This is a genomic window from Cohnella caldifontis, assembly GCF_029360585.1.
Taxonomy (GTDB): Bacteria; Bacillota; Bacilli; order Paenibacillales; family Paenibacillaceae; genus Cohnella; species Cohnella caldifontis.
On sequence record NZ_JAQZSJ010000013.1, the window covers coordinates 1312 to 116654 of the forward strand.

The following is a 115343-nucleotide window of genomic DNA, read 5'->3' on the forward strand; positions in this document are numbered from 1 at the left end:
AATTCCTCTCTAACACGGGGTTTAACGGCCAGTTAAGAAAGAAAGTTTCTTAATTCCACTCTAAACATAGGGTTCAACGGCCAGTTAAGAAAGGGTTCAACCGCCGGTAAAATAGATAATTTCCGAATCTCCCGATCGTCATGATGGTTGACCTGGAACACATCTTCCTCCAAATGCCTGCTCCGCTCTTCCGCCTCACCGCAGGAACAGGTCGTGCAAAACCTTCCTTTGCAACGATACAGTACAAGCCGCAGATCGTGGCACCCTTCGCACACCAGCAGCTTAAAACCATTCTTTGGATTCCCGCAATCACGGAACTTGGCAACTTCTTTCAGGACATACGCTCGGATCCTGCCTTCATACTTCCGGACAAACTTGTCCCAATGTCCATGTTCATCGAAAAAAATGCGTTTGAGAATGTTGGATTCCATATGTTCAATATACCGGAAAAAACGAAAAGGATGGAACCTGAGCTTCACCCCGAAAAGTTATAAATTCTGCTGACATGTTAAACAAAAACCGCCCCCGAAAACCGGGATGGTTTCCGAGGACGGTTCGGGGGATATCCAGCTTACGGCCGGCGGTCAGTCGCCCAAAATGGCCCGTTTCATCCGCTCGAAAATGTTCTGATGCTGCTCATTCGTATACTCCCCGCCGTTCGCGGCGAATTCGCGCATCAGTTCTTTTTGCGATTCGCTCAGATTGGTCGGCGTTACGACGGTGACTTTGACGTGCTGGTCGCCCTGTCCGTAGCCGCGAAGCTTCGGAACGCCTTTGCCTTTGAGCCGGAAATACGTGCCGGTCTGCGTGCCGGCCGGGATTTTCAGCTTCACTTTCTCCGTCAAGGTCGGCACCTCGAGCTCGTCGCCGAGCGCCGCTTGGGCGAATGTGAGCGGAACCTCGCAATAGATATCGTCCCCTTCGCGCTGGAAGAACTCATGCTCTTTGACGCGAAGCACGATGTACAGATCCCCCGGCGGACCGCCGCGTTGGCCGCCCTCGCCTTCCCCGGTCATGCGGAGCTGGGAGCCGTCGTCTACGCCGGCCGGGATTTTGACGTGGATTTTGCGCTGCTTACGCACTTGGCCGCTGCCGGAACAGGTCGGACAGCGGTCGCGGATGATTTTGCCGCGGCCTCCGCACGAGGTACACGTCCGGCGGTTGACGATCCGGCCGAACGGCGTGTTCTGGGCCACTTCCTGCTGGCCGGTTCCGCGGCAGACGGAACACGTCTCCGGGCGGGAGCCGGGTTTGGCTCCGCTTCCGTGGCACGTGTCGCACGATTCGGTCCGGGGAATCGTGATGTCCGTTTCTTTGCCGAACACCGCTTCTTTGAACTCGATCGTCATCGTATACTGCAGGTCGTTGCCCCGCTGGGGCGCGTTCGGGTCCCGGCGTCCGCCGCCGCCGAAGAACATGTCGAAAATGTCGCCGAAACCGCCCATGTCCCCGCTGAATCCGCCGCCCCCGCCGAAGCCGGCCGTCGGATCCTCGTGGCCGAACTGGTCGTACCGGGCCCGGCGCTGATCGTCGCTCAGCACGTCGTAGGCTTCTTTGACTTCCTTGAACTTGGCTTCGGCATCCGGCGCTTTGTTGACGTCGGGATGGTACTCGCGCGCCAGCTTCCGGTACGCTTTCTTGATATCATCCGCGGAGGCTCCCCGGCCAACGCCAAGCACTTCGTAGTAGTCTTTCTTGTCGGCCACTTCTCCACCTCCTCATGAGGAAAGTCAAAGCCTTTGCCCGCAGCCGCGCTCGGCTCGGGAAAAGCTTTGACTTTCAGGTTCCATCCGAAACCGGCTTACTTCTTGTCTTCGTCCACGACTTCGTAGTCGGCGTCCACGACGTTGTCCTTGTTCGCCGAACCGGAGGGGCCGGAAGCTTCCGCTCCCGCGGCGCCGCCCGCTTGCTGCGCCTGGGAAGCTTGCTCGTACAGCTTGACGGACAGCTGCTGCACGATCTGCGTCAGCTCTTCGGTCGCGGACCGGATTTCGTCCAAGTTGTCGCCTTCGAGCGCCTTCTTGACTTTCTCCTTGGCGTCTTCGGCTTTCTTGATCTCGCCCGCGTCGACTTTGTCGCCGAGATCCTTGATCGTCTTCTCTACGGTATATACCAATTGGTCGGCGCTGTTGCGGGCTTCGACCAGCTCGCGCCGTTTGCTGTCTTCCTCGGCGTGCAGCTCGGCTTCCTTCTGCATCCGCTCGATTTCTTCCTTGCTCAGGCCGCTGGAAGAGGTTATCGTGATTTTCTGGCTTTTGCCCGTACCTTTATCGAGCGCGGACACGTTCACGATCCCGTTGGCGTCGATATCGAACGTGACTTCGATCTGCGGCACGCCGCGCGGAGCCGGCGGGATGTCGCTCAGGATGAATTTGCCCAGCGTCTTGTTGTCGCGGGCCATCGCGCGCTCGCCTTGCAGCACGTGGATTTCCACCTGCGTCTGGTTGTCCGCGAACGTGGAGAACACTTGGGATTTGCTCGTCGGGATCGTCGTGTTGCGGTCGATCATTTTCGTCATGACGCCGCCCGCCGTCTCGATGCCGAGCGACAGCGGAGTGACGTCGAGCAGCACGACGTCCTTGACGTCGCCCGTCAGCACGCCCGCTTGCACGGCCGCGCCGAGCGCGACGACTTCGTCGGGGTTGACCCCTTTATGCGGCTCTTTGCCGATGAGGCGTTTGATCGCTTCGACGACGGCCGGAATCCGGGTGGATCCGCCGACGAGCACGACCTTGTCGATGTCCGAAGGGCTCAGGCCGGCGTCGGACAGCGCTTGGCGCGTCGGACCCATCGTGCGTTCCACGAGTCCGGAGGTCAGGTCGTCGAATTTGGCGCGGGACAGGTTCACTTCCAAGTGCTGCGGAACGCCGTCGACGACCGTGATGAACGGCAGCGAAATCGTCGTGGACAACGTGCCGGACAGCTCTTTCTTCGCTTTCTCGGCCGCGTCCTTCAGACGTTGGACGGCCGCTTTGTCTTTCAGCAGGTCCACGCCGTGCTCTTTCTTGAATTCGGCCGAGAGCCAGTCCATGATCGCCTGATCGAAGTCGTCGCCGCCCAGATGATTATCGCCGCTGGTCGCCTTGACTTCGAAGAAGCCGTCGCCCAGCTCCAGGATGCTGACGTCGAACGTGCCGCCGCCCAAGTCGAACACGAGAATCGTATGGTCTTCGCTTTTTTCCAGGCCGTAGGCCAACGCAGCCGCCGTCGGCTCGTTGACGATCCGCAGCACTTCCAGACCGGCAATGGCGCCCGCGTCTTTGGTCGCCTGGCGCTGGCTGTCGTTGAAATACGCCGGCACGGTAATGACGGCCTGGGTGACCGTTTGCCCTAAGTACGCTTCCGCATCGGCTTTCAGCTTCTGCAGAATCATCGCCGAAATTTCCTGCGGCGTGTAATCCTTGCCGTCGATGGAGACTTTATGGCTCGTCCCCATGTGGCGCTTGATCGAAATCACGGTGCGGTCCGGATTCGTGATCGCTTGGCGTTTCGCGGTTTCCCCCACGATCCGCTCCCCGTCCTTCTTGAAGCCGACGACCGAAGGCGTCGTGCGGTTGCCTTCCGCGTTCGGGATGACGACGGCTTCGCCGCCCTCCATGACCGCGACGCAGGAGTTGGTCGTGCCGAGGTCGATGCCGATTACTTTGCTCATTATGAAGTCCTCCCTATCGAAACTGTATCGAACTTACCCGCTGACTTTCACCATGGCCGGCCGCAGCACTTTATCCTTCAGCCAGTAGCCGTTCTGCACCACTTCGGCCACGATGCCTTCCTCGTATTCTTCGCTTTCCACCTGCATGATCGCCTGGTGCAGCTCGGGATCGAACGGAGAGCCTACGGGCTCCATTTTGCGAAGCCCTTCCGCTTCCAGCACCTGCGACAGCTGGCGGAAAATCATGTCGATTCCTTTCACGAAGGAGTCACTGCCTTGGCTCTCGCCGCTTGTCGACATCGCCCTTTCGAAGTTGTCGAGCACCGGCAGCAGCTGGCCGACCAGCTTGAGCGACGCGTACTGCGCCAGCTCCTCCTTCTCTTTCTGCGTCCGTCGGCGGTAGTTGTCGAAATCCGCCTGCGCCCTCAGGAAGCGATTGTGGTTCTCTTCCGCTTGCTTGCGCAGCTCCTCGATCCGGGGATCTTCGGCCGGCGCTCCGGCCTCCCCGCCCTCCTCTTCGGAGGACGCCTGCCCTTCCGCGATCGGCTGCTCCGCGGCGGCTTCCGCCGCCGCTTCCCGCGCTTCCCGTTCCTCTGGCATGTTCTCCTGCTCCTTCGTTTCCTTCGTTTCCTTCGTATCCGCCGATTCCATCCGGGCGTTTGCCTCCTTACCGTGCCACCCGCCTGCGGGCGCTATGCGCCGTTACTTGATCCTCCGGGCGATCAGCGCCGCCAGATCGTTGGACAAGTATTCCAGCAGGCCGATCACTTTTCCATATTCCATGCGCGTCGGACCCAAAATGCCGAGCGTGCCCAAGTTCTGGCCGTCCAGCGAGAACGTCGCCGTGATCAAACTGCATTGATTGATCGCTTCCATCGCGTTCTCCGTGCCGATCCGCACTTGAATGCCGCCGGAATCCGGCTGCAGGAGCTTCGACAGGGCCGCCGTTTCTTCCAGCGTATCGAGAATCAGCTTGGCTTTGTCCACGTCTTTGAATTCCGGCTGGGTCAGCATGTTCGCCGCCCCGCTTAAGTAAACGCGGGGATCCTTCTTCTCCGCGAGGGAGTCTTCCAGCACCTCCAGGATTTCCTGGCAGCGGTCCACGTAGCGCGCGAGTTCTTCGGCCACTTCGCTGTGCAGCACCGATTTCACCCGGTGGAAAGGCACGCCGGCGAGCTTGTCGTTCAGCAAATGGACGACTTTGCCCAAATCGGCGACATCGATGCCTTCGGGAATCGGCATCGTGCGGTGCTCGACGTGGCCGGTGCTGGTCACGATGATCGCCACCGCCGACTGTTCGTTCAGAGGCACCAATTGGAAATGCTTCAGCGTCGTTTGGAACATTTCCGGCCCCAGCACGATGGACGTGTAATGCGTAAGCTGGGACAGCATCGTTGCCGCATGGCCGATCACGTCCTCCCACAGCAGCATTTTCTCCGCGAAGAAAGCCCGGACTTTCCGGACATCCTCCTCGCTGACGCCGCCGGGGGTGATCAAGTGGTCGACGTAATATCGGTAGCCTTTATTGGAAGGAACCCTCCCCGCGGAAGTATGGGGCTGTTCCAGCAAACCGAGTTCTTCCAGATCCGCCATCTCGTTGCGAATGGTCGCCGGGCTGAACGTCACGCCGCTCCGTTTGGATATGCTGCGGGATCCGACGGGTTCGGCGGAACGAACGTAATCGTCCACGATGGCCGTCAGGATCATCCGTTGACGGTCGCTTAGCATAAGGGCTTCCCTCCTTGACGGGCAGATGTTTCGCCCGATTTAGCACTCGACTCGAAAGAGTGCTAACGGCTATAACAAAAATACCAAACCGTACCGGTCATGTCAAGGACGTACCGGGGCGATTCGGCATGGTTTCACGCGGTTTAAGCAGTCGGGCGGGGTCCTTGGCGCTTAGGCCAAAACCCGCAGCATGGCGATTTCGTCGCAGCAATGCTGTTTGGCGCAATGGACGCAATCCGTCCATACTTTCTCCGGGAAAATTTCCTTGTCGACGATTTCGAAGCCGTTTTTCTTGAAAAAGTCGACGGCATACGTCAAAGCCATCACTTTGGGAACGTTCATCCCGCGGGCTTCCTCCAGCAAAGCGTCCACCATCCGGCTGCCCAGCCCCATGCCCTTGTAACCGTCCGCCATCCCCAAGGAACGGATCTCGACCAGGTCTGCGCCCAGGCGGAACAACGAACCGCAGCCGATCAGGCGGCCGTTCTCCTCCGCGACGATGAAAGAATCGATATGGCGGCTGAGGGCTTCCCGCGAACGCGGCAGCATGATGCCCTTCTCTGCATATCCCTGGATCAAATCGTATAAGGCTTCGACATCCTCGGACCGCGCTTTGCGGCAGGCAATCGTCGTGTTCACGGGAATCCCTTCTTTCCGGCGTCCCTCAAAGTGGATGTGTATAAATATACAGCATATCGAATGGATCCTCAATAGGAAGAATCAAACTTTTATCCGGGCGGACGCCATTCGTGCCGGAAAGACGGCGGGCCGCGGCCGGCAAAGCTTGCCAAGGCATTTCCGGCTTTCGGGCTTCATAGGATGAACCATCCTGGCTTGGAGGGGTGCCCAATGCCTGTCTTCCTGCTGAAAATCGCCTTGATCATCATCATCGTGCGGTCGGTTTACGTGGTCGTACAGACCCATTTGCCCCGTAAAAACTGGCTGGACGTGGCGTTTTACGTTTCCGTAGCCGTCGCCGCCCTCTATTTCCTGATCTAGGACAGGAAAGCCCCGAACACTTCGTTGCCCAGCATAACGCCTTGCCGCGTCAACCGGTACCCTTCTCCGTCCGGCGTGCGCTCCAGCAAGTTTTGCTCCGTCAAGCGGGCGAGCGGCGCTTCGAACCGTTCCCCGAGCCTCTCTCCAGGCCCGAACTGATTCCGGAAATCGGCGCCGCGAACGCCGCTCAGCAGCCGGAGTCCGACCATCATGAAATCCTCTTTCGCCTCTTCAGGGGAAACTTCCAGCGTTTCCAGCCGGGGAAGGCGTTCTTGTGCCGCGCCGATATACGGCAACACGCCTTTGATGTTCATGTGCCGCCGGCCCAGCGCGTAGCCGTGAGCGCCGGCGCCTAGTCCGTAATACGGCTCGTTGCGCCAATAGACGGTGTTGTGGCGGCTTTCGCGGCCGGGCCGGGCGAAATTGCTGATCTCGTAGTGGCCGTATCCGGCGCCCGTCAGCCGTTCGATCAGATGCTCGTACATCGCGATTTCCTCTTCCTCTTCGGGCAACGGCAGTTCGCCGCGCTCGTACAGCCGGTGGAACAGCGTGTTCTCCTCCACCTTGAGACTATAGAGGGAATAATGGGGCAAATCCAACTCCAGCGCCCGGGACACGCTGTCCTGCAGGTGATGGAGCTTCTGGTTCGGGAGCCCGAACATCAGGTCGATGGACAAGTTCGCGAACCCGGCCGCTTTCGCGTTCGCGACGCTGCGGACGACGTCGTCGGCCTCGTGGATGCGGCCGATCGTCTTGAGCAGCCCGTTGTCGAACGTCTGCGCGCCGAAGCTGATTCGGTTCACGCCGCCTTCGCGCATCGCGTCCAGCTTGGCCGGATCCGTCGTGCCGGGATTGGCTTCCATCGTATATTCCGCATCCGGCGCGAGCGGAAAATGCCGCCGCACGGAAGCGAGAAACCGCGCCATCTGCGCGGGGTTCAGCACGGTCGGCGTGCCGCCGCCCACGAACACGGTCTCGATGCGTTCCGGCGGGATGGCCGCGACCGTCCGTTCCATTTCCCGCTCCAACGCGTCCAGATACGCGTCGATCGGCTGCCCTTCGGCCACGTAGGAATTGAAATCGCAGTAAAAGCACTTGTTCGTGCAGAACGGGATATGGATGTACAGCGCGCGCGGCTTCCAGGCATGAAGCGGCGGCACGGCCGTACCGGCCGGCACCTCGCGCGTCATGTTCGATAACTCGCGCGCCAAGTTCGGCGTCTCGTGCGACATTGCGGCGCCTCCTTTCTGTTCGACTTCCTTCGGAATGAAATCCAGAAGCGAACAAGCAAATTTCCGATCTTCGCGAGAAAAACGGGCCTCGGCCCGTTTTTCCGTCTTCTATGGTCGCGCAGACCTTAATCGTCGTCCAGCTTCAGCACCGCCATGAACGCTTCCTGCGGCACTTCCACGCTGCCGACTTGCTTCATGCGCTTCTTGCCTTCCTTTTGCTTCTCCAGCAGCTTGCGTTTCCGCGTGATGTCGCCGCCGTAGCATTTGGCGAGCACGTTCTTGCGCATCGCTTTGATCGTCTCGCGGCTGATGATTTTCTGCCCGACGGCGGCTTGGATCGGCACCTCGAACATTTGGCGCGGGATCAGGTCCTTCAGCTTCTCGCAAATGACCCGTCCCCGCTGGTACGCGCGGTCCCGGTGCACGATGAAGGAGAGCGCGTCCACCTTCTCGCCGTTGAGCAAAATATCCATTTTCACGAGATTGGAAGCCCGGTAGCCGGACAGCTCGTAATCGAACGAGGCATAGCCTTTCGTGCTGGACTTGAGCTGGTCGAAGAAATCGTAGACGATCTCCGCCAGCGGGATTTCGTACTTCAGCGTCACGCGGTTCGCGTCCAGGTATTGCATGTCGACGAACTCGCCGCGTTTGCCCTGGCACAGCTCCATGATCGCCCCGACGTAGTCGTTCGGCACGATGACGGAAGCCTTGACGTAAGGCTCTTCGACTTGCTCGATTTTGCCCTGCTCCGGATACTCGGACGGGTTGGAGATGTCCAGCGTCTGCCCGTTCGTCAGCGTGACTTTGTACACCACGCTCGGCGCCGTCGTGATCAGCGGAATGTTGAACTCCCGCTCGATGCGCTCTTGGATGATCTCCATGTGCAGCATGCCGAGGAAACCGCAGCGGAATCCGAAGCCGAGCGCCTGGGACGTCTCGGGCTCGAAGCGCAGGGAGGCGTCGTTCAGCTCCAGCTTCTCGAGCGCTTCCCGCAGGTCGTTGTAATCCGTGGATTCGATCGGGTACAGGCCGCAGAACACCATCGGGTTGATCCGGCGGTAACCCGGGAGCGGCTCGGCCGTCGGATTCTTCGCGTCGGTGATCGTGTCGCCGACCCGCGTGTCCTTCACGTTCTTGATCGAAGCGGTGACGTAGCCGACGTCCCCCGGCCCGAGCTCGTCGACCGAAGTCGCGCGCGGGCGGAACGTGCCGACCTCGACGACGTCGAACTGGGCGCCGGTTCCCATGAACTTGATTTTGGAGCCGGGTTTGATCGTGCCGTCGATGACGCGGATATAACAGACGACTCCTTTATAGGCGTCGTAATGCGAATCGAAAATGAGCGCTTTGAGCGGCTTGTTCCGGTCCCCTTGCGGAGACGGGATTTTCTTGACGGCCTGCTCCAGGATATCCTTGATGCCGATCCCGTTCTTCGCGGAGGCGAGTACGGCGTCGGAAGCGTCGAGGCCGATGACGTCCTCGACCTCCTGCTTCACCCGCTCCGGCTCGGCGCTCGGCAGGTCGATCTTGTTGATAACCGGCAGGATTTCCAGGTCGTTGTCCAGCGCCAAGTAGACGTTGGCGAGCGTCTGCGCCTCGATCCCTTGCGCGGCGTCCACGACGAGCAGCGCGCCTTCGCAGGCGGCGAGGCTGCGCGACACCTCGTAGGTGAAGTCGACGTGCCCCGGCGTGTCGATCAGGTGCAGCGTGTACGTCTCGCCGTCGTCGGCTTTGTATTGCAGCCGGACGGCCTGCAGCTTGATCGTGATGCCGCGCTCCCGCTCCAGGTCCATGGAGTCGAGCACCTGCTCCTGCATTTCGCGGGAGGACAGGGCGCCGGTATATTCCAATATGCGGTCGGCCAGCGTCGATTTCCCGTGGTCGATGTGGGCAATAATGCAAAAATTGCGGATATGGCTCTGTGGGACGGGCAAGTCTGCCATCGTTTCGTGTACCTCCAAGCGATCCCTTGCGGCATGTACGTATCACTTCATTATAACAAGGGGACCCGGAGGCGGCAATCGGGTGAAAACGCCGGCCTGCCGGCCGTCCCCCCGATCCGCAGCCTCTCTGCCTCGCCTCATTCCTCGCCCGGCGTCTCGATCGTCAAGCCCGGCACGTGGCGTTTGCCCATCGTTTTGCGTTTTTTGCGGTTTTCCACGGTGTCGAACACGATATCCATATCGTAATCCTCGCCCGGGTACAGCTTCTCCCTCCCGATATAGGGCCGAACCCGTTTATGGTTGAACGTCAGCTTCTCCTTCCGGATCTGCACCACCATGTTGCCGCGCTCGTCAGGCAGACGGTAAACGACGCCGACGCGGCCCAAATGGGGAATGTACACGGCGTCCCCGATCTCGAACGACGGCAACGTCCGGGGCTGGGACTCCGGACTTGATCTCGGGCGCGCTCCGCTCGGCTTCCCGGCGGGAGACGAGGATGCCAGCTCGGCCGCGGGAATCGCGGTTTCCCTATCGGAACCGCCTTGGCGAAGGCTGCCCGCGATCACGCGCGCCCGCTCCACGATCGCCGGGCTGATCCCCAGCTTCGAGGCGATCACGAAGGCGTAGCTGTTGCCCGCCTCCCCCATGTCCAGCCGATAAAGCGGCCGCAGCGTCTCCTCGTCGAACGCCATGCGCGCATTGCGGAACCCGGGGGTTACCCGGGCGTACTCCTTGATCTCGTTGAAATGCGTCGTCGCCAGCACCACGCAGCCGCGCCGGTACAACTCCTCCAACACGGCGATGGACAAGCCGACCCCTTCGCCCGGATCGGTACCGGTCGCGAGTTCGTCCATCAGCACGAGCGTCCCCCGGCCCGCCGCGCCCAAAATATCGATGACGTTGCGCATGTGGGCCGAGAACGTGCTGAGCGAAGCGTCCAGGCTTTGGTCGTCCCCGATGTCCGCTTCCACCGATCGGAACACGGCCAGGCTGCTGCCTTCCCCGGCCGGAACCAGCAGCCCCGACTGGGCCATCAGCGTGAGCAGGCCGACCGTCTTGAGCGAGACGGTTTTGCCGCCCGTGTTCGGACCCGTGATCAGCAAGCTGCGGAACGATCCGCCGACTTCCAGGTCCAGCGGCACCGGTTGGCCGGCGAGAAAAGGATGCCGGGCTTGCCGCAGCCGGATGACGCCTTCGTCGTTCATCGATACGGCCGCCGCGCCGAGGGCGATTCCCCAGCGGGCTTTGGCGAACAGGAAATCGTAATGTCCCGCCGTCTCCACGTTCACGGCAAGCTCCTGCGCGTACGACTCCGCCAAACCCGTCAGCTCCGCAAGCACCTGCACCTCTTCCCGCGATTCCTCCGCCCGCAGCGCCGTCAGTTCCATTTGCAGGCCCGCGATCTCCGAAGGCTCCACGAACACGGTCTGCCCGCTCGCGGATTCGTCCAGCACGATGCCGGAAATCCGCTTGCGGAGCTCTTTCTTGACCGGCAGCACATAGCGGCCGTTCCGCTGGCTGACCAGCTTCTCCTGCAAAATGTCCGCATGGCGGGACATCAGCGCCTCCAGCTTCTTTTGCAGCCGTTCGTCGGCCGTGCGGATTTTTTTGCGGATTTTGTGCAGCTCGTTGCTGGCGGTGTCCAGGATCCGGCCGCGGTCGACGCAGTTCTCGATTTCCTGGCGCAAGCGGGACAGGTCGTACAAGGAAGACGCGTATCCCGCCACCGCGGGCGCCTCGGCCGTTTTGGACGCCATGTACTGGCGCAGCTGACCGGAGCTGCGCGCGAACTGCGCCACGTGCCCCAGCTCGGTTTCCGACAGCACGTAACCGGTCCCGAGCAGCGCCATGACGTGCTCCATCCCCTCCAGGGACGGGATCGGCGGATGGCCGCCCCGGCTCAGCAGATGCCGCGCTTCGTCCGTTTCCCGCATTCTCCGCTCGATCGCGCGAAGATCGGTCATCGGCTGCAGTTCTTCCGCCAGTCGGCGGCCGGCGTACGTTACGGTGTAATCCGCCACGGTTTCCACGACGCGGCGGTATTCCAATTTATTCAGGGAATGGATTCTCAAGGGGGATTCCTCCATGGGTATAGGGGTATTGGCATGCAAAAAAGCCGCACCCGAAATGGGCACGGCCGACATCCTGGCTCGAACGTATCGTTCGCAGGTATCGTTTCCGTTCCAATCTGGCCCTTCCACGACTTCCTTCAAGAACGGCAAATCAAACCGGGCGCGTGAACGCGCGGCTGCCAGTCTCCTCTTGAACGAAGTCCTATGGAATTGTTCAGATCAGAACGCCTGCATACATCAAAATTTCCCCTTTAATCGGGAGTTTGACGGAGTCAAACTCTCACTTTACCGCAATTGGAGTCGATTCCATCATATGCGAACCCCGGGAGCAAAGTCAAGGTGCCGTTGCCGGCACGCGACGAACCCGCAAAATTTCCGCCTCTGGAAAAATGAGGGTTGACAACCTTCTGTATGATGCGCATAATACACTCATCGTGTATGAACCACTTAGTACACACACCAGCCTGGAGGTGAACTTCTTCGATGATGGAACCCGGCGACGCCCGCCTGCCCGTTTTCAACAACCGAGACCCGGTCTACTTGCAGGTCGTCCGCCATTTCAAGGTGGACATCGCCACTGGCCGGCTGAAGGCCGGACAGACGATTCCCTCCCGCAGGGAACTCGCGGCGCTCATGAACATCAACCCGAACACCGCACAAAAAGCCTACAAAGAAATGGAGGACCATGGCTTGATCGTTACCGAAGGAAACTCCCCCAGCCGCGTCACGTCCGACGAACGGATTCTGGGAGCCATCCGGGAAGAACTGATCGCCGAGTCGGTCGATGCGTTCATCGCATCCGTACGGCAAATCGGGGTACCGGTCGATGAACTCCTGGATATCGTCAAGCGAAAATACGAAACCGCCATGGCCGGGGAAAAGGAGGGCCAACCGTGATCGAAGCGATCAACTTGACGAAGAAATACGGGAGGAGAACCGTCTTGCGCGGCCTCTCGTTTACGGCGGAGAAAGGGCGGATCACCTGCCTGATCGGCATCAACGGCGCGGGCAAGTCCACCTTGCTGAAAGCGATCATGGGACTCACTCCGGTAAGCGGCGGGGACATCCGCATCGACGGGTCGCCGATCGGCAAAGGGCTCTACGAGCATGTCGCGTTCGTGCCGGACACGCTTACCTTGCCGCCGTCGATGACCGTGGCGGGCAGCCTGCGGTTCATGGGCGATTTTTACCGGAGCTGGAACCCGAAACGGGCCGCGGAGCTGTTGGACTTTTTCCGGCTGAATCCGTCCGACCGTATCTCCTCCTTGTCCAAAGGAAACGCCGCCAAGCTGAACCTGCTGCTCGGCCTGTCGCTCGACACCGATTATTTGCTGATGGACGAACCGTTCTCCGGCATCGACTTGTTCAGCCGCGAGCAAATCGCCTCCGTCTTCACGAGCGACCTGATCGAGGAACGGGGCGTTCTTCTGACCACCCATGAAGTCGGGGAAATCGAGCATCTGATCGACAAAGCCGTGCTGCTGGACCGCGGGGAAGTGAGGCGCGAGTTCTGGTGCGAAGAGGTACGGCAAAACGAGGGGAAATCCGTCATCGACGTCATGAGGGAGGTTTACCAGTCGTGAACCGTTACGGAAAGCTGGCGCTGATCGAGCTGCACCGGTTCTGGAAAGTGTACGCCGCGTTGCTCGCGATGACGTTGGTTTCGCAGGCCGGCGGCTTCTTCTATCATCTTCGGACTTATATGAACGGCGTCCATCGTCAAATGGCGGAGCGAGGTTTCCGCACGTATCAAGAGTATCGCGAAGTTTTCAGGGGCGGGGAGACATTCCATTCGTTCGTATCTTTCGCGGAGCCCTGGTTTTCGGGACCGGTCGTTCTTTGCGCGGCCGCCATGATCTTCTATGTGTTTTTCATTTGGTACCGGGACTGGTTGGGCAAAAACACGTTCATCTACCGGCTGCTGATGCTGCCGACGGAACGATTGAACCTGTTCTGGGCGAAGCTGACGGCCATCATGGCGTTCGTCCTCGGGCTCGTCGCGTTCCAAATCGTTCTCCTTCCCGTGCATCTATGGATGTTCCGCCAGATCATTCCCCCGGAACTGGGAATTTCGGAGAGCATTTTCGCCTTCGTTCGGAATCATCGGTTGTTCCAGATCCTTATACCGGGGACGTTCCCGGGGTTTCTCGTTTCCTACGGGACCGGCCTGATGTCCGTCACGGTCGTCTTCGCTTCCGTGCTGATCGAGCGGAGCTTCCGGCTGAAAGGATTGTTCGGCGCCATCCTGTACGCGGCGGCTTGCGGGACGGCCATGCTTGCCCCGAGCTTCAGCGATCGGCTGTATCCGCTCGAATTGTTCTGGCTGCGGTTCGGAATCGGAATCTTGCTGCTTGCGGTTTCCGTAGCCCTCAGCTGGCTGCTGCTGAAACGGAAAATCACGGTGTGAGGAGGCTGCGAAAATGAAAAAATACGCGATTGCAGCCGTTTTCGCGGCGTTCATCGTGCTGGTTATCGGTATTTACTATGTACAGGCGGCCGGAGAACGAAATCCCCAGTTCCGGCTTGTCGCGACGGAGGGGGATGCCAAGGAAGCCGACTCGCTCGTGCTCTGGGGGTGGTATACGGATGCCCCCTATTCCGAGAGGGTGAAAGTTTCGGCTTCCGGAAGCCGATATTACGGCGAACTCTCTTATTTCGGGCGGATGAAAGAAGAGTTCATCCATAACGTCCCGCCGATCGATCGCCTGGTTCGCCAATATCCGGATTTCATGCGGGAAGACCGGACGGCGGATTATCAAGACGACGAGCTGCTCGTGCGCGTAAAGTCGGATCCTTGGTTTCAAGCAGACAAAGCCGATGCGACGAGAGGCCTCGCGTTCGACTTTCTGGACAAGCGGACCAAACGAACCCGCTCGCTGCGGGCGGATCTTCCCGAGAACGCCGCCTTTAACGGCTACGGCGTCATTGACGTTCAGAGGTCGGGGGATTCGTTCAAAGTCGCCATGTACTACGAGAACTTGCGGGCCGGCGGTACCCGCGGCACCCCGGAAATCCGGATCTATGACGTGAATCCGGAAAACGGCGGCATCACCGGCAGCGTAACCGTCGACTCCGGACTCCAACCGGCGGATGGCCAAGAACTCATTCTGAGAGAGGTGCAGTCCTACGATTGGACGCTTCCGAGCGGTTATCTGGTGCTGGATGCATCCTTGATGGAAGTCCGGAAGATCGACGAAACGGAATCGGCAAACGGCGTACGCGCGTCCGCCGCCGGACAAGTCGAGGTGGAGCGCCGCTTGGTGGTATACCGATATGATACGGGGACTGTCGACGTCGTTACGCTGCCCGTAGAGCCGCTGAACGAGCAGACCCGAGAGTCTTTATATCGAGTCGGCGCGGAAGTCCTGAGGATCCGGTTGTCTTCCGAGTCCGCCGTCATCCAGGGTTACGGACTTGGGGACATGAAGCTTCATTACGAAAAGACGCTGAGTGCCCGAGATTTGCAAGCGGAATCGATCACGCAGTCCGTTGCCGGCCCGAACCGCCTCTACTTGCTGCTGCAAGAGCAAGATCGCCCCGCGGTTGCCGCCATGGATCCCGAAGGCGGGAACATCGTTTTCCGCGGCGAGGCGGCGTTGGACGACGCGGAGGAAGGAAAGTCCGCATCGCCGCTGCTAAACAACCTGAGGCTTTACTCCCTCTATATGCGTGAGTAAATCATCCGACATCCAGTCACGGGCGCTTTCAAGAGCCCGTGACTTTGTCGAACAAAGATACGACGAAGCGGATTCCCCCGCTGGAGATGCCGTGCAGGGCTTCCGCCGTCGCGGCCGACACGCGGTCAACGAGCGGCTGGCGGTCGTTGCGGGGAATCACGAGGTCCCGTTCCGTCTTGACGTCGCTCGCGGTCTTGCGCGGCGGGAGCGTCCAATCCTCCTCGTTTTCGGAAGAACGCGCATTGGAAGACCGTTCGGATCCGCCCGTAGCCTGCCCGGAAACGTTCGGTTCCTCCATGGGTCCGTACACCCGGGAAATTCCCTTCGACGACAATTCCATTCCGTACAACACCGCCAACGCGACGACTCCGGCCAGCATCAGCAGCCGAATGGTATCCCTCCGCACGCTCCATCCCCTCCGTTTCGTTGTTAATCACTTAATCGCCCGTCTTCGTCCCCGCTGCTCCGCGGTCAGGCTTCGTTGCGACGGTTCCGTTCACTTTTTGGGCGTCCTGGTTTTCCCAGTACAGATCGGCGATCGCTTCCGCCAGCGCGTCTGCGGTCCGATAACATTCTTCCAACGTATTGTCCACGCCGCCGATTTCGATCAGCACGCTGTCCGGCGCCAAGGACTGGTTGTATTCGCCGTTGCCGTTCGCGGCGGTTTTGCCCCAGATGCCCCGCGACAAGCCGGGATATTTCTTCTCCAGCCGTTCCTGGATTTGGCTCGCGAACTCTTCGTTCTTCTGCCAATTCGGATTTTTGTGACCGATGATGAAATACACTTGGGCGTAGTCGACTCCGCCGATCGTGGCCGTCGTTTTGCCGCGTTTTTGGGAATCCCGGTGGATATCGAAAAAAAAACGGAGATGCTTGTTGTCGGTCATCGCCTGACGCACGGTTTGAAGGGAATACTGGTACGAGCGGTTCCAGTTGTACGACTTGACCGTCGTCGGATAATCCTTGGACGAATGGGCGGCCCCGATCCCGCGGGATTCCAGCTGCTGCTGCAGCCGTTTGCCGACCAGCGTGATATTGATTTTGGAATCGTTCGGGTCCGCGGTGTCCGTATTCAGCTCCGGCAGCCAGGACTCCCGGTTATGGCTGTGATAGATGAACACGACTTTGTCGCCTTCCGCGGCGGGTTCTTGAGGGCCGGGAGCCGAAGGGGACGGCTCGGCTTCGTCCGGCGAAGCGCTGGGCTCGGCCGTATCCTCGGTTGGGCTGGTGGTCGGCAGCTCAGGCAGCGCTTCTTCCACGACGGTCGGCCCTTCGTCCGCCGGCGCTTCGTCCCCTCCTCCCAAACCCGGACGCAGCAGGATGGAACGGTCCGGGCTCATGCCCGGCATCTCCAGCGCCAGCAGGCTCTTCGGGTCGTCGGGATTGAGGTCGGTCAGGAATCGGACCAGGAAGGAAGCCATTCGCCCCGCCTCAAAAGGCGACGTGCCGGGGTCCGCCGACATATGCGGCAGCTCCATGCCGAGCAGCGATTCGAAGAAGCGGCCGGAAAGCGCGGCGGCGAAGCCTTTCATCGATTGGACGGGAGAAACGGCGTACGTCTTCTGCAGCATGCCCGCCAGGCCGAGCATGACGAACACGACGGTCGAGCATAGGCTGAGGATGAGATAGGCGCGGCCGGTAGAGAGAATTTTCCGGAATCGATGGCGAAGAGGCGCTCGGTACGTCCGGACGTCAGGGCGTTTCATGGTTCGATTCATCCTCCTGTCCGATCCTTGCCGGGATCGAATCTCTTTGATGTACAGGTAATGAATCTTATGAGAAGGATTGGAAGAATAGAACGGGGAGAAAGTTTTATAGAAGGGGCAGGGCAATCCCCACCCCGTCAATCCAATCGCCAGACCTTCGCAAACCTCCTAAGTGCCCCTTCGCCCCTTCCGCCAACCCCAAGCGCACCTTCAACCTTTTCGCCAACCGCCCTTTTCGCTAACTCCTAAGTCCTCCTTCACCCATTTCGCCAAATCCTTCGTGCCACTTCAACCTCTTTGCCAACCGCCTTTTTCGCTAACCCTAAGTCCTCCTTCGACCCTTTCGCCAAATCCTTCGTACCACTTCAACCTTTTCGCCAACCGCCCTTTTCGCTAACTCCTAAGTCCTCCTTCACCCATTTCGCCAAATCCTTCGTGCCACTTCAACCTCTTTGCCAACCGCCTTTTTCGCTAACCCTAAGTCCTCCTTCGACCCTTTCGCCAAATCCTACGTACCACTTCAACCTTTTCGCCAACCGCCCTTTTCGCTAACCCTAAGTCCTCCTTCGACCCTTTCGCCAAATCCTACGTACCACTTCAACCGATTCGCCAACCGCCCTTTTCGCTAACCCTACCTCCTCCTTCGACCCTTTCGCCAAATCCTACGTACCACTTCAACCGATTCGCCAACCGCCCTTTTCGCTAACCCTAAGTCCTCCTTCGACCCTTTCGCCAAATCCTACGTGCCACTTCAACCTTTTCGCCAACCGCCCTTTTCGCTAACCTACTGATTTTGCTAACCCTGCAATTGCTAACTTCTTCGTATCCCTTTCGGCAAACTCTTCTATGCATACACCTCCTAAGTGCCCTTTTGCCAATCCGTTATTTTCGCAAACCTAAGTCCTCCTTCAACCATTCGCCAACCCCTTAACTCCCCCGTCCCCGGAAGGGGGATTCCGAGGCGCTGCGCCCTCTGGACACCCGCATTTCGGCAACGTGCCTCGTACGTGCTGCTAGAGGAGTTCAATAGAGTATTGTTTGATAGGGTGGGAGATTCGTAGGCCGATTGAGGCGAAAAACCGCCGGTTGCTTCCTGCCGGAAGCTCGCGCGGCGGTTGAAAGTTGGGTGCTCCACTGTTACGTGCGGAGATGTGTAACTTTCTTACACAACTCCCGCTGAAATCCCCAATTGAGGCGGAATTGTGTAACTTTCTTACATAACTCCCGCTTAAATCCCCATTTGAGGCGGAATTGTGTAACTTTTTTACATAACTCCCGCTGAAATCTCAAACTAAGGCAGAGTTGTGTAACTTTCTTACATAACTCCCGCTGAAATCATCAACCGAGGCGGAGATGTGTAACTTTTTTACATAACTCCCGTTGAAACTCCCAGCTGAGGCGGAATTGTGTAACTTTCTTACATAACTCCCACTGAAATCATCAACCGAGGCGGAGATGTGTAACTTTCTTACATAACTCCCGTTGAAACCCCGCAGCTGAAGCGGAGATTAGTAACTTTATTCCATAACTCCCCATGCAGCCCCGCCACTGAGTTGGAATTAAGGGACTGACTTCCTTTATCCGCGCCAGTAACTCAACCCCATCAAATCCGGCACTCTGAAACGGCGTAAGTGGCGGGACCCGGACGGTCAGTGCGTGTACGCTTCGACGTTGTGGGTGTCGATCGCTTCGTGGAGAGCGGCGTTCAGCCCGCTGGCGATCACGTTGGCCATGTCCTCCATGAACTTGTCGATCTCCTTGGGCGTGACGAGCAGATCGTGGCCGATCGGCTGAAGCACTTCCTTGACGAGCTGGAGGCGTTCCTGCTCCTTCAAGTTGCCAAGCACCCCGAAAAGGGGAGCGGTAGCCTGGGTATGCTGCTTCATATGCTCGAACAGCATGTCGAACGTGTTGTTGACGATCGTGGACGCGTAGACGACCGTCGGCACGCCGATGGCGATGACGGGGACGCCCAGGATGTCCTTGGTCAAGCCGCGCCGTTTGTTGCCGATGCCGGAGCCGGGGTGGATGCCCGTGTCGGCGATCTGCACCGTCGTATTCACCCGATCGAGGGACTTGGAAGCCAAGGCGTCGATCGCGATGATGAGGTCCGGCTTGGATTTCTCCGCGATCCCGGCCACGATGTCGCTCGATTCGATCCCCGTCGTGCCCATGACGCCAGGCGCGACGGCGCTGACCGGACGGTACCCGGGAGAAACGTCTCCCGGCATCAATTCGAAATAATGGCGGGTCACCAAAATATTTTCGACGACGAGCGGTCCGAGCGCGTCGGGGGTGACGTTCCAGTTGCCGAGACCGGCCACGAGCACGCTGCTGTCGCGGCCGACGCCGACGCGGCCGAGAAACGCCTCGAATTCCCGGGCGAACACGGTCGCGACTTCGTCCAGCAGGTCCGAATCCCCTTTGCGCAGCTCCGGCACCTCGATCGTGACGTAATTGCCCATCATTTTGCCGATTCTCCGCGCGCCTTCGTCATTCTGGATGTGCATCCTCGTCACCAGGATGCCGCCGGCGTTATCCGTTTCTTTCTTGACGCCCGGGATCTCGCTGCCCAGCGCCGCGAGCTCGTGGGCTTCCAGGGCCAGGTCGGTCCGAACGTTATACAGGTTCAAATCTTCGGTCATCGGTCGCGGGAACCCCTTTCGATTCCGTATTGCGGAGGTTTTCAGCTTGCGTTTTACCCCCTTGCATGATAGAATGTTACAAGTTGTGTGGAGAAATACTCTTGTTTTTGCAGGAGGTGAAAAGCATGCCAAACATCAAATCCGCCATCAAACGGACCAAAACAAGCGAACAACGCCGTCAGCGCAACGCATCGCAGAAATCCGCCCTGCGCACGGCCGTTAAGCAAGCCGACCAAGCCGTCGCCGGCACGGACGTGAACGCGGCGAAAGACGCGCTGGTCCTGGCCCAGAAAAAATTGGACAAAGCGGTAACGAAAGGCCTCATTCACAAAAATGCCGCCGCTCGCAAAAAATCCCGCCTTGCCAAGAAGCTGAACGCCCTGTCCGCGCAAGGCTGAGGAGCCCCGCGCTTGACGATAAGCGAAAAGCCGTATGAAAGAGCCATCCGCCAGCCGGATGGCTCTTTCTTATATTTCCGCGTCCATGCGGCCAACCGCATCATGACGTAAGAGCCCTCCAAACCGGAGGGCTCTTACGATCTTGCGTGTGCGGCAGGGAATCCCGTCAACTAGCGCCTGCCGAAGCCGTGCGGAGCAGGAACAGCTCCAGGCCGAGCGTTTTGTCGACTTGGCCGGTTTTCATCGCGTAGTCCAGATCGGCCAAATCGGACAACAGCTTGGCCAACCGGTCCACGGAAAACTTGCGGGCCTGTTCGGAGGTGATTTTCACCGCGTATGGGTGCAGCCCCAGCTGTCCGGCCATTTGCTGCGGCGAATAGCCTTGGCCTCCGAGTTCCTTGACGTACAGCATATTGCGGAATTGGCGCACGAGGAGCGACACCAGCTTGATCGGCTCCTCCCGTTGTTTAAGCAAATCGTAATACAGCGCCAGCACTTTCTCCGTGCGCAGCGAAGCCAACTCTTCCGTCAGTTTGAACACGTTCTGTTCGGCCGCCGCGGGCACCAGTTCGGACACGGAAGCGGCCGTAATGGTGCCGCCTTCTCCGGCGTGCAGGCAGAGCTTGTCCGTTTCGGCGGCGAGCACCGACATGTCCGTTCCCGCCCGCCGCAGCAGTTCCTCCGCGGCATCCGGCGCCCAGCGTCTCCCCTGCTTCTCGCCGCGCCTGACGACCCATTGCAGCAGTTCCTCCGCGGACAAAGGCGCGAAAGAAACCGCGGCATCCTGGGACTTGGCGGCTTTCACCAGTTTTTTGCGCTCGTCGAGCTTCTCGTGGGGGACCGAAAAGACCAGCACCGTCGTATCCATGGGCTGTTGCAAATAAGCCGCAAGCCGCTCGGGGCGGTGCTCGATTTTGGACGACTCCTTGCCGGAGGCGAACAGCACGCTGTCCCGGACCAGCACGAGTTTGCGCGGCACCAGGAACGGGAGCGTCTCCGCTTCGTCCAGGATGTCGTCGAGCGGGGTCTCCGCCGTGTCGAACCGTACGATCGCCATGTCGCGGTGCTCCGGCTCCGCGACCCGCTCCGTCAGTCGTTCCGCGAAATCGTTCATCATATAGGTTTCCGTGCCGTAAATGACATAGAACGGGCGGACTTTGCCTTCCCGGATTTCCCGGAACGCTTGCCTGGATTCCATCCGGACACCTCCTTCGCCGCTATCGTTATGTAGAATAACAAAGAGACCACGCCTTGTGAAGGTCGCGATCCCTTTGCCCCAGGACATCTATATCAACGTTCGCCGGCCGGCCCATGGTACCGTGCGCGAACGACCGTGACGACGTCCTTCGGACGGCGTCGACACCATCGGTACAGCATACGCAGGCGGCATGCGATGTGTGACAGCGGTCAACGCCGGATTTCTTGGAAACCGGAAGGATCGATGATCAGCTCCATGTCGGTCTGATTTCCATCGGCATCCGAAAACGTATAATACACGGTCGTGCTGTCGTCGCTCCAGGACAAGCCGGATCTCGTTCCTTCGTCGGGCGTCTGGTCGTAGACCAGTTTCCCGTCGCCCTGGCGGTAAATTTGCAGCTTCCCGCCCGTGATCGCGGCCCGCCATTCGCCATTCGGCGACAAAGCCTCTTCCGTTGCCGGTTGTTCGCCCGCGATTGACATTTGGGAAGCGTCAAGCGCGTTCGCCGAGTCCGCCGCGTCGTCTTGACTGGGGTCGTTCCCAGCGAAACCCTGGGCTCCGCCCCCGCCCGTGAATCCTTGCACGGGACCGTTGTCCGCGGAACCTTGACCGGATCCATTTTTCGCGGCATCCCGGCTCGTTGCGTCCGCGGTCCCCTGGATGGACAATCCCTCTACCGGTCCGGCTTCCGTTCCCGAACCGCCGGAACCGGCCGGCGGGGCTTTCGGCGCCTGGACGCCGGCATCGGAGGAAGAAGCATCTCCGTCCGTCGCCTCCCCCGAAGCCGCCGACTTTTCCTTCGCCTTTCCGCCTTCCGAAGTATCGGCCATGATGCCGAAAGTCGAAGCGGATGACTCCGGAGCCGGCGAAGCCGCGCCGTATTGGTCCTGCACGCCCATGGAGGCCATCGGGGCATCGGCTTGCCGTTTCATCTCCGCTCCGGACGAAGCCGCGTCTTGCTGGCTGCCCCCCATCCGTCCGTACGGGCCGTTCACGAGCAGCAGCCCGACAACGACTCCGGCGACCACGACGCCGGACACCCGATAGATCCAACTCCTCCGGGCGCGCCCCGCCCGGCGGCTCCGCGGCTCCAACGGCGCGGCCGCGCTCGTTTCCCCTTCGCCGCTCGTCGTATCCCATTGTTCCAGTTGGGGCAGAATGGCGTCCACGAGACTGTAAGGCGGAACCACTCGCGGCAGCTGCTCCAGCCCCCGCGACAAACGGACCAACCGTTCCAGCATGGCGGCGCAATCCGGGCAATGTCCGACGTGATCCATCAGGCGCGACGTTTCCTCATCGTTCAAGTCTCCGTCGACGTGTCGCTGCATCAGCTCCATCCCCTCTTGGCAATTCATCCGCGGACACCCCCTTTCTGGTAATCGTGAAGCAAGACCTGCAGTTGCTGACGGGCCCGGAATAAATAGGATTTCACCGTATTCAGGGGCAAGCCCAGCGAATCGGCGATTTCGTTATAGGAAAAGTCCTGCAAATACCGCAAGACGACGACCGTCCGATGATGCTCCGGCAGCTTGCCGATCGCCTCCCGGATTTCCTCCGCGGCATAGGCCGACAGCACTTCGCCTTCCACGTCTTCCTTGGCTTCGAACACGAGCTCATGCTCGTCGATCGACACGGAGGGGCGTTTGCGGCGGAACTTGTCGATGCAGATGTTCGTCACGATGCGCTGCACCCAGGTCCGAAACTGGGCCTTCTCCTCATAGGAGCCGATTTTCGTGTAGATCCGGATGAGCGCTTCCTGCGCCGCGTCCAGCGCGTCCTGTTCATGGTTCAGCAAATAATAGGCCGTACGGTAGACTTGGTGCTCGATTTCACGGAGCAGCGACACGAGCGCGTCCCGGTCGCCCGCTTGCGCGGCCTTGATCAGCGCCGGCTCCACCACAGAAGACCCTCTCCTCCCCTGCAACCTCTCTGACGACGGCTTTTGCCGAAAGGTTGCACCGTCCGAAAAACCTTTTTCGCCGTTTTCGGACAACACTTTAAGTCTAGCAAAAAGACGGCGCGGGGGACAGCCTTTTGTAAGGCTTTTCAGCGCGAATGCGGCGATTCCGGCGGCATCGCCCGCTTCGTCCGCCGCGTCAAGGTGCCGTCCGGGCGAACCCGGTACTGGATTTCCCCGTCCCGGTCCGTCCGGTAAAGCGCCGATCCGGATGCCTCGATCCTGTCGACGACGGGAGGGCTCGGATGGCCGTAAAGGTTGTTGCGGCCGACCGATATGACCGTTTCGGCAGGCTTCCACCAAGCGAGCCAATCTTCGGTGGTAGAGGTTTTGCTGCCGTGGTGGGCGGCTTTCATTACGTCTACGGGACCGTGCAGCGACTGCGGAGCCGAAGCAGTCTCGCCTGCCCGGGCGATGCGGTTCAATACCGCGCGCTCCCCCGCGGCTTCTACGTCTCCCGTCAGCAGGAAACGCCGGCCGTACAAGGACAGCTGCGTCACCACGCTGCTCTCGTTTTGTTGATCCAGCTCCGGCAGCAAAGCCGGATCGCCCGGAGGCGCTACGGATTCAGCATGCGTTTCCGGAAACAGGATCTCCATCGAGGCCGACGCATCGATGTCCCACTTCATGCCGGCTTGCGCGGCGTAAACGGGGATCCCCCGGTCAACCGCGGTTTGCAGCAGCTTCTCCGCTCCCGGCGAGTCCTTCCAGGTCCCGTTCCATACGATCGCGCGGACCGGGATGTTGTCCAAAACGGCTTGCGCTCCGCCGATATGGTCGGCGTCCAAATGCGTGAGCATGAGCGCGTCCAATCCGCGGACACCACGCTGCTTCAAAAGAGGAACCAACAGCTTGCGGCCGACTTCGTACGGGTCCCGGCGCTCCTTCCATTCCTCCCCGGGCTTGCGGAAGCGGACCGTACCTCCCGCGTCTACGAGCACGTGATTCCCCCTACCCGTCCGCACCAAAATGCCGTCCCCTTGCCCGACGTCCAAAAATTGCACGTAGGCGCTGCGGTCCGCGAACGCCGGCTTGTACCCCCAAATCCCCCAGCCTGCCCATAGCATGAGCAAAGCGAAACCTCCGGCCCAAGCCCGAACGGCGGGAAATCCCGCCCCGCGGACACGCTCCGCCCACGAGGGTCTGCCTTCGTGTTGAACGGGGCCGGTATCCTCGATCGTTACCGTATCGTCCGCTTCCGGTTCGGCTTCGCCCCATGCCTCCTCCCAGGCCCGCCGGGCTCTTCGGCGGCTCAGCGCCGCCATCGAGACGGCCATCAGCGCGTATGCCGACAGCACCCACAGCTTGGAAGGCTGCGGCCAGACCATGCCAAGAGCCGTGGGACGGTTGAGCCATTCCACTAGCGCGAACGTCCCCCGGTTGCCGTACGTCGCCAGCAACGCCGGGATTTCGCCCAACGGGAACCAAATCGCGCCGAGCGCCACGGAAGCCATGCCGAGCGGCAAGATCACGAAACTGACGAACGGCACGAGCACAAGGTTAGCCGGCAGGGACAACAGATGGACCCCGTGAAAATAATACGCGGTTAACGGAAACGAAACGGCTTGGGCGGTCAAGGCGACCGCAAGCGCGCCGCGTAGGGAGGCCATGCGGATAAAAGCCAGCGACTTGGCGACGGATGACGTCCAGAGCAGCAAACCGGCGGTTACCGTAAACGAAAGCTGAAAGCTGACGTTGCGGGCCGCAGCCGGATCCCAGACCAGCATGACCAAAGCCGCCGCGGCCAGCAAGTTGAAGCCGTCTTTCAGCAAATGCCGGCGCGCCATCGCCAGCGCGATCATCGCCATCAGGCACGCCCGCACCGCCGAAGGGGAAGCGCCCGTGAGCAGCATGTAGGCCGGCATCGCGGCGAAAGCGAGATCGAGCGATCGCTCGCGGGTCAGCCGGAACAAAGCGCCGAGGCGCAGCAAAACGAACACGACGACCCCGACGTGCAGCCCCGAAATGGCCAAAATATGCGTCAGGCCCAGGCGGGAGTACGCGTCGTACAGCGCCGGATCGATGTCGTCCGTGATGCCGGCGGTTAACCCCTTCATGTAACCCGCGTCCCCGTTCGGATACAACCGGTCCGCCAGGCGGCCGATCCCGGCGCGAAGCTCGTCCGCCGCGCGAAGCGGCAGCAGCCGCCATGGGACGGGATCCTCTTCCGTCCGAACGCCCGCCGTTCCCTGAACGGTCCACGTCCAGGCGATCCCCTGGCTCTCCGAATACGCCCGGTAATCGAAGGCGCCGAAATTGCCCGCGGATTCCGGCCTCCCGGGAACGCCGACGACGGCGAGCGTTTCTCCTCTCCGCCAGCGCCCGGCAACCCGCTGTTCCTCTTCGGCCTTCAATTTCACCCGGACCTGAACCGTCTCCCGAATCCGGATCGCGGCCGTTTCTCCCCGCGCCTTTACCCGTACCGCGGCGAGCCGGAACGTAACGGTATCCCCGTCCACGTCGGGAACGTCTTTCATCCGCCCCCGGAGTTCGGCGGTTTCCGGCGCGCGTTCCTCCGGCCATAAAGCGGAAAGATCGGAGGAGTCTTTCGTCCGTTCGGCCCATGACGATTCCGCGAAGGCCAGCAGCAGCGCGGCGGCACAGGCACAGGCAAGCCGCACGGACAAGCGGCCCGACAGCGCTCCGCCGAGCAGGATCAGCAACAGTCCGGCTAACGCCGCGGCCTGACCGGCAACGCCCGCAAACCATGACGGCACCGTCACGCCGATCAACCAGCAGCCGGCGAAGGCCGCCAGCGGCCTTTTGTCCATCGTCCCCTACCCCCTTTCCCGATTCCCGCCGAAAACAAAAAACCTCCCCCGCCAAAATCGGCGGAGGAGGTGCTTCCTCACTCGTTCAATCGATCAAACCGCGTCCTGTACTTCGGTATCCGGGGGAGGAACGTAGCCCTCTAACTGGCGGAACCCGATTCCTCTCTGCCGCATCAGCGCTTCCACCTTGTCGTAATCCTTGGGATAGACGCGGTGGAACACGATTTCCGCGATTCCGCTGTTCGCCAGCATATTGGCGCAGGTCCAGCAAGGCTGATCCGTGACGTAGACGGTCGACCCTTCGCGGTCGATGCGGTCCGTAAACAGCAGCAGGTTCTGTTCCGCGTGAATCGTGCGGATGCAGCGCTGTTTGACTTTCATGCCGCCCGCGGCTTCCGCGTCCGTGGAAGGCTCGAACTCCTCCACGATCAAACAGCCCGCTTCCGAGCAGTCCGGCACGCCCATCGGCGCTCCGTTATAGGACGTCCCGAGCAGCTTCTTCCCTTGGACGAGCACCGCCCCGACGTGTCTTCTCGGGCAGCGGGAACGGGTGGAGACCATAAACGCGATATCCATGAAATAGGTATCCCAATCTTTGCGCGCCGACACCGGCATGATTCGACGACCTCCCAGACTCTTCAACTGCAACGAATGAACGAATGTCTATCGGCTACGTCAACTTCATTGTATTGTCGCATATTCGGACGCGAAAGGAAATCGTTCTTTCAAGGTGTTCCCGCCGCCGCCCCGACCCGGACCAACGGCCGGATCCGTTCGAGCATCTTCGCGCCGATTCCCTTCACCTGGAGCAGCTCATCCACGGACCGGAATCCGCCGTGAGCGTTCCGGTATTCCAGGATCGCCCGGGCCTTGGACGGCCCCACCCCGGGCAGGCCGTCCAGCTCGGCTTCCGTCGCCGTGTTCAAGTCCAGCAATGCCGCCGCCGACGCGGGTTCCGAGGAAGAGGAGGGCGGTTGAGAAGTCTGCGGCGATGCTAAGGCTGGCCCTGCGATCGCCGAAGGTTCCGGAACGCGGGTTGGCGTCGCCGAAGAGGATACGCTCGGCGCAGCGGCCGAATCTTCGTCCCCGCCAGCGACCGAATCATGATTTTGCGCCGCCAAGGTCGCCTTGAGCGCTCCGCTCACGGGCTGCCAGCCCGGAATGCCTTTGCCGGACGGCGCCAGCAGCGCCCACAATAGCGCCGCCGTTCCCGCCGCCGCGGCCGTCCGGGCCGCCGCGGTTTTCAACTTCCGCCGTTTTGGATGACCGCCCGACCGTTCCCATTCCATCTCCCGCTCCTCCCCTTTCGATCATCTTTATAAAAAGTGTCATTCGCGCGACCGATTCGACATATAGTGGGTTGAGGCAAACATGTTCACCAGGCGAGAGTTTGGCACCGTCAAACTCCCGATAATAGGAGGGAAGAGGATGAAAGTCGGCTTCATCGGCGCCGGCAGCATGGGAAGCCTGTTGGTCGAAGCTTTCGTAAGCGCCGGGGCGATGCAACCTGCGGACATCTCGGTCTCTTCCCGAACCCCCTCCAAATCGGCGGCTTTGGCCCGGCGGTTCCCCGGTCTGCTCCCGGCGCCGTCGAACGCGGATGCCGCGCGGGGTGCGGATTTGTTGTTTCTTTGCGTCAAACCTTCGGATTTCCGCAGCGTACTGGACGAAATCGCCCCTGTCATGCGGGCGGACCAAATCGCCGTTTCCATCACGAGCCCGGTGCGGCTGGCGCATCTGGAACTGCTGCTTCCCTGCAAAGTCGCCAAGCTGATCCCCAGCATCGTCAACTCCGCCCGAAGCGGGGCGACGCTTTGCATGTGGGGCTCCCGCATCGAGCCGGAGGACCGAGCCGCGCTCATGGAATTGATAGGCGCGATCAGCCGGCCCGTCGACATCCGCGAGGAGGATGTCCGCGCGGCATCCGACATCTCCAGCTGCGGACCGGCGTTCTTCGCTTACCTGCTCGAGGAGTTCACCGAGGCGGCCGCGCGGCAATCCGGCATGGACCGGGAAACGGCCGCGGTACTAGCCGGCGAAATGCTGCTCGGCACCGCCCGGCTGCTGGCCGAGCAAGGCTTCACGACGCAGGAGCTGCAAAGCCGGGTGTCCGTGCCCGGCGGCATTACCGCCGCGGCCCTGCAATCGCTGCGATCGTCGACCGCGGGCGCTTTCCCGGCTTTGATCCGGGTCACCCACGAGAAATTCACGGAGGATCTGAACAAGGTGGAAGCTTCGCTGTTCCAAAACGAATCGCAAGAAGGGCGGCCCTGATCCGAATCAGGCCGCCCTTTTCTTGTTAGTTCGCCACGATGTTGACGAGCTTGCCCTTCACCGCGATCACCTTGCGGACCGTCTTGCCCTCGATTTGGGCTTTCACTTTCTCCAAGGACAAGGCGGTATCTTGCAGGCCCGCTTCGTCCAAATCGGAAGGCACGTTCACCCGATCAACGATTTTCCCGTTGACCTGCACGGCGATTTCCACTTCCGCGTCCACGGTCAGCGCCGGATCGTATTCGGGCCACGCCGCGTACGTCACGGAATCTTGATGTCCCAGCCGCTCCCATAGCTCTTCGGAGATATGCGGGGCGATCGGGGACAGCATCTGCACGAAATGTTCCATCGCTTGCTTCGGCAGCGTATCGGCTTTGTAGGCTTCGTTGACGAAGATCATCAGCTGGCTGATCGCCGTGTTGAAGCGCAGTCCCTCGTAATCCTCCGTCAGCTTCTTGATCGTCTTGTGCCACGTCCGGCGGAACGCGTCGTCGCCGGGAACGTCCTGGATTTTCGCGTTCAGGCCGCCACCCTCGTCCACGAACAGACGCCATACGCGGGCGAGGAACCGGTGCACGCCTTCCACGCCGTTCGTGCTCCACGGCTTCGTCGCTTCGAGCGGGCCCATGAACATTTCGTACATCCGCAGCGTGTCGGCGCCGAATTCGTTCACGATATCGTCCGGATTGATGACGTTCCCGCGGGATTTGGACATTTTCTCGTTGTTCGTTCCGAGGATCATGCCCTGGTTCACCAGCTTGTGGAACGGCTCCTTCGTCGACACGACGCCGAGGTCGTACAGCACCTTGTGCCAGAACCGCGCGTAGAGCAGGTGCAGCACCGCGTGTTCCGCGCCGCCGATATACAGGTCGACCGGCAGCCACTGACGCTGCTTCTCCGGCGAACAAATTTCCTTGTCGTTATGCGGGTCGATGAACCGCAGGTAGTACCAGCAGCTGCCGGCCCATTGCGGCATCGTGTTCGTCTCCCGGCGCGCCTTGCGTCCGGTCTTCGGATCGGTGACGAACAGCCAATCCTCCACGTTGGCGAGCGGAGACTCTCCCGTGCCGGAAGGCTCGATCGCGTCGACGTCCGGGAGCAGGAGCGGCAGCTCTTCCTCCGGGACCGTCTCCATCGTGCCGTCCTCGAAGTGCAGAATCGGAATCGGCTCGCCCCAGTACCGCTGGCGGCTGAACAGCCAGTCGCGGAGGCGGTACGTCACCTTGCCGCGGCCGCGGCCGTTCTGTTCCAGCCACTCGATCATCTTGGCGATGGCGTTCGGCTTGGACAGCCCGTTCAGGAACCCGGAGTTGACATGCTCCCCGTCTTCCGTGTACGCCGCTTCCTCGACGTTGCCGCCTTTCACCACTTCCACGATCGGCAACCCGAACTTCTTCGCGAATTCCCAGTCCCGCTCGTCGTGGCCCGGCACCGCCATGATCGCGCCCGTGCCGTATCCGCCGAGCACGTAGTCGGCGATCCAGATCGGGATTTTCCCGCCGTTCGCCGGATTGACCGCGTAAGCGCCCGTGAACACCCCGGTTTTGTCCTTCGCCAGGTCCGTCCGCTCCAGGTCGCTCTTGCGGGCCGCCTGGTCGATGTAAGCATCCACCGCCGCCTTCTGCTCGGCGGTCGTAATCGAGGCGACCAGCTCATGCTCGGGGGCCAGCACGCAATAAGTGGCGCCGAACAGCGTATCCGGACGGGTCGTGAATACGGTGAGCGCCGCATCGCGCCCGTCGATGGCGAACGTGACTTCCGCGCCGGTCGATTTGCCGATCCAGTTGCGCTGCATGTCCTTGATGCTTTCGGACCAGTCCAGCTCCTCCAGGTCTTCCAGCAGCCGTTCCGCGTACTCGGTGATCTTCAGCATCCACTGGCGCATCGGCTTGCGGATGACCGGGTGGCCGCCGCGCTCGCTCTTCCCGTCGATGACTTCTTCGTTGGCCAGCACGGTGCCGAGCGCCGGACACCAATTGACCGGCACTTCGGCCACGTAGGCCAAGCCTTTCTTATACAATTGGATGAAAATCCATTGCGTCCACTTGTAATAGTCGGGATCGGTCGTGCTGAATTCGCGGTCCCAGTCGTACGAGAAGCCGAGCGACTTGATCTGGCGGCGGAAGTTGTTGATGTTCTCCACCGTGATGTCGCGCGGGTGCCGGCCCGTCTGCAGCGCGTATTGCTCGGCCGGCAGACCGAACGCGTCCCAACCCATCGGATGAAGCACGTTGTAGCCTCTCATCCGTTTGTAACGGCTCACGATGTCGGTCGCCGTGTATCCTTCCGGATGGCCGACGTGCAGTCCCGCCCCCGAAGGATAGGGGAACATGTCGAGCGCGTAAAATTTGGGCTTGCCGGGGTCTTCCGACGTGCGGAACGTCTTGTTCTCATCCCAATGCTTCTGCCACTTGGGCTCGATCGCCTGCGGCTTGTAACCGTGCGGATTGTCTTGGCTCATGGTTCTCTGTTCTCCTTCGTTTCGTATGCTTCCATAACCGAAAAAGCAAAAACTCCCGCCCCCAGCGTTGTCGCTAGGGACGGGAGTCGATTCCCGTGGTACCACCCTAGTTGGCGTCTCCCTGCTTGGGAATCCGCCCACTCGTTCCCCGTAACGGAGGGAAATCGCCGCGCTTCGGCGGGCCGTTGCCCATTTCGCGCGGAAGCTCCGAGGCGAGTTCGCCGGGGCTATCCGCCGGCTTCCACCTTGCTCCGGCTCTCTGCGGGACGCCCGCCCGACTACTACTCCTCATCACGGCTTGCAGATATGCCCTGATTATAGCCATTCGAAGCAAAAGCTGTCAAGGGACGGCGAAGACCGCAAGGCCGATGGAAAAATTTCTCGACGGAACGCGGGGGTTGTTGTATAGTCACAATCGTGCCGAACGTTGCGAAACGAGGCATTACCTCGCAGACGGGAGAACTCCAAGACAACGATGCGTAAACCGATGATTCCCTCCAACGGACTGGCCGCGGGACTCGCCGTCCTGTCCGGCATCTTATTCGCGTGCTGCATGCCCGGGACCGGAGCCGGCCCGCTGGCCTGGTTCGCTTTCGTCCCCCTATTGCTCGCGGCGCGCGGGCGATCCGGCCTCATTTCGTATACATGCTTTAACCTGACCGGCGTGATCGGATCCGTCGGCATCCATATCTGGTACCCCGATATTTTGGGCCAAGGGTTCGGCCTGTTCCTCATGCTGGCCAGCGGTCTGCTGTACGGGTCGTTCCTCCAATTCGGTTACGCGCTGCAGGAGAAGTTCCGCTCACCGCTGAAGGCGCTCGTCCTGCCCGCGGTATGGACGGCGCTCGAATGGCTGCGCTTCTCGGCACCCGTCACCGGGGAATGGTGGATCGAGGTGCTGGCCAAAAGCCAGTGGCTGTCTCCCGCTCCGCTGCAGCTCGTCTCGCTGACCGGATTCGCCGGACTGAGCTTCGTCATCCTGCTGACCAACAACGCGCTGGCGGAATTGATCGCGGAGGGCTTCGAACGCCGCCGGCTGTCCCGGTCAAGTCTGGCCGCCTTGCTCGTGCCGATCGCCGTCTGGACAGGCGGCTTGGCCGCGCTCTCCCAAGCGAATGAAGGGCATTGGGTTCGGGCTGCCGCCCATTCGGACATGGTGAACCAGGATTCCGCGGTTCAGAAGCTGGGCGGGCATACGGCGGCGGGAGACGGCTACGTCGCGGATACGCCCGAAATGTCGGCGGCTATCTTCGACATCAATGCGGAGCTTACCAAGCAAGCGGCGGGAAACGGTCCATCGTTCATCGTATGGGGCGAAAACGAGTTCGCGGAGTATGGCACGGAAGGAATCGACCGGCTCAAGCATTTGGCGGCTGACGTCCATGCCTACATCGCGGCAGACGTCACTTGGCGGTCCGGCGACGGCCTGCATGATACGGCGTTGCTAGTCGGACCGGACGGCCGGGAAGTCGGGAAAACGGCGAAAATCCAGCTGACGGACGGAGAGAAAACCTACGGCTTCATTCCCGGCAGCACGCGCGGACAGGTCTTCGAGACGTCGTACGGGAAAGTCGGTTTGGCGGTGTGCTGGGACCGCCACGTCACGGGCATCGTCCGGGCGCTGGCGGCAAACGGCGCACGGCTCATGCTGATCCCGGTGGACGACGACTTTAACGGAAATGCCGTATTTCCCCGGTATGCCGCATCCGACACGGTGTTCCGAGCCGTCGAGAACCGGGTCGCGATCGTGACCGGCTCCACGTCCGGCATGTCGCAGATCGTCACCCCTTACGGGCTGATGGCGGCCGCAAGCCCGATCAACGAGCGGACGTACATTACGGGCGAAACCGTCCTGGGCGACGGCGGCAGGACGCTGTATAACCGATGGGGCGACTGGTTCGCCTGGGTCGGCATCGCCTTCGTGATTCTGCTGCTCGGCTCGCGGATCGCGAGCCGCCGTAGCAAAAGCTGAGCACCGACTTGACGTCGTCCTGCAAACGGGTGCTCGCCGGGAGACGAAAATCGAAAACGGTCGTTCAGGCGCTGATTCCTGACCGACCGTTTTCATTTTTTTACGGATCTGGGATCTGACTGGAACATAATGGGACTCCGTTCCGTCTATTTCGGAAAATGGGTTGACGGGGAGTGGGGGAGAGATGGCGAAACCGTACCGGATGGCTTGGGCCCTATTGGTCGTGCCGCTTGTGCTGGCCGGCTGCCAACTGCCGGCAGCGGCGGACCAGGCGCGGGAGGAATGGGCGGATCCGCCGCCTGCCGCATCGGCCGCAACGGAGCCGGCCCCCGCGGCGGCGATTCCCGCGCGGAAGCTCGATGCCGACTCGATTCGGCTTCCGGCCAAGCGGAAGGAAATTCCGACGATGGCCGGCTTGTTCGAAACGGCGGTGGACGCCAAGATGGAGGACGGTAAACTGAAGCTCCGAATATCCGTCTCCAACGTGTCGGGCAAAAGTGTACAGGTTCGGTACGGCGGTCAGCGGTATGATTTTCGGATATTCGATCAGGAAGGAAACGAAATTTACACCTGGTCGGATAATAAAGCGTTTATCGCAGTCGTGACCGACGCGGAAATGCGCCCGTCGGAAACCGCGTCTTACCGGGAAGAGTGGGATTTGCTGGACCGGCAGGGGAACCGGGTGCCGCCCGGCGAATATACGGTCCGGGGGAACCTGATGGCCGAATTGCGGGAAGGCGTTCCCGAACCGAGCGAATTGGCCGGAGAAGCGACGGTCGAAATCGAATGACGAAAACGAACGTCCTGATCGACTCGACCCGGGACGGCTATTCCTCTCAGCGGCAGACGAGAACGATATGCGATCCGCTTGCCCGAGATTCGTTTAGCGCGGCTTCCGGGCGACGTAAAACAGGCGTTCCGACGTCTCCGTCGGGGTTTCCCAGCCGAAATCGGCGCTGCGGTGGAGCAGCTCGAACCCGGCTGCCGCCAGCTGGTCTGCCAGCCAATCCGGCTCATACGAGCGCTGGGTGTGGGATTCGGTGAACCGGCGGTACAAGCCGGATGCCGGCCCGCCGGCATCGTCGCGCACGAAAAACGTCAGGTCGTGCCGGATGACCCGCTCGGCGGCGTCGTATTCCGACGTCCATAGATAGGCGACGTCTTTCTCGTCGTAGACGAACGGCTGCTCTTCGGCATACGCCTCCAGCGTTCGGGGAGCGAGCACGTCGAAAACGAATAACCCCCCCGGCGCCAGCCCCGCGTACGTCGACCGGAAGGCGGCGGCGACGTCGGCCTCTTCGGTGAGGTAATTCAGGCAATCGCAGAAACTCAGCACCGCGTCGACCGGCTCCGGCAGCTCCCAGTCGCGCATGTCCTGCTGCAGCCAGCGGATCGTGCCGCCTTGTCCCCGCACGGGAGGCTGGTCCCACTTGCTCCGCGCGATCGCCAGCATCTCGGCGGACAGGTCGATGCCGAATACCTCGAAACCCGATTTGGCCAGCGGAATCGAGAGATTGCCCGTGCCGCATCCGAGGTCGACGACCGAACGGGGCATGCCGTATTTCCCGAAACACTGCCGGGCATAGCTCATCCATTCCCCGTACGGCATTTCTTCCATCAGCCGGTCGTATACGGAGGCGAACTCGCGGTAAGAACGCATTGACGTCTCTCCTATGGTTTGCAATGTCTTGTGTAGCCTATGGAGCGCGGTCCTTGCCAACGCGGGACCGGTCCGGCCGACTCAGCCGTCGCCGCCGTCCGCTTCCTCCGCGGTTCCCGCCGATACTGCCGCCGATTTTCCGGTCTCGGTCAAATACGTCCAACTGCCCTGCTGGGTCGCGAGCCCTTCCTTCATGAGCTTGCCCAATGCCCGCTTGAACGCCGCCTTGCTCAAGCCGAAACGCTTCTGGATGATGTCGGCCGGCGTCTCGTCCGAGTAGGGCATGCCCCCGCCCGGCCGATCCCGCAGGAACGCGAGCAGGCGGTCGGCGTCCTCGAGCCGCCCCTTCTCCTTCGGCAGCCGCATGCTCAAGTTCGCCCGGCCGTCGTCCCGCACCGCGGATACGCGCGCTTTGAACTTCTCCCCGATCCGCAGCGGGCGGGTCATGACAGACTCGTGCACGTAGCCGAGCACGCCGAAGCCGATCACCCCGCCTTCCACGAGCGCGAAAACGCCGTCCCGGAACACGTCGGTCACCCAAGCTTCCTTCCACTCGTTCTTCCAGGCGTTCGGCGCCCGGACCGCGAGCCCGGCGAAGTCGTCGGCCTTGGCCAACCGCCCGAGCATCCGCCCCTCTTTGTCGTGCTTCATGACGACGAACAGCTCGTCCCCCGTCTCGGGCCAGACGTTCCGCCGTTCGGCGGGCAGCTCCTTCAAAGGAAGCAGCAGCTGCCGCCCGATGCCCATTTCGAGGAAATAGCCGAAACGGGGATGGAAATCGGCGACGGCCAGCCGGGCAAGCTCGCCCAGCCGGATCAAAGGTTTCCGCTGGGTGGCGGTCATCCGTCCCTTGTCATCGTGGAACAAGAAGACTTCCGTTTCGTCTCCCGCCTCCGGACGCCGCTCGACCGCTTCCGCGTAAGGCAGGAGAACTTCGGGCCCGCCTTCCCCCTCTTCCGCGACGAACCAGCCGTACGGCGGCGCCTCCCGGCGCACCCGCAGCCGCGCGGTCGTTCCCGCCTCCAGCGTCATACGAGCTCCACGACCTTCGCGTCGGACCAGAGGCGCTCCAGGTGATAATACTCCCGCTCGTCCTTGTGGAACACGTGCGCGACGACGTCGCCCATGTCGATCAGCACCCAGCGGGCCGTATCCGCGCCTTCCGTGCGGACGCGAAACCCGAGCTCTTCCGCCCGTTTGCGGATCTCGCCCGCGATCGCCAGCACCTGCGTGTCGGAGTTGCCGTGGCAGATCAAGAAATAGTCCGCCACCAGCGAAATGCCCTGCAGGTTCAGCGCCACGGGTTCATGCGCTTTTTTGTCCTCCGCTCCGTCCATGACCGCTTTCAGCAATTGCTCCGATTTTCCCGCCATGCCTCAGCCTCCCGCCGATCCCGTTTTTTTGCGATCCTTCAATTCGTCAATCAGCCCGTTGCGGGCGATAACCGTCAAAGGAAAAATCCGTTTGCCCTTCTCCATCAGGAACGCGATGGTGGCGTCGAACCCGGCGACCAGCGCTTCTTCCAAATTATGCTCCGCCAACTTCCGGATCTTATTCACCCCGGGAAAGTCCCGGCCCGGCTCGATATAGTCGGCCAGACAGACGATTTTGTCCAGCAGCGTCATCCGTTCCCGGCCCGAAGTATGGTAACGGATGGCGTCCAGCACTTCCTCGTCGTCCACGCCGTGTTCCGCCTGCACCGCCCAAGCGCCGACGTGCGCGTGCCACAATTCCTTGTCGTATTCCAGCAGCTCGGCCGGCAGTCCGTGATCCCGGATCGCTTGGCCCTGCCGCTCGATCGGCCACGCCTTCGCGTAATCGTGCAGCAACGCGGCGAGCTCGGCTTTCGAACGGTCTCCGCCGAAACGTTTCGCCAGCTTTGCGGCCTCGGATACGACGCCGAGCGTGTGCACCCACCGTTTCTCGGGCATTTGGCGCCGAGTCGCTTCCCTTAACCTTTCAAGATCCATACAGGCCATTCCTCCGTATCCAATCGCATACCGGGTCCGGCGTCATGAACCGGATCGACCGGCCGTCCTTGACGCGCCTGCGGATATCGGTCGACGACAGCCCCATCGGCGGCATGGAAGCCCGCAGCAGCTTGCGGCGCACGTACATCGGAAGCTCGGCTTCGCCGAACGGATCGTCCGGACGGTCCAGCCCGATGAACGTGACGAGCTCCGCCAGCCGCTCCGAATCCCGCCAATTCGGCAGGTCCTTCACCATATCCGAACCGACGATCCAATAGAAAGAACGGTCCGGGTATCGTTCCAGCAGCGCGTTCACCGTGTCGATCGTATAGGAGACGCCTTGTCTCCGCAGCTCGAGATCCTCCACCCGAAAGCCGGGGGTCTCTTCGAGCGCGATCTCGAGCATGCGCCGCCGGGTTTCCGCGTCCGCTCCCGGATTCGCCTTATGGGGAGGCGCGAAGGTCGGGATGAACCAGACCTCCTCCAGCTTGGCCGCTTCCCGCGCCGCTTCGGCGGCCAGCAGATGGCCGTAATGGATCGGGTCGAACGTGCCTCCGAACAAACCGGTTTTCCGCATCGTTTCGCCTCTCCCGCTTCATCCCCGCCCGTTAAGGCAGCTCGATCGTTTTATGGTCCTTCGATTCCTTGTACAGCACGATCGTTTTGCCGATCACCTGCACGAGCTCGCAGCCGGACTTCTCCGCGAGCTCCGGCCCGATTTCCCGCGCTTCCTCCAAGGAATTGTTCAGCACCGATACTTTCAGCAGCTCGCGGGTCTCGATCGCCTCTTCGATATGGCGGATCAGATGGTCGTTGACGCCGCCCTTGCCGACTTGGAAAATCGGATCCAAGTGGTGGGCCAGCGAGCGCAAGTATCGTTTTTGTTTACCGGTCAACATGCGGTTTCCCTACTTTCCTGAAAATGACGCCAGCACCTCGTCCCGCATCGCGGCGACGGGAGCCGGCAGGCCGGTCCAATATTCGAAGGCGTACGCGCCTTGGTACACGAACATGCCGAGTCCGCCGTGAATGCGGCAGTCCCGCTCCCGGGCGCCTCGCAAGAACGCCGTGACGAGCGGATTGTAAATGAGGTCGCTGGCCACCGCCCCGGGCTTCAGCCAAGCGGGGTCGATCGGCGTATCGTCCACGTTCGGCGACATGCCCACGGAAGTCGTGTTGACGACGACGTCGGCTTCGCCGCAAGCGTCCCGCAGGTCTTCCCAGCGGATCGCCGACACCGGTCCTCCGTCTCCGCCGAGGCTTGCCGCCAAGTCCCGGGCTTTGTCCCACGTCCGGTTGGCGATCTTCACCGACGCCGGCAACTCGCGGGCGAGCGCCCACACGATGCCGCGGGCGGCGCCTCCCGCGCCGAGCACGACGATACGGCGCCCGGCGAGCTCCGGCTCGGCCTCCTCTTTAAGGGAACGGACGTAGCCGATTCCATCCGTATTATATCCGATCAGCCGGCCGTTCTCGTTCACGATCGTGTTCACGGCCCCGATCGCCCGGGCGCCTTCGTCGATCTCGTCGAGCCAGGTCATGACGGCGACCTTGTGGGGAATCGTGACGTTCAGGCCGCGGAAGCCAAGCGCCCGAATGCCGCCGATCGCCGCTTCGAGCCGGTCCGGCGTCACGTGGAAAGCGGCGTAAGCGCCGTTCACCCCGGTTTCCCGGAACGCCCGGTTCAGCATGATCGGCGATTTCGTATGGCGGATGGGGTCTCCGATGACCCCGTAAACGACGGTTTGGTTATCCATGCGGCTGATCTTCGTTCTCCTCTCCGGCGAACTTTCTCAAATCAACGATTCCCTCAGCATGACTTTCACGCCCCGCGGGGCGAATAAATCGACCAAAGCGCCCGACGTTCCGTTCGCTTTGATCCACCCCAAGCCCGAAACGAACACGTCCAGCCGCTCCTCCTTCGGGACGCGAAGCCGGTGGCGGGTCCAGGCCGGGAGCGTCTCCAGGTCCTCCCGGTTCGGGGGGGCCAGCATTTCCCCTTTGTGCTCCGCGTACAGCTCGTCGGCCCGCTCCAGCTTCGTGCGGTGGACGGGAATGCCGGACGACACGTACGCCGTAAACGACTGCCGTTCCCCTTCCACGAAATCGAACCTCGCCAATGCGCCGAAAAACAACGTCTGCCGCTCGTTCAATTGAAACGTCAGCGGCTTGAGCGGTTTGTCCGGCAGCAGCGCCGCCAGATCGCGGCGGGGGATGATCTCCGTCAGCCGCGACTCGTAGACGATCCCCGGCGTATCCACGATAAACCGCCCGTCGTCCAGCGGAATGCGGACGGCGTCCAGCGTCGTGCCGGGATAACGCGACACGGTGAGCTCCCGCTCCAGGTCGCTGTAATCGGAAATCAGCCGGTTGATCAAAGTGCTTTTGCCGACGTTCGTGGCACCTACCACGTACACGTCGCGGTTGCCGCGCATCCGCGCCACCGCTTCGACGACGCGGTCGAAGCCGGCGCCGCGCTTGGCGCTGCACAACACGATATCGGCCACCTTCAGCCCGTTTTCCTTGGCCTGCCTCTGCACCCAATTGCGCAGCCGGTTCCAGTTGGTGACTTTCGGCAGCAAGTCGATCTTGTTCACGACCAGCAGCACTTCGTTGCTGCCGACGAAGCGCTGAAGCCCGGAAATCAGGCTGCCTTCGAAGTCGAACAGGTCGACGATGTGCACGACCAGGCTGTCCGTCGACGCGATGCCGCCGAGCAGTTTCAGAAACTCGTCCTGATCCACGGTTACCGAGGAAGCTTCATTGTAGTTTTTGATCCGGAAGCAGCGCTGGCAAATGACCGGCTCCCGGCCGGCCGCGGACTCCGGCAAATAGCCCGGCCGGTCGCGGTGCCCGGTCTGAAGCGGAATGCCGCAGCCGGCGCACCGGCCGGCACCTTCATGGACGGCGGTCATCGCCATTTCCCTCCTTGATCGGGCCAGAGCCCTTTGCGTCTCAATCGCTTAAGCGCGATGTTCTCGATTCGCCGGTTGATCCGGGTCATGATCCCTTCTTCGGCCATGGCGATCGGGGAGACCAAAATGGTGCGCAGGCCCGCTCTCCGTCCGCCCAGCATGTCCGTCATCATTTGGTCTCCGACGACGACGGCCTGCTCCGGCGGCAATCGGAGCTTCTCCAGCGCCCGATGGAACGCCCGGACCGCCGGCTTGCGCGCCATGTACACGTAGGGAATGCCGAGCGGCTCCGCGAATTTCCCCACGCGGTGCAGGTTGTTATTGGATAAAATGACGACCTTGAACCCCCGTTCCCTGACGGCGTCCAGCCAGGCGACGAGCTCCGGAGTCGCGAGCGGCGTCCGGGCGCTGACCAGCGTGTTGTCCAGGTCGGTGATGATCCCCTGAACGCCTCGGGTTTTCAGTTCGTCCAAGTCGATATCGTAAACGGTTTTGACGATTTGATCGGGAAGCAAGCGTTCGAAAAATCCCATGGACATCTCCTGTCGTACGGCATGGCCTTCGCAACAAAATGATGAACAAAATATACCATACCCCGCGCGGCCCTGCAAAATGAAAGAAGAGCCCCGACAGGAGCTCCCCTTCGATCGGTCAAGGAACGTACATCGTCTCGGCTTACAGCGCTTTGCGCAGCCGGGCGACCGTTTCCTCCACCTGCTTCGCGTCTTGTTCGGCGCCCATGCCCCGCCCGTAACGCGCGCGTTCGAACTGGATCAGCACGCGGTCGAAATCGGGGCGCAAGGAGGTGAATTTATCCCCCCAGCGGTTGAACGATTCGCGCATCGTTTCGTGGTCCTCGCGCTTCATTCCCCTTCTGCCCAGGAACTTGACCAGCTTCTCCGTTTCGCGCACGATCCGTTGATCCGGCGACGCGCCGGCGTAACGGATTCGCTTCCACAGCCGGATGCCCCGGCGTTTGCGCAGAAGCACGGCGATCGCCGCGACGAGCAACAGGGCCGCTCCCGCAGCCGGGATTTGCCAGCCGATCGCGACCGGCGCTTTGTCCGCTTCATCGGCTTCCGGGGCGTCGACGGGTTCCGCGGAGAGATCCGCGGGAGCATCGACCGGCACCGGCTGCGGGACGCTGAATCCGGCCGTCGGCTCGAACGGGATCCACCCGTAGCCTTCGAAATACACTTCGGCCCAGGAGTGGGCGTCCGAGTTGCGGACGGTGTAGGTTCCCGGTCCGTCCGTATTCACCGGGGCGCCGGCGTATCTGGCTTCTTCGGCTTGGGCGGGGTCAACCCCCGACGTGTACCCTTTGACCCAGCGGGCCGGTATGCCCACGGAACGGGCCATGACGACGAACGCCGTGGAGTAATAGTCGCAATAGCCTTCCTTGATTTCGAACAGGAACGCGTCCACGAAATCGGAGCTTTTCCGCTTGCTGACGTCCGGCTTGTTGTTATAGGGATACGTTTCCTTCAAATATTTGACGAGCAATTCGGTTTTGTCGAATTCGTTGGCTCCGGACGCCGTCACTTGCAACGCCAGGTTTTTCACCCGTGCCGGCAATTCGCCCGGCAGCTGCAGATACGGCGACAAATCGATCGAGGCCGCGTCCGGAGCGGGGACGGCGGCGGCGCGCAGCGCGGCGGGGTCGAACACCGTCACGTCGGACTCGATCGTGTACGTCGTGACGCGGGACGGCTTGTTGAAGCGGACTTCCCAATCTTCCGGGTTCAGTTGCACGCCGCCGTTGTTGTCGCTCTCCAGCTCGTCGATTTTGCTGACCGGACCCGCCCCGAACAGAACGGGCACCCGGTCTTTGCGCAGCATGGTGACGGTTTGGGTCAGCTTCTCCGTCTTGACGGTTTCCGCGCGTTCGGAAACGCCGAATCGGGTGTCAACCCCCGCTCCGAGCAGGCTGAGCGGCCTGCGGACATCGCCCCAGCCTTGGCCGGTGTAGACCGCCTTGGCTTCGCCCCGCCAATAGCTCCGCCGGTTGGTGGCGACGGTCATGACGGGGGAATAATCGAAATCGAAGCCCCCACCGAGGGTGCGATCGTCCCGGCCGTAGCCGGAAGACGACGATCCGTTCTTGACGGAGCTGGCGCCGATGCTGGTCGTGAGCTGCCCGCCTTCGCCGGCGGCGGAAGGCACGGAGCGGCCCTGGGCTTCGGACCAGATCGTATACGGGTCTTCCAGGATCGCGGGCGCGCGCGGCATGAAGATGCCGGTCAAAAGCAGCAGCCCGATGATGATCACGGCGGGAACCGCCAGGTCGATCGGCCGTTCGGCGAGCGCTTCCCAGCTGTCCGGATGGCGCGCCCGCAGCTCCCGCAAGTGCAGGATGACGAGCCAGCCGAGCCCCGCCGCGACGATCCAGGCGATGTTATGCCACAGCTCGAGCGGGAAGAACGAATCGACCGTCGCCATCACTCCGATGGCGGCCATGAGCAGCGACACCAGCGAAGTCCGGGTGCGCGCGAACCACGTCATGACGTGCACGGCCAGCACCGCGCCGGCAGCCAGTTCGACGAACGGATGAAGCGAAGCGATATGGAAATCGTAGAATAGGCTCCATTGCTGCTGATCCTTCCAATCGGACGGCCATCCGGCCCATTCGAAGAAAGGAGAATAGGCGGCGGACAGGACGACCGCCGCTGCCGCCTGCAGCGCCAGCCGGATGCCGAGCCATCGCGTGAAGAGCAGCTCGGACACGGCGATCGCCGTGACGACGCCGTATATGACGGAGTAAGTCTCGCTCCACCAATATCCGCGGAAGCATTGGATGAGCTGAAGCAGGATCACGATCGCGAACAAGCGGTGCAGGCGGTCAAGCGCCAGCTGTCCCCAGTAGTCCGCCCGGGCCGCCGCGGTCCGGAATCCTATCTGTCTCTTGGGCATCAAACTCATGCGGATGCCACCCCCAGCGCCACCGGCAGCTCTTCCAAGCGGGTCACGGAAACTTGATCCCACATTTTGGATTTGCACAGCTGCTGCCATTGGCGGAGTTTGCGTTGCTGCTCATCGGTCGGCACGGCCTCGCCGACGTGGAGCAGCGAAGGGATCATGCGCCGCGCCTCCACCGAAGCGAACGCTCCGGCGAGCGACTCGTCGGCCTGCGGGCTGATCACGACGATCTGCACGCCGGGCTCGAAGCGGTCCGACGTTTCGGCGATCCAGTGGCCGAGCGGGACCGTGCCGTCCGCGTCGACGTCCACCAGATGCCGCAGCACTTCCTCGCGGGAGACCGGCGTGCGGTCCGCCCCGTACCAGCCCGGCTTCCGCCCGGCGGACACGAAACCGACCGGCATGCCGCGCTGCACGACGAGCTCGATCAGGGACGCCGCGACGGAGACCGCCAGTTCGAATTGGTCCGCGGTCCGGTACGACGAGGCGTTCCGGTCGAGCAGGAAGACGATGCGGGGCAGGGCTTCCCGTTCGAACTCCTTGGACTTCCAATGCCCCGTCTTGGCCGTCGCGTTCCAGTGCACCCTGGACAGCCGGTCCCCGTGGATGTATTCGCGCACGCCGTCGATCTGCGTCGTCTCCTTCGCCCATTTGGAAGTGAACGAATGCTGGAATACGCCGCGCTGCGAACGTCTCAGCAGCTGCCAATCCCGCAGCGCGATCATCCGGGGCAGCACTTGGAGGTCCAGCGGTTCGTGGAATTTCCCCTGATGCTCGAACAAGCCGAAAATATCCCGCGTCGAGCATTCCGTCGTCTGAAAGCGGTACCGGCCGCGCCGAAGCGGAGCCGTCTCGTAGACCACTTCGCCTCGGCGGCGGTAATCGGGAACGAACGAAAGCTCGTAGATTTGCGATTCGTCGGCGGCGATGCGGAGCAGACGGTCGCGGACAATGACGTAGGGGACCGGCCAGAAACCGGGAAATTGGATTTTCAAGCGGATCCGGATGCGCATGCCGGCGGTCAGGCGCGCGGCGGACGGACCGTCCATTTCGACCGACCGGGTCCCGCGGACGCCGCCGATTCCGCTCCACCGGCCAAGCGCCAAATAGAGAATGAGCGCGTTCAGGATCACGAACAGCATAAGGGACGTCTTACCGCCCTGGAACAGCAGATAGAAGGCCGAAAAGGCGTACAATACCGTCCCGGGCAGCCAGACTCGACTCCTGGCGAACCGGTTCATGGTCAGCGCTCCAGCCCGACCGGTACGGGCAGCCTGCCGAGCACTTCCTGCAGGACGCCGGCCGCCTGGTTCCCCTGCATCCGCGCTTCGGAGCGCAGATGCAGGCGATGGCCGAGCACGAGCGGCGCCATCGCTTTGACGTCGTCGGGCAGCACGAAGGCGCGATGCTGGAGGAACGCGTACGCTTTCGCGGCCGAGGCCAGCGCGACAGCGGCGCGCGGACTGGCGCCGAGCAGCACGGAAGCGTGCGTTCTCGTGCCCCGGACCAGCGCGATCAGGTAATCGGCAACGGCGGATTCGATGTGGACTTCCGAGGCCATCCGCTGCAGCGACGCCACGTCTTCCACCGTCGCGACCGCGCTGAGGGATTCCGCCGAACGTCCCGCCGAAGGCTCCAGCACGAGCCTTTTTTCGGACGCTTCGTCCGGGTAGCCCAGCTTGATTTTCATGAGGAAACGGTCGAGCTGCGCTTCCGGCAGGCTGTAAGTGCCTTCGAAATCGATCGGATTTTGGGTCGCGAACAGCATGAAAGGATGCGGAAGCGTATACGTCTGCCCGTCGACGGAAATCCGGTGCTCCTCCATCGCTTCCAGCAGCGCGGACTGCGTCTTCGTCGTGGCGCGGTTGATCTCGTCCGCGAGCAGCAGGTTCGCCATGACCGGACCCGGCCGGAACACGAATTCCTCTTGTTTCGGATGATAGATGGAGACGCCGGTGATGTCGGTCGGCAGCAGGTCGGGATTGCATTGGATGCGGTGGAACACGCCGCCGACGGACATGGCGAGCGCCTTGACCATCTGGGTTTTGCCCGTTCCGGGCACGTCCTCGATCAATACGTGACCGCCGGCCAGCAATGCGGTCAGCATCCAGGCGATCTCGTCCTTTTTACCGTAAATGCAAGATTCCATATTCGCTCTGATTCGATCCAACAACTGAGCCGCTTCGCGATGGTCCATTGCCGCTTTCCTCCTATGGAATCCGTTGATTATGAAACGATTTCTCTTATTATACCGAATTCTGGATGTAGCCGTAAATTTTAGAATCCTACAAAAAACAATAGCAAAAAAGCCAAACCGGTTAAACCGGTTTGGCCGTAATATAGGCGATATCCAGCAATTACATAGCGAAATAAAGGTAAATTCAGCCTTTCGGCTTGACCACCAGCGCGGCCAGGAACGAGAAAATGATCGCCGCCGAGATGCCGGCGCTCGTGACTTCGAAGATGCCGGTAATCACGCCGATCCACCCGTCCCGCTGCAGCTCCGTCAGCGCGCCGTGCACGAGGGAATTGCCGAAGCTCGTGATCGGCACCGTCGCGCCCGCGCCGGCGAATTTGATGAGCGGATCGTACCACCCGAGCCCGTCGACGATCGCCCCGACGACGACGAGCAGGGACATCGTATGCGCGGGCGTCAGCTTCGCGACGTCGAACAGCAGCTGCCCGATGACGCAGATGCCTCCGCCGATCAAGAACGCCCATAAATACTGCATCATGGTCAAACTCCTCCTTGTCCGGGTGCTTGCGCTTCGATCGCGACCGCATGGGCGATGCACGGAATCGATTCGCCCTGCTGGTAGGACAACGGGCTGAGCAGCGCCCCCGTCGCCACCACGAGCATCCGCTTCAGCTCGCCGCGGGCCATCCGTTTCAGCAGATGGCCGTACGCGACCGTCGCCGAACAGGCGCACCCGCTCCCCCCGGCTTGCACGTTCTGCTTCGCGACGTTGTAGATCATGAGGCCGCAGTCCTGGAATTGCGTCTCTTCCATCGGAACCTCATGCCGTTTAAGCAGCTCCGCCGCGATCGGATGGCCGACAGAGGCCAAATCCCCCGTGACGATCAAGTCGTAATACCCGGGCGATCTCCCGGTATCCTGCAGATGCCCCTGGATCGTGTCGACGGCGGCGGGAGCCATGGCCGCGCCCATGTTGAAAGGATCCTTGATGCCCAGGTCGACGATCTTCCCGATCGTCGCCGCGGTGACGACGGGCCCCGTCCCCTCGGACGCGACGACGGCGGCTCCCGCGCCGGTCACCGTATATTGCGCGGTCGGCGGCTTTTGCGAGCCGTATTCGGTCGGGTAGCGGAATTGCTTCTCCGCCGTGCAGTTGTGGCTGCACGTCCCCGCGAGCGCCCGGTCCGCCGCGCCCGATGCCACCAGCAGCGAAGCCAGGGCCAGCGATTCCATGGAGGTCGAGCAGGCGCCGAATACCCCGAGATAAGGAACGCCCAGCGTACGGGCGGCGAACGTGTTGCTGATGATCTGGTTCATTAGGTCCCCGCCCACGAAAAACTGGATGTCGCCTTTCTGGACGCCCGCGTGCTGCAAGGCGATGTCCGCCGCCTGCTCGAGCAAAGCGCGTTCCGACTTTTCCCAGCTCGGCTGGCCGATCTCGAGGTCCGGATGCACGAGGTCGAAATCCGCGGCCAGCGGCCCTTCCCCTTCGTCGGGTCCGACCACCGTGCCGGTTCCGAGAATGACCGGAGGCTTCGGAAACACCCAGCTTCTGTCGCCCTGCCGGATCATATCAGCTCCAGACCCCGATCAGCCAATGGATGATGCCGATGACGAAGGCGGCGACGACGCCGAAGACGATCACGGATCCCGCCAGCTTGAACATGTTGCCGCCCGTGCCGAGCACGAGCCCTTCGCTGCGGTGTTCGATCGCCGCGGAAGCCATCGAGTTCGCGAAGCCGGTCACCGGCACGGCGGTGCCCGCGCCTGCCCATTGCGCGATTTTGTCGTACACGCCGAGGCAGGTGAGGATGACCGAGACCAGGATCAAGACGGCGACGGTCGGACTGCCCGCCTGTTTGGCGGTCATGCCGAACGCCGCCATGAAAAATTGCTGGATTCCCTGGCCGATCAAGCAAATCAGCCCTCCCGTCAGGAAAGCCCGCAGCGCATTGGCCCATACGGATCGGGCCGGCTCGCGCGCTTTGGCGAACGCCTGATACTCTTTCGCGGACATGGACAGCGGCTTGTACGGCTTCGCGCCGGCTCCGCCGCCCGAAGAGGATTTCACGGCCATGACGATTCGCCCTCCCTTGAACATGGATGTCGCATCGGTTCCCATTCATTATCTGCCGCGGCCGGATAGACTATGTACCGGAGCGGCCGTCTTCGCCGGTCGAAGAATGTCATTCCGCTCCGAACGAACCTCTGCTATGATGAAAGGGCAGCCGTCAGCCTTGCGCGGGCGGCAATCCGGCAGCCCGGATCTAACGGGAAGGACAGGAATGGGATGCGGCTGAATTTTTCCAAATACAATACGCTGCGGAATCAAATGCTGATCGGCTACCTGCTGGTCATGGTCTTGATTCTGAGCTTCGTCGCGTCGGTGACGTTCGCCTCGGTCTCCGACATGCTCCGCAACAACGCCGAGAAAAATATCCAGCAGACGGCCGTCCAAGCCAACGGCAGATTGGAAGGCGTGCTGCAGCAGATCAATTCGCTTTCCCTGCAGGTCGCTACGAATATTTATGTCCAAAATCTGCTGTTGGGCGAATTGAACGGCAAACCGGCCTCCTTCACCGAGAAGCAGAATCTGCCGGCGATCATCAACACGGTCCCGATCTACGCCGACGGCGTGATGTCGGTGGAACTGTTCAACCACAACCGGTATCGATTATACCCGCTGGACAATAACCTCCTGGAAGCCGAAGTCCAACCGGACTGGATCCAGCGCACGATCGATGCCAAGGGGGACCTGGTGTGGTTCGGGATCGATCCGGCCGACCCCAACGCCTTGCTGGCCATCCGGCTCGTCACGATGGTGAACCAAAATTTCGAGACGGGCGGGTATTTGCTCGTTCGCATCAACCGCGAAGTATTCGAGCTCAGGGACTCCGTGCTGCAAGGGAGCCATGGCATGCTGCTGGCGGACAACGACGGGGAAATCATCACCTCCAGCGTCCCCGGGCTTACGCCCGATCAAGCGGCCGAGCTCATGCGGTCGCGGGACAAGACGGCCGACATCGGATCCAGAAGGTACATGGTCGTCCGCACGACCTCGGAAATCACCGGATGGACGCTGTTGATCCTGACCCCGATCAGCGAAATCACCAACGGCATTTCGGTGCTGCGCAACGTCATCGTGGTATCGGCCGGCGTCGGCTCGCTGCTGTACGTCATCATTTCCCTGCTGTTATCGACCGTCATCGCCAAGCCCATTTTCAAATTGATCCGTTCGATGCGCAGCACGAGGCTCGGCGTACTGAAGCAGGTGGACAACCTGTCCTCCACGATCGAAATCCGGGAATTGAACCGAACCTATAACGAAATGGTCGACAATATCAACAATTTGATCCGGCTCGTGTACGAGAAGGAGATTTTGCAAAGCCGTACGGAATTGAAAGCCCTGCAAGCCCAGATCAACCCGCATTTCCTGTTCAATACGCTGGAGGCGCTCTACCGCTCCCTGCTCGAGAAGAACGAAGAGGAACTGGCGGAATTCGTCCTCGCCATGTCGGAGCTGTTCCGTTACACGATCACGAATCCGAAGAATGACGAATGGGTGGCGCTTCGGGAGGAAATGGACCATATCGAACGTTACTTGCGGATCATGAAGACGCGGCTCGGGGATCGGCTGAGGTGGGACATTTCCCTGCCTCCTTTCTTGTCCGAATATCCCATTCCGAAGCTCATCGTCCAGCCTCTCGTGGAAAATGCCATCACCCATGGCGTGGAACGGCGGATCGGCACCGGCAACATTTCCGTAGCGGTCACTCTTTCGGAAAACGAGGAATACTTGATCATCTCCGTGCAGGACGACGGCAGGGGGATGGACGAAGAGACGCTTTCGAAAATCCAAAACGCCCTCACGAGCGGAAACGTCCCTTCGGCGAAAGGCTCCGGCATGGGCATCGCGAACGTGGAGCGGAGAATCCAGCTATACTACGATGAACGGGATCCGGCCGTGGGGATCGAGATCTCCAGCCGCGAGGGCGAAGGCACCCTCGTGCGAATCCAGCTCCCCTACCATTAGGAGGAACTCGCCATGAATAAGGATCGAACGACCACCATTCTCGTTGTCGACGATGAGCCCATGACCCGCGACGGCTTGAAGAAGACGCTCGAGTCCTGGGGAGCGGGACGCTGCACCGTCATTTCCCTGGATAACGGCCACGCTGCGCTGGAACTGCTGGAACGGGAGCCGGTCGACCTCGTGATCACGGATATCCGCATGCCCGAAATCAGCGGACTCGATCTGGCGGAAAGGCTGGAAAACCGGCTTGGCGAGCGCATGCCGCCGGTCATCCTGCTGTCGGGGTACTCCGAGTTCGAATACGCGCATCGCGCCATCCGGATCGGCGTGGTGAATTACCTGCTCAAGCCGATCAGCAACGCCAAGCTGATCGAAGCGGTGGAGAAGGCGCTGATCGCGGCGGAGAAAAAGAGCCGGATCGCCAGGCTGGAGCGGATCATCGACCCGGTGCTGGAAGAAGCCCGCGTCAACCAAGCCGAGATCGGCGAATCCGTCCGGGAAGCGCTGCGGTTCGTGGACGGAAGGCTCTCCGAGTCGTTCGGCCTGCAGGATGTGGCGGAGCACGTCCATCTGAACCCGAGCTATTTCAGCGTCTTGTTCAAGGATCAAATGCAGATGACGTTCAGCGAGTATCTCACCCGCCGGAGGCTGCAGAAAGCCAAAGAGCTGCTGGTCCAGTCCCGTCTCCCCATCGCGGAGATCGCCGAACAGGTCGGGTATAATTCCGCCAAATACTTCAACAAAATCTTCAAAGAGTACGAGGGGGACACCCCGAGTCAATACCGCGCGAACATGATCGAGTAATCGCGGCACTGTCCGAGGGGGGATTTGAGCCATGAAAATTCGTACTTACGCGGCGCTCCCGATTGCGTTGATCCTGGCATTCGCCGTCGCCGCCTGCGGAGCCGGGAACTCCGGTGTCACGCCGCAACCGGCCGAGAAAATCACGCTGCGGATGATGTCGCAATGGAATGAAAGCGGCGCGCCGCAGCAATTCAACCTGGCCAACAAAATCATCGATGAATTCCAACGGGCCAATCCGAATATCACGATCGAAAACCAGGTGCTCGAAACGGAGCTGTACAAGAGCAAGCTGAAGGTTCTATCGGCTTCCAATTCCCTTCCCGATATCGGCTTTACGTGGGCGGCCGGCTTCATGGAACCCTACGTGAAAGCGGACATGTTCGCTCCGCTTAACGACATCGTAGACGGCGAACTGAAAGACCAGTTCGTGAAAGGCACGGTCGAGGCATACTCGTACAATGGCAAGGCCTATGCGCTTCCGGTCGAGCTCAACATCGTTCCGGTCTATTACAACAAAGCGATTTTCTCGAAATATCATTTGCAGCCGCCGACCGATTTCGAATATTTTATGTCCGCCATCAAAATCCTCAAGTCGAACGGAGTCAAGCCGATTGCTCTGGGCGGCAAAGAAGGCTGGACCGCATCCTTCTGGTACATGTATCTGGCCGATCGTCTCGGCGGGCCGGATCTGCTCGACCAAGCGGTGGCGAACAACGACTTCACGGACCCGAATCTGATCGAAGCCGCCCGGATGTCCCAGGAGTTGGTGGACCAGGGCGCATTCAGCAAAGGTTTTATCGGCATGTCCAACGACGAAGCGAAACCTCTGTTCATGAACGGGCTGGCGGCCATGTATATGGCGGGCACGTGGGAGGTTCCGAACTACACGACGAGCCCGGACACTTCGCAGTCCGTCAAATACAGCATCGGCTATTTCAAATTCCCGACGATCAAAGGCGGCAAAGGCGATATCAACGATTGGGTAGGCGGACCGGGCGTCGCCCTCTTCGTCGCCAACCACTCCAAACACGTCCGAGAAGCCAAGAAGTTCGTCACGTACTTCACGAAACGTTGGGGCGAAGCTTCCGTCACCGAAGCCGGCATCGTGCCCGCCACGAAAGTGGATACGAGCAAAATCCAACTCCCCCAGATGTACATCGACCTGCTGAACGAGCTGGCTTCGGCCAAGAAGGTCACGAATTACCTGGACGTCCAGATGAAGCCGGTCGCCGCCGAAGGCCACCGCAACCTCGTGCAGGCGCTGTTCGGCAAGCAGATCACGCCGGAGGAATTCGTTGCCCAGCAGGATAAGCTTCTGAAGGACGGCAGGTAAACTTCCCCGATTTGAGTCGTCCCAACGGAATGAAACTGGCACGCATGGGCATTTACCCTCATACAATGGTAATGTTCTGTTCGCAACATCGACCTACACAGCGGAGGTGGCTTGCGCGTGCCCGGTTTCATCGCTTCGATTGCGCTGTTCCTGAAACAGCTCTCGCTCCTGGTCTCCTACGTCAAAAACAACGCCTTCCCCCAGCCCCTGACGGATGAAGAAGAAGCCCTGCACCTGCAGCGGATGGGCGAAGGGGATCCGCACTCCCGCAACCTGCTGATCGAGCACAACCTGCGGCTCGTCGCCCACATCGTCAAGAAGTTCGACAACACCGGGGAAGATTTGGAGGATCTGATCTCCATCGGCACGATCGGCCTGATCAAAGCGATCGAGAGCTTCCAGGTCGGCAAAGGCACGAAGCTCGCGACGTTCGCCGCCCGTTGCATCGAGAACGAGATCCTGATGCACCTCCGTTCCCTGAAGAAGACGCGGAAAGACGTCTCGCTGCACGACCCGATCGGCACGGACAAGGAAGGCAACGAAATCACGCTGCAGGACATCCTCGGCACCGAGACCGACGAAGTCGTGGACAAAGTGCAGCTGAAAATCGAGAAGAGCAAAATCTACCGGAATTTAGATATCCTGGATGAACGGGAGCAAGAAGTCATTCGGGGACGCTTCGGCCTCGACGGCGGCGGGGACGAACGCACCCAGCGCGAGATCGCGCGGGAGCTCGGCATTTCGCGCTCGTACGTGTCGCGCATCGAGAAGCGGGCGCTGATGAAGCTGTACCATGAGTTTTATAAGGCGAAGAAGTGATAGGCTTCTAGAGATGCGCAATCCCGCCGTGCGGTAGCGTGGCGGGATTGCGTGTTTTCGGTTGGTGCACATTATTTGTGCCTATTTTCTGTTCGGTATATTCAACCAAGTGCGGTATCAATTTCTGTACGATACATAAACTTGCTGTGTTTCGCCTCCAATACAATCTCTCCCTTCGCATGAAAGTTATCAATAACAATTAAGTGGTCGATTAAGTAAGCGCAAGAAGTAAATCTTGAATCTTTATGGCCCGGATGTTAGTGAGCAAAGACACGAAGACCGCGACGTTTGCGGTGCGCTGTATCAAAAACGAGATTTTAATCAGGGGTGATTAAAAACAAAGGAACCGCACCGAATGGGCTGGTTCCTTTAATTTAACTAACATCTCCTTAGCTTTTCAAAAGTTTGTCATGCTTAAACAAAGTCAAAATTACATTGTCCTCATTGTAAAGCTGACTCTCCTTAATACTTCCCGTTAGGAATACTTGACCTGTTTCTGTCTGTTCAACTAATTCAAGAAATCTACTGTATTTATCATGATCTAAATCTTTATCCTTTGGAGAATCAAATAAAACGAATCCTAGATGATTTATGTCAACAATATCCTTAACTTGAAACAACGAATTAATGTATGTTAATCGTGTGGCCACTTTTAAGCTTGCCGATGAAATATTTTTTACTTCAGTTTCACTTATTACAGGTGAGTATTCTGAATCAATTGAAGCACTTAGATTTTCTCCAAAAATGTAATCTAGTTGATTTGAAAATAAATCTATCCATTCATCTAGCTTTTCACTGTCTGTAAACTTAATTGTTTTCTCTAAATCGTCTAATACTTCCCTAGCTTCAGCAATCTTACTTTCAATTTCATTTTTTTCAGTTCTTAATTTATTTCGATGTTCTAAATATTTTAAATACGACTCTAATTGTTGTTCTTCCTTCGTCAAAACTGCTAAACGAACTTTTATAGATTCAATTAAATCCTCCACAGGATTTTGGATTTCTTTTTGTTTTTTCAAAAAATCAAATCTATATTTCGCTAATTTACTTTCAATATTCTTCATTTGATTCTCGTAATCTTTAATCTGATCAAAGATTTCTTTCCGTAAATTACTTGCTTCGTAAAATGACTCTTCTAACATTCTTTTGTATTGCGAAACCTTTTCTATATCATTTGCTCCAATAGGGTTTTTGCAAAATGAACATTCATTTTCATTAAGATTGTGGGTGTGTGAATCAATAATGTTTAGACAGACAGGGCACCTTTCAACAGGAATATGAGTGATTACTTGTCTAGCTACAATCATTTTTTTTAATTTTTTTATTTCTAGTTGTAGAGTATTTGACATATTTGTCACATCGTCGCGTTCAAGAGTTAAATCCCTTATTTTGTTGCGAAGTTCAAGGATTTCTTCTTTGAACTTTATCATTTCATTGTCAACTATTTTGATATTTAATTTTTCGAGTGAGGAAAGATATTTAGCATTTTCAATTGACAGCTTTTCCTTCTCTTCATAAATCTTTTGTAATTTTCCCTTGATTTTGTTAGTGTCTCTTATCTTTTGTAACTCAGAATGTTCATCCGCATTTACCTCTTCAAGCATATCTAGCTTAGCATTAACGTTTGAACGTTCCTTAAGTAGGGATTGTAGCTTAAACCTCGCTTTTTGTACTTCATTATTATCTTTTCCTAGAATTGCCTCGATAATGGCTTTTTTTATCAGTTCTTGATTATTAATATAGCTCTTCTTTACTCCGCCGAGGTCAGCGATAATTTTAAACGCCGGTGTATCTTGGTCAGCAGTTATCGCTCTTAATAAGAAGTAGTATCTCATGCTGGCTTTGTTATTATTTCCATAAATAATTTCTTGCTTTTCAAAGCCTTCATTTTCAAGCAAAAAATCAGAAAACTCATCTAATTCCATGATCTGGACTTCTTCTTCTAGAAGCATTCTATCTTGATTCATCGGAACAATAATTATCGTTTCTGAAAATGGCAGTTTTCTTATTATTCGATATATATTTCCATTTTTTAGTTCAACATCAAGTTCTACATTTGTAGTTAAATTGTGTTTTGAGATTTCGTCAATAAAGTTCTCAATATTAGTACCCAACGCATACAGAATTAATTTTATTAATGTTGTCTTTCCTGTGTTATTTTCACCCAATATATAATTTATTTTACCAAAGGTAATAGATAAACCAAGAGTTCCTTTTACCGTTAATTTCTCAATGAACATCAGTCATTGCCTCCTTGAACTGTTTCAGAACATGGAGACCTTCATTAGTAATTAATATCTGAGAATTAAATTCTGATTCATTCTCTATCTTGATCAATCGTCTACTTGTCAGAATCACAATGGCTGTGTCTAAAGAATTTATTGCTTCATTAGAACGTCTGCCTATAAGATTGTGAACCAATGAAATTCGATTATATTTCAAACCAAAAGTTTGTCTGGATGACAGTCTTTCCAATAGTTGAATTGAGCAAAGAAAAGGATCTAACTCAACATCTTCATCAAAAAACCAATCTTTTGGACGATCTATAAACATTAATACATTCATGACGCATCATCAACCTTCCATCTTAATGCGCAGTTTGATGTTGCAATATAAAGGAGACCCTCTAGAAAGGCCTCATCAATATTTAAAATATCTTCAAATCGACTAATAATCCTTGGGAATTCTCTAAATATATCTTCACTTTTGTACTTTAAAAGTTCCCCATCTTCTAGGGGCATTACAACCTTCGAAACCGCCGTCAAAAGATTCTCATACACATCTGATAAAATTTGTTTTCCATGTTCGGACTTTTTCAAGTCAAAAATAATACTAAGTGCATTCAACTTTGCAGAAATTGCTCTAAGGCGCATTTGACTGTTCATCTTTCCGGCGATCAATTTTTTGAGTAAAGTAGAATTGTCTTGATCCTTATCCAAGTCAAATGTAGGTTCTTTTCGTATAGGCTTAGTTGCTTTAGATTCGTACTCTTGATATACGATTTGTTTATCGATTTTGTCTCTGCCAATTAGATCACGACCGACTTTATTGTGGGATTGCTCTATATTACCTGCCAATCTTATCACGTCCCACAAAGTCACCCTTCACTTGGTTGTGTGACTGAGTAATTTGATTTCTATTGCTTATTTTCACTTTCATGATGACAAAACTTAAAGTAGCCCCGGCTAAAAATGAAACAATGTAGCCGATAACATCTTTCAAAGTAATGTCCAAGTTTCTCTCTCCCTAATAAATGTTATTAATTAGGTAAAGAGTAACAATTTCCATGCCTCTTGCCTAGTATGCAAGTAAATTTTTATAAATATATTGAAACCTTTGGACTATCTACTATTGCTTTTCATCATCCATTGAAATAAATGCATCTTTTCGAAATTCGTCTTGAATTCTATATAGATTGAGTTTCACTTTGCGCATCCATCATCAAAATCCGGCCCCACTGAGCCTTCAGATACGCTTGAAGCTCAGGATTACGGCAATACAGGAAGCAACCTTTCATGCCCCTTGAGATCAAGACTTTGTATATATTTTTAATTAGCTTCGTCAGTTGTTGGTTATCGTTTTTCAGTCCCTTTTTTCCAAGCTTGTCCTTGTATTCCTCGTAATCCGCATATATCCGCTTCTCGCTCGGATCATACTTCAGATCGTTGCCGATGATGACGCCCACGTAATCGAATTCCAGTCCTTGCGAGGTGTGAACGCACCCGATCTGCTCAACTCCTCTCTCATCGATCGCCCAGGTGGACAATGCTCTCCCGTTCCAGGGCATTTTGAATTGATGCTCGGGGATGTCCACGTCTTCGATCTCTCCGTTCGGGTTGCCGTTCTTCGCGTCCGTCCAATTCCAAGCATATCCGGCCAACATGCGAGCTTTACAGCCCTCGTGCACCTTCTCCTTGATGTGATCGTAAACGGTATGGGGACTGTCCATCAGGACGAACTGAAAGACATCCTGATCCCATCCGTTAAAGTTGCCCGTCTCCCGGATCTGAAAAATATGATCGATCCAGTTCAGGAAACCTTCCGCCCCCGAGCAGCGAAATTGCGCCGACAACGCATATTCGAGGACTTCCGAACCGTTCAACCTTGCGATGCGTTTGATCTCTTCGACGGTGCCGATATCGTCCGGGCGAATGCGCTGGAAATCATCGATAAAGAACACGTTAACTTTAGACGCTTTGATGATATCCTCGATCTGATTCTCGCCCTGGTACATGTAGGCGCCTTTCCCCTTCAGCCGATGGGCTTCATCCACGATCAAGACGTCAAAGAAGTCGGAAGGCGAATCGAAAAATTGACCGGAGCCGACGAATAAATTTCGAGCCCTCGTTTTGTTCTTGGGCTGCTGCTTCACCAAAGTTTCCACCATTGCCGACCGAAAAGAAGCATTTGGAGCCACGAACTTCACGTTCAATTTGTGCTTGAGCAGACCGCCCAATGCATTCATCGAGATGACCGACTTGCCGGTGCCGGGGCCGCCTTTCACGATCACCGTCTTCTTCTTCGCGATATCCTTCGCAGCGCTCAAGATCGATTCGTAGGCAATCTTCTGTTCGTCCAATAGGGTGAACTCCGCATTCCCTTTGAAAAGTCCGTCGATATGGTCGATGAGCTTCTTGGAAGGGCGGATTTTCCCGTTCTCGATCAAGTACAGCAGATTAATTCCATTGCCTTGGCCCGTATGCTTACGGATAAACTCCTGAAGCTTGAATGTATCTTCGGATAAAAATAAAGGCGATTTTTGAATGATGGGTTGATATTGCTTGCTCTGAAGCGGATCCGGTTGCGGAGTTCTGTAATTGTGCAAATAGGCACAGGAGTAACTGCGGAGTTGATGGGATTGGACGGCCTCATTCATATCTTCTAAATACTGTCGATAGGACCATGCCTGATAAGAAGGATGCGTCATTTCCCTCTCTTTGCCCCCGACGCATGCCAGAACCACGTCCTCGCGGTCCGTTGCTTTAGCCGAGTCCCATTGCTTCAATTCCACGATAATAAAATTGTTATTTCCGTACTCATCCTGTCCCGTCACGATAAAATCGACTCTTTTGCTGGTAGCCGGAATGTTGTATTCGATCAGGATCCCGCAATCGTCCGCGATTTTGGAATTGCGGATGACGCGCTCCATGAATTGCATCGAGTTATTCCATGCTCGAATCTCTCCGGAGCTAGGCTGTTTCCCCATTTTTTTGACGAATGCCTCTTCGATCGTTACCGTAAGCAGGTTGCTATCGACTTTTTCCCGAAATTCACGAGCGCTGCTGCTATAAATGATCAACGTCCGCACCCTCTACAGTTCCGTATATTTGTCCTTCCGTCCGAAAGCCTTTTCGATCGGATACTTTCTTTCGTTCTGTGCGAGCTTGTTCCGAATGACATCCTCAATCTTTAGATCCAACGCATCCGCCAGATAAATCGCATAGATGAGGACATCCGCCAGTTCTTCCGCAATGCTCTCTATCTTTCCTTCCAGCGCTTCCTCGGACGTTTTCCATTGGAAATTTTCCAATAGTTCGGAGGCTTCGATGCTAAGCGAGATGGCTATGTCCTTCGGATTGTGGAACTGCTCCCAATTGCGGCTCTGCCGGAAGCCAAGAACGGCATTCACGATTTCCTCATTCATCGTTACACTCCAACCCTTAAACATTAGAATTATATATAAGATTTAAATATAAGTATCAAAATTCCTCCTATTTCGATAAAGTTCAACCTATCTAACGCGTCACCGACAATCAAATCGTCCGGACTTCGATAGTCGTGCAAAATTCCCCTTGCAGGTGACGCAACGTCACCCGATATACTTGGTATCAACGGCCGCATTTCCAACAATCGGTAAGGGGGACTGACCACGCTGCAGAACGAAGACTTGCTGACGACGGGCCAACTCGCCATGCAAACGGGGATCACCCTGCGCACGCTGCGGTACTACGACCAGATCGGCCTATTGACTCCGGTCGACCGTCACGAAGCCTCCTCCGCCCGCAGATATTCCAAGGAAAATTTGAACCGCCTGCAGAAAATCCAGACTTTGAAGTATGCCGGCATGTCCCTTCAAGAGATTCAAGAGGTGCTATCCGAGGATTCGGCGGCCGGCCGCGACTTCCGCAGCTCGCTGCAGGCGCAAGTCGAGGTGCTCCGCCGCAAGATCGCCCACGAGGAAAATATCATCCAGGCGATCCGCAAAGTCCTGGATCCCGTCCCCGGCGAGCCCCCGGGGGAGAACCCTGTCCCCGACCCCGACCGATTGCTCGAGATCATACAAGCCGTGCAATTCGAACAGCGCGGGGTCGAGCAGTACCGGACGGCCGCCCGCCTGCAGACCCGAAGGCACCTCTATGATCGCTTCAGCATGAATCCGCATGGATGGCATCGCTGGGTGTTCGAGCAGCTGGAGCCGCGTCCCCGCGCGACTATCCTGGAACTCGGCTGCGGCGACGGCACCCTCTGGGAGCGGAACGCGGACCGGATCCCGGAGGACTGGCGGATCACGCTTTCGGACGTTTCCAGTGGCATGATCGACGAAGCGTTGCGCCGCATCGGAGCGGAACGGCCGCAATTCAAATTTCTGACGGCCGATGCGCAGCGGATCCCGTTCCATGAAGAGCAATTCGACCTTGTCATCGCCAACAATCTGCTCTATCACGTTCCGGATCTTCCAGCGGCCATTCGGGAAATCCATCGCGTGCTCAAACCCGGGGGGTTGCTGTACGCTTCGACGATGAGCCAAGCGCATTTGCGAGAATTGGAGCAGCTTGCGGTCTCGTTCGATCCCGGCATGCACGTGCTCGATGACGCCATCGACCGCTTCCATTTCGGCAACGGCGAGGAGCGGCTCTTTCCGGTCTTTCAAGACGTACGCCTATTGCGTTACGAAGATCGATTGATTGTCACCGAAGCCGAGGCGCTGATCGATTACGTCGTTTCGACGCCCATGAACGCCCGGTTACTGCTCGCCGGAACGGTCATGGAAAAGTTTCGAAAACATGTCGAGCATGCCCTGCAACAAAACAAAGGCGTCATCGAAATGACCAAAGAAAACGGAATGTTCATCGGGAGGAAATAACCATAATGACGGAACAGCGGAATGCCAGAGTGCGAAACGTACGCGAGGAACTCTTATCGGACAATTGGTACGTATTGAAAAAAGTCACCTTCGACTATCGGAAAGATAACGGAATTTGGGAGACGCAGTCGCGCGAGGTGTATGACCGCGGCAACGGCGCGACGATTCTCCTTTATAACCGCGAGAAGCAGACGGTAGTCCTGACCCGGCAATTCCGGATGCCGACCTACAAGAACGGCAACGAGACGGGGATGTTAATCGAAACGTGCGCCGGCCTTCTGGATTCCGATACGCCGGAGGCGAGCATTCGGAGGGAGACGGAGGAGGAAACGGGGTACCGGATCGACAAGGTGCGCAAGATCGGCGAAGCCTACATGTCCCCGGGATCCGTCACGGAAATCCTGCACTTCTTCACGGCGGAGTACGATTCCGGGATGAATGTCGGCCAGGGCGGCGGTTTGGAGGAGGAGCAGGAAAACATCGAGGTGCTGGAGCTTCCGTTCCGGCAGGCGCTGAACATGGTCGACACCGGCGAAATCAAAGACGCCAAGACGATCCTGCTGCTGCAATACGCGCAAATTCACGGTTTGCTGGCGCCTGAACCGGAGCCGGTAACGGAGTCGAAACCCTTGCACATCCTAATCGCCGGTCCCTACCGTTCCGGAACGGGCGACGACCCCGGGAAGATCGAACGGAATCTCCGGTACATGAACGAAATCGCCCTTCAAGTATACGAAGCCGGCCATATGCCCGTGTTGGGCGAATGGTATGCGCTGCCCCTTCTCGCCACGGCGGGCTCCAGACGTCTGGGCGACGAAATTTTCGACCGGATCTTCCACCCTTCGTCGGTTCGGCTCCTGGAACATTGCGACGCCGTGCTGCGGGTCGGCGGCCCTTCGAAAGGCGCGGACGAGATGGTCGACGCCGCCCGCAGGAAAGGCAAACGGATCTTCGAAAGGATCGCCGATCTCCCGGCGGTCCGCTCGTAACCCATCGCGCCATCCGATCATTCGGCCGATCCCGCCGCCCGGTATTTCGGGAATCGCAAATATACCGTCGTGCCCCGGTCCGGTTCGCCGGCGATTCGAACGCCGTAAGGCGGACCGAAGCGCAGTTGAATGCGGTCATGCACGTTTTTCAGGCCGTATCCGGCGGTAGACGCGGTGTTCAGGATCTCCCCCGCGACTTCCGGCTCGATGCCCGGACCGTTGTCCGAAATCGAGAATTCCATATCGCCGCCCGCGGAATAACCCCGCAGGACGATCCGGCCCCGGCGGCTTCCCTTGCGCAGCCGGTCGATGCCGTGTTCCAGCGCGTTTTCCAAAACCGGTTGGAACACCAGATGGATCATATCATACTGCAGCAGCTCCTCCTCGACTTCGCATACGAAATCGAAGTTATGGTCGTGCATGACGAGCTGAATCTCCATGTACGCCGAGGCGTTTTCCAGCTCGTTCGCCACGGCAATGATGCTCCGGCCCTTGTTCAACACGGTCCGGTAAAACCGCGACACCGAATGGGTCAGCTGGCTGATCTCCATCGCGTCGATTTCGAGCGCCTTCCAATTGATGATCGAGAGGGTATTATACAGGAAATGGGGGTTGATCTGCGTCTGCAACGCCCGCAGTTCGGCCTCCTTCTGCGTGATCTTGCTCTGGTAGACTTCCTCGATCAGCCGGTTGATATTGGCCAGCATGTTCCCGAACCGGTTGGTCAGTTGGCCGATTTCGTCTTTCGATACGCTGCCGACGTCGACTTTCAGATTGCCCGTCTCCACGATCAGCATTTTCTTGTTCAGATTGACGATCGGCTTGACGAACCCTTTGGAGAAAAGCCCGATGATCAGCAGCAGGATCAGCAGGCAGACGACCGCGATCAGCAAAGTGGCGCCGACGATGCTGTTCGCGTTGACGGCCAGACTCCATTTCGGCGTGTCGATCATGAGCTTCCAACCCGTCAGCGGGATGTCTTTCGTAATGGACAAGACGCCGTCGTTCGCGTTCCACTCTTTTCCTTCCGCGTTCACGAGCTTCGTCATCAAAGTCCGCCCTTGCCGGTCCACGATCCGAACGCCGTAGGCGTCGGCCTGAAGGTCCTCCAGTCCTTGAAACATGCCGTCCGCGTCGATGCTGAGGAACAGCAGCGCGGGCTTCCGGCCTTCCGCTTCCGCGCGTCCGTCCTCGAACGGCCTGGCCGCGAACAGTTTGCCGTTTACCAGGTTCCACTGCGTGGCCGACGCCCGAAGGCCGGATCCGTCCCAGCGCATGTTGGCGAGCAGCTCCAGCGGCAAAATGTATTCGCCCCGCAGGATGTTCGGGTTATCCGTAAAGACCGAGATTTGCAGCAGGTCTTTGTTGAAGTCCAGGATGTTGCTGAAGAACGGGTCGACGTAATCGCGGTACAGCAAGGGGAAATCCCCGTTATTGGCGACGAAGATTTGCTTAAACACGACGTTCTGCGTAATCGAGTTGATGATCGACTCATGCTGCTCGGCCCGGTAATTGATGGTCGTGGCGAGCTGGCCGATCGAACCGTCGAGGTTCTGCTCGGCCTGCCGGATCAGGAACCGGCTCGCTTGCGCGTAGGAGAATGCCCCGAGCATCAGCAGCGGGATCAGCGAGACGATGAGATAGGACAAGATCAGCTTATGGCGGAAGCGCAGGTCTTTGAACCGGTTCAGCACGTACGCCATGTCAGCCCCTGCCTTCCCGGTATTTGGCCGGGCTGATCCCGTGGTGGTGTTTGAAAATTTTGCAGAAGTACGAATCGTTCGGATAGCCGACTTGCGCGCTGATGTCCGCGATGGAGAGATGGGTGGACCGCAGCAGCTCGGCCGCTTTCCGTATCCGAACTTGCGTCAAATATTTAACGAACGGCTGGCCCATTTCCTTCGTGAACAAGTAACTGAGGTAGGTTTGCGTCAAGTACACCCGGTCGGCCAGCCAGCCGAGGCTGATCGGCTCCGCGTAATGCTCCTCGATCAGCTTCACGATGTCTTTGATCGCTTTCTTCGTATGATCGGGACTCGATTCTTCCGTATCCCCCGTTCGACTGATCCAACCGGTAAAACTCCGCTCCAGGCTCGCCAGCGTCGGGCTCCCGAAAATTTCTTCGACGCACTGCCGGAGCTCCTCCGCTTCATGCTTCCCCCGGGCCTGCAGCAGCTTCTTGGCCATCTCCGCGCATAAATACTTGACGAAAATCTGCGAATGCTGCCCGCTGCCTTCGACGGTTTTGAAGAACAATTCGACTCCCCTGCGGTAACCGAACCCGTCTTGGGCCTCCAGATGCCAATTGACCGTCTCGACCAGCTTGGGCAGCACGGCCGACAGATCGCGTTTCGCCTGGCTTTCGTCCGTATACAGGACCGCGCCGTTCGGATGGAAGAATTTCTCCTCGGCCGTGGATTCCATGCAACGGAATTCCTCGGCGATCCCCCAAGGGTCCGATACCGGCCGCCCGATGACGATCGTCACGTTCCCGGCGTTTAACGCGGCGGCGAGTTCCTCCTGGAGCCGGCGGCCCAACTCGCTGGGCTCCCGCTCTTCATTCGGCTCGGAAGACAGGAACAACAGGCTTTGGTGCTCGTTCAGGTTGACGATCTCCAGGCCTGAGGGACACACGGCCCGGACTGCGGCCGCGAACCGATCGTCCGCCGCCCCGAATACCGGATCCTCCGTATCGACGAGAACCAAACGGACGTTCCGGGCGTCCCAACCGAACCCCGCCTGCGCCAGCTGATCCGCGGACAGATGGAGCGTGCCGTACAGCAGCCCGAGGAGCAGGTTCTCCCTTTCGTGCTCCATTCCTTTGGCATACCCCTCGAGGAGCCGTTTCTCCCTTTCCTTCTCCTCTTGTTCTTGCCTGCAGGTTTCCAATACGCGGGCAAACTCCCGGGTGAAATCGCCGACGTCGATCGGTTTGAGCAAATAGGAGAAAATATGGTGCTCGATCGCCTGCCGGGCATACTCGAACTCGCCGTAGGCGCTGAAAATGATGATTTTGAGCCCGGGAAACCGTTCCCGCGCCCTCCGGCACAGCTCCAGTCCGTCCATGAAGGGCATCTTGATGTCGGTGAGCAGGATATCGACCGGCTCGGCTTCGAGAACGTCCAGCGCTTCTTCGCCGTTGTCCGCTTCCAACACCTCAAGCTCCAGCCCGTATTTCCGGATCAGGAACCGGATCCCCCTCCGTTCGATATGCTCGTCGTCCACGACCAGTATCCGGAACACGGGACTCCTCCTCTCGCGCGCGAAGAAACCGTTTCCACCCATTTTAACAAAATTCCCGGGTCCGCGAGTATGACATTTTCTTGCGAATCTTGTTCGGATTTTAGGTTCGCGGAAGCCGGCTTCAAAAGCGCAAGAAAGGGATACGGATCGAAAAATCGTTGGATTCAGCGCTTTCGGGACCTCTGCTACACTGGGGCTGTCAAACGGTTGAACGCTGAGGGAAAGGAGAAACGACGTGGACAACAAGGGGATTCCCCTGCGCAAGCTGATTCGACGGGACAAATGGCTGCTGCTGATGTTTTTGCCGATTTTCCTGTACTACTTCGTCTTCTGCTACTTGCCCATGCCCGGGGTGCTGATCGCGTTCAAAAATTTCGTGCCGGGGCACGGGATGTTCGGGGGAGATTGGGTCGGGCTCAGATGGTTCGAGCAATTCGCCCATTCCCGGTACTTCTTCCGGCTGCTGCGGAACACGTTCCTGCTCGCTTTCTACCCGCTGCTGTTCGGGTTCTGGATTCCCATCCTGTTCGCGATCTGCGTCGTGGAAATCAAGAACGGCCTGTTCAAACGGTTCGCCCAGACGGTGACGTACCTCCCGCATTTCATCTCCACCGTGGTCGTCGCCGGCATGATCGTCAATTTCCTGTCCCCTTCGGACGGCGTCGTGAACGCGTGGCTCGTGAAGCTCGGCATGGAGAAAATCAACTTCATGATGGAGCCGGACTGGTTCCGGACGATTTTCACGGCCAGCGGCATCTGGCAGAGCTTCGGCTTCAGCTCGATCATCTACATCGCGGCGATCATGGGCATCGATCCGGAAATCTACGATTCCGGCAAGATCGACGGCGTGGGCAAATTCCGCGAGCTCTGGCATCTCACCCTGCCCAGCCTGAAGCCGACGATCGTCATCCTGCTGCTGCTCTCGATCGGCGGCATCATGAGCGTCAATTTCGAGAAAGTGTACCTGCTGTACAACCCCTCCACGTACGAGACGGCCGACGTCATCTCGACTTACGTGTACCGGCAAGGGATCGAATCCAAAAACTTCAGCTTCGCCACCGCGGTAGGCTTGTTCAATTCGCTCGTCAGCTTCGTTCTGGTCTATTTCGCCAATCGGATGAGCCGGCGCTGGAACGAAATGTCGCTGTGGTAACCGAAACGGAGAACGGAGAATGGAGAACGGTATGGAAAAAACTTGGGCGAATCGGGGCGAGCCGGCCGTCGGCCGGACCCGGGGCGGAGGTTCTTGGGCGGACAAAAGCTACACGGCATTGGTCTACCTCATCACGATACTGGCCGTATGCGTCACGCTGTACCCGTTCCTTTATGTCGTCAGCGTCTCCTTCAGTTCGGTGGATGCGATCAACCGCAAGCTGGTGACGCTGTTCCCGGTGGATTTCAGCCTCTCCGGCTATAAAATGGTGCTTCAATATCCGGAGCTGTGGCGCGCCTACTACAACACGATTTGGTACACGGTCGTCGGCACGGCGGCCAATCTCTTGGCGACATGCCTGGCGGCGTATCCGCTGTCGCGCAGAAGGTTCTTCCTGCGGCGGAAGCTCAACTTCTTCATCGCGTTCACGATGTATTTCTCCGGCGGGCTGATTCCGCTGTATATCGTGATCACCGATCTCGGCCTCTATAACACGAGATGGGTCATGGTGCTTCCGGTGCTGGTCAGCACGTTCAACGTGATGATTCTCCGTTCGGCGTTCGAGAACCTTCCGGAGGAAATCTTTGAAAGCGCCGCCATGGACGGGGCCCGGGACTTCACGCTGATGGCCCGGATGGCCGTCCCGCTGGCGAAGCCGACGATCGCCGTATTGGCCCTCTACTATGCGGTCTGGCACTGGAACGACTTTTTCAATGCGCTTCTCTATCTCGGCCGGCAGGAACTGCAGCCGTTGCAGATTTTCCTGCGCAGGGTGCTCATCATGGCTTCGCCGGAAGTCATGCAGAAGATGGGCGGACAGACGGAAGCCGCGTCGCTCGCGGTATCGACGCTGCAAGTGCGTTACGTCACCGTCGTCGTCAGCATCGTGCCCATCATCATGGTTTACCCCTTCATCCAGAAGTATTTCGTGAAGGGGATTACGCTCGGGGCAGTAAAAGGGTAGTTCCTTTCTGCATAGATGTCGTTTTCCAATACTCAAGGGAGGTAACGCACGTGAAAAAGAGAGTACGGAAATGGGCAAGCTTGACGATCTCGGGCGCCGTGATCGCGCTGCTTGCGGCAGGCTGCTCGGGAGGCGGTTCCGAGAGCAAAAGTTCCGGCGCCGGAGCGGCACAAGGAGGGGCTAGTCCATCGGCGGCAACGTCCGCCGGCTTCGCGTATGACGGGAAAGGACCCGTTACCGACAAGCCGGGCACGCTGAAGATTTTGGCGACCAACTCCTGGTACAACAACGTGGATTTGGCCAAGGCGCCGATCGTCCAGGAAATCGCCAAGCGGGCCGGCGTCACCGTCGATTGGGAGCTGCTCGCGCCCGGAACGTATCAGGACGCGATCAATCCCCGGCTGGCGGCCGGCCGGGACTTGCCGGACATCGTATACAATACGGATCAAGACCAGACGATGAAAAACATCCAGGCGGGTCTGTTCGTCCCGCTGAATGAATACATCGACAAATACGGCGTGAACGTCAAGAAGATGTTCGAGAAATACCCGGATCTGAAAGCCAGCTTGACGACGCCGGACGGCAAAATCTATTACCTGCCGCAGCTCGCGGTGACCAAGAATTACATGCCGCTCTGGATGGTGAACGTCAAATGGCTGGAGAAGCTGAGCCTTGGGGAGCCGGCCACGCTGGACGAATTCACGGAGATGCTGCGCAAATTCAAAACCGGGGATCCGAACGGCAACGGCAAGGCGGACGAAATCCCGATGACGATGGATCCGAAATTCCTGGGCATGGCGTTCGGCACTTCGTTCGGCTTGGACTTGTCCAACCTTTTCTACGCCGACGACGGCGGCAAAGTCCACTACTCGTACTACGAGCCTGCCTACAAAGAATATCTCGCTTACCTGAACGGCCTCTATAAGGAAGGACTGCTCGAATCCGACTACGCGAGCACGACGTCGGACCAGGTCACGTCCAAGTTCTCGCAGGACATCAGCGGCGTCACCTTCAACTTCAGCTGGCATCAGTCGATGACCTACAGCCCGCTGTATAAGGATTACGATCCGAGCAAGCCCCTGATCAAAGGAATCGCGCCGCTCAAAGGACCGCACGGGGACGCGTTCTATCTCGGCCGCAATCCGATCACCGGCATCTTCGGCGTGTCCAAGGACGCGAAGGATCCGGAGCTCGCGTTCAAATTCCTGGATTACGCCAGCAGCGAGGAAGCCAAGGAGATTTACGCATGGGGGCTGGAAGGCCAGACCTACACGGTCGCGGACGGCAAGAAGCAGTTCACGGAGCAGGGCAAAGACAACGACTTCATCCAGCAATTCGGCATTAATCCCGTCAACATGCCGATCGAGCAATCGGTCGACGCAACCGACGTCCTGGTAGCGCCATGGCACGCTCAGCTCGACAAAGAGATGGAGAAATACATCAAGCCGCCATACCCGTTCATCTATGCGCTGGCCGAAGAAGCTTCCGTAGAAAATACGATCATGCCGGACATCACGACCTACACCACGGAAATGGAAGCCAAGTTCATTACGGGCAAAGAGAGCCTCGACAACTTCGACAAGTACCTGGGCACGCTGAAAAGCATGGGCATCGAAGATGTCCTCAAGGGCAGGCAGGCCCAGTACGACCGGTATTTGGCCGCGGGCAAATAAACTTGCGGAATCGACGGACACAGCAGCGGAATCTGGCGCTGTTGTGTTCGTCTATGTTATGGTGAGTTTGAAAACGGTTACGGCTTGGAGGAGAAATCCGCATGAAGAAATCGACCCTATTCCTCTCGCTTGCGATCCTTGCGGCGGCCGCGCTGGCATTCGCCGCGTTCCGGACGAGTCTCCCGCATCGCGAGACAGCCTCCTCCCCGGCCTGGCCGATTCCCGCTTCCTCGTTAACCGCGTCATCCGAACTGCAACCCGCGGAGCTCAAGCTTCTGTTTCCCGGAGAACCGCCGCGGGATCTCGCCGAAGTGACCCGGGCGGTCGAGGCCAAGCTGGCGGCGGACGGCTTGCCGTTTAAACTCTCCTTCACGTTCGTCGATTTCGGCCAATACGGAAACAAGGAATGGCTGCTCGACGCGACCGGCGAGACCTACGATATCGGGCTGACTTCCTTTTCCGATCTGGCCGGCCTGGTCGCGAAGAAAGCGCTGGCTCCCTTGGACGAAGCGTTATCGCGTTTTGGACGCGAAATTTTGCGGAACAGCCCGACTTACGCCATGCAAGGAGTGACCGTGGGCGGGAAGATTTACGGGATCCCCCGCGTCATGCCGATTGCCGAATTCCAGAGCTTCGTGCAAATCCGTTCCGATCTGCGCGTCAAGTACGGGATCCCCGAAATCCGGAAAGCGGCGGACATGGACGCCTATTTGCAAGCGATTTCCGAGCACGAACCCGGCATCGTTCCCTATTTTTACGACTCCGGCCGCTTTCTGCTGCGGGAATACGGCGACGTCGCGTTTCTCGCCGGCAATTACTTGAATTCCCCCGTCTACATCGATCCCTCGGACCCCTTGCTTCGGGTTCGGATCACGTATGACTCCGATTTTTTCCGCAATATCATGGGCAAGTTGCACGAATGGCAAAAGAAAGGCTACACGCCGACGTTCGTCGCGGCCACGGAGGAAATGCCCGATCCGGAAAAAGCTTTCTACGAAGGGAAGATCGCCGCCACGTGGAGCGTGGTCATGAAACAGACGGAGAGGATCGACGCTTTCAAAGCCGCGTCGCCGGAAGGCGAGTTGGAAAACGTGTATCTGCATCCGGAGAAGCCGAAATATTTGTTCACCGGGGCGGATAACATTCTTTCCGTGTTTTCGACCAGCCGGCACGTGAACGAGGCGGTCGCGTTCTTGAACTGGGTGAGAAGCAGCCAGGAAAATTACGATCTGTTCACGTACGGCATTCGGGACGTGAATTACAAGCTGGAGGGAGACGCCCTCTCCTATGACGGCATCCCCGCGGACAAGCGATACGTTCCGATCAGCTGGGCCTGGGACGACATCCGGTTCGCCCGGTTCAGCCGCTACATCTCTCCGGAATACGCGGCCGAGCTCCGGAACTGGGACCTTGAGGCCGTCTCCTCGCCCACGCTCGGCTTCGTGCCGGATCTGTCCCCCATCAAATCGGAGATGGCCCAACTGAACGTGGTCATTTCCGAATATTTGTCAAAGCTCTACGACTATCGGACGGATTGGGACGGGACGATGCGGCAATTCCGGGAAAAGTTGAAGGATGCCGGAATCGATCACGTAGCCGCCGAGCTGCAGGAGCAATTCGATGCCTTCCATTCCGCGAACCGTTGACGAAAGGAAGTTGATGATGCATGGATAGTGCGAAACGTTCCATCGGAACCGAATATTATCCCTCTCTGCCCTCGATGATGAACCGGATGCAAGCAACCGGCCGGGCGCTGGGCCTGCAGGCGCACGATAGGGATGCTTACGTGGAGTGGCGCCGAAATCTTCGGGAGAAACTGGCTGAACTGACGGGCCTCGGGCGGATGATCCCTTGCGACTTGTTGCCCCAGGAAATGGGGGAGCCCCGGCTGTTGGACGGGTACCGGCGGGAGAAGCTGCGGATCCAGACCGAGCCGGACGTCTGGATGCCGTTCTATGTGCTGGTCCCGGACGGATTGGAGGAAGGAGAGAAGCGGCCCGTCGTCATCGCGGCCCACGGCCATTTGGGAGGCGGCAAGGAATCCGTCGCGGGAGTCGCGGATCATCCGGCCGTCCGTCAGGCGATCGAGGAATACGGATACGACTACGGCGTGCAGCTGGTCCGGCAGGGCTATGTCGTCCTCTGCCCGGACGCGCGCGGGTTCGGGGAACGGCGGGAGTATTGGATGCAAGGCGACGAAGCGTCCCAAGTGCTCGGCGCCTCCTGCAATCACTTGAACCACGCGGCCGTTGCCATGGGCCATGCGTTGATCGGCTGGCTGACGTGGGATTTGCAGCGCTTGATCGACTTCATCCCCTCTTTGCCCTATGCCGACGCCGACCGGATCGGCTGCGTCGGATTTTCCGGCGGCGGCATGCAGGCGTTATGGCTGGCGGCGATGGATGAACGCGTGCGCGCCGTTGTCGTCAGCGGCTATTTCAGCGGATATCGCGACGTCTTGCTGCTGGGTACGCATTGCGGCTGCAATTACGTCCCCCGTCTCTGGGAATACGCCGATTACGGGGATATCGGGGCGCTTGTCGCGCCTCGCCCGATGCTGGTGGAAAGCGGGGACGACGACCGCAACAGCGGGCCCCGCCGGCTCGCCAACGTGACGGAGCAGTTGGACGTAACGCGGAAAGCCTATGCGCTGTTCGGAAGCGAGGACCGTCTCGTCCATGCGTTCTGCCGGGGCGGACATCGGTGGTACGGCGAGCGGACGGCGGAATTTCTGGAGCATGCGTTATGAGGCATGTGACGGTGGCTGCGGACGGCAGCGGCGATTGCAAAAGCATCCAGGAAGCGGTCGACCGCATCCCGGACGGCATCGTGGAACCGACGACCATCCTCGTCAAGAACGGCATTTACCGGGAGAAACTGTTCATCGGCAAGCCGTTCGTCCGCCTCATCGGCGAAGATCCGGCCCGCACGATCGTGACGTTTGGCGACCATGCGACGAAGACGTTTCCGAACGGGGAGCCGTACCATACGTTCAACGCCTATACCGCGTTTATCGGCGGAGACGATTTTACGGCCGAGCGGATTACGTTCGAGAATGCGGCCGGTCCGGGAGAGCAGGTCGGGCAAGCGTTGGCCGCTTACGTCGATGCCGACCGGGCCGTGTTCCGGGAATGCCGGTTTCTCGGCTTTCAGGATACGTTGTTCACCGGTCCGCTTCCGCCTCGGCCGCGGGACCGGGCGTCCTTCGGCGGCCCGCGCGAAGGGGCGCCGACGCGCCCCGCGAGACAATACTATGAGCGGTGTCATATCGAGGGCGACGTGGATTTCATTTTCGGCTCGGCCACGGCGGTGTTCGACCGCTGCGACATCGTATCCAAGCGCGGCGGATGGATCTCGGCTCCTTCCACGCCGGAAGGCGTGCCTTTCGGATACGTGTTTATCGGCTGCACATTGATCGGCGACGCGGCGGCGCGATCGGTTTATCTAGGCCGTCCTTGGCGGAACTTCGCGAAAACGGTTTTCTTGGATTGCTGGATGGGCGAGCACATTCATCCCGAGGGCTGGTCCCGGTGGAACGCGTCGGAAAGCGTGGCGTCGGTCGAATTCGCGGAGTACGGCAATCGGGGTCCCGGCGCTTCGGACGGCGGCACGCGGGTCGACTGGTCCCGGCAGCTGACGCCTGAAGACGCCAGCTTGTACACTGTAGCCCGGATCCTGGGCGGAGACGACGGCTGGAATCCTTCTTCGTAACTGGTGGATCAGACATTCGAACTGAACTGTTCAATTAACGTACGTCATACGTTATTTCGCCGAACTCTGCACCGAGCCGCTCAATTAGCGTACGTCATACGTTATTCTGCCGAACTCTGCACCGAGCCGCTCAATTAGCGTACGTCATACGTTATTTCGCCGAAATCTGCACCGAACCGCTCATTTAACGTACGTTATACGCTATTTCGCCGAACTCTGCACCGAGCCGCTCAATTAGCGTACGTCATACGTTATTCTGCCGAACTCTGCACCGAGCCGCTCATTAAACGTACGTCATACGTTATTCTGCCGAAATCTGCACCGAACCGCTCATTTAACGTACGTCATACGCTATTTCGCCGAACTCTGCACCGAGCCGCTCAATTAGCGTACGTCATACGTTATTCTGCCGAACTCTGCACCGAGCCGCTCAATTAGCGTACGTCATACGCTATTTCGCCGAAATCTGCACCGAGCCGCTCAATTAGCGTACGTCATACGCTATTTCGCCGAAATCTGCACCGAGCCGCTCAATTAGCGTACGTCATACGTTATTCCAGCGAATTCGCCATAATCGTAAGACCTTCCGTCAACATGGACGGAAGGTCTTTGTTTTGCCGCGTGGACCCAGCCAGAATTAGGCGGCCGCCGATGTGCGTTCACCTAGGAGAATCGCGCGATCCGACATAGGATAACTCAGGCCTTGCTGGGAAAAATCATGGGCTGGAAAGGGTTGTCTTCTTCATGAACGTTTTTCTGGACGACACTCGCCCCTGTCCGAAGGGGTTCCGTATGGCCCGAACGGCGAAAGCGTGCATGCGGTTCATCGCCCGCCATAAAATCAAAGTGTTATCGCTGGACCACGATCTCGGGTATGAAAAACCGACGGGGTACGACGTGGCCAAATACATCGTGCGCACCAAGCGGTTCGCCGATAAAATCATCATCCACAGCGCCAACCCCATCGGATCGGTCCGGATGTTCATGCTGCTGAGCAAGCATAAGCCGAAACACGTGAAGATCGAAGTCAAGCCGCGGCCGTACCGGCTGTAGACGGCCGGATCGCCGAACCGCGGCTCCCGCACCGCCTACAGGCGCTCCACCTGAAGCGATGAGATTTTCTTCATCGTATACGTCTCCCGCAGCTTCTCCTCGGAGATGACGTTCAGCTTGACCAACCCGGCGATTTTGGACGGATCCGCCTTGGAGACGAGGCGCCAGACCTCCGCGTCCGGCAACGCTTGGTACAGCTTCTCGTCGTCGTACTCCCTCCGGTCCTGCGCGATCACCCGCACCCGGTACCGCCCGATTTCCGTGTCCGTGACCCCCGACTCCGCGCAATGGTCCAGGATTTGCTGCCGCAGCTCCGAAAGCTCCTGCTCGATCTCCCGCTGTTTCTGCTTGAGCTGGAAATACCGACCGACCGCCTTGTCCACCGAATTCACGCTCCTTTAGGTCCATGTATATGAACCGGGGGCGTGTTTTAGTCGGGAAGGCGGTCAGTCGGTCGTTCGGTTGTTCGGTTGTTCGGTCGTTCGGTCACTCGGTCGTTCAGCCGTTCGTCCGTTCGGTCGTTCGGTTGGTCGTTCGGTTGGTCGTTCGGTTGGTCGTTCGGCTGGTCGTTCGGTTGGTCGTTCGGTCGTTCGTTCGGTCGTTCGTTCGTTCGTTCGGTCGTTCGTTCGGTCACTCGGTCGTTCGTCCGTTCGGTCGGTCGGTCACTCGGTCGTTCGTCCGGTCGGTCGTTCGGTCACTCGGTCGTTCGTCCGGTCGGTCGTTCGGTCACTCGGTCGTTCGTCCGGTCGGTCGTTCGGTCACTCGGTCGTTCGTCCGGTCGGTCGTTCGGTCACTCGGTCGTTCGTCCGTTCGGTCGTTCGGTCACTCGGTCGGTCGTTCGGCGGTTCGGCGGTTCGGCCGTTCCGCCGGTCAACCGACCCGGAACCGGGTATAACTGTACCCTTCCGCCGATTTCTTGACTTCCAGCACGGCGGGGATCGCCTGCTTCAGCTCCTGCACGTGCGAAATGATCCCGATCAGACGCCCCGTCTTCTGCAGCTGCACGAGCGTATCGATCGCTTTCCCCAGCGATTCCTCGTCCAGCGAGCCGAAGCCTTCGTCGATCAGCATCGTCTCCAGCGAAATCCCGCCTTCATAAGCCTGGATGACGTCCGCCATGCCGAGCGCGAGGCAGAGCGAGGCGTTGAATTTCTCGCCGCCGGACAACGTTTTCACGTCCCGGAACTGGCCGGTGTAGTTGTCGTACACGTCCAGGCCAAGCCCGCTCTGCCGGCCGTGTTTCTCGACCCGCCCGCTTCTCGCCAGATAGAACTGGCCGCCGGATACCGTCTGCAGCCGCTGATTCGCCGCCTGCAGGATGCGGTCCAGGAACTCGACGAGCAAATACCGTTCGAACGAGATTTTGAACCGGTTTTCCCCGCGGACGACGTCGTATAAGTCTTTGACCAGCTGGAACGCCTTTTCCGCCTGCTTCCATTGGCGTTCCGCCTGGACGAGCTTCTCCCGGCCTTCCTTCCCTTTGGCGAGCTGATCCTGCGCTTGCGCGAGCGACTGCCGGGCCGCTTCCGTCCGCTGCTCCAGGCTCGCCGCCTCTTCCGCCAAAGCGGCGAGATCCGCCGGCGACTTGTCCCGGAGTTGCGCCTCCAGTTCTTCGACCTGCTTGCGGACCGCGGCGAGCTCGGCGTCGAACCGCTCGATCTCCCGCTTCAGCGCTTCCCGGTCCGCCTCCGGCATTTTCGCCCCCCGGTAAGCCTCCTCGGACGGGAAACCTGCCCGCGCAAGCTCGGCGCGGAATTCACCCTCCGCCTTCTCCCGCTTGCCGCGGGCTTCGACGAGCTGCCCTTCGGCACCGGCCAAATGCGCTTTCGCCGCCGCCAGCTTCTCGCCGGCTTGCCGATACGACTCCTGGGCCGACCGCCAAGCCGACTCCAGGCGGGCCTTCTCCGCTTCCGCCGCCGAGACGCGCTGCCGCAGCGACGCCAGCGAACGAATGTCCTCCGGCACGCTGCCCAGCGTCTCCTCGTACAGCGCCTTCTCCGTCGAATAGGCCGTCAGCAGCCCGGCATGCTTCTCCGCGTTTTTCTCCCGCTCCGCCATGGCCGCCTCGAGGCTCTTCTCCGCGCGTTCCAGCTCCGACCTTAGCTTATCCAGCGCCGTCTGCTCTTCCTTCATCCGCGTCACGTCGGCGCTCGTGCGTTTGCCTTCTTCCACCAGCGCCTCATATGCCCCGGCGAATTCCGCGGAAGCATAGCCCAACAGGGCGGCTTCCTCTTCGATCGCCTTCAGCTGCGCCTCCTGGTGCTCCCGCTTGGCCCGCGCGGCCAAATAAGCCGACTCCGACTCCGCCTTAAGCCTGCGGCGAAGCTCCAGCGTCTCCTTGGAAGGCGTCTCGCCTTCCGCCGCCGCCTTATGCGGGTGCTCGGTGCTGCCGCAGACGGGGCAAGGCTTGCCGTCATGCAGATGAAGCGCGAGCTGTCCGGCCTGTCCCTCCAGCCAGCGGGCCTCCAATTCGGCGTACGCCATCGAAGCCTGGTCGTACCGTTCTTTCTGCTCCCGCTCGTCCGGGCGAAGCGTCTCGAGCTCCTTGGCCAGTTTCAGGCCATCCTGCAGCACCTTCGCCTCCCGGCGCAGGCGCTCCAGCTTCTCGCTCGCCTCCGGCAGGCGCCGGACGCTCTCCTCCAGCTTGCGGATGCGCTCCGCCGCCGCCTTCCGTTCCTCCTGCAAGGCCGCCGCCCGGCTCTCCGCCGCTTTCAGGTCCTCCGCGGCCCGCCCCAGCTCCCGCTCCAACTCGCCTAAGCGCGTTTTGCGGGATTCGAGCGCCTGCACCTTGGGCAAATCCCGCGCCAGCCGCTCCAGCTCCCGGACGAGCCCCTCGCGCCGTTCCCCTTGCCGCTCCTCCTGCCGGTACGTCTCTTCCGTGAGCCGCAGCCCGGCTTCGGCCCGGCGTAACGCTTCGCCGGCCGCCATGACCGACTGCTCCTTCGACCGTACCTCTTCCCCGGCATCCAGGACGTTCCGCTCCAGCACTTGCAGCGGCAGCGTCTTCCCGGCCAGCGCCAGACGCTCGCGCTTTCGTTCCACCTCCGGCGCCAACCGCTCCCGATTCTCCCGGTCCCCTCGTTTCCGGGCGAGATCCTCGAACTGTTCATTCAACTGTACCGCTTGGTGGTAACGTTCCACTTTCTCCTTGAGCAGCCGCGTCTCCTCGTCCATCTTGGCCTTGCGGCGCACGGTCTCTTCCTCGTACCAGGCCAACTCCGCGTCTAACGCCTCCAACACCTGAAACGCGTTGTAGTTGTCTTCCGCCAGCACCCGGTGCAGCTCCGACCCTTCCCGTTCGGCCATCGCCAGACGCAGGTTGAGCATCTGGACGTCCAAGTCGTGTTTGCCCAGCTCCCAGGCCCCCTGCGCTTCCTTCCGTTTCTCGTTCAGACGCTCGGCTACGTGCTTATAGAGATGGGTCCGGAAAATTTTCCGCAAAATCTCCTCTTTGTTCTCGGTGTCCGACGTCAGCAGCTTGCGGAACTCCCCCTGCGGCAGCATGACGATCTGGCTGAACTGGTCCTTGGTGAGACCGATCAGGCCATGCACTCTCTCGTTAATTTGACGCACCGTATACCGGTCGACCATCATCGTTTCCTTGCCGCCGGTCGTCTCGACGAACTCGTACTTCTCGCCCGTCGCGCTTTTGTTCCCCTGTTTCACGTGCGGGAGCTGCCGCAAAATCCGGTACGTCCGCCGTTTGAGCTCGAATTCGAATTCCACGGACGTGTACGCGTCGTCGGACGCGAATTGGCTGCGCAGCAAGCGGACGTCGCTCCGGTCCTCTCCGCTGGCCTCGCCGTACAACGCAAAGCAGATCGCGTCGAAAATGGACGTTTTGCCCGCCCCCGTGTTGCCCGAGACGAGGAACAGACGATGCCCGCCGAGCTCCGTGAAGTCGATGACTTCCCGGTCTTTATACGGCCCGAACGCCGTCATCGTGAGCCGAATCGGTCTCAACCCGCTCGCCCTCCTCCCGGTCGATTTCCCGCAGCACCGTAAGCAGCAGCGCCTCCGTCTCCTCGGAGGCTTCTTCGCCTTTCGCTTCCTTATAGAACGTACGGAACAAGGACAGCATGTCCATGCCCGCTTTGCTCCCTTCCGCGCCCGCGGCCACTTCCGCTTCCGCGCCCAGTCCGATCCAAGCGTCTTTCCGCTCGACGTGCATCGCGTTCGGATAGACCGCCCGGATCCGCTCCATCGGCGACATCACGGGATGGCGGTCCAGTAGGCGCACGAACACGTAATCTTCGTTTTTCTCCCGACGTTCGATTTCTTCTATGTACCCTTCCACGGATCTCATGTCCCTGCGGGGAACGAGCTGCCGCTTCTCTACCGTCGTCCGGCCTTCCCCGTCCATGCGCACGACCAGATAACCTTTTTTATGAAACTCTTCGGAAACGGAATATTTGAGCGGGGACCCGGCATATTGAATCGTATCGCGCCCGACGGAATGGGCCTGGTGCAAGTGGCCGAGCGCCGTATAATGGAAGCCCGCGAAATGGGCCGCGCTCACGTGCTCCGCGCCTCCGACGGCAAGCGGCCGCTCCGAGTCGCTCGTATTCGGCTCCGCCTCGCCGCGCGGCGTGACGAACGCGTGCCCGACGAACACGTTCCGCGTGCCCGGCCGCAACGTCTCCCGGATCCGGCCGACGATCGCCTTCATCGCTTCGTCGTGGGAACCGATGTCCGCGTCCTGCAGCGTCTGGCGGACGGCGGACGGATCGGCGTACGGAACGAGATGGAAATAGACCGGACCGAATTCGTCTTCCAGCGCGGCCTGCTTGAACGGATAGGCGAACTCTCCCGCCAGATGCAGCCCCGCGGCTTCCATGATCCGGCTGCCGAATTGCAGCCGGCTCGGGCTGTCATGGTTGCCGGAGACGGCCAGCACCGGCGTCTTCAGATCGAGCACGATCGTCTTCAGCGTACGGTCGAGCAGCTGCACGGCGTCGGTCGGCGGCACCGCCCGATCGTACAAATCCCCGGCGATCACGACGGCGTCCGGTTTCTCCGATTCGATATCCCGCAGGAATCGCTCCAATATGTACTGTTGGTCTTCCGTCATATAAACGTTCTGAACGAGCTTCCCCAAATGCCAGTCGGCGGTATGGAAGAACTTCATGCGCCGGCTCCTTCCTCGCACGCTGTTTTTTCTATTATAGCAAGAGTTCGGGACGGCGGGCGGCCAGGAAACATTTTTAACAATCCCCCAAAATTGACGCGAAGCTCTGCGGAATATTCCGATCCCTTTTGGGGGAGCCCCCGAGAAACGACGAAAAAAACCGGCTCCGCGCGGAACCGGCCGTTCGATGGTCCATCCTTCTTGATTTAACTACTTGTACAGGATATCGTCCCTTAGCGTATTGACCGTATCCTCGACTTTCCGGATATCTTCCGGGGACGTTCCGAATTCCCGCAGCGTGGAGGAGAGGTGGTTCACGATCGCGTCGTAATGCTTCGGCTGCAAATTCATGCCGGCATGCACTTTGGACATCGACTGCCCCGTATACTTCTTCCCGCTGCCTAGCGCATAACCGATGAAGTCGGCTTGATGCCGGCGTTGCTTCTCCATGTCCGTGCGGGCGAAAAAACCGTTCACCGTACCGTCCGCCATCACTTTGTCGTAAAACTTGTCCACCACTTTCGCGATCGCTTCTTCGCCGCCCAGCTTTTCGAACAGATTTTCCTTCGTCGCAGTCATGACCGCACCTCCGGGCGTTAGGATTCGCCGCCGCCCGAATCGCCATACGTTGACATTTTCCGATGATTCATGCAGGAAAAAAAATCTAGGATTGTCGAAACCTGCCCATTCGTGCTACCATCGGAAATGGTTGCTCATCCATAACATGGAAGGAGATTGTCATGTCACTCAACGGATATATGAATTTGCCCGAAAGCTGGCTGAACGTCCTCGTCTTCATCCACGTCGTCTCGGCCATCGTCGGCGTCGGGCCGACCTTCTTCAGCCACGTGCTGATGCGCAAAGGCCAGACGTACGGGCAGCTTCGCGGTTCGCTCGGCACGGCCAAGATGCTGGAGAAATTCCCGAAAATCGGCGGTTCGCTGGCGGTGCTCACCGGCCTGCTGCTCGCATGGCTCGGCGACTACGGCTTCCAGGATTTCTGGATTTACGCCTCCATCGCCGACTACGTCATCATCCAGATCGTCGTCATCGGCTTTATGGCTCCCGCGGCCGCCAAGCTGGGCCAGAAGGTGTTCGGTTCCGCCGATCCGGCCGACCAGCCGGTCTCGCCTGAGATCGCGGCGGGAACGGCCAAGATCAACAACATCAACTGGATCGCCACCGTGTTCGGCGTCCTGCTGTTCGTTCTGATGTTCTTCAAACCGACTCTGTAAGATCCGAGATTCGCCCCCCGAGCAGTCCCCCGGAAACGGGGGGCTGCTTTTGCTGATGCGGATATCGGAAAGAAGCCTGACAAATCCCGAAACGGGGACTATAATAGCTAAGGCAAGAGATAAAGAAAGTATGATCGTCTTCCCAAGAAGAAATGGGTCTGCGGACGAACCCCGAGGTGGATTCCTTGTCTTATATCGTATACGATCTGGAAATGACGGTGCGGCGCAAAAGAGGCCAGGTGGCGGAAATCATCGAGATCGGCGCGGTCAAGCTCGCCCTGGACGGCGGAGCGCCCGTCGTGGCGTCCACCTTCCAATCCTTCGTCAAGCCGGTGGTCGTCCCGACGCTGACGCCCGACACGACGGCTTTCACGGGCATCAGCCAGCAGGACGTGGGCGCCGCGGGCACGCTGGAGGAAGTGGTGCGCGAATTCGCCGGTTGGATGGGGCCCGAAGAGTATTTCATGTGCGCCTGGGGACCCGACGATTTGCGCCAGCTCGTTCAGGAATGCCGTCAGCACGGGATATCGACCGACTGGATCGTCAACCACAACAACCTGCAGAAGATGCTGTCGAAAATATACAAGCTAGACAAGCATCAGCAGCTCGGGCTGAAAAACGCGCTGGAAATGCTGGAAATCCCGTTCTCCGGCTCCCACCACCGGGCGCTGGACGACGCGCTCAACACCGCCCAAATCCTGATCAAGCTGTTCGACAAGCTGCAGTTCAAACGGAACAAGATCAGCGAGGAGGCCCGGGTCGAGACCGAGGTCGTGTACAAAACGGAGCATTTCGAAAACTTGCCCTTCGCGGGTTTGGCGAACCTGTTTCCCGGAAGGAACGAAGAAGGCGGCTGATTCATTTTTCGACCCGTTTATGCTAGACTCATATAGTATAGGTAATCGAGACACCGCGACCAGAAAGGGGATTCCCATGGCATCGAAAATGAGATCGGACATGATCAAAAAAGGGTTTGACCGCGCTCCCCACCGCAGCCTGCTGCGTGCAGCCGGCGTGAAAGAAGAGGACTTCGGCAAGCCGTTTATCGCCGTATGCAACTCCTATGTCGACATTATTCCCGGACACGTGCATTTGCAGGAGTTCGGCAAATTGGTGAAGGAAGCGATCCGCGAAGCCGGCGGCGTGCCGTTCGAGTTCAATACGATCGGCGTCGACGACGGCATCGCGATGGGCCATATCGGCATGCGCTACTCGCTGGCCAGCCGCGAAATCATCGCCGACTCCGTCGAGACGATGATCAACGCGCACTGGTTCGACGGCATGGTCTGCATCCCGAACTGCGATAAAATCACCCCGGGGATGATGATGGGCGCGCTGCGCGTCAACATCCCGACCGTCTTCGTCAGCGGAGGCCCGATGAAAGCCGGCCGCACGAAGGACGGCCGCGCCATCTCGCTGACGTCCGTCTTCGAAGGCGTAGGCGCCCACATGGCCGGCAAGATCGACGACCAGTCGCTGCTCGAGCTCGAGCAATACGGCTGCCCGACCTGCGGCTCCTGCTCCGGCATGTTCACGGCCAACTCGATGAACTGCCTCGCCGAAGCGCTCGGCTTGGCGCTTCCCGGCAACGGAACGATCCTGGCGGTCGATCCGGAGCGCAAGGAATTCGTCAAACGGTCGGCGCGCCAGCTGATGGAACTGATCAAGATGGACCTGAAGCCCCGCGATATCGTGACCAAAGAAGCGATCGACAACGCCTTCGCGCTGGATATGGCCATGGGCGGCTCCACCAACACGGTGCTGCACACGCTGGCCCTGGCGATCGAAGCGGGCATCGATTACCCGATCGAGCGCATCAACGAAGTCGCTTCGCGCGTGCCTCACCTGGCGAAGATCGCCCCGGCTTCCGATTACCACATCGAGGACGTGCACAACGCGGGCGGCGTCAGCGCCGTCATCCACGAGCTGCTCAAGAAAGAAGGCGCCTTTAACGGCGACTGCGTCACCGTCACCGGCAAGACGATCCGCGAGAACGTCGCCGGCTGCGAAATCAAGGACACGGACGTCATCCATACGCTGGACAATCCGCACAGCGAACGCGGCGGTCTGGCCGTCCTGTTCGGCAACCTGGCGCCGAAAGGCTCCATCATCAAAGTCGGCGCGGTCGACAAATCCGTCGGCGGCTACCACCGCGGACCGGCCATCTGCTTCGACTCCCAAGACGAAGCGCTCGCCGGCATTGCGAACGGCAAAGTCAAAGAAGGCCATGTCGTCGTCATCCGCTACGAAGGACCCAAAGGCGGCCCCGGTATGCCGGAAATGCTCGCCCCGACGTCGCAGATCGTCGGCATGGGCCTCGGCACGAAAGTCGGCCTCGTGACCGACGGACGGTTCTCGGGCGCATCGCGCGGCATCTCGATCGGACACGTGTCCCCGGAAGCCGCCGAAGGCGGACCGATCGCGTTCGTCCAAGACGGCGACATGATCGAGCTGGACATGAACAACCGCAAAATCACGCTGGAAATTTCCGACGAGGAAATGGAACGCCGCCGCAGCGAATGGAAAGGCTTCGAGCCCAAAATCAAGCGCGGCTATCTGGCCCGCTACTCGGCGCTCGTCACCTCCGCCAGCACCGGCGGCGTCATGAAGATGTAATCCGCGCCGCGTTATGAAAAGGACCGCATCGGGGATCACGGATCTCCGATGCGGTCCTTTTTCACATGCCTGATGAGCGCTCACACGCCGACCTGGTCGGGGCTCAAGGCGGGCGCGGCCTCCTCTTCCGGCTCGTGGCCGGCGGCTTCCCTGCGGCTGATCCGCGAAGGCCGCTGACGGCCCGACCGGTCTTTCCAGGCGAGCAGATCGCCGCGTTCCATCAGGATGATTCTCGGCGACAGGGTGTCGCCGTGTTCGCGCACCCGTTTGCCGCCTTCCGGGTGGATGACGGACAACAGGAACTTCAGATAAAGGTTGGACGACCAGGCGAACAGGCCCTTCGGCAGGTCGTATACTTGAAACCCCATCGATTCCGCGCCTCGATGAATCATGGATACTCCGTATAAGGCCTTGACGTTCTCCCCGCCGGGGGCGTTCTCCAGCGTCCGGGCGATCTCCGGAAGTCCTTTTTCCATGTCGCGGATCAGCTGGATCGCCGTATGGACGGCAGAACGGGCGTTCATGCCCATATTGAACAGCATCTCGTTGTCGAAGTGCAATTCCAGCACCGAATCGCCCCTGCGCAAGCTTGAACCGTCCGTCAGCCGGATTTCGGGTCCGCCGTACTTGCGGATCCGGTAATTGTACTTCGATCCGTCGCCGATCGGCCGAAGCCGGAACAGGACGTGGAACGCCCGCTCCCATAACATCCAGAGGGAGACGAACGCCCGCTTGAACGGCCCGATCCGCCGGGTGGAGCCGCGTCCGGAACTCGTTGCCGAGCGCGAAGCGGTTTCCTCGCCTCCCTGATCGGACGACGCTTCGGACTTCGGTCTGCGGTTGTTTTCCTCCGTGATCGAGATCATCTCGTCCACCCCCACGAACCGGTAGCCTTCCTGCTTCCCGTCCACCAGGATTCTTTCCAGCGCTTTGATCATTTCGCCCGGCGCGTCCTCGTCCGCGCCGAACGTCCGTCCGCAGTCGTGCAGGACGAACACCTCGCCCGGATTCAGCTTGCGCCGCATCCGCCGGTACAGCTTCTCCGCCCCGACCCGCAGCTTCCAGTCTCCGAACATCCCGGTCCAGAGCACGATTTGCAGGTGCCCGAGCCGTCGGTAATCGAACAGGTTGACGATGCCCCACGGCGGCCGGTAATAGTTCGGACGGATGCCCGTGATCCGCTTGATGACGTCGGAGGTGCGAAGGATTTGCTTTTTGACCGTTTTCGGCCGCATCAGCCAATTGGAATGATGCAAATAGTTATGAATGCCGATGACGTGCCCCTCGTCGTGGATGCGGGCGACGATTTCCGGATACTTCTCCGCGTGGGAGCCGACCAGAAAAAAAGTGCCCGTGGCACCGTACTTCTTGAGCAAATCGAGCAACTTGGGCGTATAGACCGGGTCGGGTCCGTCGTCGAACGTCAAGGCGATTTCCTGGTCCGCCCTCCCCCGCTGAAACACCCGGAAGCCGAAGATCCGGCTGATCAGAGCCGGCAGCAACGCGTAAAACGTCATGATATAAAAGCCGATCCATAAAACGTATTCCATGCCTTCCCCACCATCTCGCAGCGATATGATACGTAAAAGCAAGCGGTTCGTGCCTAGTCCTATTTTATCATACCTGCCGCGGAATGGACCCCGGGCCGACATCTTTTTTATCGGAAGCAAAACTGGTATCATTTTCTTAATCCAAATCGGACAGGAGTTTTGCCGCATGCTCCCTTTTTACCAGAAATACTGGCGGACCGCGTTCGACTTGGCCGTCATCGCCTTTACGGTGTGGCTGGTCATGTTCGTTTTCAGCTATCTTTACAAAATCGCGACTCCGGTATTCCTTTCTTTCCTGATTTTCATCTGCATCGAGCCGCTGGCCAAACGGCTGCATCGGTGGGGGCTCAAAAAATCGATCGCCACGGGCATCAGCATGCTGTTGTTCATCCTCGTCGTGCTTAGCATTTTAGCCGGCCTGGGGTATATTTTCTACAACGAAATCAGCGAGTTGAGCCAGAACCTCCAGACCAGCCATGACGAGTTGGCCCGGAAAGCCTCGGCCATCGCGGCCGACTGGCAGCAGCGCTTCAATTCGTTGCCGCCCGAATGGACCCAGCGGATCGGGAGCGCCTTCTCGAAGGTGACGGAATGGGGCAGCGAAGCCGCAAGCCTCTTCCTGAAATGGCTGATCGATTCCCTGATGTCCGCGTCCTCCTTCGTATTCAACGTTTCGATCGCCCTCATCCTGGCGTATTTCCTCAGCCTCGAGATCGACACGTGGAAAAGGCTCGGATCGGAGCGCTCGCCGAAAACGCTGAAAATCGCCTTCGCCTTCCTGAAGGAAAACGTCTTTCGGGGCATCGCTTCCTATTTGAAGGCGCAGGGCATCCTGATCAGCGTCACGTTCGCCGTCATTTTCATCGCCTTGCTGATCCTGCGGGTTCCGAACGCGTTCGCCATCTCGCTGATCGCCGGCATTTTCGACCTGTTGCCGCTGCTCGGCGTGCAGACGCTGTTCATTCCCTGGATTATTTATTTGTTCATCGTCGGGGACAACGATCTCGCGCTCTGGCTGACCGGCCTGCTCGTGCTCGTCAACGTGACCCGCCAGTTCCTCGAACCCCGCATCACCGGCCAGACGGTCGGCGTATCGGCCTTTACGATGCTGGCGTTCGCGATGATCTCGATGTCCCTGTTCGGCGTCGCGGGCCTTATTCTGGCGCCGATCCTGATGATTCTCCTCAAAGCTTTGTACGACCAAGGCTATTTCAAGCGCTGGATCCGCCTGCCCCGCGAGGAATTCGCGGTTTCGCCGCTGGAACCGCAGCCGCGGCCTGCCGGGAGCGAAGCTCCCGAAGGCGCAGACGTTCCATGATCTGCCCGAACGCGGCGCCCGCGCGGTTGCGCAGCCCGGCCGGCTGATCGCGGATGAGGACCGCGACCGCGTAGCGGGGCTTGCCTTTCGCCGGGCCGTACCCGACGAACCAATGGTCGTTGCGCCCGCGGGATTCGCCCTCCTGCTCCGCCGTGCCGGATTTGCCGGCGAGCGGCCAAGCCGCGGAAGACAAGGCTCGCCTCGCCGTTCCGTCCGTCACGACTCCTCGCATCGCCTTCAGCACGGCCGATGCCGTCTCCGGGCGGATCACCCCGTATTTGGAGGGGCTGAGCTGCGGCTCCAGCTTCGCGGCAAGGCCACCGTCGGCGTACCGGATCTCCGACACGACGCGCGGAGCCGATACCCGTCCGCCGTGCAGCAGGGTAACGACCAGATTCGCCGCCTGCAGGGGCGTGACGCGGACATCCCGCTGGCCGATGCCGGTGCCGGTCCGCACGCCGCCGTCCCGGGCGGTTTTTTTGTCCGCGAAAACGGCGCCCGCTTCTTCCTCCCCAAGCAGCCTTAGCGGTTTCCCGTCCAAGAAACGCGCCGCCGACCACCCGACCTGCCGGCCCAGCCCGAGCCGTTCGGCCGTGATTTGGATCCACGCCGGATCGAGTTTCTCCGCCACTTCGGCGAACGCGACGTTGCACGATTCCTCGAACGCTTCTTCCAGCGTCAGCACCCCATGCCCCTCCGGCTTCCAACATTGCAGTCCGTAACGGCCGTACGCCCCGTCGCAGCGGAACTCCGTGTCCAAATCCGCGGTTCCCGATTCCAGCGCCGCCGCCAGCGTCACCGTCTTGAACACCGATCCCGGCGCGTAAGCGGTGATCGCGCGGTTCCGTTCGTCCGTGCCCGGGGCCCCGATCCGTTCCGGATCGAAACCGGGCAGCGACGCCATCGCGAGCACGTCCGCGTTCGCGGCGTCCAGGACGACCGCGGCTCCTTCCTTCACGCCGGCTGCCTTTAACGTCTCCAGAACCTCCCGCTGGATGTCCAGGTCCAGCGTCGTCACGACCCGCAGCGGATAATGCGGGTTGGCCGGACTTTCGGTCCGCAGCCCCAGGCCGTTCAGCGGCCGTCTGCCCGCGTCGGTGACTTGGCTGACCCGGGTCGGTCCCGCGCCTCGAATAAACCGGTCGAGCGACCGTTCCAACCCCGAACCGCCGATGGGGTCGGACCGCTTCATCCGCTGCTGGGCAAGGCGGTCGGCGTAAAGCCGCGACAACCGCTCGGGATCCTGCGAGACGTAGCCGATCGCGTGCAGCGGTTCGATGGCCGAAGGGTACCGATTCGAATAGGGCAGGACGTACACGCCGAGCAGGGCGGCCGCCCGGATCCGCGACTGCTGCTCCGGCGTGAGCGCCAATGCCCGGCGCGTGCCCGGCGGCCGCCAGACGTCGGGAGACCGAAGCGTCCGCAGCCATTCCTCCAGCTGTCCCGTCGAGGCCCCGATCGATTCCGCCGCTTGTCGCACGGCCTGCTCAGGCCCTCTGGGCATGCCGTTCAGCGGGAAAGCCGCGAGCGTCCGAACCGGCTCGTTCGTGAGCGGACGTCCTTTCCGGTCGAGAAAAGCCCCCCTGCCCGGGTCGACGGTGAGCGAGTCCGACCTTTGGGCGAAGGCCGCTTCGGGTATACCCGACCCGGGAGCCGCTGCCGGGAAGCGTCCCAGCTGCACCCAAGCCAGACGGACTTCCGCCAGCCCGAATAACAGCGTCAGCAGCAGCAGCAAGCGGATCATCCGGCTCCGGCGTCCCCGTTTCCGCATTCGATCTCCTCCTCCCCGCGCATCCGTTGCATCGTTCTCTCCCTATTGTTTCCATGGGCGTTCGATGCCTAAACCGGAAAACGGCACGAGAAAGCCGCAGGGCAACCCCTGCGGCCGGGTGGATCGAATATGGGCGAAACGTCCGTTTAGCCGTTTAGGAGACCGTGAACCGGGAGAGCGACTCGCGAAGCTGGTTGGACACCGTCTCCAGCTTGTTCGAAAGCTGGACGAGACCGTCGCTGACGCTGAGCTGCTCGTTGCTGAGCGAAGCCACTTCTTCCGACGTCGCGGACGCTTCCTCCGCCACCGCGCTGACGTTGGTCATGGCGAGGGACAGCGTCGTCTGGGCTTCCTCCAGGTGACGGACGGACTCGGTAGCCTCGTCGAGGCGGCCTACGAAGCCGTTCATATTCTCCTGGACCGTCAAGAAGATTTGGTTGGCCTCGCGGACGGATTCGATCTGTTCCTGGAAGATCGGATACGCTTCGGACAGCACGGAGACCGTCTCGTCGATTTCCCGCGAAATTTTATCCACGATCTCGCCGACGACCCCGATGGACTGGCGCGACTGGTCCGCCAGCTTGCGGATCTCGTCGGCCACCACCATGAAGCCTTTGCCCGCGGCCCCGGCCCGGGCGGCTTCGATGGTCGCGTTCAAGGACAGGATGTTCGTCTGCTTGGAGACGTTGCCGAGCACGTCCAAAATTTTGCTGATGGAACGCGTGCTGTCTTTCAGCTTGTCCACTTTGTCGACCATCGAACGGGTCATTTCCTCGGTCTGCCCCGTTTTATGGATCAACGTGCTCATATAGTCCGAGCCTTTGCGGCTGGCTTCCTCGACTTCTCCCGCCGCATGGCCCATTTCGGCGTTGGAGGAAATGACCGATTGCACCTGCTCGCCGATCTGCGCGGTCATGTCGCTGCCCTTCTCGGACTCGATCGCCAGATTCGTCGCCCCGGTCGCGATTTCTTCGGTCGCGATGGCGATTTCCTTCGCCGCTCCGGCGGTTTTGCGGGAGGCTTCCGTCAGGGCGGTCGCGGTTTCGAGCACCTCCACCGCGGACTGGTTCGTCTTGCGGACGAGTCCCGTGATTTCCTCCATCATGCGGTTGAAGCTGTCGGCCACCTGGCCGATTTCGTCTTTCTTGCGGAGCGTCGACCGGACGGTGAGGTTGCCTTTCTCGCCTTCGTTCATCAGGTTGCGCAGCTGGCTCAGCGGACGTCCGACGGTGAGCATCACGATCCCGCCGATCGCCGCCGCGATCAGAATGGCGACGACGGACATGACGATGGTCAGCGTCCGGATCGCTTTCGCGTCTTTCACCAGCTCGGAAACCGGAATGTTGCCGATCAGCGTCCAGCCGTTCGTGTCGATGACGCCGCCCGAGGACAACGATTTGATCCCGTTGACCGTCATCGTCTCGGAACCTTCCGGAACCTTGCTCGCGTAAGGAGTCCCGTATTGGGCGGCGTCCGGGCTGTACACGACGGTTTTATCGGGCGCGACCACGTAAGCGGAGCCTTTGTCCCCGAATTGGACGGACTGCATCTGGTCTTCGATCACTTTCATTTTGACTTCCATCAGAAGAAGGGTCGGTTTGCCCTGGTTCAGGAAACGCCCTACGCCGAACGTGGGAGCGGACCGTTTGCCGTCCAGCCCGTTCGGCTGGGTGGGAATCCATACGGCCTTTCCGTTGCCGTTCTTGATCGTCTCAATAAAGGGGGATTTCAGCAGGCTGTCTTTGTCCACCGAACCGCCGGTCGTAATGAGCTGGTCCGCCGGATCCAGGGACAGCAGCGTGATGGACTCGATGGTGGAATCCGACATGGCCACCTGGCTCAGCTTCTCGGTCAGCTGGCGGCTGGTGTCGAATTTCTCGAAATCGTCGGAGGCCACGCCCAACGTGTTCAGATAGGACATGAAGTCGTTGTCCGTGATGAACTGCAGCGTCGTTCTCTCATAACCGGCGAGCAGCAAATTGAGCTTGCCGGCCGTCTGCTCGGCGGTCTGCGTGCTGGCCTCCGCGACTTTGGACTGAATGATCGACCGGGACTTGTTGTAGGAGAACAGGCCGAGCAGCAACACGCAGACCAGTATGCTGCAAATGATGAGCAGGAACAGCTTCATGCCCACGGAGCGGATCGGGTTCGCCTTCAGCTGCTCTCCGAACATGCGGGAAGCCCCAAGAGCCGCTTGGGCGCCTTTTTTCCATTGAACCGCTTCCAATCCCTTGCGCCACGATTGTTTCATGTGATGAGATTCCCTCCGGCTTCTAATGTGACGAATCGGTCGGCTGCAGAAAAAAACTGCCGAAAACACTGAACCTGCCGGTACAAGCAGGTTCTCTTCAGTGTAATTTCGACAGTTTGTTAAAAAATCCTTTAGAAATCGGGACCAAAAATGGATTTTTTCTCAGAAAACCCGAGTTTTTTTGCGCCTTCGACCGTTGCGTCCGCATTCAGCCGGTTTTTTTGCGCATGATGTCGTAGGGAGCGACGGGATGATCGGTCCGCAGGCGGATCGCCTGCAGCGGATGACGGGCGGCGTCCAGCCGGCTGCCGTCCGCGTCCGTCAGTTCGCCGATCGCCTGGGTGAAGCTGCGCCCCCCCGGCCCTACGAATTCCACATGCATGCCGGGCTTGAAGTTGCTGCGCTGCTGGACCGTGGCGATCCCCGTTTCGGCGTCGTAATCCGTTACCACCGCGGCGAAGTCGTAAGGCGCGGGCTTCTCTTCCGGCTCGTAGATGTGTTCGGCCGCTCCCGGCGTGCCGAAGAAAAAGCCGGTGTTCAGCGGACGGTTCGCGGCCTTGCCGATCTCCTCCACCCATTCCCGGCGCAGCTCGTATCCGGCCGGGTCGGCGAAGTAGGCGTCGATGGCCTGGCGGTACGCGTTCACGACGGAGGCGACGTAGTGGACGCTTTTCATGCGCCCTTCGATTTTAAAGCTGTCTACGCCGGCTTCGATCAGCGCGGGCAAATGCTCGATCATGCACAGGTCCTTGGAGCTCATCGTGAACAGGTTTTGGCCCGGCTCGGCGACGGAGCGGTCTTCCGCGTGCAGGTCGTATTTCCACCGGCACGACTGGCAGCAGCCGCCGCGGTTCGAGTCCCGGTCGGTAAAATGGTTGGACAGCACGCAGCGGCCCGACACCGACGAGCACATCGCGCCGTGGATGAACGCTTCGATTTCGATGCCGACGCGGGCTTTGATTTCCCGGATCTCGTCCATCGTCGTTTCCCGGGCGAGCACGACGCGGGGAAGCCCTTCTTCTTTCCAGAATCGGACCGCCTGCCAATTCATCGTGGACTGCTGCGTGCTGAGATGCACTTCGAGGCCGGGCGCGACGCGCTGGGCCGTCTCCACGATGGCGGGATCGGCGGTGATGATGGCGGCGATGCCGGCGTCTTCGAGCTCCTTCAGGTAGTCCGAGATGCCCGGCAAATCCTCTTCATGGGCGAAAATGTTCGTGGCCACGAATACTTTGGCCCCGTAACGGGACGCGAACGCCACGCCTTGCCGCATCTGCTCGATGCTGAAATTGTCGGCGTTCGAGCGCAGGCCGTACTTCTGGCCTCCGATGTACACGGCGTCGGCCCCGTAATGGACCGCGAATTTGAGCTTCTCCAGGCTGCCTGCGGGAGCGAGCAGCTCCGGCTTGGCCAGCCGCTGTCTGGCGCCCGTAAGCCGGGGCGCGGTTTCCAGCAGGGTACTCACGGCACCCAACTCCTTTCATCGGGAGTTTGACGGAGTCAAACTCTCTCCTCTTAATAAACTTGTTCTTTGTACAGGAAGCCGAAGCTCAGCTCCCTTTCGGGATCCTGCAGCTTCCGGATCGCTTCCAGCCAGTCCGGATCCATGGCATAATCGCCGCCGTCCGCCGCCAGGCGGGCGAGCGCGGCGCGGTAGCTCCGCAGCACGGTTTCGTTGTAGGCTTCCGGCTTCAGCAGAGCTTCGACGTACAGGCTGTTCACGCCCATCGAGACGAGATCCGGAATCGCTTCGAGCAGGCAAATGTCGTCGGCGCTCATCACGTGCGTGCCGCCTTCGTCTTCGTACACGGGAAAACGCAGGTCCGGCCGTTCCGTCTCGACCAGGTACAACCCTTTGCCGGGACCGCGGTCGACGAGGGATGCTTCCTTGCCCAGATGCTCCATGTAGCTGAGCAGCAAGTTGCGATGGGAATGGTAAATGTTCGTCGCTCCGTGCACCTGCACCTGGATTTCCAACGTCGTGCCTTTCCGGAATCCGGCGATTTCCTCTTCGTTTAGCTCGCGGGCCAGAACGGCCCGCACCGCTCCCCTGCGGCCCCAATAGTTCGCCGCCGCCGAATTGGTGGCGATCATGTCGGGATTCCAGTGGAGCGGCATGTTCGGGGCGTATTCCCGGACGCTCAGCAGCACCGCCGGATCACCGAAAGCGATCGCGTCCGCTCCCGCGGCCGATACCGTCCGCAGATAGTCCGGCAGTTCGGGCAGTTCCCCGTTCCGGAACAGCTTGTTCACGCTCACGTAGGCTTTGGCGCCCATCGCGTGGATGCGGGAGACCGCTTCGGCCAATTCGCTCGCCGGGATGGTTCCCGGCAAGCGCATGCCGAAACGGGGTTCGCCGATCAGAACGGCGTCGGCGCCGGCCTGGATGTAACGCTCCGCTTGCGCGGCCGAACCGGCCGCGATGAGGAGCTCGGGTATTGCCGCTGCAGACACGCACGGCACCTCCAATCCGCTTCGCGTCCCTCTCGGGGGCGAAAATGGGCTTATTGTTTTTTGGCGTTCTGGTTGCTGGTCTGGATGTTCTTCTGGTGTTGCTTGAAGGTGACGGCGAACAGGTGCTCGTTCGAGCCGTCCTTCTTCGTCACGTAGTAGTAATATCCCGTATCGTCGGGATAAAGCGCGGCTTCGATCGATTTGAGGCTCGGATTCGCGATCGGTCCCGGCGGAAGCCCCGGGTTCAGATACGTGTTGTACGGGCTTTCGACCTTGAGGTCCTCTTCCGTCAGTTTTTCCTTCGGCTTATCGAGCGAATATTGGATCGTCGCGTCGATTTGCAGCGGCATTTTCTTCTTCAGGCGGTTCTCGATGACGGAAGCCACGATCGGGCGTTCCTCGTCGACGACGACTTCCCGCTCGACGAGCGAAGCGATCGTCAGCAGCTGATGCAGCGTAAGGCCGCGTTCCTGCATGACGTCCTGCCAATCTTCCGGCAGTGCGTCCAGCTTCTTGTCGAGTTCCGCGAGCATGCGGTTCACGATATCCGCCGCCGTGCTGCCCGCCTTGATCTCGTAGGTTTCCGGGAACAGATAGCCTTCCAGCAAATACCGGAGCTTCCGGTCTTGCGGAATTTGGGCGGTCCATTCCGATCCGGACCACAGCGCCGGATTTTGCACCGCGCCCAGGAAATCTTCCTTTTTGACGCCGCCGTTTTGGGCCAGCCGATCCGCGATCTGCGCCACGGTGAAACCTTCCGGGATCGTCACCCGGAACGTGGCCGGCGCCACGATGTCCCCTTTGTTCAGCTTGGCGACGATCTCTTCGCGGGTCATGCCCGGCGTCAATTCGTAGACGCCCGCCTGGAACTTGGAGCCTTCGCCTTTGAGCTTGAGCCAGCCGCCGAAAATCGTGGCGTCGCGGATCAGCCCGTTCTCCTCCAGGAGCTCGGCGACCCGCTGCGCCCGCATGCCTTTCTCGATCGTCACCTGGATCGGCGTGCTCGAGGCGTATACGGGACGCAGGCCGTTCCACACGTACAGCAGGGCTCCCCCCGCCGTCGCCAGCACGATGCACAGGGCGATCAAGAAGGACCAGAGCATGACCCGGGGTTTGCGTCTCGGCCGGTACGCCGGCGGTTCATGCGCATCCGGCGGTTCGTTCGAAGCCGGCTTCTCCTTCAACGCCCGCGGTTCCGGAATCGGCGAAGACCGTCCCGAACCCCGTTCCTCCGGAACCGACGGTTGACGCGGTTCGCGGGCTCCGATCTCTCTCTCTTCTTTGTTCTGACGGCCGCCAGACGGCTCATTGCCGTAGATGGAGTTCCATCCGTTCGACCCGCCTTCTCTGTCCACTCCGTTCTCCCCCCATGGTAAAGCTGCGAATCCGCAAGCGAGCATGCGTAAGACCGAATCATTCCGAATCGTCGGTCAACGGCAATAAAGAGCGGTTTCCCGCTCTTCATTGTACACGATTCAAGGCCGTTCGTCGCCGCCGAACAACGAATCGTCGTATGCTTCGGCAGCTTTCTCCCACTCTTCGTCGTCTTCGACGGTCGCAAGATGAAGGTTCCCGTCGCCATCCTCGGCGACGCGGAACACTTCGATATCGCCTTCCTTGCGCATGGATTCGGACTGCAAAATCGCGTATCGCCGACCGTCCAGCGCGAGCTCGGCGAGAATCCGGTAAGCTTCCGCGCTCCCCTCCGGCCCCTGCAGCTCCACTTCGCTGCCGTATCGGTCCTTCAGGGAAGACCGTCCTTCCACTCGATTCTCTTGGGTCACGGGTTACCTCCCGCCGTTCAGATCTTGCCCGAGTCTTCCTCGGCTTCCCCGAACTCGCTCATCAGGGTGTTGAACGTTTCTTCGACCATATCCCATTCTTCCTGGGCTTCGATCGGATACAGTTTGATTTCTTCGCCCTCTTCCTCGTAACGGAAGGCGAAAACCTCCTGCTCCTCGTCCGAATCCTCGTTTTCCTCGGCCGGCACGACCATCAGGTATTTGCGGCCCGAATCGTCGTCCAACTCGAAGCGCATGATGACCTCGAACGCTTCCTCGTTGCCGTCCTCATCGGGTATATAGATGATTTCCGCCTCTTCCTGCGGGTTCAATTCGTCCGTCATTCGTCTCCCTCACTTCCCTCGGGCATCCAAATAGTTTTGCAGCAGCAGGGCCGCCGCCATTTTGTCCACGACTTGCTTGCGCTTGCGCCGGCTGACGTCGGCCTCGAGCAGCGCCCGGGTGGCCGCTACCGTGGTCAGCCTTTCATCCCAGAGATCGACCGGCACGGATAGGGTCTCCCTGAGCTTGTCGGCGAATGCCATGCAAATTTCCCCACGAGGGCCGATCGTGCCGTTCATGTTTTTCGGGAGCCCCACGACGATCGTCTGCACGCCGTTCTGCTCCACCAGTTCGGAAATGCGGCGCAGGACGGCTTCCTCCGAACCGTTCTCGATCATTTCCAAGCCTTGCGCCGTCCAGCCGAATGCGTCGCTGAGCGCAACCCCGATGCGCCGGTCTCCGTAGTCGAGTCCCAGAATCCGCATCGTTACCGCCGGTTTTGTTCCAGATAGAAGCGGACGAGTTCTTCGATCAGTTCGTCGCGTTCCTTCTTCCGGATCACGCTTCTCGCGTTGTTGTGGCGGGGAATGTAAGCCGGATCGCCCGAGAGAAGGTAACCCACGATCTGATTGATCGGATTGTACTCTTTCTCCACCAGCGCATCGTGCACCTGGAGCAGAATGTCCTTCGCGGACATTTCCTGCGGATCGGCTACGACGTCGAACTGGACCGTCTTGTCCAGATGGTTTTTATCCGCCGTGCTCATCTCCGGCACCTCGCTTTCTCTTCCACTCCATCATATCACATTCAAGGACAGACAGGAAATTCATGGAGGGTGGGAACCTTTGACGAATGGCCGGAACTTTCGTCGAATGGCCGGAGAATTGCGGGATCGGCCTGCGGTCAGCCTCCGAGCTGGGCGAGCACGACCCGTTCCGCGGCCGCCAGCGCTTCGCCGAGCTTCGACGGGTCTTTGCCGCCCGCTTGGGCGGACTCCGGCTTGCCGCCGCCTCCGCCGCCGCAAATCACGGCCAGCTCCTTCACCAGCTTGCCCGCGTGCAGGCCGCGCGCCGTCAAATCGGAGCTGACGGCCGCCACCAGGTTGACCTTGTCCCCGTCGACGGCGCCCAGCGCCAGCACCGCCGAGCCGAGCTTCGCTTTGAGCTCGTCCGCGACGCCGCGCAGCGCGTCCATGCCGCCCGCGTCCACCCGGGCGGCCAGCAGCGTGACGCCGCCCACCGTCTTGGCTTGGCCGGCCAGCTCCGCCGCCTCGAGCCGCCCCAGCTTGCTCTGCAGCGACTCCGCTTCGCGCTGCAGCTGGCGCATGTCGGCCTGCAGCGCCTCGATGCGCTTCGGCACGTCGCCCGGCGCGCTCTTCAGCAGGCCGGCCGCGGCTTTCAGCGTGCCGAATTGTTCATCCAGGTACGCGTAGGCGTGGCGGCCGGTGACCGCTTCGATCCGGCGCACGCCGGAGCCGATGCCGCTCTCGCTCACGAGCTTGAAGAGGCCGATCTGCGCGGTGTTCCGCACGTGGCAGCCGCCGCACAGCTCGAGCGAATAGTCGCCGACGCGCACGACGCGCACGATGTCGCCGTATTTCTCCCCGAACAGCGCCATCGCGCCCATCTCCTTCGCCTCGTCGATCGGCCTCAGGCTGATATCCACGTCCGTGCCGAGCCAGATTTGCTCGTTCACGCGGCGCTCGACGTCGGCCAGTTCCTCCGGCGTGACCGCGCCGAAATGGCTGAAGTCGAAGCGCAGGCGCTCCGGCTCGACCAGGGAGCCGGCCTGGTTGACGTGCGTCCCGAGCACTTCCTTCAGCGCCTTGTGCAGCAGGTGCGTCGCCGTATGGTTGCGGACGATGTCGCTCCGTTCTTCCTTCTCGACCGAAGCCTTGACCGCGTCGCCTTTCTTGAGCGAGCCCGACGTGATCACGACCTGATGCACGTGCTGCCCGTGCGGCGCTTTGCTCATGCCGACGACCGTCGCGGACACCCCGCCGGCGGTCAGCGTGCCGCGGTCGCTCACCTGGCCGCCGCTTTCCGCGTAGAACGGCGTGCGGTCCAGGATGACCAGCACGGTTTCTTCCACGCCCGCGGCGTCGACGAAACGGTCGTCCGCGACGATGGCCAGCACGCGGGCTTCCGCCGTCAGCGAGTCATAACCCACGAACGCGCTGGCTTCGGTATAATCGGCCAGGGCGCCGCCTTGGACTTTCATGCTCTCCGTTTCCTGCCGGGCGGAACGGGCGCGGGCGCGCTGCTCTTCCATCGCCGCCTCGAACCCTTCGCGGTCCACGGTCATTCCTTGCTCGGCGGCGTAGTCTTCCGTCAGGTCGAACGGGAAGCCGTAGGTATCGTACAGCTTGAAAGCGTCGGGTCCGGAAATTTCCTTTTTGCCATCCGCCTTCGCTTTCGCGCAAATATCCGACAGGATCGCCAGTCCGTCGCTCAGCGTCTCGTGGAACCGCTCCTCCTCGGTGCGGATCACTTTCTCGATGAACTCGCGGCCGTTCACGATTTCATTGTAGAACCCGCCCATGATTTCGCCCACGGTGGAGACGAGCTCCCAAAGGAACGAACGGTCGATGCCGAGCACTTTGCCGTAGCGGACGGCCCGGCGCAGCAGCCGCCGGATGACGTAACCGCGGCCTTCGTTCGACGGCAGCACGCCGTCGCCGACCGAGAACGCCACCGCGCGGACGTGGTCCGCGATGACCTTCAGCGCGACGTCGGTCTCTTCCGCCGCTTTGTATTTCACGCCGGCGATCGCCGCCGTCCGCTCGATGAGCGGCAGGAACAGGTCCGTGTCGAAGTTCGAGTCGACGTCCTGGAGAATCGACGCGAAGCGCTCCAGGCCCGCGCCGGTATCGATGTTCTTGTTCGGAAGCGGCGTGTAGCTGCCGTCCTTGTTGTGGTTGAATTGCGAGAAAACGAGGTTCCAAACTTCCAGAAAACGTTCGTTCTCGCCGCCCGGCCAGCATTCCGGATCGTTCAGGTCGCCGTATTTATCGCCGCGGTCGTAGAAAATCTCGGTGCAAGGTCCGCAAGGTCCTTCGCCGATATCCCAGAAGTTGCTCTCGTCCAGCTTGTAAATGCGTTCGGCCGGAATGCCGATTTTCTCGTTCCAATACCGGAACGCCTCTTCGTCGTCCTTATGGACGGTCACCGACAGCCTGTCCGGCTCGAAGCCGATCCACTCGGGGCCGGTCAGGAACTCCCACGCCCACGTGATGGCCTCTTCCTTGAAATAATCGCCGATGCTGAAATTGCCGAGCATTTCGAAAAAGGTATGGTGCCGGCGCGTTTTGCCCACGTTTTCGATGTCGTTCGTGCGGATGCACTTCTGCGAATTGGCGATGCGCGGGTTCTCCGGCTTCACCCGTCCGTCGAAGTAAGGCTTGAGCGGCGCCATGCCGGCGTTGATCCAGAGCAGGGACGGATCGTTGTGCGGCACGAGCGAGGCGCTCGGCTCGATGTGATGGCCTTTGCTGGCGAAAAACTCCAGCCATTTGGAACGGATTTCGGCGGCTTTGAGCGGTTTCATCGTTCTATTCGTCCTCCTTAAAATAAAAAAATCCCCGAGCGAGTCAGGGACGAAATTGTATTCGCGGTACCACCCTGGTTATCGCGGCGTCGGCTGCAGCGGCCAAGCGCGATCTCCTTCGGCGGGCGTTAACGGGCCCTCCCGGCGGCTTGTTCAAGGCCGCGCTCCGAAACCGGCTTCCTTGCGCCCTTCGCGCCGAAGGTTCTTCCACCCGCCGCCGCCCCCGGAAACGGGTTCGGCGCGAAACCTTCTCTCTGTCGCGCGGTCTGCGAAGTACTCGTGTTTCTTCAACGCATTCGCATTTTCCCATTGTAATCCATTATATCGAGCCGGTTTCCCCGCTGTCAAACGGTTTTTCGCCGGATGTAATACGAGAAAACGTGCTGCGCGATCACCTTGAGCGCCGCGTACACCGGCACCGCGAAAATGAGCCCGACGACCCCGGCGAGCTCCCCTCCGACGAGCAGCACGAAGATGATCGTCAGCGGGTGCATGTGCATCGTGCGCCCGACCACCTGCGGGCTGATCACGTTGCTTTCCAGCGTCTGGCAGAGCGAATTCACGATCGCGACGAGCAGCACCATTTTCCAGGAGATCGTGCTGGCCACGACGACGGCGGGCAAGGCGCCCAGGAAGGGGCCCAAATACGGGACGATGTCGAACAGGGCGACGAAACCCGCCATCAAGAGCGGGTACGGAAGCCCGATGATCCAATAGCCGACGTACGCCAGGATCCCGATGCACACGGACACCAGGAATTGTCCGCGGATGTAGCTCCCGAGCGCGGCGTCGATATCCTTCAAGAGCCGAACCGCCTGCTTGCGGCGGTTTCGGGGCAAGTATTCCAGCGCGGCTTTCTCGAACACGTCCATGTCCTTCATCATATAGAACGCGAGAAACGGCACGATCATCGCCAGGAACAGCACGTTGAACACGGCGTCCAAGTTGTTCAGGAAGTCGGATACGGCCGTCGAAAACCGCTTCTCGAAGCCTTCCACCGCCCGGTTGATCCCGTCACGCACGCTGTCCGGCAGCACGACGTTGCGGTTATAGTGGTCCGCCAGCGACTGCACCCGCATCGTCAGCTCGGGAACGTGCTCGTTCAGCTCCTGCACCTGGCCGATGAACATCGGGATCATGTTCATGACGATGACGGCGCAGCTCGCGGTGAACACGGCGTAGATGAGCAGAACGGCCGCCGTTCGGGGCACTTTGCGGACGTGCAGCAAATTGACGATCGGATTCAGGACGTAGGAGATGACCAGGGCGACCACGAAAGGGGTGAGCACGGCCTTGAAAAAGCCGTATACCGACCAAAGCAGCGGCCGCACGAGCATCAGCAGGTACAACGCGGCGAGACCGAGTATGAGATAGACGAGCGCGGCGAACGCGCGGCTTTGGGCAAACCGGTTCATTTCCCCACCCCCGCCAAACGGCATGCCTTTTCCAGTATATGTACTTGTCCCACCGATTAAACCGAAAAAGCCCCGATCTCTCGTCGTCGAGAAATCGGGGCGCGTCAAGCCGTCTTCCGGGGGGTTACATCCCGCCCGCCTGGAGAGGCTCGGATACGGGTTCGCTGGCGAACAAGTCGTCCAGCGAACTGAGCGTACCGTCTTCTTCCACTTGGTAGACGGACATTTTTTCTCCGTTCACCGTAAGCTCGATGAAGCAGCTCCAGCAGTAAAATTGATGGGAACCGATCTTCCCGATATCCTTGGAATTGCAGTTCGGGCATCTCATCATCCGTCTTCACCTATCACTTTCCGCGTTCAGCGTATGGTCTTTCGTCAGCACCCTTTCGTAGGAAGCGGGCACCAAAATCGCGTCTTCGCCCAGCGTAAGCTGGCCGGGTCCGTCCGGCAGCAGCAGCCGCCTGCGGCCTTCGAGCACATCCGACAGAAATCCGTCCGTGAGTTCGCACCCTACTAAAGGTGTACCCTCGGAGGGTTTAAAATAAACATCCGTGATCCGGCCGAGTTCCTGCCCGTTCACGGTATAAACCGGCATGTCCTTCAAACGGACCGTGCCGCCGAGGAATCCGCGCATCAACAACGATCTGTCCATGTCGGCGACGGCATTCCGGCTGGGGATGACCAAGGCGTCTTCCCCGCATGCCGCGATGTCCCGCCAGAGGATTCCTTTGAACGTTTTGCGATTCCACGTTCTTTGATCCAGGACGACCCCGGAGAGGCTCCAATATTCGTCGAACCAGACGTCCTTGACGCGGCCGGCCCTTCGGCCGCTGTCCAGCAGCACCGGCAGGCCGAGCAAGGATTGGACTTGAAGCATGTCCGGCACCCCTTTCTTGCAGGCGCCTGTTAAGTTATACGTAGCCGCGCCGAAATGGTTGCAATGATCAACGCCGTTTTTTCCGCTTCTTCCCTAGTATTGCCCAAACCGAAGCTGAAACGTACGGCATTGCGCACCCGATCGGGGGAAAGTTTCATGGCGGAGAGCACGTGGGAAGGCTGAAGGGAGCCCGACGAGCAGGCCGAACCGCCGGATGCGGCGACGCCCGCCAGGTCTAAATTCATGAGCATGGTCTCCGAGGAAATTCCCTGAAAGCTTACGTTGACGATATGGGGGAGACGGAAATGTTCGTTTCCGTTGATCCGGAACGCTTCTTCGCCCAACTCACGGGACAACCCGGACAGAAAGGCGGCGCGGACGGCCTCCACCCGGCGAACCTTCTCCTCCAATCCGGCGAAGGTCGAGCGGGCCGCCGCCGCGAAGGCGGCGATGCCGGCCACGTTCTCCGTGCCGGCACGGCGAGACCGCTCCTGGTTCCCTCCGTGCAGCAGCGGCTCGAACGGCGTGCCCCGGCGGATGAAAAGCAGACCGACGCCTTGGGGGCCGCCGATTTTATGCGCGGATATGCTGAGCAAGTCTACCGGCAGCTTCTGGAGATCCCACCGCTCGTAACCGAAAGCCTGCACCGCGTCCACGTGCATGGCGGCGCCTTGCGTCCGCGCGATTTCGCCGATCTCCTCGAACGGCTGCCGGGTACCGGTCTCGTTGTTGCCGGCCATGATACTGACGACCGCCGTCCTTCCGTCGATGGCGCGCGCGGCGTCCTCCGCCGAGACGCGCCCGGTCTCGTCCGGCTGAAGGAGCGTCAGGCGGAAGCCCCGCTTTTCCAGGGCGCGGCAGGCGTTCAATACGGCAGGGTGCTCCACCGCCGTCGCGACGATGCCGTCGCGGCCGCGCGCACGCTGCACCTCCGCCGCCCCGAACAGGGCGGCGTTGTCGCTTTCCGTGCCGCTGCCGGTAAACACGATCTCGGCCGGAGAGCAGCCGAGACTTTCGGCCAGCGCGTCCCGGGCGGCCGTGACCCGGCTTCGGGCGCTCCGTCCGAACGCATGCAGGCTGGACGGGTTGACGGGCCCCGCGCCGGCGGCTTCCGCATAAGCGGCGATCGCCTCGGGCAGCATCGGGGTCGTGGCCGCGTGGTCCAAATAAATGGAGGTTAAGGAGCTCATGCCGTTCCCTCTCTTAGATGTAGAACATGTAGCTGTCCGCCTCGTTCTCGCCTTTGTAGTTGATCAAGTCGGACAAGCTGGTGGAGTCCAGCACCTCCGCGATGCTGTCCCGGATGCGCAGCCATAAGTCCCGCTTGGCGGGATCGTCTTCCTCGGTGAAGTCGACCGGGCTGATCGGCCCTTCCAAAATCCGGATGACGTCGCCGGAGGTGACTTCGTCCGGGCTTTTGGACAAGACGTAGCCTCCGTACGCGCCGCGTACGCTTTTCACGAGCCCCGCGTTGCGCAGCGGGGCGATCAGCTGCTCCAGATAGTGCTCGGAAAGTCCGTTTTTTTCCGCGATGCTTTTCAAGGAAGTCGGCCCTTCGCCGAAATTGGCCGCGAGTTCCATCATAATCGTCAGACCGTAGCGGCCCTTCGTCGATATTTTCAAAAGTGAACACCCGCTTTCTTGCCGGCGGCACATATTCAAGCATTTCCAGAAAAAAGGAGAGTATCCCCATACCCAATCTATGTTATCATAACTTTTCCCTTTTGGGGCATAGAAACTTGACATCTTCATGGACATCTCCGCGATCCCTGCGCGATCCGGTGAGAATCGTCCGGGAATGTGATAAAATAAAGTACGCCTGCGGCAAGTCCGCAAGGTTGGAGGTGGATGGAATGAGCGACACGAGATTTCCGGATCCGGCCAAAGTCCGCGTCGTCGTCGGCATGTCGGGCGGCGTCGACTCTTCGGTCACGGCGCTTCTGCTGAAACGGCAGGGCTTCGACGTCATCGGCGTATTCATGAAAAACTGGGACGACACGGACGAGAACGGCGTCTGCACCGCGGAGGAAGACGCGGAGGACGTGCGCCGCGTATGCGACCAGATCGGGATCCCTTACTATACCGTGAATTTTGAGCGGGAGTATTACGATAAAGTGTTCGAATATTTCCTGGAAGAATACCGCCGGGGGCGGACGCCCAATCCCGACGTGATGTGCAACCGGGAAATCAAGTTCGGCGAATTCCTGCAGAAGGCGCTGGCTTTGGGCGCAGACGCGGTGGCCATGGGCCACTATGCCCGGGTGGAACGGCAGGACGGGGAGTTCCGGCTGCTGCGCGGCGTCGACGGCAACAAAGACCAAACGTACTTCCTGCATCAGCTGGACCAATCGCAGCTTTCGCGCGCCATGTTTCCGATCGGGCACCTCACGAAACCGGAGGTCCGCCGCATCGCGGAAGAAGCGGGTCTGTACACGGCGAAGAAGAAGGACAGCACCGGCGTGTGCTTCATCGGCGAACGCAATTTCAAGGAGTTCCTGAGCCACTATTTGCCCGCTCAACCGGGCGATATGGTCGACATCGCGACCGGCGAAGCGAAGGGCCGCCACGACGGGCTGATGTATTATACCCTGGGCCAGCGGCAAGGTCTCGGCATCGGGGGATCGGGCACCGGAGAGCCTTGGTTCGTGGCCGACAAAGACTTGGAGCGCAACGTGCTGTACGTCGTGCAAGGCGACCGGCACCCGAGCCTGTACTCCGTCGCGCTGACCGCGACCGGCGTCAATTGGATCGGGGCCTCGTCCGGCCGGGAGACGTTCCGGTGCACGGCGAAGTTCCGCTATCGCCAGCCGGACCAAGGCGTCACCGTCACGCCGCTCGGAGAAGGGGGATTCCGCGTGGATTTCGACGAGCCGCAGAAGGCGATCACGCCGGGCCAAGCCGTCGTGTTCTACGACGGCGAAGTTTGCCTCGGCGGCGGCACGATCGACAAGGTGTTCAAGCTGGAGCCGTCGGCCGCGGGGGTGTAAGTCGCTTCCACTGTCTTCGAAGGCGTGCGATTACGATACGATAAGGGCTGCTCTCGGAGCAGTCCTTTTGTTTGTCTCCGCACCCCGTATCTGACCGCCCCTCCTCACATCCCTCCGTAAACCCGCCGCCGCAGGGCTTATGTGTCACTTTCTTACACAACTCCTTCGAAATCTCGCCACCGCAGCGCTTTTGTGTCACTTTCTTACACAAGTCCTCCGAAATCCCGCCACCGCAGCGCTTTTATGTAACATTCTTACACAACTCCTCCGAAAACCCGCCATCGCAGCGCTTTTGTGTCACTTTCTTACACAACTCCTTCGAAATCTCGCCACCGCAGCGCTTTTGTGTCACTTTCTTACACAATTCCTCCGAAATCCCGCCACCGCAGCGCTTTTATGTAACATTCTTACACAACTCCTCCGAAAACCCGCCATCGCAGCGCTTTTGTGTCACTTTCTTACACAAGTCCTCCGAAATCCCGCCACCGCAGCGCTTTTCTGTAACAGACTAAAACCATACCTCCGAAAACCCGCCTTCGCAGCGCTTTTGTGTCAGTTTCTTAAACAATTCTTCCGAAATCCCGACACCGCCGCGCATTTGAGTCACTTTCTTACACAAGTCCTCCGAAATCCCGCCACCGCAGCGCTTTTGTGTCACTTTCTTACACAACTCCTTCGAAATCTCGCCATCGCAGCGCTTTTGTGTCACTTTCTTACACAATTCTTCCGAAATCCCGTCACCGCAGCGCTTTTGTGTCACTTTCTTACACAATTCTTCCGAAAACCCGCCATCGCAGCGCTTTTGTGTCACTTTCTTACACAATTCTTCCGAAATCCCGTCACCGCAGCGCTTTTGTGTCACTTTCTTACACAATTCTTCCGAAAACCCGCCATCGCAGCGCTTTTGTGTCACTTTCTTACACAACTCCTTCGAAATCTCGCCACCGCAGCGCTTTTATGTAATTTTTTTACATAACTCCCTCGGAACAGGCGAAACCGGCTACCCCATCCATTCATGCGGCTTTCCTATCTTCCCTGCAAAAGACGGACAGCTTCAGGGGAGACGCGGAGTTTGTGAAATCGTCTGGGACCGCCGCCCTCAAGGATCAATAAATGTTTGTCGACAAGCCCCCGTACCGCCTTGCGCGTAGAGAACGGTGCCAGTTGCAGCCACTCGCAAGCTTCGGTCATCGAAAATGTCCCCGTATGCGCGAGACCGCACCGGATAAGCTCCCTTTCGTATACGGAAAGTTCCATCCACTTGTCTCCCCGTCCGCTCCCCCAAATTCCCAAAGCTTCATATACCGAACGGACGCAGGCTTCCGGTTTCTTGTCCAATTCGTCCCAACTGAACGGCATGTATTTCAAGTTCAGTTTCGCGATGGACCTGACGCGCATCCGCTCGAAGGAGTGACGCTCCCGCGTGATCTTTTCGGCATGTACGACGTAACCTTCCGCCTCGAACGCGATTCCAAGTTTGCGGTGGTATACGTCCACGTAAATTTTCACTCCCGTTTCGCTTACGAGCTCATGCTCCAATTCCAAATCCTCGAACGTACCGAAGACGCGCCACAGCGCCTCGCACAGTTTCTTGGTGCCGGTTAGATCGCGGTCCAGCATCTCCCGGCGCATGCCGGTCGCTTCCGCCTTCTGGCACGCCAAAAACGTCTCCCACGCTTCTTCGAACTTGTTCATCTTCCATCTCCTCCTTCNTCTCCCGGCGCATGCCGGTCGCTTCCGCCTTCTGGCACGCCAAAAACGTCTCCCACGCTTCTTCGAACTTGTTCATCTTCCATCTCCTCCTTCCAAAATAAAACGCCGCCTGTACCGGAGGGCCGGATACAAGCGGCGTGTGCTTCACGCGCTGAATGGTTGCGGTTGTTGCGGTTGTTGCGCGGAACGGATCACAGGTCGACGTTGTGGTACACCTGCTGCACGTCTTCGAGATCTTCCAGCGCGTCGATCAGCCTCTCGAACTGCGCCAACGCTTCTTCGGGAAGCGTGACGTCCGTCTGCGGCAGCATCGTGATTTCCGCGACGGTGAAGTCCGTCACGCCGGCGCGCTTGAACGCCTCCTGCACGGCATGGAACTGCTCGGGATCGGCATAGACGATGACGGAGCCTTCTTCCTCCACGATATCCCGCGCTTCGACGTCGGCTTCCAGCAGCAGGTCCAGCACCTCGTCCGCCGACTTGCCTTCCACCCCGAACACGGCGGTCTCGTCGAACATGTACGCGACGGAGCCGTTCACGCCCATGTTTCCGCCGTTTTTGTTGAACGCCGCGCGGACGTTCGCCGCCGTCCGGTTCACGTTGTTCGTCAGCGCGTCGACAATGACCATCGATCCGCTAGGGCCGAAGCCTTCGTAGCGGAGATCCACGTAGTTCTCGTCGGCGGCCCCCTTCGCTTTCTCGAGCGCCCGGTCGATAATCGCTTTGGGCACGTTGTACGTTTTGGCCCGCTCGAGCACGACTCTCAGGGCGCGGTTCGCTTCCGGATCGGGTTCGCCCTTCTTGGCCGCGACGTAGATTTCAATGCCGAACTTGGCGTAGATCCGGCTGTTGTTCGCGTCCTTCGACGCTTTTTTCTCTTTGATATTGTTCCATTTGCGTCCCATGGTTCCAATCTCGCTTTCTATGCTAGGCTTATCGAAACAATCTTTTTTTATTTTAACAGAAGATCCGAAAAAGAAAACAAGCCAACGAAAACCGGCTCCGCCGTCTTTTCGGGACCCGGAGAATGCGGAAAGAAGCCGAAAACCCCCGGCGGATGCCGGGGGCTTCGTGCTTCGTTCGTGATATGAAATCAGTCCGGCGTTGCCAGACTTACAGTTTCACCACGTTGGATGCTTGCGGGCCGCGGTTGCCTTGCGTGATTTCGAACTCAACCGCTTGACCTTCTTCCAAGGTCTTGAAGCCTTCGCCTTGGATGGCAGAGAAGTGTACGAATACGTCGTTGCCGTTCTCTACGGAAATGAAACCGTATCCTTTCTCTGCGTTAAACCACTTAACTGTTCCTCTCAAATGAAAAACCTCCTAAAATCTCGCCGTCATCGGCGAATGAGGTAATTATAACCGAATCCGCCTGAAGTTGCAATAACCTCGGCCGCCGATTCCGCTCCCATCCGGCCCGCCCTAGCCGCTGTCGATCGCCCCGCCCCTGACATCCCCTTCCGAGCCGCATTCGGCGTACCCGCGGCGTTGATTTCTTCGCCCATCTCTTCTATGATGGGGAAAACGGCAAACTCTGCCAAAGCTTAGGAGCGAACCGATGTTCGAGAAACACACGGTATACAAGCTGGATCCCTACAATATGCTGACGGTGGAAGTGCAAGGCAAAACGATCGTCGTCCGCGAAATTTCCGATCAGTGGGGCGAGGAAACGCACAAGTTCCTCAGCCGTCCGGAACTCATGGATTGGGCGAACCGGCGGTTCCGTCCCGAGGATTTCCCCGAAGGGGAAGAACAATACCGGAAAGTGATGGATACCCTGCGCTCCATCTAATCCGCGGCTGAGGAGGCACGACCCGTTGGCTGACAGCTCCACGCTCATTTTCATCATCTCCGCCTTCGCGCTCGGCGTCATCCTGATCCTGAGCCGGGAGCGGATTCCGCCCCAGCTGCGGAGAGGCATGGCGATCGTCTCGATCCTGCTGATCCTGTTCGCGTTCTTCCTGATCGTGTACAGCTTCTTCACGGCAGGCGCCTGACCGGCGCGGCGGCGTTCGGCGCGTTCATCATAATGAAGGGCGGCAGAGACCATACTAAACCGGCAACCATTTCCAACCAGCCGGAGGCCGCGCCATGAAACGGATGATCCTGCCGATCGCCGCCGCCTTGGCGGCTTTGTCCTTATCGAGCATGTCGATTTTACCAAGGAGGGAAATGCCCGCGATGAACAAAGTATTGAAAAGAAGCGAAGTCCCGGTGGAAAGCACCTGGCGCCTGGAAGACCTGTTCCCGGACCAAGCGGCCTGGAACGAGGAGTACGCGAAGGTGAAGCAGCTGATCGGCCGCGCCGGCGAATTCCAAGGCAAGCTGAAAGACGCCGACACGATCGCCCGCTGCTTCGCGATGGAAGACGAAATTTCCTTGCTGACGGAACGCCTATACGTGTACGCGAACATGCTGCACCACCAGGATACGGCCGAGCCGGGCCCCCAAGCCTTGTCCGAAAAGTCGAAAAAGCTCAGCGTCGAGGTCGGCGAAGCGCTGTCTTACGTCACGCCGGAAATCCTGAGCCTGCCGGAGGAGCAGCTGCGCAAGCTCGCCGAAGATCCGAAGCTGGCCGAATACAAGCGGACGCTCGAGGAGATGCTCCGCCAGAAGCCCCACGTCCTCTCCAAAAGCGAGGAGTCGCTGCTCGCCCAGGTCGGCAACGTGTCGCAAGCGCCGAATACCATTTTCAGCATGATGAACAACGCGGACCTCAAGTTCCCGAAAGTCAAAAACGACAAGGGCGAGGAAGTCGAGCTGACCCACGGCAGCTATATCCAGTTCCTCGAAAGCCGCAATCCGGAAGTCCGCCGCGAAGCGTTCAAAGCGGTTTACGATACGTACGGCAAATGGAAAAACACGCTGGCCTCGACCTTAAGCGCCAACGTGACGAAGAACATTTTCTACGCGCGGGCGCGCAAATACCCTTCGGCGCTGGAAATGTCCCTCTTCGGCGACAACGTCCCGAAATCGGTATACGACAACCTGATCGCCACGATCCATGAGAACCTGCCGCTCATGCACCGGTACATGGCCCTGCGCAAAAAGCTGCTGAAAGTCGACGAGCTTCATATGTACGACCTGTTCACGCCGCTCGTCGAGGAATTCGATATGGACATCGGCTACGACGATGCGAAGAAAACGGTCTATGACAGCCTCACCCCGCTCGGCGAGGAGTATCGGAAAGCGCTGCAGGAAGGTTTCGACAGCCGCTGGATCGACGTGCAGGAGAACGAAGGCAAGCGCAGCGGCGCTTACAGCTGGGGCGCCTACGGCACCCACCCGTACGTGCTGCTGAACCACAAGGACAATCTCAACAGCATGTTCACGCTGACGCACGAAATGGGCCACGCCCTTCATTCGTATTACTCCGACGCGAACAATAATTACCGTGACGCGCAATACCCGATTTTTCTGGCGGAGGTCGCCTCCACGCTGAACGAGGCGCTGCTCATGCATTACCTGCTGGAGAAATCGACGGATCCGAAGGAAAAAATGTACCTGCTGACGTATTACGCCGACCAGTTCCGCACGACGGTGTTCCGCCAGACGATGTTCGCGGAGTTCGAGAAAATCATCCACGAAAAAGCGGAGCAGGGCGAGGCGCTTACGCCGCAGGAGCTGTCGGGCATCTATTATGACCTCAACAAGAAATATTACGGGGACGGAATGGTCGTCGACAAAGACATCGAGATGGAATGGGCCCGCATCCCCCATTTCTACACCAGCTTTTACGTTTACAAATACGCGACCGGTTTTTCCGCGGCGACCAGCTTCGCCAAGCAGATCACGGAAGAAGGCGCTCCGGCGGTGGACCGGTATCTCGGCTTCCTGAAAAGCGGCGGCAGCGACTACCCGATCAACATCCTGAAAAAAGCCGGCGTCGACATGTCCTCTCCGGAGCCGATCCGGCAGGCGATGAGCGTGTTCAAGGACCTGATCGAGCAAATGGAACAGCTCACTTCCGGCAAATAATCGCCAGGGCGGCCGACGGCCGGCGGATAAAAGGCTTGGAACGTCCCGACCCTTGTGGGTCAGGGCTTCCAAGCCTTTTGCGTTTCAGACGAATTCCTTGATGACTTGCCATGCTTCGAGGCGGTCCTCCAGGTTCCGATACCGGGGCGTCGGCACGGGGCTGGTCGACGGCAGCTTCACTACGCGGCGCTCCGCCACTTCCGGCGACGAACCGTGGTGCTTCATCAGCTCCGCGTACGATTTGCCTCCGTTGCAGACGATCGTCGCGATCCGCGGGAACCGGCGGAGCAGCCCGGGGATATCGTTCGGGACGACGTTCTTGATGTCGGCGTCCAGGCTGCCTTCCCGCTCGCAGGCGGCGATGGAATCCCACAAAGCGATGCGGTGTTCCGAGGCGAACCGCAGCCGCTCTTCGTAAGCCGCGTCCGGCTCCCGCCCGGCGAACAGCCGGTACAGGATCGGCCAGAAGTGGTTGCGGGGATTCCCGTAATATTGATGGGCCCGCAAGGAGGCGACGCCCGGCATGCTGCCCAGGATGAGCAGCCGGGAACGCTCGTCCGCCGCCGGCGGGAAGGAATGGACAATCACGGCTGGTCCCTCCCGATCGTTTCCGTTACAATAGGGGTAGTTTTTCCTATATTCGATAGAAACGGGTTGTCTTTTTTTGAAAAATCGTACCTTCATCTCCCGCCGCACGCCCCAGCAGGTGCTGGTGCTGGGCTTTGCCCTGTTGATCGCGGCGGGCACCGCCCTGCTCTCGCTTCCCATCTCCGTCCAGGACGGCCAAACCCTCGGTTTCCAGGACAGGCTCTTTACCGCGGCATCCGCGGCCAGCGTGACCGGCCTCGTCGTGACGGATACCGGCACGACGTTCACTTGGTTCGGGCAAGCGGTTCTCCTGGTGCTCATCCAGGCGGGCGGGATCGGCTTCATGACCATGGCGACGATGTTCTCGCTCATGATCGGCAAGAAGATTTCCTATAAAGAGCGGCTCGTGCTGCAGGAAGCCTTCAATCATCATAACACGGAAGGCATCGTGCGTCTCATCCGCAAAGTGCTGAAGTATTCCATGGTGATCGAAGGCATCGGGACGCTGCTGTTCGCCGCCCATTGGCTGGACCGGATGCCTCCGGCCCAAGCGCTGTACTACGGCCTGTTCCACGCGGTCTCCATTTTCAACAATTCCGGCTTCGACCTGATCGGCGGACTCACGCCGTACGTCGGAGACGTCTATTTCAACGCGGTTTCGATCGTGCTCATTTTTCTCGGCAGCGTCGGGTTCATCGTTTTGTCCGATCTGATCGATTATCCGAAGCTGCGCAAGCTTTCGCTGCACAGCAAAGTCGTCCTTTCCTTCTCGGGAGGACTCTTGGTGGCGGGCGCCGTCGTCATCTTCATTTTCGAATACACGAACCCGCTGTCCACGGGCTCGCTGAACGTCTGGGAGAAAATGCTGGCCTCCCTGTTCCAATCGACGAGTTTGCGCTCCTCCGGGACGAGCACCATGGACACCCAATCCTTGAGGCAGGCGACGCATTTCTTCATGGTCATCCTGATGTTCATCGGAGCGGCCCCGGGATCGACGGGCGGCGGGATCAAGGTGACCACCTTCGCGATCATGACGGCCGCCTTCTTCACGATGGTCCGCGGCAAGGAAGACGTGGACTTGTTCCGCCGGCGGATCGCCAAAGTGATGGTGTACAAAGCGATCACCGTCATGTTCGTGGCTTTGTTCGTGGTCGTCGGCGCCACGATCGTCTTGTCCTTCTCGGAGAGGCAGCCGTTCCTTATGGTGCTTTACGAAGTGACCTCCGCTTTCGGGACGGTCGGCTTCAGCGCGGGACTTACCCAGCAGCTCACCCCGTTCGGCAAATCCGTGATCATCCTGCTCATGTTCGCGGGGCGGCTCGGGCCGTTCACGATCGCGCTCGCGCTCCAATCGAAGGCAAAAAAAGAGCCTTTCCGTTATCCGGAAGGCAAAATCATTCTGGGCTGATTCGGATTTATCCTTTCAAACTTCCGGCCGTCAGGCCTTCGATAATCGTTCTCTGCAGGAAACCGTACAACACCGCGACGGGAGCGACGCTGAACACGATCCCCGTGCACACCAGCGCGTAGTTCGTCTGAAACGCGTCCCGGAACTGGACCATGCCCGTCGGCAAAGTGCGGAGCGCGTCCTTGCTGATGAAAAACTGCGCCAGCAGGTACTCGTTCCAGTTGCCCAGGAAATTGACGATGAACACCGTGACGAGCGCCGGCACGGTCAGCGGGAGGATAATCCGCGCGAACAAGCCCGGCGCGGACATCCCGTCCATGACCGCGGCCTCCTCCAGCTCGGTAGGGATGGCCCGCATGAACGCGCAAATAAGCAGCACGCTGAACGGCAGCGCTCCGGCCGCATAGGGCAGGAACAGCGACCAGTGCGTGTTCAGGATGTGCAGGTTTCGGACCAGCAAATATTGGGCAATGAACAGCACGTTGCCGGGAATCAGCATGCCGATCAGCACGAATTGGTAGATGGCCGCGCTCGTTTTCGGGAACTTCATCCGGGTAAGCGCGAAAGCCGTGGCGGCCGAAAGCAGCACGCCGACCGCGGCCGCGGCGGCCGCCAGGTACAGGCTGTTCCAGAAATACACGCTGATTTTCGCTTTCACCCAGGCCTCCTGGTAGTTGGAAAATTTCCAGGACTTCGGCAGTCCGAACGGGTGCAGCGCGATTTCGGTATTATTCGCCTTGAACGAAGAAAACAGGACGAACAGGAACGGCACGAGGATGACGACGACATAGACCATCATGACGACATGGGGAACGGATTTGCGCAAAGCGGCCGGCATCAGTACTCCACCCTTTCCTGTCTTCTGGCGAACGCGAATTGGTACAGAGCCGTCAGCAGCAACGCGAACGCGAAGATGATGATGGATAAGGCCGTGCCGTAGCCGTAGTCGCCGAACTTGATCGCTTTGGAAACCATGTAGGACGCCATGACGTCCGTCGCGCCCGCGGGACCGCCGTCCGTCATGACGAGCACGATGTCGACCACGCGCAGCGCTCCGGCGATGGAAAGCATGACGACGACGTTAATGACGGGCCGGATGAGCGGCACCGTCAAATACCATGCCCGCTGCGCGCCGGAAGCCCCGTCGATGCGGGCGGCCTCGTCGATTTCTTTCGGAATGGCCAGGATGGCCGCCAGGATGAGCACGATGTAGAAGCCCATCCATTGCCACGCGTTCGTGATCAGGATGGCGAACATCGCCCATTTGGACTCTCCCAGCCAGTAAATCGGCTCCGCGCCGAATATTTTCAGTATGCTGGCGATCAGGCCGACATCCGGATTGTAGATGTAGCCCCATAAGATCCCGATGACCGAAGTCGACAGGATGGACGGCAGGAACACCGTCGTTTTGTAGAAGCCTTGCAGCCGCTTGACGCCGCTGATCAGCAAAGAAAAGACGACGATCAGCGGAATTTGGACGAAAACGGAAAACACGATGAAATACAGGTTGTTGTACATGGAATGCTGGAAATCGGCATCCCCGAACGCATTCGCGAAATTGTCGAAGCCGATGAAATTGCGCCTGTCCAGACCGTTCCAGTCGGTGAATCCGTAAACGGCGGAGGTCAGCATCGGATAGATGAAAAACAGGAAATAGAGCGCGATCGTCGGCAATACGAAACCGAGGTATACGTAGGGATTTTTAAGCGTCGTCTTCATCGGCGGAAAGCCCCCTTCGAAAAGGAAGAGCGCCGCCCGATCGGGGCGGGCGGCGCCTTCTTCGTCCATGTTGCCGGCGGATTACTTCGCGGATGCGGCGTTCTCCGCGTCCTGCACCTTCTGGATCGCGGCGCCGACGGCATCGGACTTCGCCTTGCCCGCGATCAGCTTTTGCAGCTGGGCTTCGGTTTCCGCGTTGACTTTGGACTGCACGATGGAATCGAAGTGCGGGAAGGATGCGCCCGCGTTTTTCAGCACGTCGAGCACTTGCTTGACGAGCGGGTCCGTGACTTTCGCGACCGAATCGTCGCCCAGCTTCATCGACGGCAGCACGCCGTCTTCCAGCAGGCCGCGCAGCTGCATTTCGTCGCTGTACATGTTTTTGATGAAGGCTTTGACGGCTGCTTTCTCGTTGTCGTTCAGATCGGAGGAGAAGCCGTAACCTTCGCCGTAGTTGGCGTTGACGGACGTCTGGTTGCCCTTGCCGTTCGGTACCGGCGGCAGCGCCACGAAGGCTACCTTGCCCGCGATCGCCTTGCCCACGGCGTCATCCTTGAAGGCGGAAGAGCGCCAGGAACCGTCGAACATCATGCCGGCTTTGCCCGCGACGAAGTCGTTCAGCATGTCGCCGTATTCTTTGCCGAGCTCGCCTTTCGTGAAGTAGCCTTTGCTCTCCCAATCGGCGATGATTTGGTAGGCGGCGACGACGTCCGGCGAATTCCATTTGGAAGCGCCCGTGATGAATCCGGGATTCGTGCCTTCGCCCGCCATGCGGCCGATCAGCGTGTTGACCAGCATGTTGCCGACCCAGGCGGCTTTGTTGCCCGTCGCGAACGGGGTGATGCCTTTCGCTTTCAGCGTATCCGCCGCTTTGATCAGGTCTTCCCACGTGGTCGGCGGGTTCAGCCCGTTTTGCTGGAAAATTTCCGTGTTATAGAAAATGCCTTCCGTGTTGCCGCCGATCGGCAGGCCGTACACTTTGCCGTCCACGGAGAACGGATCGAGCACGCCGCTCAGGAACTTGTCTCTCAGGCCGAGTTCATCCAGGATCGGCGTCAGATCCAGCATCCGGCCGGCCTTCGCGTACTTCTGGGTGTCGGCGGCTCCGCCGAACACGTCGAAAATTTTCGGAGGATTGCCGGCGGCCATTTCGGCGGGCAGCTTCGTGAAGCGGTTGACGGAGTCTTCGACGCCGTCGAGCTCGATGGTTAAGCCCGGCACTTCCTCTTGCGTTCTTTTCACGACTTCGTCGAGAATCGCCTTGCGGAATTTCTGCGGATCGCCGATCTGGATGTGCCGCAGCGACATCGTGAACGGCTCGACTTTCGTTTCGCTCGGGGAGGCCGAAGGAGAGGCGTTCGGCGACTCGGAAGCGGATGCCGACGGCGAGCCGGGGGGCGAGGACGAACCGGCGGAATCGTTGTTTTTGCTGCCGCAGGCCGCGAGTACGAGCGACAAGGACATGAGCAGCGTGAAGACGAGAACCAGGTTTCTTTTCACTGCATGACCCTCCTATAAGGAAATGGTTGCGTTGCTTACACTTCTCATTGTAAGAGCAATCCCCGCCGGCGTAAGGGAGTCATTCCCATAAAGAGGGATAGAATTCTCTAGAAGGCCGCTCCGAACCCTCCTTGGAAAAATACAGAAACCAGCAGGATTCGACACGATCCGGCGCGAATAAGATTTAGGAACAGGTAAGGAGTGGAGCGCGTGTACAAAGAGGAACTCACCTCGGACCAATTGCTTACGATCATCTTCGATTATATGGCCAAAATCGTCAGTGAAACGGAGCTGAAGAAGGTTCTCGTTCTCATGGCGAACATGGGGCGCGAGATGATTTTGTCCGACCGCTGCACCGTGTGGCTGATCGACGAGGTGCGGGGCGAACTGTACACGACCGTCGCCCACGGCGTGGACGAGATCCGGATTCCATACGGCACCGGGCTCGCGGGCACCGCCATCGCCACGGGAGAATCCATCATCATCAAAGACGCCTACAACGATCCCCGGCACAATCGGGACAACGACCTGAGGACCGGTTACCATACGAAATCGATCATCACCGTCCCGTTCCGGAACAACGACGGCGAAATCATCGGCGCCTACCAGGCGGTCAACAAGATGACGAAAGTCGACTATTTCACCGAGCGGGACCTGGAACTGCTCACCCTCGCCGCATCGTACGCCGGCAAATCGCTGGAATCCGTCATGCTCCACCAGGAGATCGTGGACACCCAGCGCGAGATCATCGCGACGATGGGCGAAATCGGCGAAATCCGGTCCAAGGAAACGGGCAACCACGTCAAGCGCGTGGCGGAATATTCGTACGTGCTCGCGCTCGGCCTCGGCATGGACGAAGCGGAAGCGCAGGTGCTCCGCACCGTCTCCCCGATGCACGACATCGGCAAAGTGGCGATCCCCGACGCCGTATTGAACAAGCCGGGCAAGCTGACGGACGAAGAATACGACATCATCAAATCCCATACGAAGATCGGATACCAGCTGCTTAAAGGCTCGAAGCGCAAGCTGCTCAGCGCCGCGGCGATCGTGGCCGGACAGCACCACGAGAAATGGGACGGCGGAGGGTATCCGAACGGACTCAGCGGCGAGGACATCCACATTTACGGGCGCATCACCGCGGTGGCGGACGTCTTCGACGCGCTCAGCGCGGAACGGGTATACAAGCCGGCCTGGCCGCTCGAGAAAATCGAGGCGTTGTTCCGCGAGGAGCGCGGCCGGCATTTCGACCCCGACGTCGTGGACGTGTTTTTCCGCGAGCTGCCGAAGCTGGTGGAAATCCGCGATCGGCTGACGGACGTCGGAGAAGCTTCGCACTAAAAATTTATCCCCCGGCAATTCTTGCAAAAAAGCAGCCTGGCGATCTCGTCGCTAGACTGCTTTTTTTCGTTGAGTATGCTGCGTCAGACCATTGATACTTTCGCCTTTCCCAGCGTCCGGTTCCCGAGCCGCCAGGCGAGTTCGTCTCCGTCATGCAGCGGTCCTACGCCTCCCGGCGTGCCCGTGAAGAGAAGGTCGCCCGGTCCCAGCCCGTAGGCGCGGCCCGCGAATTCGACCAGCTTCGCTAACCCGAACACCATGTTCCGGATGTTGCCAAGCTGGACCTCTCTCCCGTTCAGGTTCAAACCGAACTCGAGCTCCGCAAGCGCCGTTTCCCCGGGGTAATCCAGCCATTCGCCGAGCGGCGCGGAATTGCGGAAGCCTTTGGCGGGCAGCCACGGCAATCCTTTCGCCTTCAAGCCGTCCTGCACGGTGCGCAGCGTCAAATCGAGTCCGACCGTGACATGGGAGAATAGCTCGTCCGGCGCGATGCCCTCCCGGTAGGGAGAGCCGACGCGCAAAACCAGCTCCGTTTCGTAGTGGACTTCCCCTTGGCCGCCGGGCAGACGAAGGAGCCCGTCCTTTAATTGCACCGCCGCATGCGACGGTTTGAGAAACAGCATCGGGGATTCCGGCACGTCATTGCCGAGCTCGGCCGCGTGCTGCCGGTAATTGCGGCCCACGCAGTATACGTTCAGAATGTCCATTCGGGTTAACGGTCCTCCTGTCGGGTAATCGCCGCCAGCCAGCGGTCGGGGTAGTTCGTGCATACCATGATCGGTTCCGGCCGGCTTACGATTCGTTGCAAATCCGCCGGCTGATTGACGGTCCAGGCCATCACGGTCACGCCGGCGTCTTCCGCTTCCTGCAGCAGCGGTCCGGTCAAATGCCGGAATCCGATCGACAGGAACGAAGCGCCCAGCGAGCGGACGTTCGGGATCAGGTCCGGCGGCTGGTCGTCGATGATCAGCCCCGTCCGGATCACCGTCGTCAACTCGCGGACGGCCAGCAGCACCTCCGGTCGGAACGAAGTAATCACGACGTCGTATTCCAGCCGGCGAGCTTGGATGAGTTCGATCACCTTACGGGCGATGAGCGGGGGAGCGGAATCCTCCCCTTTGATTTCGATGTTCAGACGGCATCTGCCCGCCGCGAGGGCAAGCACCTCGTCGAGGGTAGGTACGCCTTCCTTCGCAAACGCGGGGTCGAACCAACTGCCCGCATCCAGCCGCGACAGCTCGGCTGCCGTCCATTCGGAGACCCGGCCGCGCCCGTTCGTCGTCCGCTTCAGCGTCGGGTCGTGGATCACGACCGGCACTTCGTCCCGGGACAAATGGACGTCGAACTCCATCCATTGCACGGCCGGCTCGCTCATCGCCAGGCGGAAGGCGGCCATCGTGTTTTCCGGCGCCTTGCCGGACCAACCGCGGTGGGCTACGCACGGATGCAGGGCTATCCGCTCGGTATCGCTATGGGAAATCATCGAATCCACCCTTTCCCGGAGCCAGCGTTTGCGCCGGTCCCACAGCCGTTTCATGCCGTATTTAACGCTTCTCCACAATATCGCCGTTCTCCTCTACGTTCACTGTCGCCGACACCGCCGCAAGCCGGGAAAGCAGCGTTTGGCCGGCCGTTTCGTCCATCGGCGCCGGCTGCGAATTGCGGGCCAACATCGGATGGAATTGCAGGTCGCAGCCGCCGCCCTTGGCGCAAGATGCCGTTAAGACGCCCGTCTCGGACGTTTTCGGGGATGCCGTCGTGTTGAACACGAAATTGCCGAGGCTGTAGGCGATCCATTTGCCGTTGTACGATTCGAAGCCTTGCAGGACGTGGGGATGGCTGCCGATCACCAAATCCGCGCCCGCGTCGATCAATTGCCGGCCTTTCACGACCTGGTCGTTGATCGGCGTATCTTTCTTCTCCACGCCCCAATGCACCATGACGACGACGAGATCGGCGTTCTCCTTGGCGGCTTTGACCGCGGCGATCGCGCGGGTCGCATTGTAGATTTCCGCCACGCCCGGGTGCTGACGGTCGGCTTTCCACGATACTTTCGGAACGACGTTGGTCACGCCGAGGAAAGCGACGGTCATCCCTTTCGCTTCAACGTAAACGGGCGTGAACGCTTTTTGATCGTCGATCCCGGCCCCCATATGCCGCAGCCCCTGATCGTCCAGCGCGTCCATCGTATCCTGCAAGCCGACCCAGCCGTAATCCAGCGTATGGTTGTTGGCCAGGTTCAAAACGTCGAAGCCGGCTTCCTTCAATGCCGGCAAAGCTTCCGCGGGCCCCCGGAACAAATACTGCTTATCGTCCTCCGGCGTTCCCCGGTCCGTGATGGGGGACTCCAGATTGCCCGCCGTAATGTCCGCGGACTCGAGCAGGCTCCGGGCTTCCCGGTACGGATAGTCGAATCCGTTTTTCCGCATCAGGCCGGCCACGGATCCCGCCGGCAACAGATCGCCGACGAACGCGAGCGTCAGTTTGTCCCCGTCTTCGCCCCCGGCGTTCGGCTGATCCGTCCCTGACGGTAACGGATGGTCCGACGAAGAGGCGTCGGACGAAGAGGCATCGGAATTGGGATCACCGGACGCGGAATCCCCGGACGCCGATCCCGACGATGCCGGAGCCTTCGAACCCCTTGGCGCGGACGCCGATGGGTCTGCCGACGCTGATGCCCCGGGTT

105 protein-coding genes, 1 pseudogene and 1 other annotated feature (1 of these 107 running past the window's edge) are annotated in these 115343 nt (G+C 59.5%); of the genes and pseudogenes, 32 read left to right on the forward strand and 74 right to left on the reverse strand.

The window, feature by feature from the left end; genetic code table 11:
• Positions 1 to 143: 143 nt before the first annotated feature.
• The 6 genes and pseudogenes from PTZ19_RS17080 to PTZ19_RS17105 all read right to left on the reverse strand — a co-directional run.
• A pseudogene (locus PTZ19_RS17080) lies at positions 144 to 431 on the reverse strand (transposase zinc-binding domain-containing protein); the annotation flags it as partial.
• A 153-nt stretch (positions 432 to 584) separates the two neighbouring features.
• Positions 585 to 1706, reverse strand: a complete 1122-nt coding sequence (gene dnaJ, locus PTZ19_RS17085) for a molecular chaperone DnaJ (RefSeq protein ID WP_276356295.1) — start codon at positions 1704 to 1706, stop codon at positions 585 to 587.
• 95 nt (positions 1707 to 1801) lie between these two features.
• Positions 1802 to 3652 carry a molecular chaperone DnaK gene (gene dnaK, locus PTZ19_RS17090; protein WP_276356296.1) on the reverse strand — a complete coding sequence of 617 codons (1851 nt, stop codon included), beginning with the start codon at positions 3650 to 3652 and terminating at the stop codon, positions 1802 to 1804.
• A gap of 33 nt (positions 3653 to 3685) precedes the next feature.
• The gene (gene grpE, locus PTZ19_RS17095) at positions 3686 to 4303 is read right to left on the reverse strand and encodes a nucleotide exchange factor GrpE (protein WP_276356297.1); all 618 of its coding nucleotides are present in this window, start codon (positions 4301 to 4303) and stop codon (positions 3686 to 3688) included.
• A 51-nt stretch (positions 4304 to 4354) separates the two neighbouring features.
• The gene (gene hrcA, locus PTZ19_RS17100) at positions 4355 to 5380 is read right to left on the reverse strand and encodes a heat-inducible transcriptional repressor HrcA (protein WP_276356298.1); all 1026 of its coding nucleotides are present in this window, start codon (positions 5378 to 5380) and stop codon (positions 4355 to 4357) included.
• Positions 5381 to 5551: 171 nt separating this feature from the next.
• Entirely contained in the window at positions 5552 to 6019 is a 468-nt protein-coding gene (locus tag PTZ19_RS17105) for an N-acetyltransferase (protein WP_276356299.1), read from the reverse strand.
• A 210-nt stretch (positions 6020 to 6229) separates the two neighbouring features.
• On the opposite strand from PTZ19_RS17105, the gene PTZ19_RS17110 reads away from it, so the two are divergent.
• Positions 6230 to 6379, forward strand: a complete 150-nt coding sequence (locus PTZ19_RS17110) for a hypothetical protein (RefSeq protein WP_276356300.1) — start codon at positions 6230 to 6232, stop codon at positions 6377 to 6379.
• On the opposite strand, the gene hemW is transcribed toward PTZ19_RS17110, so the two are convergent.
• From hemW to PTZ19_RS17125, 3 genes are all read right to left on the reverse strand, one after another.
• Entirely contained in the window at positions 6376 to 7569 is a 1194-nt protein-coding gene (gene hemW, locus PTZ19_RS17115; protein WP_276356421.1) for a radical SAM family heme chaperone HemW, read from the reverse strand. The genes PTZ19_RS17110 and hemW overlap by 4 nt on opposite strands.
• Positions 7570 to 7736: 167 nt before the next feature.
• Entirely contained in the window at positions 7737 to 9554 is a 1818-nt protein-coding gene (gene lepA / locus PTZ19_RS17120) for a translation elongation factor 4 (protein WP_276356301.1), read from the reverse strand.
• A gap of 137 nt (positions 9555 to 9691) precedes the next feature.
• Positions 9692 to 11626 (reverse strand): endonuclease MutS2, encoded by a 1935-nt coding sequence (locus PTZ19_RS17125; protein ID WP_276356302.1) that lies wholly within the window; start codon positions 11624 to 11626, stop codon positions 9692 to 9694.
• 483 nt (positions 11627 to 12109) lie between these two features.
• On the opposite strand from PTZ19_RS17125, the gene PTZ19_RS17130 reads away from it, so the two are divergent.
• The 4 genes from PTZ19_RS17130 to PTZ19_RS17145 are packed head-to-tail and all read left to right on the forward strand — an operon-like array spanning position 12110 to position 15303.
• The gene (locus PTZ19_RS17130) at positions 12110 to 12523 is read left to right on the forward strand and encodes a GntR family transcriptional regulator (protein ID WP_276356303.1); all 414 of its coding nucleotides are present in this window, start codon (positions 12110 to 12112) and stop codon (positions 12521 to 12523) included.
• The gene (locus tag PTZ19_RS17135; protein ID WP_276356304.1) at positions 12520 to 13209 is read left to right on the forward strand and encodes an ABC transporter ATP-binding protein; all 690 of its coding nucleotides are present in this window, start codon (positions 12520 to 12522) and stop codon (positions 13207 to 13209) included. The genes PTZ19_RS17130 and PTZ19_RS17135 overlap by 4 nt, the downstream gene beginning before the upstream one ends.
• Positions 13206 to 14033 carry a hypothetical protein gene (locus tag PTZ19_RS17140; protein WP_276356305.1) on the forward strand — a complete coding sequence of 276 codons (828 nt, stop codon included), beginning with the start codon at positions 13206 to 13208 and terminating at the stop codon, positions 14031 to 14033. Before PTZ19_RS17135 ends, PTZ19_RS17140 begins: the two co-directional genes overlap by 4 nt.
• A gap of 13 nt (positions 14034 to 14046) precedes the next feature.
• A complete protein-coding gene (locus PTZ19_RS17145; protein ID WP_276356306.1) occupies positions 14047 to 15303 on the forward strand; it encodes a hypothetical protein in 1257 nt (418 codons plus the stop codon).
• Between the two features lie 28 nt (positions 15304 to 15331).
• Here PTZ19_RS17145 and PTZ19_RS17150 read toward each other — a convergent pair whose 3' ends face one another.
• The 3 genes from PTZ19_RS17150 to gpr form a co-directional block, all read right to left on the reverse strand.
• Entirely contained in the window at positions 15332 to 15709 is a 378-nt protein-coding gene (locus PTZ19_RS17150; RefSeq protein ID WP_276356307.1) for a hypothetical protein, read from the reverse strand.
• A gap of 31 nt (positions 15710 to 15740) precedes the next feature.
• On the reverse strand, positions 15741 to 17009 hold the full coding sequence (locus PTZ19_RS17155) for a stage II sporulation protein P (protein WP_276356308.1): 1269 nt from the start codon (positions 17007 to 17009) through the stop codon (positions 15741 to 15743).
• 1649 nt (positions 17010 to 18658) lie between these two features.
• Positions 18659 to 19654, reverse strand: coding sequence for a GPR endopeptidase (gene gpr, locus PTZ19_RS17160; protein WP_276356309.1), 996 nt, complete (start codon positions 19652 to 19654; stop codon positions 18659 to 18661).
• A 125-nt stretch (positions 19655 to 19779) separates the two neighbouring features.
• Between gpr and rpsT the strand changes: the two genes are divergently transcribed.
• On the forward strand, positions 19780 to 20052 hold the full coding sequence (gene rpsT, locus PTZ19_RS17165; protein WP_276356310.1) for a 30S ribosomal protein S20: 273 nt from the start codon (positions 19780 to 19782) through the stop codon (positions 20050 to 20052).
• A 166-nt stretch (positions 20053 to 20218) separates the two neighbouring features.
• Here rpsT and holA read toward each other — a convergent pair whose 3' ends face one another.
• The 6 genes from holA to PTZ19_RS17195 form a co-directional block, all read right to left on the reverse strand.
• Positions 20219 to 21250 (reverse strand): DNA polymerase III subunit delta, encoded by a 1032-nt coding sequence (gene holA, locus PTZ19_RS17170; RefSeq protein WP_276356311.1) that lies wholly within the window; start codon positions 21248 to 21250, stop codon positions 20219 to 20221.
• Positions 21251 to 21459: 209 nt separating this feature from the next.
• Positions 21460 to 22605, reverse strand: coding sequence for an anti-sigma factor family protein (locus tag PTZ19_RS17175; RefSeq protein ID WP_276356312.1), 1146 nt, complete (start codon positions 22603 to 22605; stop codon positions 21460 to 21462).
• Complete coding sequence (locus PTZ19_RS17180; RefSeq protein WP_276356313.1) at positions 22602 to 23150, reverse strand: RNA polymerase sigma factor; 549 nt, start codon at positions 23148 to 23150, stop codon at positions 22602 to 22604. Before PTZ19_RS17180 ends, PTZ19_RS17175 begins: the two co-directional genes overlap by 4 nt.
• Positions 23151 to 23296: 146 nt before the next feature.
• Complete coding sequence (locus tag PTZ19_RS17185; RefSeq protein WP_276356314.1) at positions 23297 to 25978, reverse strand: ComEC/Rec2 family competence protein; 2682 nt, start codon at positions 25976 to 25978, stop codon at positions 23297 to 23299.
• A 93-nt stretch (positions 25979 to 26071) separates the two neighbouring features.
• Entirely contained in the window at positions 26072 to 26593 is a 522-nt protein-coding gene (locus PTZ19_RS17190) for a deoxycytidylate deaminase (protein WP_276356315.1), read from the reverse strand.
• Between the two features lie 110 nt (positions 26594 to 26703).
• Positions 26704 to 27267 (reverse strand): ComEA family DNA-binding protein, encoded by a 564-nt coding sequence (locus PTZ19_RS17195; protein WP_276356316.1) that lies wholly within the window; start codon positions 27265 to 27267, stop codon positions 26704 to 26706.
• Positions 27268 to 27406: 139 nt separating this feature from the next.
• Between PTZ19_RS17195 and comER the strand changes: the two genes are divergently transcribed.
• Positions 27407 to 28252: a late competence protein ComER gene (comER, locus tag PTZ19_RS17200; RefSeq protein WP_276356317.1), complete on the forward strand. Its 846-nt coding sequence runs from the start codon at positions 27407 to 27409 to the stop codon at positions 28250 to 28252.
• 25 nt (positions 28253 to 28277) lie between these two features.
• Here the strand turns inward: comER and leuS are convergent, their stop codons facing one another.
• A complete protein-coding gene (gene leuS / locus PTZ19_RS17205; protein ID WP_276356318.1) occupies positions 28278 to 30713 on the reverse strand; it encodes a leucine--tRNA ligase in 2436 nt (811 codons plus the stop codon).
• A gap of 72 nt (positions 30714 to 30785) precedes the next feature.
• Positions 30786 to 31017: a binding site (T-box leader), on the reverse strand.
• Positions 31018 to 31188: 171 nt separating this feature from the next.
• Between leuS and PTZ19_RS17210 the strand changes: the two genes are divergently transcribed.
• On the forward strand, positions 31189 to 32685 hold the full coding sequence (locus tag PTZ19_RS17210; protein WP_276356319.1) for a nitrilase-related carbon-nitrogen hydrolase: 1497 nt from the start codon (positions 31189 to 31191) through the stop codon (positions 32683 to 32685).
• 184 nt (positions 32686 to 32869) lie between these two features.
• On the forward strand, positions 32870 to 33475 hold the full coding sequence (locus PTZ19_RS17215; RefSeq protein WP_276356320.1) for a BsuPI-related putative proteinase inhibitor: 606 nt from the start codon (positions 32870 to 32872) through the stop codon (positions 33473 to 33475).
• Positions 33476 to 33568: 93 nt separating this feature from the next.
• Here PTZ19_RS17215 and PTZ19_RS17220 read toward each other — a convergent pair whose 3' ends face one another.
• The 15 genes from PTZ19_RS17220 to spoVAC all read right to left on the reverse strand — a co-directional run bounded on the left by PTZ19_RS17220 (position 33569) and on the right by spoVAC (position 46420).
• Positions 33569 to 34345, reverse strand: coding sequence for a class I SAM-dependent DNA methyltransferase (locus tag PTZ19_RS17220; RefSeq protein WP_276356321.1), 777 nt, complete (start codon positions 34343 to 34345; stop codon positions 33569 to 33571).
• A gap of 81 nt (positions 34346 to 34426) precedes the next feature.
• Complete coding sequence (locus tag PTZ19_RS17225; protein WP_276356322.1) at positions 34427 to 35377, reverse strand: CvfB family protein; 951 nt, start codon at positions 35375 to 35377, stop codon at positions 34427 to 34429.
• Entirely contained in the window at positions 35374 to 35718 is a 345-nt protein-coding gene (rsfS, locus tag PTZ19_RS17230; protein ID WP_276356323.1) for a ribosome silencing factor, read from the reverse strand. The genes PTZ19_RS17225 and rsfS overlap by 4 nt, the downstream gene beginning before the upstream one ends.
• A gap of 3 nt (positions 35719 to 35721) precedes the next feature.
• The gene (gene yqeK / locus PTZ19_RS17235) at positions 35722 to 36315 is read right to left on the reverse strand and encodes a bis(5'-nucleosyl)-tetraphosphatase (symmetrical) YqeK (RefSeq protein WP_276356324.1); all 594 of its coding nucleotides are present in this window, start codon (positions 36313 to 36315) and stop codon (positions 35722 to 35724) included.
• On the reverse strand, positions 36305 to 36892 hold the full coding sequence (gene nadD / locus PTZ19_RS17240) for a nicotinate-nucleotide adenylyltransferase (protein ID WP_276356325.1): 588 nt from the start codon (positions 36890 to 36892) through the stop codon (positions 36305 to 36307). The genes yqeK and nadD overlap by 11 nt, the downstream gene beginning before the upstream one ends.
• Positions 36893 to 36923: 31 nt before the next feature.
• Positions 36924 to 37214, reverse strand: coding sequence for a ribosome assembly RNA-binding protein YhbY (yhbY, locus tag PTZ19_RS17245; protein ID WP_276356326.1), 291 nt, complete (start codon positions 37212 to 37214; stop codon positions 36924 to 36926).
• Positions 37215 to 37223: 9 nt separating this feature from the next.
• A complete protein-coding gene (gene aroE, locus PTZ19_RS17250) occupies positions 37224 to 38072 on the reverse strand; it encodes a shikimate dehydrogenase (protein ID WP_276356327.1) in 849 nt (282 codons plus the stop codon).
• Between the two features lie 36 nt (positions 38073 to 38108).
• Entirely contained in the window at positions 38109 to 39230 is a 1122-nt protein-coding gene (gene yqeH / locus PTZ19_RS17255) for a ribosome biogenesis GTPase YqeH (protein ID WP_276356328.1), read from the reverse strand.
• Complete coding sequence (locus tag PTZ19_RS17260) at positions 39227 to 39763, reverse strand: YqeG family HAD IIIA-type phosphatase (protein WP_276356329.1); 537 nt, start codon at positions 39761 to 39763, stop codon at positions 39227 to 39229. Before PTZ19_RS17260 ends, yqeH begins: the two co-directional genes overlap by 4 nt.
• Before the next feature lie 142 nt (positions 39764 to 39905).
• Complete coding sequence (locus PTZ19_RS17265) at positions 39906 to 42149, reverse strand: transglutaminase TgpA family protein (protein WP_276356330.1); 2244 nt, start codon at positions 42147 to 42149, stop codon at positions 39906 to 39908.
• On the reverse strand, positions 42146 to 43387 hold the full coding sequence (locus PTZ19_RS17270) for a DUF58 domain-containing protein (RefSeq protein WP_276356331.1): 1242 nt from the start codon (positions 43385 to 43387) through the stop codon (positions 42146 to 42148). The genes PTZ19_RS17265 and PTZ19_RS17270 overlap by 4 nt, the downstream gene beginning before the upstream one ends.
• Positions 43388 to 43389: 2 nt before the next feature.
• Positions 43390 to 44343 (reverse strand): AAA family ATPase, encoded by a 954-nt coding sequence (locus tag PTZ19_RS17275; RefSeq protein WP_276356332.1) that lies wholly within the window; start codon positions 44341 to 44343, stop codon positions 43390 to 43392.
• A gap of 184 nt (positions 44344 to 44527) precedes the next feature.
• A complete protein-coding gene (gene spoVAE, locus PTZ19_RS17280; RefSeq protein ID WP_276356422.1) occupies positions 44528 to 44878 on the reverse strand; it encodes a stage V sporulation protein AE in 351 nt (116 codons plus the stop codon).
• A 5-nt stretch (positions 44879 to 44883) separates the two neighbouring features.
• On the reverse strand, positions 44884 to 45915 hold the full coding sequence (spoVAD, locus tag PTZ19_RS17285) for a stage V sporulation protein AD (protein ID WP_422615012.1): 1032 nt from the start codon (positions 45913 to 45915) through the stop codon (positions 44884 to 44886).
• Between the two features lies 1 nt (position 45916).
• A complete protein-coding gene (gene spoVAC, locus PTZ19_RS17290) occupies positions 45917 to 46420 on the reverse strand; it encodes a stage V sporulation protein AC (RefSeq protein WP_276356333.1) in 504 nt (167 codons plus the stop codon).
• A gap of 213 nt (positions 46421 to 46633) precedes the next feature.
• Here spoVAC and PTZ19_RS17295 point away from each other — a divergent pair, with 213 nt between their 5' ends.
• From PTZ19_RS17295 to sigK, 4 genes are all read left to right on the forward strand, one after another.
• Complete coding sequence (locus tag PTZ19_RS17295) at positions 46634 to 48376, forward strand: cache domain-containing sensor histidine kinase (RefSeq protein WP_276356334.1); 1743 nt, start codon at positions 46634 to 46636, stop codon at positions 48374 to 48376.
• Positions 48377 to 48388: 12 nt separating this feature from the next.
• Entirely contained in the window at positions 48389 to 49180 is a 792-nt protein-coding gene (locus PTZ19_RS17300; RefSeq protein WP_276356335.1) for a response regulator transcription factor, read from the forward strand.
• Positions 49181 to 49211: 31 nt separating this feature from the next.
• Positions 49212 to 50513: an extracellular solute-binding protein gene (locus PTZ19_RS17305; RefSeq protein ID WP_276356336.1), complete on the forward strand. Its 1302-nt coding sequence runs from the start codon at positions 49212 to 49214 to the stop codon at positions 50511 to 50513.
• 117 nt (positions 50514 to 50630) lie between these two features.
• On the forward strand, positions 50631 to 51332 hold the full coding sequence (sigK, locus tag PTZ19_RS17310) for an RNA polymerase sporulation sigma factor SigK (RefSeq protein ID WP_276356337.1): 702 nt from the start codon (positions 50631 to 50633) through the stop codon (positions 51330 to 51332).
• A 389-nt stretch (positions 51333 to 51721) separates the two neighbouring features.
• Here the strand turns inward: sigK and PTZ19_RS17315 are convergent, their stop codons facing one another.
• The 6 genes from PTZ19_RS17315 to PTZ19_RS17340 all read right to left on the reverse strand — a co-directional run bounded on the left by PTZ19_RS17315 (position 51722) and on the right by PTZ19_RS17340 (position 56976).
• On the reverse strand, positions 51722 to 53572 hold the full coding sequence (locus PTZ19_RS17315) for a hypothetical protein (RefSeq protein WP_276356338.1): 1851 nt from the start codon (positions 53570 to 53572) through the stop codon (positions 51722 to 51724).
• A complete protein-coding gene (locus PTZ19_RS17320) occupies positions 53562 to 53897 on the reverse strand; it encodes a hypothetical protein (protein ID WP_276356339.1) in 336 nt (111 codons plus the stop codon). Before PTZ19_RS17320 ends, PTZ19_RS17315 begins: the two co-directional genes overlap by 11 nt.
• Positions 53894 to 54418 carry a hypothetical protein gene (locus PTZ19_RS17325; protein ID WP_276356340.1) on the reverse strand — a complete coding sequence of 175 codons (525 nt, stop codon included), beginning with the start codon at positions 54416 to 54418 and terminating at the stop codon, positions 53894 to 53896. The genes PTZ19_RS17320 and PTZ19_RS17325 overlap by 4 nt, the downstream gene beginning before the upstream one ends.
• Entirely contained in the window at positions 54399 to 54566 is a 168-nt protein-coding gene (locus PTZ19_RS17330) for a hypothetical protein (protein WP_276356341.1), read from the reverse strand. Before PTZ19_RS17330 ends, PTZ19_RS17325 begins: the two co-directional genes overlap by 20 nt.
• 172 nt (positions 54567 to 54738) lie before the next feature.
• Positions 54739 to 56490: a DUF2075 domain-containing protein gene (locus tag PTZ19_RS17335; protein WP_276356342.1), complete on the reverse strand. Its 1752-nt coding sequence runs from the start codon at positions 56488 to 56490 to the stop codon at positions 54739 to 54741.
• A gap of 153 nt (positions 56491 to 56643) precedes the next feature.
• Positions 56644 to 56976, reverse strand: a complete 333-nt coding sequence (locus PTZ19_RS17340) for a nucleotide pyrophosphohydrolase (RefSeq protein WP_276356343.1) — start codon at positions 56974 to 56976, stop codon at positions 56644 to 56646.
• A 243-nt stretch (positions 56977 to 57219) separates the two neighbouring features.
• Here PTZ19_RS17340 and PTZ19_RS17345 point away from each other — a divergent pair, with 243 nt between their 5' ends.
• On the forward strand, positions 57220 to 58416 hold the full coding sequence (locus tag PTZ19_RS17345; protein WP_276356344.1) for a MerR family transcriptional regulator: 1197 nt from the start codon (positions 57220 to 57222) through the stop codon (positions 58414 to 58416).
• A gap of 5 nt (positions 58417 to 58421) precedes the next feature.
• Positions 58422 to 59405 carry a GDP-mannose pyrophosphatase NudK gene (gene nudK / locus PTZ19_RS17350; protein ID WP_276356345.1) on the forward strand — a complete coding sequence of 328 codons (984 nt, stop codon included), beginning with the start codon at positions 58422 to 58424 and terminating at the stop codon, positions 59403 to 59405.
• A gap of 17 nt (positions 59406 to 59422) precedes the next feature.
• On the opposite strand, the gene PTZ19_RS17355 is transcribed toward nudK, so the two are convergent.
• Both PTZ19_RS17355 and PTZ19_RS17360 read right to left on the reverse strand, forming a co-directional pair.
• Positions 59423 to 61108 carry a sensor histidine kinase gene (locus tag PTZ19_RS17355; RefSeq protein WP_276356346.1) on the reverse strand — a complete coding sequence of 562 codons (1686 nt, stop codon included), beginning with the start codon at positions 61106 to 61108 and terminating at the stop codon, positions 59423 to 59425.
• 1 nt (position 61109) lies between these two features.
• Positions 61110 to 62648, reverse strand: a complete 1539-nt coding sequence (locus PTZ19_RS17360; RefSeq protein ID WP_276356347.1) for a response regulator — start codon at positions 62646 to 62648, stop codon at positions 61110 to 61112.
• A gap of 235 nt (positions 62649 to 62883) precedes the next feature.
• On the opposite strand from PTZ19_RS17360, the gene PTZ19_RS17365 reads away from it, so the two are divergent.
• The 7 genes from PTZ19_RS17365 (at position 62884) to PTZ19_RS17395 (ending at position 71202) form a co-directional block, all read left to right on the forward strand.
• A complete protein-coding gene (locus PTZ19_RS17365) occupies positions 62884 to 63801 on the forward strand; it encodes an ABC transporter permease (RefSeq protein WP_276356348.1) in 918 nt (305 codons plus the stop codon).
• A 31-nt stretch (positions 63802 to 63832) separates the two neighbouring features.
• Positions 63833 to 64765: a carbohydrate ABC transporter permease gene (locus PTZ19_RS17370; RefSeq protein WP_276356349.1), complete on the forward strand. Its 933-nt coding sequence runs from the start codon at positions 63833 to 63835 to the stop codon at positions 64763 to 64765.
• Positions 64766 to 64815: 50 nt separating this feature from the next.
• Positions 64816 to 66438 (forward strand): extracellular solute-binding protein, encoded by a 1623-nt coding sequence (locus PTZ19_RS17375; RefSeq protein ID WP_276356350.1) that lies wholly within the window; start codon positions 64816 to 64818, stop codon positions 66436 to 66438.
• 101 nt (positions 66439 to 66539) lie between these two features.
• On the forward strand, positions 66540 to 68084 hold the full coding sequence (locus PTZ19_RS17380; RefSeq protein WP_276356351.1) for an ABC transporter substrate-binding protein: 1545 nt from the start codon (positions 66540 to 66542) through the stop codon (positions 68082 to 68084).
• Between the two features lie 20 nt (positions 68085 to 68104).
• On the forward strand, positions 68105 to 69187 hold the full coding sequence (locus PTZ19_RS17385) for an alpha/beta hydrolase family protein (protein WP_276356352.1): 1083 nt from the start codon (positions 68105 to 68107) through the stop codon (positions 69185 to 69187).
• Positions 69184 to 70149 (forward strand): pectinesterase family protein, encoded by a 966-nt coding sequence (locus PTZ19_RS17390; protein ID WP_276356353.1) that lies wholly within the window; start codon positions 69184 to 69186, stop codon positions 70147 to 70149. The genes PTZ19_RS17385 and PTZ19_RS17390 overlap by 4 nt, the downstream gene beginning before the upstream one ends.
• 744 nt (positions 70150 to 70893) lie before the next feature.
• On the forward strand, positions 70894 to 71202 hold the full coding sequence (locus PTZ19_RS17395; RefSeq protein ID WP_339329339.1) for a cyclic-phosphate processing receiver domain-containing protein: 309 nt from the start codon (positions 70894 to 70896) through the stop codon (positions 71200 to 71202).
• A 35-nt stretch (positions 71203 to 71237) separates the two neighbouring features.
• Here PTZ19_RS17395 and PTZ19_RS17400 read toward each other — a convergent pair whose 3' ends face one another.
• The 5 genes from PTZ19_RS17400 to PTZ19_RS17420 form a co-directional block, all read right to left on the reverse strand.
• On the reverse strand, positions 71238 to 71585 hold the full coding sequence (locus PTZ19_RS17400) for a hypothetical protein (RefSeq protein WP_276356355.1): 348 nt from the start codon (positions 71583 to 71585) through the stop codon (positions 71238 to 71240).
• Between the two features lie 47 nt (positions 71586 to 71632).
• Positions 71633 to 71836 carry a hypothetical protein gene (locus PTZ19_RS17405; protein ID WP_276356356.1) on the reverse strand — a complete coding sequence of 68 codons (204 nt, stop codon included), beginning with the start codon at positions 71834 to 71836 and terminating at the stop codon, positions 71633 to 71635.
• Between the two features lie 236 nt (positions 71837 to 72072).
• On the reverse strand, positions 72073 to 75165 hold the full coding sequence (locus PTZ19_RS17410; RefSeq protein ID WP_276356357.1) for an AAA family ATPase: 3093 nt from the start codon (positions 75163 to 75165) through the stop codon (positions 72073 to 72075).
• Positions 75122 to 76330, reverse strand: coding sequence for an exonuclease SbcCD subunit D (locus PTZ19_RS17415; protein WP_276356358.1), 1209 nt, complete (start codon positions 76328 to 76330; stop codon positions 75122 to 75124). Before PTZ19_RS17415 ends, PTZ19_RS17410 begins: the two co-directional genes overlap by 44 nt.
• A gap of 210 nt (positions 76331 to 76540) precedes the next feature.
• Positions 76541 to 76909: a group I truncated hemoglobin gene (locus PTZ19_RS17420; RefSeq protein WP_276356359.1), complete on the reverse strand. Its 369-nt coding sequence runs from the start codon at positions 76907 to 76909 to the stop codon at positions 76541 to 76543.
• A gap of 161 nt (positions 76910 to 77070) precedes the next feature.
• Between PTZ19_RS17420 and PTZ19_RS17425 the strand changes: the two genes are divergently transcribed.
• The 3 genes from PTZ19_RS17425 (at position 77071) to ilvD (ending at position 80181) form a co-directional block, all read left to right on the forward strand.
• Positions 77071 to 77565, forward strand: coding sequence for a DUF2269 family protein (locus PTZ19_RS17425; RefSeq protein ID WP_276356360.1), 495 nt, complete (start codon positions 77071 to 77073; stop codon positions 77563 to 77565).
• Positions 77566 to 77750: 185 nt separating this feature from the next.
• Positions 77751 to 78422, forward strand: coding sequence for a 3'-5' exonuclease (locus PTZ19_RS17430; protein WP_276356361.1), 672 nt, complete (start codon positions 77751 to 77753; stop codon positions 78420 to 78422).
• A gap of 88 nt (positions 78423 to 78510) precedes the next feature.
• Positions 78511 to 80181 (forward strand): dihydroxy-acid dehydratase, encoded by a 1671-nt coding sequence (gene ilvD, locus PTZ19_RS17435; RefSeq protein ID WP_422615013.1) that lies wholly within the window; start codon positions 78511 to 78513, stop codon positions 80179 to 80181.
• Between the two features lie 80 nt (positions 80182 to 80261).
• Here the strand turns inward: ilvD and PTZ19_RS17440 are convergent, their stop codons facing one another.
• Positions 80262 to 81731 (reverse strand): polysaccharide deacetylase family protein, encoded by a 1470-nt coding sequence (locus PTZ19_RS17440; RefSeq protein WP_276356363.1) that lies wholly within the window; start codon positions 81729 to 81731, stop codon positions 80262 to 80264.
• Positions 81732 to 81897: 166 nt separating this feature from the next.
• On the opposite strand from PTZ19_RS17440, the gene PTZ19_RS17445 reads away from it, so the two are divergent.
• Entirely contained in the window at positions 81898 to 83049 is a 1152-nt protein-coding gene (locus tag PTZ19_RS17445; protein ID WP_276356364.1) for an AI-2E family transporter, read from the forward strand.
• Here the strand turns inward: PTZ19_RS17445 and PTZ19_RS17450 are convergent.
• From PTZ19_RS17450 to cymR, 15 genes are all read right to left on the reverse strand, one after another.
• Complete coding sequence (locus PTZ19_RS17450) at positions 82943 to 84820, reverse strand: peptidoglycan D,D-transpeptidase FtsI family protein (protein WP_276356365.1); 1878 nt, start codon at positions 84818 to 84820, stop codon at positions 82943 to 82945. The genes PTZ19_RS17445 and PTZ19_RS17450 overlap by 107 nt on opposite strands.
• 154 nt (positions 84821 to 84974) lie before the next feature.
• Positions 84975 to 87071, reverse strand: coding sequence for a methyl-accepting chemotaxis protein (locus tag PTZ19_RS17455; RefSeq protein WP_276356366.1), 2097 nt, complete (start codon positions 87069 to 87071; stop codon positions 84975 to 84977).
• 208 nt (positions 87072 to 87279) lie between these two features.
• A complete protein-coding gene (locus PTZ19_RS17460) occupies positions 87280 to 88536 on the reverse strand; it encodes a peptidase U32 family protein (protein WP_276356367.1) in 1257 nt (418 codons plus the stop codon).
• A 50-nt stretch (positions 88537 to 88586) separates the two neighbouring features.
• Positions 88587 to 89525, reverse strand: coding sequence for a peptidase U32 family protein (locus PTZ19_RS17465; RefSeq protein ID WP_276356368.1), 939 nt, complete (start codon positions 89523 to 89525; stop codon positions 88587 to 88589).
• Between the two features lie 50 nt (positions 89526 to 89575).
• Entirely contained in the window at positions 89576 to 90880 is a 1305-nt protein-coding gene (gene mltG, locus PTZ19_RS17470; protein WP_276356369.1) for an endolytic transglycosylase MltG, read from the reverse strand.
• 120 nt (positions 90881 to 91000) lie between these two features.
• Positions 91001 to 91309, reverse strand: coding sequence for a DUF1292 domain-containing protein (locus tag PTZ19_RS17475; RefSeq protein WP_276356370.1), 309 nt, complete (start codon positions 91307 to 91309; stop codon positions 91001 to 91003).
• A gap of 17 nt (positions 91310 to 91326) precedes the next feature.
• On the reverse strand, positions 91327 to 91650 hold the full coding sequence (locus PTZ19_RS17480; RefSeq protein WP_276356371.1) for a DUF1292 domain-containing protein: 324 nt from the start codon (positions 91648 to 91650) through the stop codon (positions 91327 to 91329).
• A gap of 9 nt (positions 91651 to 91659) precedes the next feature.
• A complete protein-coding gene (gene ruvX, locus PTZ19_RS17485) occupies positions 91660 to 92073 on the reverse strand; it encodes a Holliday junction resolvase RuvX (protein ID WP_276356372.1) in 414 nt (137 codons plus the stop codon).
• A 2-nt stretch (positions 92074 to 92075) separates the two neighbouring features.
• Positions 92076 to 92354, reverse strand: a complete 279-nt coding sequence (locus tag PTZ19_RS17490) for an IreB family regulatory phosphoprotein (RefSeq protein WP_276356373.1) — start codon at positions 92352 to 92354, stop codon at positions 92076 to 92078.
• 137 nt (positions 92355 to 92491) lie between these two features.
• Positions 92492 to 95134 (reverse strand): alanine--tRNA ligase, encoded by a 2643-nt coding sequence (alaS, locus tag PTZ19_RS17495; protein ID WP_276356374.1) that lies wholly within the window; start codon positions 95132 to 95134, stop codon positions 92492 to 92494.
• A gap of 344 nt (positions 95135 to 95478) precedes the next feature.
• Positions 95479 to 96549, reverse strand: a complete 1071-nt coding sequence (locus PTZ19_RS17500; protein ID WP_276356375.1) for an AI-2E family transporter — start codon at positions 96547 to 96549, stop codon at positions 95479 to 95481.
• A 124-nt stretch (positions 96550 to 96673) separates the two neighbouring features.
• Positions 96674 to 96877, reverse strand: coding sequence for a hypothetical protein (locus PTZ19_RS17505; protein ID WP_276356376.1), 204 nt, complete (start codon positions 96875 to 96877; stop codon positions 96674 to 96676).
• Positions 96878 to 96886: 9 nt separating this feature from the next.
• Entirely contained in the window at positions 96887 to 97426 is a 540-nt protein-coding gene (locus tag PTZ19_RS17510) for a PRC-barrel domain-containing protein (protein WP_276356377.1), read from the reverse strand.
• Positions 97427 to 97455: 29 nt separating this feature from the next.
• Positions 97456 to 98616, reverse strand: a complete 1161-nt coding sequence (locus PTZ19_RS17515; RefSeq protein ID WP_276356378.1) for a cysteine desulfurase family protein — start codon at positions 98614 to 98616, stop codon at positions 97456 to 97458.
• 13 nt (positions 98617 to 98629) lie between these two features.
• Positions 98630 to 99049 (reverse strand): cysteine metabolism transcriptional regulator CymR, encoded by a 420-nt coding sequence (gene cymR, locus PTZ19_RS17520; RefSeq protein ID WP_276356379.1) that lies wholly within the window; start codon positions 99047 to 99049, stop codon positions 98630 to 98632.
• Between the two features lie 230 nt (positions 99050 to 99279).
• Here cymR and mnmA point away from each other — a divergent pair, with 230 nt between their 5' ends.
• Positions 99280 to 100413, forward strand: a complete 1134-nt coding sequence (mnmA, locus tag PTZ19_RS17525; protein WP_276356380.1) for a tRNA 2-thiouridine(34) synthase MnmA — start codon at positions 99280 to 99282, stop codon at positions 100411 to 100413.
• Positions 100414 to 100921: 508 nt separating this feature from the next.
• Here the strand turns inward: mnmA and PTZ19_RS17530 are convergent.
• The 4 genes from PTZ19_RS17530 to PTZ19_RS17545 form a co-directional block, all read right to left on the reverse strand.
• Complete coding sequence (locus PTZ19_RS17530) at positions 100922 to 101326, reverse strand: hypothetical protein (RefSeq protein ID WP_276356381.1); 405 nt, start codon at positions 101324 to 101326, stop codon at positions 100922 to 100924.
• Between the two features lie 113 nt (positions 101327 to 101439).
• Complete coding sequence (locus tag PTZ19_RS17535) at positions 101440 to 102108, reverse strand: hypothetical protein (protein WP_276356382.1); 669 nt, start codon at positions 102106 to 102108, stop codon at positions 101440 to 101442.
• Between the two features lie 209 nt (positions 102109 to 102317).
• Positions 102318 to 103031: a YebC/PmpR family DNA-binding transcriptional regulator gene (locus PTZ19_RS17540; RefSeq protein ID WP_276356383.1), complete on the reverse strand. Its 714-nt coding sequence runs from the start codon at positions 103029 to 103031 to the stop codon at positions 102318 to 102320.
• Positions 103032 to 103239: 208 nt separating this feature from the next.
• Positions 103240 to 103437, reverse strand: a complete 198-nt coding sequence (locus PTZ19_RS17545) for a cold shock domain-containing protein (RefSeq protein ID WP_027091239.1) — start codon at positions 103435 to 103437, stop codon at positions 103240 to 103242.
• Between the two features lie 247 nt (positions 103438 to 103684).
• On the opposite strand from PTZ19_RS17545, the gene PTZ19_RS17550 reads away from it, so the two are divergent.
• From PTZ19_RS17550 to pepF, 3 genes are all read left to right on the forward strand, one after another.
• The gene (locus PTZ19_RS17550; RefSeq protein WP_276356384.1) at positions 103685 to 103918 is read left to right on the forward strand and encodes a hypothetical protein; all 234 of its coding nucleotides are present in this window, start codon (positions 103685 to 103687) and stop codon (positions 103916 to 103918) included.
• Between the two features lie 25 nt (positions 103919 to 103943).
• Entirely contained in the window at positions 103944 to 104123 is a 180-nt protein-coding gene (locus PTZ19_RS17555; protein WP_276356385.1) for a hypothetical protein, read from the forward strand.
• A 184-nt stretch (positions 104124 to 104307) separates the two neighbouring features.
• A complete protein-coding gene (pepF, locus tag PTZ19_RS17560) occupies positions 104308 to 106104 on the forward strand; it encodes an oligoendopeptidase F (protein ID WP_276356424.1) in 1797 nt (598 codons plus the stop codon).
• A gap of 84 nt (positions 106105 to 106188) precedes the next feature.
• On the opposite strand, the gene PTZ19_RS17565 is transcribed toward pepF, so the two are convergent.
• Positions 106189 to 106692 carry a DNA-deoxyinosine glycosylase gene (locus PTZ19_RS17565; RefSeq protein ID WP_339329340.1) on the reverse strand — a complete coding sequence of 168 codons (504 nt, stop codon included), beginning with the start codon at positions 106690 to 106692 and terminating at the stop codon, positions 106189 to 106191.
• A 55-nt stretch (positions 106693 to 106747) separates the two neighbouring features.
• Here PTZ19_RS17565 and PTZ19_RS17570 point away from each other — a divergent pair, with 55 nt between their 5' ends.
• Positions 106748 to 108100, forward strand: coding sequence for a TrkH family potassium uptake protein (locus PTZ19_RS17570; RefSeq protein ID WP_276356426.1), 1353 nt, complete (start codon positions 106748 to 106750; stop codon positions 108098 to 108100).
• A gap of 7 nt (positions 108101 to 108107) precedes the next feature.
• On the opposite strand, the gene PTZ19_RS17575 is transcribed toward PTZ19_RS17570, so the two are convergent.
• The 3 genes from PTZ19_RS17575 to PTZ19_RS17585 all read right to left on the reverse strand — a co-directional run bounded on the left by PTZ19_RS17575 (position 108108) and on the right by PTZ19_RS17585 (position 111319).
• Entirely contained in the window at positions 108108 to 108938 is an 831-nt protein-coding gene (locus PTZ19_RS17575; protein ID WP_276356386.1) for a carbohydrate ABC transporter permease, read from the reverse strand.
• Entirely contained in the window at positions 108938 to 109819 is an 882-nt protein-coding gene (locus tag PTZ19_RS17580) for a carbohydrate ABC transporter permease (RefSeq protein ID WP_276356387.1), read from the reverse strand. The genes PTZ19_RS17575 and PTZ19_RS17580 overlap by 1 nt, the downstream gene beginning before the upstream one ends.
• Before the next feature lie 81 nt (positions 109820 to 109900).
• A complete protein-coding gene (locus PTZ19_RS17585; protein ID WP_276356388.1) occupies positions 109901 to 111319 on the reverse strand; it encodes an extracellular solute-binding protein in 1419 nt (472 codons plus the stop codon).
• 210 nt (positions 111320 to 111529) lie between these two features.
• Between PTZ19_RS17585 and PTZ19_RS17590 the strand changes: the two genes are divergently transcribed.
• Complete coding sequence (locus tag PTZ19_RS17590; protein ID WP_276356389.1) at positions 111530 to 112657, forward strand: HD domain-containing phosphohydrolase; 1128 nt, start codon at positions 111530 to 111532, stop codon at positions 112655 to 112657.
• An 83-nt stretch (positions 112658 to 112740) separates the two neighbouring features.
• On the opposite strand, the gene PTZ19_RS17595 is transcribed toward PTZ19_RS17590, so the two are convergent.
• The 3 genes in view from PTZ19_RS17595 to PTZ19_RS17605 are tightly spaced (at most 5 nt apart) and all read right to left on the reverse strand, a layout consistent with a single transcriptional unit that may run on beyond the window.
• Positions 112741 to 113364, reverse strand: coding sequence for a fumarylacetoacetate hydrolase family protein (locus PTZ19_RS17595; RefSeq protein ID WP_276356390.1), 624 nt, complete (start codon positions 113362 to 113364; stop codon positions 112741 to 112743).
• Positions 113365 to 113369: 5 nt separating this feature from the next.
• Positions 113370 to 114218 carry a glycerophosphodiester phosphodiesterase gene (locus PTZ19_RS17600; RefSeq protein WP_276356391.1) on the reverse strand — a complete coding sequence of 283 codons (849 nt, stop codon included), beginning with the start codon at positions 114216 to 114218 and terminating at the stop codon, positions 113370 to 113372.
• Positions 114202 to 115343 carry the 3' portion of a CapA family protein gene (locus PTZ19_RS17605; RefSeq protein ID WP_276356392.1) on the reverse strand. 190 nt of this gene lie beyond the right edge of the window, so only the last 1142 of its 1332 coding nucleotides appear in the window; its start codon lies off the right edge, out of view; the stop codon is at positions 114202 to 114204. Before PTZ19_RS17605 ends, PTZ19_RS17600 begins: the two co-directional genes overlap by 17 nt.

Coding starts and splice junctions, on each gene's coding strand:
- dnaK (WP_276356296.1), bottom strand. CDS start 3,652: ATGAGCAAAGTAATCGGCATCGACCTCGGCACGACCAACTCCTGCGTC.
- grpE (WP_276356297.1), bottom strand. CDS start 4,303: ATGGAATCGGCGGATACGAAGGAAACGAAGGAAACGAAGGAGCAGGAG.
- hrcA (WP_276356298.1), bottom strand. CDS start 5,380: ATGCTAAGCGACCGTCAACGGATGATCCTGACGGCCATCGTGGACGAT.
- PTZ19_RS17110 (WP_276356300.1), top strand. CDS start 6,230: ATGCCTGTCTTCCTGCTGAAAATCGCCTTGATCATCATCATCGTGCGG.
- hemW (WP_276356421.1), bottom strand. CDS start 7,569: ATGACGCGCGAGGTGCCGGCCGGTACGGCCGTGCCGCCGCTTCATGCC.
- lepA (WP_276356301.1), bottom strand. CDS start 9,554: ATGGCAGACTTGCCCGTCCCACAGAGCCATATCCGCAATTTTTGCATT.
- PTZ19_RS17130 (WP_276356303.1), top strand. CDS start 12,110: ATGATGGAACCCGGCGACGCCCGCCTGCCCGTTTTCAACAACCGAGAC.
- PTZ19_RS17145 (WP_276356306.1), top strand. CDS start 14,047: ATGAAAAAATACGCGATTGCAGCCGTTTTCGCGGCGTTCATCGTGCTG.
- PTZ19_RS17155 (WP_276356308.1), bottom strand. CDS start 17,009: ATGAAACGCCCTGACGTCCGGACGTACCGAGCGCCTCTTCGCCATCGA.
- gpr (WP_276356309.1), bottom strand. CDS start 19,654: ATGACCGAAGATTTGAACCTGTATAACGTTCGGACCGACCTGGCCCTG.
- rpsT (WP_276356310.1), top strand. CDS start 19,780: ATGCCAAACATCAAATCCGCCATCAAACGGACCAAAACAAGCGAACAA.
- holA (WP_276356311.1), bottom strand. CDS start 21,250: ATGGAATCCAGGCAAGCGTTCCGGGAAATCCGGGAAGGCAAAGTCCGC.
- PTZ19_RS17175 (WP_276356312.1), bottom strand. CDS start 22,605: ATGAATTGCCAAGAGGGGATGGAGCTGATGCAGCGACACGTCGACGGA.
- PTZ19_RS17185 (WP_276356314.1), bottom strand. CDS start 25,978: ATGGACAAAAGGCCGCTGGCGGCCTTCGCCGGCTGCTGGTTGATCGGC.
- PTZ19_RS17190 (WP_276356315.1), bottom strand. CDS start 26,593: ATGCCGGTGTCGGCGCGCAAAGATTGGGATACCTATTTCATGGATATC.
- PTZ19_RS17195 (WP_276356316.1), bottom strand. CDS start 27,267: ATGGAATGGGAACGGTCGGGCGGTCATCCAAAACGGCGGAAGTTGAAA.
- comER (WP_276356317.1), top strand. CDS start 27,407: ATGAAAGTCGGCTTCATCGGCGCCGGCAGCATGGGAAGCCTGTTGGTC.
- leuS (WP_276356318.1), bottom strand. CDS start 30,713: ATGAGCCAAGACAATCCGCACGGTTACAAGCCGCAGGCGATCGAGCCC.
- PTZ19_RS17210 (WP_276356319.1), top strand. CDS start 31,189: ATGCGTAAACCGATGATTCCCTCCAACGGACTGGCCGCGGGACTCGCC.
- PTZ19_RS17215 (WP_276356320.1), top strand. CDS start 32,870: ATGGCGAAACCGTACCGGATGGCTTGGGCCCTATTGGTCGTGCCGCTT.
- PTZ19_RS17220 (WP_276356321.1), bottom strand. CDS start 34,345: ATGCGTTCTTACCGCGAGTTCGCCTCCGTATACGACCGGCTGATGGAA.
- PTZ19_RS17225 (WP_276356322.1), bottom strand. CDS start 35,377: ATGACGCTGGAGGCGGGAACGACCGCGCGGCTGCGGGTGCGCCGGGAG.
- rsfS (WP_276356323.1), bottom strand. CDS start 35,718: ATGGCGGGAAAATCGGAGCAATTGCTGAAAGCGGTCATGGACGGAGCG.
- yqeK (WP_276356324.1), bottom strand. CDS start 36,315: ATGGATCTTGAAAGGTTAAGGGAAGCGACTCGGCGCCAAATGCCCGAG.
- nadD (WP_276356325.1), bottom strand. CDS start 36,892: ATGCGGAAAACCGGTTTGTTCGGAGGCACGTTCGACCCGATCCATTAC.
- yhbY (WP_276356326.1), bottom strand. CDS start 37,214: ATGTTGACCGGTAAACAAAAACGATACTTGCGCTCGCTGGCCCACCAC.
- aroE (WP_276356327.1), bottom strand. CDS start 38,072: ATGGATAACCAAACCGTCGTTTACGGGGTCATCGGAGACCCCATCCGC.
- yqeH (WP_276356328.1), bottom strand. CDS start 39,230: ATGACCGCCGTCCATGAAGGTGCCGGCCGGTGCGCCGGCTGCGGCATT.
- PTZ19_RS17260 (WP_276356329.1), bottom strand. CDS start 39,763: ATGGGATTTTTCGAACGCTTGCTTCCCGATCAAATCGTCAAAACCGTT.
- PTZ19_RS17265 (WP_276356330.1), bottom strand. CDS start 42,149: ATGAGTTTGATGCCCAAGAGACAGATAGGATTCCGGACCGCGGCGGCC.
- PTZ19_RS17270 (WP_276356331.1), bottom strand. CDS start 43,387: ATGAACCGGTTCGCCAGGAGTCGAGTCTGGCTGCCCGGGACGGTATTG.
- PTZ19_RS17275 (WP_276356332.1), bottom strand. CDS start 44,343: ATGGACCATCGCGAAGCGGCTCAGTTGTTGGATCGAATCAGAGCGAAT.
- spoVAE (WP_276356422.1), bottom strand. CDS start 44,878: ATGCAGTATTTATGGGCGTTCTTGATCGGCGGAGGCATCTGCGTCATC.
- spoVAD (WP_422615012.1), bottom strand. CDS start 45,915: ATGATCCGGCAGGGCGACAGAAGCTGGGTGTTTCCGAAGCCTCCGGTC.
- spoVAC (WP_276356333.1), bottom strand. CDS start 46,420: ATGGCCGTGAAATCCTCTTCGGGCGGCGGAGCCGGCGCGAAGCCGTAC.
- PTZ19_RS17295 (WP_276356334.1), top strand. CDS start 46,634: ATGCGGCTGAATTTTTCCAAATACAATACGCTGCGGAATCAAATGCTG.
- PTZ19_RS17300 (WP_276356335.1), top strand. CDS start 48,389: ATGAATAAGGATCGAACGACCACCATTCTCGTTGTCGACGATGAGCCC.
- PTZ19_RS17305 (WP_276356336.1), top strand. CDS start 49,212: ATGAAAATTCGTACTTACGCGGCGCTCCCGATTGCGTTGATCCTGGCA.
- PTZ19_RS17315 (WP_276356338.1), bottom strand. CDS start 53,572: ATGTTCATTGAGAAATTAACGGTAAAAGGAACTCTTGGTTTATCTATT.
- PTZ19_RS17320 (WP_276356339.1), bottom strand. CDS start 53,897: ATGAATGTATTAATGTTTATAGATCGTCCAAAAGATTGGTTTTTTGAT.
- PTZ19_RS17335 (WP_276356342.1), bottom strand. CDS start 56,490: ATGCAATTCATGGAGCGCGTCATCCGCAATTCCAAAATCGCGGACGAT.
- PTZ19_RS17340 (WP_276356343.1), bottom strand. CDS start 56,976: ATGAATGAGGAAATCGTGAATGCCGTTCTTGGCTTCCGGCAGAGCCGC.
- nudK (WP_276356345.1), top strand. CDS start 58,422: ATGACGGAACAGCGGAATGCCAGAGTGCGAAACGTACGCGAGGAACTC.
- PTZ19_RS17355 (WP_276356346.1), bottom strand. CDS start 61,108: ATGGCGTACGTGCTGAACCGGTTCAAAGACCTGCGCTTCCGCCATAAG.
- PTZ19_RS17370 (WP_276356349.1), top strand. CDS start 63,833: ATGGAAAAAACTTGGGCGAATCGGGGCGAGCCGGCCGTCGGCCGGACC.
- PTZ19_RS17380 (WP_276356351.1), top strand. CDS start 66,540: ATGAAGAAATCGACCCTATTCCTCTCGCTTGCGATCCTTGCGGCGGCC.
- PTZ19_RS17385 (WP_276356352.1), top strand. CDS start 68,105: ATGGATAGTGCGAAACGTTCCATCGGAACCGAATATTATCCCTCTCTG.
- PTZ19_RS17390 (WP_276356353.1), top strand. CDS start 69,184: ATGAGGCATGTGACGGTGGCTGCGGACGGCAGCGGCGATTGCAAAAGC.
- PTZ19_RS17395 (WP_339329339.1), top strand. CDS start 70,894: ATGAACGTTTTTCTGGACGACACTCGCCCCTGTCCGAAGGGGTTCCGT.
- PTZ19_RS17415 (WP_276356358.1), bottom strand. CDS start 76,330: ATGAAGTTCTTCCATACCGCCGACTGGCATTTGGGGAAGCTCGTTCAG.
- PTZ19_RS17420 (WP_276356359.1), bottom strand. CDS start 76,909: ATGACTGCGACGAAGGAAAATCTGTTCGAAAAGCTGGGCGGCGAAGAA.
- PTZ19_RS17425 (WP_276356360.1), top strand. CDS start 77,071: ATGTCACTCAACGGATATATGAATTTGCCCGAAAGCTGGCTGAACGTC.
- ilvD (WP_422615013.1), top strand. CDS start 78,511: ATGAGATCGGACATGATCAAAAAAGGGTTTGACCGCGCTCCCCACCGC.
- PTZ19_RS17440 (WP_276356363.1), bottom strand. CDS start 81,731: ATGGAATACGTTTTATGGATCGGCTTTTATATCATGACGTTTTACGCG.
- PTZ19_RS17445 (WP_276356364.1), top strand. CDS start 81,898: ATGCTCCCTTTTTACCAGAAATACTGGCGGACCGCGTTCGACTTGGCC.
- PTZ19_RS17450 (WP_276356365.1), bottom strand. CDS start 84,820: ATGCGGAAACGGGGACGCCGGAGCCGGATGATCCGCTTGCTGCTGCTG.
- PTZ19_RS17455 (WP_276356366.1), bottom strand. CDS start 87,071: ATGAAACAATCGTGGCGCAAGGGATTGGAAGCGGTTCAATGGAAAAAA.
- PTZ19_RS17480 (WP_276356371.1), bottom strand. CDS start 91,650: ATGACGGACGAATTGAACCCGCAGGAAGAGGCGGAAATCATCTATATA.
- ruvX (WP_276356372.1), bottom strand. CDS start 92,073: ATGCGGATTCTGGGACTCGACTACGGAGACCGGCGCATCGGGGTTGCG.
- PTZ19_RS17490 (WP_276356373.1), bottom strand. CDS start 92,354: ATGAGCACGGCGGATAAAAACCATCTGGACAAGACGGTCCAGTTCGAC.
- alaS (WP_276356374.1), bottom strand. CDS start 95,134: ATGAAACCGCTCAAAGCCGCCGAAATCCGTTCCAAATGGCTGGAGTTT.
- PTZ19_RS17500 (WP_276356375.1), bottom strand. CDS start 96,549: ATGAACCGGTTTGCCCAAAGCCGCGCGTTCGCCGCGCTCGTCTATCTC.
- PTZ19_RS17505 (WP_276356376.1), bottom strand. CDS start 96,877: ATGAGATGCCCGAACTGCAATTCCAAGGATATCGGGAAGATCGGTTCC.
- PTZ19_RS17510 (WP_276356377.1), bottom strand. CDS start 97,426: ATGCTTCAAGTCCAATCCTTGCTCGGCCTGCCGGTGCTGCTGGACAGC.
- PTZ19_RS17515 (WP_276356378.1), bottom strand. CDS start 98,616: ATGAGCTCCTTAACCTCCATTTATTTGGACCACGCGGCCACGACCCCG.
- mnmA (WP_276356380.1), top strand. CDS start 99,280: ATGAGCGACACGAGATTTCCGGATCCGGCCAAAGTCCGCGTCGTCGTC.
- PTZ19_RS17535 (WP_276356382.1), bottom strand. CDS start 102,108: ATGAACAAGTTCGAAGAAGCGTGGGAGACGTTTTTGGCGTGCCAGAAG.
- PTZ19_RS17540 (WP_276356383.1), bottom strand. CDS start 103,031: ATGGGACGCAAATGGAACAATATCAAAGAGAAAAAAGCGTCGAAGGAC.
- PTZ19_RS17550 (WP_276356384.1), top strand. CDS start 103,685: ATGTTCGAGAAACACACGGTATACAAGCTGGATCCCTACAATATGCTG.
- pepF (WP_276356424.1), top strand. CDS start 104,308: ATGAACAAAGTATTGAAAAGAAGCGAAGTCCCGGTGGAAAGCACCTGG.
- PTZ19_RS17575 (WP_276356386.1), bottom strand. CDS start 108,938: ATGCCGGCCGCTTTGCGCAAATCCGTTCCCCATGTCGTCATGATGGTC.
- PTZ19_RS17580 (WP_276356387.1), bottom strand. CDS start 109,819: ATGAAGACGACGCTTAAAAATCCCTACGTATACCTCGGTTTCGTATTG.
- PTZ19_RS17595 (WP_276356390.1), bottom strand. CDS start 113,364: ATGGACATTCTGAACGTATACTGCGTGGGCCGCAATTACCGGCAGCAC.